This is a genomic window from Pseudomonas sp. LBUM1669, assembly GCF_059695705.1.
Genome location: NZ_CP166784.1, coordinates 1,716,801 through 1,832,143, shown reverse-complemented (window position 1 = coordinate 1,832,143; position 115,343 = coordinate 1,716,801). Strand labels below are relative to the sequence as shown.

The 115,343-nt window shown below is 57.9% G+C and carries 87 protein-coding genes and 9 pseudogenes (2 of these 96 cut by a window edge); 41 read left to right on the top strand and 55 right to left on the bottom strand.

Translation table 11 applies throughout. From position 1 onward, the window contains the following. The 4 genes from lapG to ACA051_RS08445 all read left to right on the top strand — a co-directional run. Window positions 1-39, top strand: the end of a protein-coding gene (lapG, locus tag ACA051_RS08460; protein ID WP_497309103.1) for a cysteine protease LapG. 669 nt of this gene lie to the left of the window's left edge; 39 of the gene's 708 nt are visible here — the last part of the coding sequence; its start codon lies beyond the left edge, outside the window; it ends in the stop codon at window positions 37-39. Window positions 40-61: 22 nt separating this feature from the next. Beyond that, window positions 62-2,002 carry a cyclic di-GMP receptor LapD gene (gene lapD / locus ACA051_RS08455; RefSeq protein ID WP_497374371.1) on the top strand — a complete coding sequence of 647 codons (1,941 nt, stop codon included), beginning with the start codon at window positions 62-64 and terminating at the stop codon, window positions 2,000-2,002. A gap of 137 nt (window positions 2,003-2,139) precedes the next feature. Further along, window positions 2,140-4,908: an immunoglobulin-like domain-containing protein gene (locus ACA051_RS08450; protein ID WP_497374369.1), complete on the top strand. Its 2,769-nt coding sequence runs from the start codon at window positions 2,140-2,142 to the stop codon at window positions 4,906-4,908. Window positions 4,909-5,359: 451 nt separating this feature from the next. Continuing rightward, on the top strand, window positions 5,360-5,719 hold the full coding sequence (locus ACA051_RS08445; protein ID WP_497309095.1) for a DUF6124 family protein: 360 nt from the start codon (window positions 5,360-5,362) through the stop codon (window positions 5,717-5,719). Between the two features lie 192 nt (window positions 5,720-5,911). On the opposite strand, the gene ACA051_RS08440 is transcribed toward ACA051_RS08445, so the two are convergent. Continuing rightward, window positions 5,912-7,243, bottom strand: coding sequence for an IS110 family RNA-guided transposase (locus ACA051_RS08440; RefSeq protein WP_497373144.1), 1,332 nt, complete (start codon window positions 7,241-7,243; stop codon window positions 5,912-5,914). A gap of 934 nt (window positions 7,244-8,177) precedes the next feature. On the opposite strand from ACA051_RS08440, the gene ACA051_RS08435 reads away from it, so the two are divergent. Continuing rightward, window positions 8,178-8,537: a DUF6124 family protein gene (locus tag ACA051_RS08435; RefSeq protein WP_497374367.1), complete on the top strand. Its 360-nt coding sequence runs from the start codon at window positions 8,178-8,180 to the stop codon at window positions 8,535-8,537. Between the two features lie 392 nt (window positions 8,538-8,929). On the opposite strand, the gene ACA051_RS08430 is transcribed toward ACA051_RS08435, so the two are convergent. Next, entirely contained in the window at window positions 8,930-16,126 is a 7,197-nt protein-coding gene (locus ACA051_RS08430; protein WP_497374365.1) for a retention module-containing protein, read from the bottom strand. Window positions 16,127-16,716: 590 nt separating this feature from the next. On the opposite strand from ACA051_RS08430, the gene ACA051_RS08425 reads away from it, so the two are divergent. From ACA051_RS08425 to ACA051_RS08415, 3 genes are read left to right on the top strand one after another with little or no spacing between them, the layout of a single operon-like run. Next, window positions 16,717-18,075, top strand: coding sequence for a TolC family outer membrane protein (locus ACA051_RS08425; RefSeq protein WP_497309091.1), 1,359 nt, complete (start codon window positions 16,717-16,719; stop codon window positions 18,073-18,075). A 19-nt stretch (window positions 18,076-18,094) separates the two neighbouring features. Beyond that, a complete protein-coding gene (locus ACA051_RS08420; RefSeq protein WP_497309089.1) occupies window positions 18,095-20,254 on the top strand; it encodes a type I secretion system permease/ATPase in 2,160 nt (719 codons plus the stop codon). 9 nt (window positions 20,255-20,263) lie between these two features. After that, on the top strand, window positions 20,264-21,631 hold the full coding sequence (locus ACA051_RS08415; protein WP_094468566.1) for an HlyD family type I secretion periplasmic adaptor subunit: 1,368 nt from the start codon (window positions 20,264-20,266) through the stop codon (window positions 21,629-21,631). Window positions 21,632-21,776: 145 nt separating this feature from the next. Here ACA051_RS08415 and ACA051_RS08410 read toward each other — a convergent pair whose 3' ends face one another. Then, window positions 21,777-22,373: a tRNA-uridine aminocarboxypropyltransferase gene (locus tag ACA051_RS08410; protein ID WP_497374363.1), complete on the bottom strand. Its 597-nt coding sequence runs from the start codon at window positions 22,371-22,373 to the stop codon at window positions 21,777-21,779. Between the two features lie 4 nt (window positions 22,374-22,377). Beyond that, window positions 22,378-23,271, bottom strand: coding sequence for a LysR family transcriptional regulator (locus ACA051_RS08405; RefSeq protein WP_007945995.1), 894 nt, complete (start codon window positions 23,269-23,271; stop codon window positions 22,378-22,380). Window positions 23,272-23,660: 389 nt separating this feature from the next. Here ACA051_RS08405 and speB point away from each other — a divergent pair, with 389 nt between their 5' ends. The 6 genes from speB (at window position 23,661) to ACA051_RS08375 (ending at window position 29,324) form a co-directional block, all read left to right on the top strand. Then, entirely contained in the window at window positions 23,661-24,611 is a 951-nt protein-coding gene (speB, locus tag ACA051_RS08400) for an agmatinase (protein WP_010462004.1), read from the top strand. A gap of 9 nt (window positions 24,612-24,620) precedes the next feature. After that, window positions 24,621-25,028 carry a YybH family protein gene (locus tag ACA051_RS08395; RefSeq protein ID WP_497309085.1) on the top strand — a complete coding sequence of 136 codons (408 nt, stop codon included), beginning with the start codon at window positions 24,621-24,623 and terminating at the stop codon, window positions 25,026-25,028. A 54-nt stretch (window positions 25,029-25,082) separates the two neighbouring features. Beyond that, complete coding sequence (locus ACA051_RS08390; protein ID WP_497309083.1) at window positions 25,083-26,594, top strand: purine-cytosine permease family protein; 1,512 nt, start codon at window positions 25,083-25,085, stop codon at window positions 26,592-26,594. 232 nt (window positions 26,595-26,826) lie between these two features. Next, window positions 26,827-28,206, top strand: coding sequence for a sodium:solute symporter family protein (locus ACA051_RS08385; RefSeq protein ID WP_497309082.1), 1,380 nt, complete (start codon window positions 26,827-26,829; stop codon window positions 28,204-28,206). 85 nt (window positions 28,207-28,291) lie between these two features. Beyond that, on the top strand, window positions 28,292-29,017 hold the full coding sequence (locus ACA051_RS08380) for an MBL fold metallo-hydrolase (protein ID WP_497309081.1): 726 nt from the start codon (window positions 28,292-28,294) through the stop codon (window positions 29,015-29,017). A gap of 55 nt (window positions 29,018-29,072) precedes the next feature. Then, window positions 29,073-29,324 (top strand): acyl carrier protein, encoded by a 252-nt coding sequence (locus ACA051_RS08375; protein ID WP_497309080.1) that lies wholly within the window; start codon window positions 29,073-29,075, stop codon window positions 29,322-29,324. 226 nt (window positions 29,325-29,550) lie between these two features. Here the strand turns inward: ACA051_RS08375 and ACA051_RS08370 are convergent, their stop codons facing one another. From ACA051_RS08370 to ACA051_RS08350, 5 genes and pseudogenes are all read right to left on the bottom strand, one after another. Next, window positions 29,551-29,679: a PA1414 family protein gene (locus ACA051_RS08370; RefSeq protein ID WP_007914492.1), complete on the bottom strand. Its 129-nt coding sequence runs from the start codon at window positions 29,677-29,679 to the stop codon at window positions 29,551-29,553. Window positions 29,680-29,818: 139 nt separating this feature from the next. Next, a pseudogene (locus ACA051_RS08365) lies at window positions 29,819-30,091 on the bottom strand (LysR substrate-binding domain-containing protein); the annotation flags it as partial. A gap of 29 nt (window positions 30,092-30,120) precedes the next feature. Next, the gene (locus tag ACA051_RS08360; RefSeq protein WP_497374361.1) at window positions 30,121-31,053 is read right to left on the bottom strand and encodes a DMT family transporter; all 933 of its coding nucleotides are present in this window, start codon (window positions 31,051-31,053) and stop codon (window positions 30,121-30,123) included. Between the two features lie 221 nt (window positions 31,054-31,274). Further along, window positions 31,275-31,667: a DUF2177 family protein gene (locus ACA051_RS08355; protein ID WP_497309078.1), complete on the bottom strand. Its 393-nt coding sequence runs from the start codon at window positions 31,665-31,667 to the stop codon at window positions 31,275-31,277. A gap of 43 nt (window positions 31,668-31,710) precedes the next feature. Continuing rightward, window positions 31,711-32,547, bottom strand: coding sequence for a CvfB family protein (locus ACA051_RS08350; RefSeq protein ID WP_497309076.1), 837 nt, complete (start codon window positions 32,545-32,547; stop codon window positions 31,711-31,713). 352 nt (window positions 32,548-32,899) lie between these two features. Between ACA051_RS08350 and ACA051_RS08345 the strand changes: the two genes are divergently transcribed. The 3 genes from ACA051_RS08345 to ACA051_RS08335 all read left to right on the top strand — a co-directional run bounded on the left by ACA051_RS08345 (window position 32,900) and on the right by ACA051_RS08335 (window position 34,972). Beyond that, entirely contained in the window at window positions 32,900-33,088 is a 189-nt protein-coding gene (locus tag ACA051_RS08345; protein WP_017337097.1) for a PFL_1563 family small protein, read from the top strand. A 220-nt stretch (window positions 33,089-33,308) separates the two neighbouring features. Beyond that, a complete protein-coding gene (locus tag ACA051_RS08340) occupies window positions 33,309-34,025 on the top strand; it encodes a TorF family putative porin (RefSeq protein ID WP_497309075.1) in 717 nt (238 codons plus the stop codon). A gap of 77 nt (window positions 34,026-34,102) precedes the next feature. After that, complete coding sequence (locus tag ACA051_RS08335; protein ID WP_497309074.1) at window positions 34,103-34,972, top strand: DUF6279 family lipoprotein; 870 nt, start codon at window positions 34,103-34,105, stop codon at window positions 34,970-34,972. Between the two features lie 63 nt (window positions 34,973-35,035). Here the strand turns inward: ACA051_RS08335 and ACA051_RS08330 are convergent, their stop codons facing one another. After that, window positions 35,036-35,425 carry a transcriptional regulator gene (locus ACA051_RS08330; protein ID WP_497309072.1) on the bottom strand — a complete coding sequence of 130 codons (390 nt, stop codon included), beginning with the start codon at window positions 35,423-35,425 and terminating at the stop codon, window positions 35,036-35,038. 177 nt (window positions 35,426-35,602) lie between these two features. Between ACA051_RS08330 and ACA051_RS08325 the strand changes: the two genes are divergently transcribed. Then, a complete protein-coding gene (locus ACA051_RS08325) occupies window positions 35,603-36,337 on the top strand; it encodes a DUF899 domain-containing protein (RefSeq protein ID WP_497309070.1) in 735 nt (244 codons plus the stop codon). 4 nt (window positions 36,338-36,341) lie between these two features. Here the strand turns inward: ACA051_RS08325 and ACA051_RS08320 are convergent, their stop codons facing one another. The 4 genes from ACA051_RS08320 to ACA051_RS08305 all read right to left on the bottom strand — a co-directional run bounded on the left by ACA051_RS08320 (window position 36,342) and on the right by ACA051_RS08305 (window position 38,038). Then, the gene (locus ACA051_RS08320; protein WP_497309068.1) at window positions 36,342-36,521 is read right to left on the bottom strand and encodes a hypothetical protein; all 180 of its coding nucleotides are present in this window, start codon (window positions 36,519-36,521) and stop codon (window positions 36,342-36,344) included. A 360-nt stretch (window positions 36,522-36,881) separates the two neighbouring features. Then, entirely contained in the window at window positions 36,882-37,292 is a 411-nt protein-coding gene (locus ACA051_RS08315; protein WP_497309066.1) for a hypothetical protein, read from the bottom strand. Window positions 37,293-37,306: 14 nt separating this feature from the next. Next, on the bottom strand, window positions 37,307-37,630 hold the full coding sequence (locus ACA051_RS08310) for an EndoU domain-containing protein (RefSeq protein ID WP_497309064.1): 324 nt from the start codon (window positions 37,628-37,630) through the stop codon (window positions 37,307-37,309). Between the two features lie 12 nt (window positions 37,631-37,642). Next, the gene (locus tag ACA051_RS08305) at window positions 37,643-38,038 is read right to left on the bottom strand and encodes a hypothetical protein (protein WP_497309062.1); all 396 of its coding nucleotides are present in this window, start codon (window positions 38,036-38,038) and stop codon (window positions 37,643-37,645) included. A gap of 216 nt (window positions 38,039-38,254) precedes the next feature. On the opposite strand from ACA051_RS08305, the pseudogene ACA051_RS08300 reads away from it, so the two are divergent. Then, a pseudogene (locus tag ACA051_RS08300) lies at window positions 38,255-39,637 on the top strand (IS4 family transposase). A 517-nt stretch (window positions 39,638-40,154) separates the two neighbouring features. On the opposite strand, the gene ACA051_RS08295 reads toward ACA051_RS08300, so the two are convergent. Together ACA051_RS08295 and ACA051_RS08290 are read right to left on the bottom strand one after the other, a co-directional pair. Further along, window positions 40,155-40,424, bottom strand: a complete 270-nt coding sequence (locus tag ACA051_RS08295; RefSeq protein ID WP_054916221.1) for a hypothetical protein — start codon at window positions 40,422-40,424, stop codon at window positions 40,155-40,157. Between the two features lie 12 nt (window positions 40,425-40,436). Further along, window positions 40,437-43,592 (bottom strand): DUF637 domain-containing protein, encoded by a 3,156-nt coding sequence (locus ACA051_RS08290; RefSeq protein ID WP_497375525.1) that lies wholly within the window; start codon window positions 43,590-43,592, stop codon window positions 40,437-40,439. A gap of 796 nt (window positions 43,593-44,388) precedes the next feature. Between ACA051_RS08290 and tnpB the strand changes: the two genes are divergently transcribed. Next, complete coding sequence (tnpB, locus tag ACA051_RS08285; protein ID WP_024647222.1) at window positions 44,389-44,748, top strand: IS66 family insertion sequence element accessory protein TnpB; 360 nt, start codon at window positions 44,389-44,391, stop codon at window positions 44,746-44,748. An 18-nt stretch (window positions 44,749-44,766) separates the two neighbouring features. Next, the gene (gene tnpC / locus ACA051_RS08280; protein ID WP_497370753.1) at window positions 44,767-46,299 is read left to right on the top strand and encodes an IS66 family transposase; all 1,533 of its coding nucleotides are present in this window, start codon (window positions 44,767-44,769) and stop codon (window positions 46,297-46,299) included. A 19-nt stretch (window positions 46,300-46,318) separates the two neighbouring features. Here the strand turns inward: tnpC and ACA051_RS08275 are convergent, their stop codons facing one another. After that, on the bottom strand, window positions 46,319-46,744 hold the full coding sequence (locus tag ACA051_RS08275; protein WP_497374359.1) for a hypothetical protein: 426 nt from the start codon (window positions 46,742-46,744) through the stop codon (window positions 46,319-46,321). A gap of 520 nt (window positions 46,745-47,264) precedes the next feature. Next, window positions 47,265-47,747: a hypothetical protein gene (locus ACA051_RS08270; protein WP_497374357.1), complete on the bottom strand. Its 483-nt coding sequence runs from the start codon at window positions 47,745-47,747 to the stop codon at window positions 47,265-47,267. A 289-nt stretch (window positions 47,748-48,036) separates the two neighbouring features. Between ACA051_RS08270 and ACA051_RS08265 the strand changes: the two are divergent. Then, window positions 48,037-48,579, top strand: a pseudogene (locus ACA051_RS08265) (transposase); the annotation flags it as partial. 109 nt (window positions 48,580-48,688) lie between these two features. On the opposite strand, the gene ACA051_RS08260 reads toward ACA051_RS08265, so the two are convergent. The 4 genes and pseudogenes from ACA051_RS08260 to ACA051_RS08245 all read right to left on the bottom strand — a co-directional run bounded on the left by ACA051_RS08260 (window position 48,689) and on the right by ACA051_RS08245 (window position 62,536). Next, complete coding sequence (locus ACA051_RS08260) at window positions 48,689-49,051, bottom strand: immunity 8 family protein (RefSeq protein ID WP_497374355.1); 363 nt, start codon at window positions 49,049-49,051, stop codon at window positions 48,689-48,691. A 2,013-nt stretch (window positions 49,052-51,064) separates the two neighbouring features. Further along, window positions 51,065-59,695 (bottom strand): annotated as a pseudogene (locus tag ACA051_RS08255) (beta strand repeat-containing protein); the annotation flags it as partial. Window positions 59,696-59,893: 198 nt separating this feature from the next. After that, window positions 59,894-60,676 (bottom strand): annotated as a pseudogene (locus ACA051_RS08250) (filamentous hemagglutinin N-terminal domain-containing protein); the annotation flags it as partial. 153 nt (window positions 60,677-60,829) lie between these two features. Continuing rightward, a complete protein-coding gene (locus ACA051_RS08245) occupies window positions 60,830-62,536 on the bottom strand; it encodes a ShlB/FhaC/HecB family hemolysin secretion/activation protein (protein WP_497374353.1) in 1,707 nt (568 codons plus the stop codon). 201 nt (window positions 62,537-62,737) lie between these two features. On the opposite strand from ACA051_RS08245, the gene ACA051_RS08240 reads away from it, so the two are divergent. The 3 genes from ACA051_RS08240 to ACA051_RS08230 all read left to right on the top strand — a co-directional run bounded on the left by ACA051_RS08240 (window position 62,738) and on the right by ACA051_RS08230 (window position 64,469). Beyond that, window positions 62,738-63,013 (top strand): hypothetical protein, encoded by a 276-nt coding sequence (locus tag ACA051_RS08240; RefSeq protein WP_497374351.1) that lies wholly within the window; start codon window positions 62,738-62,740, stop codon window positions 63,011-63,013. Between the two features lie 259 nt (window positions 63,014-63,272). After that, complete coding sequence (locus ACA051_RS08235; protein ID WP_497374349.1) at window positions 63,273-63,857, top strand: papain-like cysteine protease family protein; 585 nt, start codon at window positions 63,273-63,275, stop codon at window positions 63,855-63,857. A gap of 12 nt (window positions 63,858-63,869) precedes the next feature. Further along, complete coding sequence (locus ACA051_RS08230) at window positions 63,870-64,469, top strand: hypothetical protein (RefSeq protein WP_497374347.1); 600 nt, start codon at window positions 63,870-63,872, stop codon at window positions 64,467-64,469. A gap of 231 nt (window positions 64,470-64,700) precedes the next feature. On the opposite strand, the gene ACA051_RS08225 is transcribed toward ACA051_RS08230, so the two are convergent. Beyond that, on the bottom strand, window positions 64,701-66,047 hold the full coding sequence (locus tag ACA051_RS08225; protein ID WP_008153197.1) for a DEAD/DEAH box helicase: 1,347 nt from the start codon (window positions 66,045-66,047) through the stop codon (window positions 64,701-64,703). A gap of 193 nt (window positions 66,048-66,240) precedes the next feature. Here ACA051_RS08225 and ACA051_RS08220 point away from each other — a divergent pair, with 193 nt between their 5' ends. Then, on the top strand, window positions 66,241-67,539 hold the full coding sequence (locus ACA051_RS08220) for a mechanosensitive ion channel family protein (RefSeq protein WP_497309051.1): 1,299 nt from the start codon (window positions 66,241-66,243) through the stop codon (window positions 67,537-67,539). Between the two features lie 109 nt (window positions 67,540-67,648). On the opposite strand, the gene ACA051_RS08215 is transcribed toward ACA051_RS08220, so the two are convergent. The 3 genes from ACA051_RS08215 to ACA051_RS08205 form a co-directional block, all read right to left on the bottom strand. After that, window positions 67,649-68,515: a carboxylate/amino acid/amine transporter gene (locus tag ACA051_RS08215; protein WP_497374345.1), complete on the bottom strand. Its 867-nt coding sequence runs from the start codon at window positions 68,513-68,515 to the stop codon at window positions 67,649-67,651. Window positions 68,516-68,861: 346 nt separating this feature from the next. Beyond that, window positions 68,862-69,461 (bottom strand): FMN-dependent NADH-azoreductase, encoded by a 600-nt coding sequence (locus ACA051_RS08210; RefSeq protein WP_497309048.1) that lies wholly within the window; start codon window positions 69,459-69,461, stop codon window positions 68,862-68,864. A gap of 235 nt (window positions 69,462-69,696) precedes the next feature. Continuing rightward, on the bottom strand, window positions 69,697-70,011 hold the full coding sequence (locus tag ACA051_RS08205) for a 3-phosphoglycerate kinase (protein WP_497309046.1): 315 nt from the start codon (window positions 70,009-70,011) through the stop codon (window positions 69,697-69,699). A 49-nt stretch (window positions 70,012-70,060) separates the two neighbouring features. On the opposite strand from ACA051_RS08205, the gene ACA051_RS08200 reads away from it, so the two are divergent. The 5 genes and pseudogenes from ACA051_RS08200 to aqpZ all read left to right on the top strand — a co-directional run bounded on the left by ACA051_RS08200 (window position 70,061) and on the right by aqpZ (window position 75,279). Further along, window positions 70,061-70,984 (top strand): PA3225 family LysR-type transcriptional regulator, encoded by a 924-nt coding sequence (locus ACA051_RS08200; protein WP_497309045.1) that lies wholly within the window; start codon window positions 70,061-70,063, stop codon window positions 70,982-70,984. Between the two features lie 14 nt (window positions 70,985-70,998). Then, window positions 70,999-71,804: pseudogene (locus ACA051_RS08195) on the top strand (alpha/beta fold hydrolase). A 3-nt stretch (window positions 71,805-71,807) separates the two neighbouring features. Next, the gene (locus tag ACA051_RS08190; RefSeq protein WP_497309044.1) at window positions 71,808-72,368 is read left to right on the top strand and encodes a peptidylprolyl isomerase; all 561 of its coding nucleotides are present in this window, start codon (window positions 71,808-71,810) and stop codon (window positions 72,366-72,368) included. 85 nt (window positions 72,369-72,453) lie between these two features. After that, window positions 72,454-74,286: an ABC transporter ATP-binding protein gene (locus ACA051_RS08185; protein WP_497374343.1), complete on the top strand. Its 1,833-nt coding sequence runs from the start codon at window positions 72,454-72,456 to the stop codon at window positions 74,284-74,286. A 297-nt stretch (window positions 74,287-74,583) separates the two neighbouring features. Further along, window positions 74,584-75,279, top strand: coding sequence for an aquaporin Z (gene aqpZ, locus ACA051_RS08180; RefSeq protein WP_497309040.1), 696 nt, complete (start codon window positions 74,584-74,586; stop codon window positions 75,277-75,279). Between the two features lie 15 nt (window positions 75,280-75,294). Here the strand turns inward: aqpZ and ACA051_RS08175 are convergent, their stop codons facing one another. Further along, window positions 75,295-76,419 carry a GNAT family N-acetyltransferase gene (locus ACA051_RS08175; RefSeq protein ID WP_497374341.1) on the bottom strand — a complete coding sequence of 375 codons (1,125 nt, stop codon included), beginning with the start codon at window positions 76,417-76,419 and terminating at the stop codon, window positions 75,295-75,297. A 283-nt stretch (window positions 76,420-76,702) separates the two neighbouring features. Here ACA051_RS08175 and ACA051_RS08170 point away from each other — a divergent pair, with 283 nt between their 5' ends. Next, window positions 76,703-77,995 carry a putative porin gene (locus tag ACA051_RS08170; protein ID WP_497309036.1) on the top strand — a complete coding sequence of 431 codons (1,293 nt, stop codon included), beginning with the start codon at window positions 76,703-76,705 and terminating at the stop codon, window positions 77,993-77,995. A 134-nt stretch (window positions 77,996-78,129) separates the two neighbouring features. Here ACA051_RS08170 and ACA051_RS08165 read toward each other — a convergent pair whose 3' ends face one another. From ACA051_RS08165 to aceK, 5 genes are all read right to left on the bottom strand, one after another. Further along, a complete protein-coding gene (locus tag ACA051_RS08165) occupies window positions 78,130-78,366 on the bottom strand; it encodes an anti-sigma factor family protein (protein ID WP_497309034.1) in 237 nt (78 codons plus the stop codon). Then, on the bottom strand, window positions 78,360-78,971 hold the full coding sequence (locus ACA051_RS08160) for an RNA polymerase sigma factor (protein WP_497374340.1): 612 nt from the start codon (window positions 78,969-78,971) through the stop codon (window positions 78,360-78,362). The genes ACA051_RS08165 and ACA051_RS08160 overlap by 7 nt, the downstream gene beginning before the upstream one ends. 153 nt (window positions 78,972-79,124) lie before the next feature. Beyond that, complete coding sequence (locus ACA051_RS08155) at window positions 79,125-80,246, bottom strand: beta-ketoacyl-ACP synthase III (protein WP_497374339.1); 1,122 nt, start codon at window positions 80,244-80,246, stop codon at window positions 79,125-79,127. 315 nt (window positions 80,247-80,561) lie between these two features. After that, window positions 80,562-84,473, bottom strand: coding sequence for an ATP-dependent RNA helicase HrpA (gene hrpA / locus ACA051_RS08150; RefSeq protein WP_497374337.1), 3,912 nt, complete (start codon window positions 84,471-84,473; stop codon window positions 80,562-80,564). 233 nt (window positions 84,474-84,706) lie between these two features. Continuing rightward, window positions 84,707-86,425 (bottom strand): bifunctional isocitrate dehydrogenase kinase/phosphatase, encoded by a 1,719-nt coding sequence (gene aceK, locus ACA051_RS08145; RefSeq protein ID WP_497374335.1) that lies wholly within the window; start codon window positions 86,423-86,425, stop codon window positions 84,707-84,709. A 180-nt stretch (window positions 86,426-86,605) separates the two neighbouring features. On the opposite strand from aceK, the pseudogene ACA051_RS08140 reads away from it, so the two are divergent. The 3 genes and pseudogenes from ACA051_RS08140 to ACA051_RS08130 all read left to right on the top strand — a co-directional run. Continuing rightward, window positions 86,606-86,932 (top strand): annotated as a pseudogene (locus tag ACA051_RS08140) (EamA family transporter); the annotation flags it as partial. Window positions 86,933-87,028: 96 nt separating this feature from the next. After that, window positions 87,029-88,147, top strand: a complete 1,119-nt coding sequence (locus ACA051_RS08135; protein ID WP_497374333.1) for a polymorphic toxin type 44 domain-containing protein — start codon at window positions 87,029-87,031, stop codon at window positions 88,145-88,147. Next, window positions 88,134-88,544, top strand: coding sequence for a hypothetical protein (locus ACA051_RS08130; RefSeq protein ID WP_497374331.1), 411 nt, complete (start codon window positions 88,134-88,136; stop codon window positions 88,542-88,544). Before ACA051_RS08135 ends, ACA051_RS08130 begins: the two co-directional genes overlap by 14 nt. Window positions 88,545-89,000: 456 nt before the next feature. Here the strand turns inward: ACA051_RS08130 and ACA051_RS08125 are convergent, their stop codons facing one another. The 11 genes from ACA051_RS08125 to ACA051_RS08075 form a co-directional block, all read right to left on the bottom strand. Beyond that, a complete protein-coding gene (locus tag ACA051_RS08125) occupies window positions 89,001-89,615 on the bottom strand; it encodes a recombinase family protein (RefSeq protein ID WP_497374329.1) in 615 nt (204 codons plus the stop codon). 154 nt (window positions 89,616-89,769) lie between these two features. Beyond that, window positions 89,770-90,012: a hypothetical protein gene (locus ACA051_RS08120; protein ID WP_497374327.1), complete on the bottom strand. Its 243-nt coding sequence runs from the start codon at window positions 90,010-90,012 to the stop codon at window positions 89,770-89,772. Between the two features lie 287 nt (window positions 90,013-90,299). Beyond that, window positions 90,300-90,665, bottom strand: coding sequence for a hypothetical protein (locus ACA051_RS08115; protein WP_497374325.1), 366 nt, complete (start codon window positions 90,663-90,665; stop codon window positions 90,300-90,302). A gap of 765 nt (window positions 90,666-91,430) precedes the next feature. Continuing rightward, the gene (locus tag ACA051_RS08110; RefSeq protein ID WP_497374323.1) at window positions 91,431-92,096 is read right to left on the bottom strand and encodes a hypothetical protein; all 666 of its coding nucleotides are present in this window, start codon (window positions 92,094-92,096) and stop codon (window positions 91,431-91,433) included. A gap of 387 nt (window positions 92,097-92,483) precedes the next feature. Beyond that, window positions 92,484-92,723, bottom strand: a complete 240-nt coding sequence (locus ACA051_RS08105; RefSeq protein WP_497374321.1) for a hypothetical protein — start codon at window positions 92,721-92,723, stop codon at window positions 92,484-92,486. Beyond that, the gene (locus ACA051_RS08100; protein WP_497374319.1) at window positions 92,723-94,960 is read right to left on the bottom strand and encodes a tape measure protein; all 2,238 of its coding nucleotides are present in this window, start codon (window positions 94,958-94,960) and stop codon (window positions 92,723-92,725) included. Before ACA051_RS08100 ends, ACA051_RS08105 begins: the two co-directional genes overlap by 1 nt. Continuing rightward, on the bottom strand, window positions 94,957-95,328 hold the full coding sequence (locus ACA051_RS08095; protein ID WP_497374317.1) for a hypothetical protein: 372 nt from the start codon (window positions 95,326-95,328) through the stop codon (window positions 94,957-94,959). The genes ACA051_RS08100 and ACA051_RS08095 overlap by 4 nt, the downstream gene beginning before the upstream one ends. Then, the gene (locus ACA051_RS08090) at window positions 95,325-95,588 is read right to left on the bottom strand and encodes a hypothetical protein (protein WP_497374315.1); all 264 of its coding nucleotides are present in this window, start codon (window positions 95,586-95,588) and stop codon (window positions 95,325-95,327) included. The genes ACA051_RS08095 and ACA051_RS08090 overlap by 4 nt, the downstream gene beginning before the upstream one ends. Continuing rightward, window positions 95,585-95,752: a hypothetical protein gene (locus ACA051_RS08085; RefSeq protein WP_497374313.1), complete on the bottom strand. Its 168-nt coding sequence runs from the start codon at window positions 95,750-95,752 to the stop codon at window positions 95,585-95,587. The genes ACA051_RS08090 and ACA051_RS08085 overlap by 4 nt, the downstream gene beginning before the upstream one ends. Further along, on the bottom strand, window positions 95,749-96,309 hold the full coding sequence (locus tag ACA051_RS08080) for a hypothetical protein (protein WP_497374311.1): 561 nt from the start codon (window positions 96,307-96,309) through the stop codon (window positions 95,749-95,751). Before ACA051_RS08080 ends, ACA051_RS08085 begins: the two co-directional genes overlap by 4 nt. A 762-nt stretch (window positions 96,310-97,071) precedes the next feature. Continuing rightward, window positions 97,072-98,613: a recombinase family protein gene (locus ACA051_RS08075; protein WP_497374309.1), complete on the bottom strand. Its 1,542-nt coding sequence runs from the start codon at window positions 98,611-98,613 to the stop codon at window positions 97,072-97,074. A 54-nt stretch (window positions 98,614-98,667) separates the two neighbouring features. Here ACA051_RS08075 and ACA051_RS08070 point away from each other — a divergent pair. Beyond that, window positions 98,668-99,273 (top strand): annotated as a pseudogene (locus ACA051_RS08070) (DMT family transporter); the annotation flags it as partial. Between the two features lie 299 nt (window positions 99,274-99,572). Here the strand turns inward: ACA051_RS08070 and ACA051_RS08065 are convergent. The 3 genes from ACA051_RS08065 to cysK all read right to left on the bottom strand — a co-directional run bounded on the left by ACA051_RS08065 (window position 99,573) and on the right by cysK (window position 103,183). Beyond that, a complete protein-coding gene (locus tag ACA051_RS08065) occupies window positions 99,573-100,436 on the bottom strand; it encodes a DMT family transporter (RefSeq protein WP_497374307.1) in 864 nt (287 codons plus the stop codon). Between the two features lie 612 nt (window positions 100,437-101,048). After that, a complete protein-coding gene (locus ACA051_RS08060; protein ID WP_497374305.1) occupies window positions 101,049-101,987 on the bottom strand; it encodes an aspartyl/asparaginyl beta-hydroxylase domain-containing protein in 939 nt (312 codons plus the stop codon). 221 nt (window positions 101,988-102,208) lie between these two features. Continuing rightward, window positions 102,209-103,183, bottom strand: coding sequence for a cysteine synthase A (cysK, locus tag ACA051_RS08055; protein WP_497309018.1), 975 nt, complete (start codon window positions 103,181-103,183; stop codon window positions 102,209-102,211). A gap of 127 nt (window positions 103,184-103,310) precedes the next feature. Between cysK and ACA051_RS08050 the strand changes: the two genes are divergently transcribed. After that, on the top strand, window positions 103,311-104,387 hold the full coding sequence (locus tag ACA051_RS08050; protein WP_497309016.1) for a DUF748 domain-containing protein: 1,077 nt from the start codon (window positions 103,311-103,313) through the stop codon (window positions 104,385-104,387). Here the strand turns inward: ACA051_RS08050 and ACA051_RS08045 are convergent. Both ACA051_RS08045 and ACA051_RS08040 read right to left on the bottom strand, forming a co-directional pair. Beyond that, on the bottom strand, window positions 104,384-104,887 hold the full coding sequence (locus tag ACA051_RS08045) for a DUF2442 domain-containing protein (RefSeq protein WP_497374303.1): 504 nt from the start codon (window positions 104,885-104,887) through the stop codon (window positions 104,384-104,386). The genes ACA051_RS08050 and ACA051_RS08045 overlap by 4 nt on opposite strands. Further along, a pseudogene (locus ACA051_RS08040) lies at window positions 104,875-105,104 on the bottom strand (DUF4160 domain-containing protein). The gene ACA051_RS08045 and the pseudogene ACA051_RS08040 overlap by 13 nt, the downstream one beginning before the upstream one ends. Window positions 105,105-105,306: 202 nt before the next feature. Between ACA051_RS08040 and ACA051_RS08035 the strand changes: the two are divergent. Further along, window positions 105,307-106,152 carry an AAA family ATPase gene (locus tag ACA051_RS08035; protein WP_010462104.1) on the top strand — a complete coding sequence of 282 codons (846 nt, stop codon included), beginning with the start codon at window positions 105,307-105,309 and terminating at the stop codon, window positions 106,150-106,152. Window positions 106,153-106,165: 13 nt separating this feature from the next. Next, on the top strand, window positions 106,166-107,344 hold the full coding sequence (locus tag ACA051_RS08030) for a vWA domain-containing protein (RefSeq protein ID WP_077749161.1): 1,179 nt from the start codon (window positions 106,166-106,168) through the stop codon (window positions 107,342-107,344). Window positions 107,345-107,456: 112 nt separating this feature from the next. Here ACA051_RS08030 and ACA051_RS08025 read toward each other — a convergent pair whose 3' ends face one another. The 4 genes from ACA051_RS08025 to ACA051_RS08010 all read right to left on the bottom strand — a co-directional run bounded on the left by ACA051_RS08025 (window position 107,457) and on the right by ACA051_RS08010 (window position 111,195). Then, window positions 107,457-108,383 (bottom strand): 5-oxoprolinase subunit C family protein, encoded by a 927-nt coding sequence (locus ACA051_RS08025; RefSeq protein ID WP_497309012.1) that lies wholly within the window; start codon window positions 108,381-108,383, stop codon window positions 107,457-107,459. Further along, window positions 108,380-109,084 (bottom strand): 5-oxoprolinase subunit PxpB, encoded by a 705-nt coding sequence (pxpB, locus tag ACA051_RS08020; RefSeq protein WP_497309011.1) that lies wholly within the window; start codon window positions 109,082-109,084, stop codon window positions 108,380-108,382. Before pxpB ends, ACA051_RS08025 begins: the two co-directional genes overlap by 4 nt. Continuing rightward, complete coding sequence (locus ACA051_RS08015) at window positions 109,081-109,833, bottom strand: 5-oxoprolinase subunit PxpA (protein ID WP_497309009.1); 753 nt, start codon at window positions 109,831-109,833, stop codon at window positions 109,081-109,083. Before ACA051_RS08015 ends, pxpB begins: the two co-directional genes overlap by 4 nt. A gap of 75 nt (window positions 109,834-109,908) precedes the next feature. Then, complete coding sequence (locus tag ACA051_RS08010; RefSeq protein ID WP_497374301.1) at window positions 109,909-111,195, bottom strand: MFS transporter; 1,287 nt, start codon at window positions 111,193-111,195, stop codon at window positions 109,909-109,911. Window positions 111,196-111,356: 161 nt separating this feature from the next. Between ACA051_RS08010 and ACA051_RS08005 the strand changes: the two genes are divergently transcribed. Continuing rightward, window positions 111,357-112,271 carry a LysR family transcriptional regulator gene (locus tag ACA051_RS08005; RefSeq protein ID WP_497309006.1) on the top strand — a complete coding sequence of 305 codons (915 nt, stop codon included), beginning with the start codon at window positions 111,357-111,359 and terminating at the stop codon, window positions 112,269-112,271. Window positions 112,272-112,422: 151 nt separating this feature from the next. Here ACA051_RS08005 and ACA051_RS08000 read toward each other — a convergent pair whose 3' ends face one another. The 3 genes from ACA051_RS08000 to ACA051_RS07990 are packed head-to-tail and all read right to left on the bottom strand — an operon-like array spanning window position 112,423 to window position 114,284. Then, a complete protein-coding gene (locus tag ACA051_RS08000; protein ID WP_219095179.1) occupies window positions 112,423-112,965 on the bottom strand; it encodes a DUF2937 family protein in 543 nt (180 codons plus the stop codon). A 12-nt stretch (window positions 112,966-112,977) separates the two neighbouring features. Then, window positions 112,978-113,754 carry a class II glutamine amidotransferase gene (locus ACA051_RS07995; RefSeq protein WP_497309005.1) on the bottom strand — a complete coding sequence of 259 codons (777 nt, stop codon included), beginning with the start codon at window positions 113,752-113,754 and terminating at the stop codon, window positions 112,978-112,980. Between the two features lie 32 nt (window positions 113,755-113,786). Then, a complete protein-coding gene (locus tag ACA051_RS07990; RefSeq protein ID WP_497309003.1) occupies window positions 113,787-114,284 on the bottom strand; it encodes an MFS transporter in 498 nt (165 codons plus the stop codon). Window positions 114,285-114,521: 237 nt separating this feature from the next. Here ACA051_RS07990 and ACA051_RS07985 point away from each other — a divergent pair, with 237 nt between their 5' ends. Next, window positions 114,522-115,343: the start of a S9 family peptidase gene (locus ACA051_RS07985; protein ID WP_497309001.1), read on the top strand. Its footprint extends 1,233 nt past the window's final position; only the first 822 of its 2,055 coding nucleotides appear in the window; it begins with the start codon at window positions 114,522-114,524; its stop codon lies off the right edge, out of view.

Sequence of the window (115,343 nt, the reverse complement as noted above, 5' to 3'; positions counted from 1 at the left end):
AAAATGCAAGCCGAAGGGTTCGCCGTGGGCGAAGGTTAGCCGCCGTCGCAAGGAGCGTTTTATGTCGCTGCGCAAACAGTTGTTTCTCGCCATTTGCCTGTTCTTGCTGGTGGCTTTCAGTGGCAGTTTTTTTGTCAGCCTGGAAAGCTCCCGTGGACAGATGCTCGGCCAGTTGCGTTCCCACGCCCAGGACGCCGCCACCGCCTTGGGTTTGTCGTTGACCGCGCAGATCGACGACCCGGCGATGACCGAATTGATGGTCAGCTCGATTTTCGACAGCGGCTATTTCCGCAGCATCCGCGTCATCAATATCGTTGATGGACAAGTGCTGGTGGAGCGCAGCGCACCGGCACAGATCGAAGGCGTGCCCGGCTGGTTTGTGAGTCTGGTCAACCTGCGCCCGGAAGGTGGCGATGCGCTGATCATGCGCGGTTGGGAACAGGTGGCGCGGGTCGAAGTGTTGAGCAATCCGCAGTTCGCCCTGGCCAAACTCTGGGACAGCACACTTGGCAGCCTTATCTGGCTGTTGATCTGCGGGCTGCTCAGCGCCGTATTCGGTGGATGGTTGTTACGCCGGCAATTGCGCCCGCTCGACAAAATGGTCAGGCAAGCCGAAGCCATCAGCAAACGCGAGTTCCTCAGCCTGCCAAAACTGCCACGCACCCCTGAACTGCGGCGCGTGGTGCTGGCGATGAATCAGATGGTCGAAAAGCTCAAAGCGCTGTTCTCCGAAGAGGCCACGCGCAGCGAAAAACTGCGGGCCGAATCCTATCAGGACAGCCTCACGGGCCTGGCCAATCGACGCTTGCTGGACGAACAACTGGCCGACCATTTGTTGGTCTCCGAGCAAAGCAGCGACGGCCATTTGCTGATGCTGCGAATCAACGACCTGATCGGCCTCAACCAACGCCTGGGCGGCCAGCGCACCGATGGGCTGATCAGCGCCGTCGGCGAATTGCTCAAACGACTCACGCAACTGCCGGAACGGCGTACCTGGCTGGCGGCGCGCAATCGTGGTGGTGAATTCAGCCTGCTGACACCGGGCCTGGACAGCACCGAAGCGGCCCGCCTCGCTTCGGAAATCAGCGCCACCCTGGAAAATCTGCGCCTGACCGGCGCCAGCGATTGCATGCCCGTGGCGCACTTGGGCGTGGTCGCCTATCAGCCCGGCGAACCGGCCGGCGACGTCCTGCTGCGCCTCGATCAAGCGCTGGCCCAGGCCCAGCAACATCCTGAGCGACCGTGGGTGCATCTGGCCCGTTCCGATACCGCGACGAACCACTCGCAACACGACTGGCGCACCTGGATCGACGACGCGCTGACTGAGGGCAAAATGCAGCTGTATTTCCAACCCGTCGTGCAATGCGCCGACACCAGCCAGGTGCTGCACCACAAAGTCCTCGCGCGCCTGCTCGACCCACAAGGCGAGGCCATCGCCGCCGGGCATTTCCTGCCGTGGATCGAGCGTCTCGGCTGGTCGGCACGGTTCGACCTGGCGATGCTCGAAGCCACCCTCGACTACCTCATCGTCAACCGCTGGCCCCTGGCGTTGAGCCTGTCCGGCAGCACCTTGCGCGACCCGGTACAACTGCGACAAATAATCGACATGCTCGAATCGCTGCCTGATCTGGCACCCCTGCTGACACTGGAAATCGACGAACGCCAACTGCCGCCCCCCGATGAATTACAACGCCTGAGCCATAGCCTGCTCGACACCGGATACCGCATCGGTTTACAGCACTTCGGCGGCAGCTTCAGCCAGATCGGCAACCTGACGCAGTTGGGATTGGCATATCTGAAAATCGATGGGGCGTACATCCGGCACATTGATGAGCAGAGTGACAAGCGGCTGTTTATTGATGCGATTTACCGGGCAACCAACAGTATTGATTTGCCGTTGATTGCGGAGATGGTCGAGACGAAAGGCGAGCTGGAGGTGATTCGGGAGTTGGGGTTATTTGGGGTGATGGGGCGGTTGATCGGGCCGCCGGAGCCAATGTGAGGGATTGACCGTTCGTCTTAAAATCATCGCTACCTGTCAGATCTGACAGTAGGCAAACTACCACGCCAACTATCTAATCCATCCATATCGGTGCCGCACATTCGGGAAGCCGGCGCCTCTACGGAAGGTACGCATTCATGAATACCCCAGTGACAAACTCTGCCCCCGCACATAATGGACAGATCGTGGTATTTCCACCCGATCGCGGGCTCGGCGTACTGGCTGTCGTCCCGCCCTACCCTGTTGGTTTCAAACCGCAGAGCGATGGAGCTTTGGGGATCAATATCAACATGGTGCATGGCGACCGCGACGGCTTGCTGGTTTACATCCTCGCCTATCTGAACATGGCCATTGGCGACAACATCAGGGTTTACATCGAAACAAAAAACGCTCCCGTCGCTGAATTTTCGGTCACCGAAGCGCATTTCGATGCTCAAGGGAAAGCGAAAGACATTCCGTTCTATATTTCGGCCCAAAAGATGGAAGCCAGGTTTCTGCCGCTGAAACCAGAGAACAAAGACTTCTGGCTCGAGGTTGAGCGCGTGAGCGGCAACGGCACTGAACAAGCGCCGCCCGTTCCGCTGTTTTACAAATACCCGGCACCGGGCGAAGCGGACACCGACGGCGGCAAGCCATTTAACCAGGGCCTCAAATTGCCTGTCGCCTCGGAAAGCGTCGTCGATCAGACAGTGATCGATGACGGCATGTTCGTGACCGTGCTGGAATATTTCAATCAGTCCATCGGCGACGTGGTGGTGCTTGCCTTCGGGTCTTTGCTTCTGGAGAGCACTGTCACCGCATTGGGGGATGTAGTCTTTGAACTGACCCCGGAAATGCTCGCCACCCTGGCGCCCACCAACAGCCTGGTGGTGCGCTGGGAAGCGTTCGACGTGGTGGAGAACGCCAGCGGCTGGTCAGATGCGCTCATCCTCACGTTCAAACCCGGCATGGTGTTACTGGCCGCACCGATTTTTGAGAAGGCTGATCCCGACAATGTGGTGAATCACAATGGGCTCGCAGGCGCAGCCATGGTGATCCTGGTCACCGGTGTCTTTGCGATCAACGATCTGATCAAGCTGACCCTGGACGGGCTCACCAAAGGGGGCGACCCGGTCACCCACACTTTCAGCGTGACGCTGACCGCTGCGAGCAGATCCCTGGACTTTCCGGTGTTAAACGAGTGGGTACGCAACCTGATTGGCGGTTCGGCGCGGGCCACCTATACATTGACCAAGGCAGGCAAGACCCAGCGTTCGAAACCCGCCGATGCCACGTTCACTGGCACGTCCCAGCCATTGGGGCTACCGACTGTTGCACCTCTGGTAGACAACAAGCTGCCGGTCGACACCGCCACGGCCACGGTGCAGGTCGCCGAATACTGGCCTTTGAAAAAAGGCGCGATCGTCAAACTTTACTGGCAAACCACCGATCAGGACGGGATTACGGCGCTGTTCATTTTCCAACTGATCGTCACCGACCCGGCACAGCCGGTCATCTTCCAGGTGCCTGCCAAATACATCGCCCCCTACGCCAGCACTCCTTTGACGGTGCAATGCACGGTGACCAACCCGGGTGAGGTCGAGGTGTTTTCGCAGTTGCTGCAGTTGATGTTTGGCGATGCGGCGAAAATTGTACTGGAGCCACCGGTTCTGCTACCGCCGGCCACTAACCCCCTCGACCTGCTGAATCACGCCCAGGGCGTAAACGTTCGCGTCGCATTCACGGGGGCGTTATCCGGAGATCAGGCGCAACTGAAACTGCTCAATCGCTTGCCAGATTCACCGGCGTTTGCGGTTCAACCGCTCGATCAGAACCGTCAGACCGTCTTTTCCCTCAATGCGGTGTTTCTCGGCGCATGGCTCGGTAAAGTACCGCAATTGTCGTGGGTGCTGATTCGGGGAGGGCGAGAGATTGCCGAGTCGGACGCGCTGATGTTGAGGGTGAATCCGATAGTAGATGGGGATCCGCGGCTTCCAATGCCGGTCATCGCGAATCGCACAGGACTGGATCTGGATGTTACAAAACTGGTGGCTGGCGATACATCAAGTATTGCGCAATGGTTGCTTCAATTGGCGGGACAATTTGTGTGGCTACGGTATGAAGGGTTTGATAGCAACGGTACGCCAGTTTTTTACGATGACCTCAATGGCGTGCCGCATTACGAAACGCATGGCCTGACCCGACCGATCCCATTGAAGTGGTTGCAGACTCTCCGGAACGGAAGTGCTCTGACGATTACGTTCAAGGTTAATTTTGGCAAAGTGGCTGACCTGAACAGGGTGAGTTTTCCAATACGGCGCTATACGGTCAAAGTGGCGCCAGCTCTTCCGGAGCTTATTGTGGATACCTCGCGTTTGCTCTTGCTAGGGGAGAATTTCTCTTTTAAACATACTTTTGCCACTGAAGGTTATTATTCGGGTGTCGATGCCCTCGGCACGGCTGCAAACCGGGCAGCATCGGGGGGCGTTCCTCCCTATACCTATGAGTCAGAAAACGAAAAGATAGCGACAATAGATCGTCACGGAGTGGTTCGTAGCGAAAGCAATGGCACCACTAGAATCTGGGTGCGCGATGCTGCTCGTCAGCAAAAATCTTTTGAGGTTCAAACGGCTAACGTCATCCATGTCGAATACACGCCAAGATCAACTTTAGCGAATGGAAAAGCGCACGTTCGTAGCGTTGGCGGCACGATGATTGCCAATAGCTTGACAGATCGCCGAGTACAAATCGCGTCTAGACGGTCAAGTAGATTCGCTGTGAATCTCGGCATCATCGCTCCAGAAAACTCCAAAACTCAAATTTCAATTGTTCGAAATACGGGTGGACCCGTTCAGTTCAGTCGATCATCGCTCTATGCGGACGGTACGTTGCTGTTTGGGTACTGGACTGAATCTACAGGTCTCTAGTTTTAGCGAGTCAGATGAGCCGTTCGAACCAAAAATAGACGAGGAGTAGGTCCGGTTAGTTATCTGTCTCTATCTCGAACGTTAGCGAGCATTAAACGGCGATGTTTAAAAGACATCTCCAGACACTGACCAAAGCTACACAACCTTGCGCCGTTACCTACGACTGCGCCAGAATCCGCCGGCTTGTGCGCCTTGTGCCGGGGCTCTATCGTTTCCCGGTCGCTGACAAATCAGCGATCGGGTTTAGCGACCCGAACCTATGTAGGCGCAACAGCGCTCCAAACTCTCTTGCAGACTGTTCATGTCTGCGGTTGATGTCATGGCGGCTGTGCGCGGGAGACTTTCGAGTCTGCCGGGCGCCTACACCCGGTTCGCTAACCTGCGTGCAGCCGCCACCCTTACTTGTTTAGCGACAGGTCTTGGTGGCTCCATTTCTTGTAGGAGTTTCACCATGTTCAAAATCACACCCAACCCGCCCGAAACCGACGATGTTTCCCCCTACGAATCCATCGATTCGAAAAAGCTCAACAACGCCGCCGACCGCGCCCTCGATTACTACCTCAAACCGGTCGTTCCCAAAGACATCCCGCGCAAACCGAGCACTATCTATTCCATCGACCCCGACACCAACGACGAGACCCTGCTGGTCAACGCCTGCGAAACCCTGGCGTCGGCGAGTGTAATGCTGAGTAATTTCGCGGGGTTGATGGAGGGTTCACATCGCAACACGGTGCTGGGGATTCAGCAGGTGGTGATGCTGGGGGAGTTGGCGGTGAACCGGATGCTGGATAATTTCGTGCCGCAGGGTTAGCGAAGAACCTGCGGCAAACGCATTCCTGTGGCGAGGGAGCTTGCTCCCGCTCGGCGGCGAAGCCGTCGTCATTCAGGCGCATGCGGTTTAATTGCAGAAATCGCGGTGAATGGTTTGGGGGCTGCTTCGCAACCCAGCGGGAGCAAGCTCTTATCAAACAAAAAATAACCCATTGTTTTTGCTCTTGAAAAATCATGCTGCTTTGACCAGTTGCATGCCTAGCTTGCGTGCTTTTCGCTCCAGAGCGCGCAGCTGTCGGCTGCGGCTTTTTTCTTCAAACTCTTCAATTCCCTTCTCAACATAGGGCTGCCCCTTCGTCAGCATGGCGTAGATCAGCCGCGCCAATTGGTGTGCGGTGGCTTTGATCGCGCAACTGGTGTCCATCCGCGTCAGGCGGGCGCGGTGGCTGGCGCCGATGAAACTTTTGTCCTGTCGCCCATTGGAAGCCGCTTGCTTAAGCGCTTGAGCTGCTCGATTAATGATTTTCGGTGCTTTCCCTGGAAGCGGTTTACCTCCTGATATCCGCGTAGGCGGTGCCACGCCCAGCCAGGAGCAAAAGTGCTGAGAGGTGGGAAAACGTGACAAATCCGGCCCCAATTCACTGGCTAATACCAGCGCCGTATCAATCCCGATGGTGGGGATAGCCGTCAGGTCCACACCCATTACCTTGTTCAATGCCCGGTGCAACGCTTGCTGTTGGTCGGTCGAGCGGTGCGGGCTGCGCAGCGGCTTGCCGGGTGCCACTGGTTCATGCTCAAGAACCGGTAGTCGCTCAAGTGCCTGGGCGATGGCCCGGTCACACTCGGCGATCTGGGTTTCCAGAAAGTCATGGCAGGCCAATTCCTGACTCAGAGCATGCAAGTGCTCGGCTCGCCAGTTGCCATGCAAACTGCGGGCAATGGTCGCCTGATCTGCCTTGATGCGCCCGTCTTTCATCGTTGCGAGTTGTTCAGGGTTACGCTCGCCGCCGACAATAGCCCGCAAAATCTTCAGGCCCGTCACCCCGGTGATATCGCTGATGACTTGGGCCAGCTGGATGTTCATCTGGCTCAAGGCTTTTTGCATGCGATTGATGGACTTGGCTTGATCGCAGACTTTATTGGCTCGCTGACGGACCAGAGAGCGCATTGAGCAGATTTCATCCGAAGGGCGAAACGCACCGCTGAGCAGGCCATGGGTCATGAGCTGCCAAATCCACTGGCAGTCGAGCACATCGGACTTGCGACCTGAGGTCTGCCGGGTGGCGCGCGAGTTGACGAGGTAAACCTCGAATCCGCGTGCATCCAGCACTTCGAAAAGGGGGATCCAGTAGACCCCCGTCGCCTCCATGGCCACCACGTTGATGTTCAGTGACTGGAGCCAGTCGGCCAAAGCAATCAAGTCGTCGGTGAAGGTGGAGAATTGACGAACAGGCGGATCACATCGCCCTGAATCCACGGCGACCCAGTGTTCGCGAAGGCCGACATCAATGCCGGCACAGTGATGATGGATAATCTCAAAACGCTTCTGGTTCTTGCGCGCCATGACAATTCCTCGCAGGATTGAACGACGCGCGCGGGGTACACGGTGGCGAACGGATTCACTCTCTTATACGAGGTCATGGCTTACGCCATGCCGTCAGCGACTCCACGCCGATACCGTGCAGGCCACTCTCCCTCTCGGGTGCTGTCACACCAGTGCTGGTTACGGCCTTTGCCCCGCGCGCGTTCTTCAAACTTTACGATGAACCTGTTTGCTGCGCGACAGCGCGGCGTCGAAGACGGCGCGGGGCCTCCCTCGCCACAACAGCGTGTCAGGCTGTGAGTTTTGTGGTGGTCTTTTGGGCCTCTTCGCGGGCAAGCCCGCTCCCACAGTGATCTGGGTTGTTCGCCTGTTTTGTGTTCACTGAAGATCAAATGTGGGAGCGAGCCGGCTCCGGGCGGCGATCCGACGAAGGCGATCTCACAGACAACAAAAAACCCGCCATTCCTTACCCAGGAATGGCGGGTTTTGTCGTTTCAGCCTTCAGGTCACACGGCGTCAAGGCAAAAGGCAAGGCAAAAGGGGACGGATCTATTTATCCATTCGGTGTATGGATCACCGGACCTTGAGTGTGTATTAAACGGCGATGTTTAAAAGACATCTCCTGACACTGACCAAGGCTACACATCCTTGCGCCGTTGCCTACGACTGCGCCAGAATCCGCCGGCTTGTGCGCCTTGAGCCGGGCCTCTATCGTTTCCCGGTCGCTGACAAATCAGCGATCGGGTTTAGCAGCTCGGAGAATATCAAGGCACGTCAGTGTCGCCTCTGATCAACCGACACAGTTTTCGTCAGTTGCTCTACGTTATGGCGGCTTTGCGTGGGGCACTTCGGTGCGCCGGGTTCCTTGATGCCTGGTCTGCTAACCCGCGTACAGCCGCCACCCTTTTCGTTTAGCAGCGATGGGTGACGACTCCAATCATCAAGGAGTTTCACCATGTTCAAGATCACACCCAACCCACCCGAAACCGACGACGTGTCCCCCTACGAAACCCCCGATTCCAAAAAACTCAACGAGGCCGCCGACCGCGCCCTCGATTACTACCTCAAACCGGTCGTTCCCAAAGACATCCCGCGCAAACCGAGCACTATCTATTCCATCGACCCCGACACCAACGACGAGACCCTGCTGGTCAACGCCTGTGAAACCCTGGCGTCGGCGAGTGTGATGCTGAGTAATTTTGCGGGGTTGATGGAGGGCTCACATCGCAACACGGTGCTGGGGATTCAGCAGGTGGTGATGCTGGGGGAGTTGGCGGTGAACCGGATGCTGGATAATTTCGTGCCGCAGGGTTAGCGAAGAGTCTGCGGCGAACACGTTACTGTGGCGAGGGAGCTTGCTCCCGCTCGGCGGCGAAGCCGTCGTCATTCAGGCGCATGCGGTTTAATTGCAGAAATCACGGTGAATGGTTTGGGGCCGCTTCGCAGCCCTGCGGGAGCAAGCTCCCTCGCCACAACAGCTCTTCAGGCTGTGAGTTTTGTGGTGGTCTTTCGGGCCTCATCGCGAGCAGGCTCGCTCCTACAGTTGATCTGGGTTGTTCGCCTGCTTTGTGTTCACTGAAGACCGAATGTGGGAGCGGGCTTGCTCCCGGCGGCGATCCGACGAAGGCGATTTCACAGACAACAAAAAACCCGCCATTCCTTTATCGGGAATGGCGGGTTTTGTCGTTTCGGATGTCAGCCTTCAGATCACACGGTATCCACCTTCAACGAATGGTCATTCAACATGCCATTGATGATGGTCGCGGTATCATGCCCGCCCGCGACCAGCCCGCCCGCTCCCGGTGTGACGCCGTAATGGCTCGCCAGGTTGACACCCGCCAGGTCGATGGTCTGGTTCGGTGCCGCACCGGCCATGGCGCTGACGTCGATGCTGGTCAGTACCGAGGCGCCGCTGCCGATGACTTTGAAGTGCAGGTAGTCATCCAGCGATGCCGCCGTGCCGTTTTCGCCTTGCAGCAGTTGCGACAAATCGAGTTTGTCGGTGCCTGGGGTGAAGTCGGTAACGACGTCGTGGCCGCTGTTGCCTTTGAGCCACTGGAAGGTGTCGGCCCCTGCCCCGCCGGTGAGGGTGTTGTTGCCCAGGCCGCCGATCAGGAAGTCGTCACCGCCGCCACCCTTGAGGATGTCGTCGCCCAAACCGCCGGTTATGACGTTGCTGAAGTTATCGCCCGTGAGCGAGTCGTTGAAGTTGGAGCCGGTGAGATTTTCGATGGCGGTCAGGGTGTCGGTGCCAGCGCCGCCGGTGTTTTGCGCGGTGGCCAGGCTCAGGTCGACCGTGACCCCAGCGGTGGCGTGGGCATAGCTCACGGTGTCGGTGCCGGTGCCGCCGTCGAGCAAGTCGTTGCCGGTGCCGCTGAACAGCAAGTCATTGCCGGCGCCGCCGTGCAGCTCGTTGTTGCCAGAACCGGCAGTGAGCACGTCGTTGCCGTCGCCGGCATTGAGGACGTTGTTACCGGTGCCCGCCACCAACACATCGTCGCCTGCGGTGCCGGTGAGGGTGTGGCCGTCCTGATAGCTGATGGTCACGCCCGCGCTGTCGCTGCCACCGTGGTTGTCGTTGGCGGTGTAGGTGCCGTGGGCATCGGGGGCGATGTCATGGCCCCCGGCGTAGTTGAGGGTCATGGTCAGCTGGTAGTTTTCCGCCCCCTTCCCGCTGTTGCCCGGACCACCGTCGTCGATGTTGGTGATGTGAATCTGATACGTCCCGTCCGCCGCCGCAGTAAGGGTTTGCCCGTCCGCGAGGGCGATCCACGCGCCGCCGTTGAGCGAATACTTCATGACGATATGACCGCCCGCCAGGTTGTGGTCCAGGTTGAGGGTTTCGCCCTGTTTGAGGTTGACGGTGATCCGGTCCTCATCGTTGGCATTGGCGTTGGTCACCCCGCCCAGATAACCACTGACCACCAGAACCGCCGTCATGGTCGCCGCGTTTGCCGCAAAGGCGTTGCGCACATTCGCCAGGACCTGGTTGGCGGTGTTGTTGCCGGTCGAGGAGAAGCTGATCGCGCCAGTGCCGGTGAAGTCGGCGCTTTTTGAAATCCAGCCGGTGTTGAAGTTGGTGGGTGAAGCCGTCAGCGGATCGCCATCGGCATCGGTGTCGTTGGCCAGCAGCAATTCACCCGGCACCACGATGTTGCCCGAGAGCACGTTGGTGATGATGTGGTCATCGGCCGCCACCGGCGCCGCGTTCGGAATGACTTTGACCGTGAGCGTGGAGCTGGCCAGGTCGCCGTCGTTGTCGCTGGCGGTGAAGCCGATGTTTTCGGTGATCACCACTGCCGTGGTTTTTTGCGAGGTGTAGGTGTACTCGCCGGTGTCGAGGTTGACCACCAGGGTGCCGCCATTGTTGGTGGCGATGCTGATGCTGTTGTTCACCGTGTTGAACGTGCCGTGGTTGGCGCCGCCACTGAAGTTCAACGAACCCTGATTGCTGTTGCCTTTAGGGTCGTAGGTGTACGTCGTGCCGTCGACCACGAGGGTTTTGATGAAGCCGCCATCGGCGCCGAACGTGCCGCCTTCGAGCAAGGTGCCGGTGACTGGCGCACCGACTACCGTGCCCGACAGCACCGAGTTGAGTTGGTTGAGATCGGTCACCACCACCGCGTTGGTGTTGGTATGCGTACTGCCGTCATAGGCCAGCGGATCGAGATTGGCGTTGCTCACGCCGCTGCCCAGGCCGATCGCGTAGTTTTTGATGCTGTTGGCGTCGAGGAAGGCTTTGAGCGCGGTTTCGTCTGCGGTGCCAATGTCGCCTTCGTTGGGTTTGCCGTCGGAGAAGAAGTAGCCGACGTTCTGCGCCCCGGTCAGTTTGCCCGAGGTGTTGAACGCGGTTTGCATCGTCGCGACAGCCGCGTCGTAGTTGGTGCCACCGCCGGCAGTCAGGCCGGAGATGATCGACTTGGCGGTCGCTACATCCACCCAGATCGATGTCTTGTCGGTGGCGTTGCTGCTGAAGGTGACGATCTGCACTTTCACATCGCCCAGGTCATCGTATTTGTCGAGCAAGGCACTGATCGCCTGCTTGGCCAGCGCCAACCGCGACAACCCGGGAACGCCGGACGCGTCGGCCATACTGCCGGAGACGTCGATCACCAACAGCAGGTTGGAATCGATCTCGACCGCGGCGACCGAACGATCGGAAGCGACCGCCTTGGGTACGTCGTCGACGATGCTCACTACGATGGTGCTGGTGGAGCTGTTGCCCAGTGCATCCGTGGCTTTGTAGGTGAAGCTTTCGCTCAGGGTGTTGGGCCCGTCGTTGGCATTCGGCGAGGTTTTCGGTGCCGAGGTCAGGGTGTAGGTGTAGGTGCCGTTGGGGTTGAGCAGCATTTGTCCGTAGGTCCCGGTGGCACTGCCGACCAGGGTGTACGTGACCGCGCCACTCGCGCCGGTGACGGAGCCGACTAGGGTGCCAGTGGCCGTTTCGCCGGTGTTGCCGGGCTCGCTGCCCGTGACAGTACCGGCCGCCAGGTCTTGCCCGTCCTTGGTCAGGTCCAGCGCTTTCTCGTAGACGGTGACATCGGTGTCGGTGACCGCTTTGATGCAGTTGTTCGACACATCGATGGTGATGGTGGTGGTGCTTTCATCGCCGTCGGCATCGCGCACGGTGTAGGTGAACGTGTCGGTGGCGCCCGCACCGCTCACCGCGTTGGGATTGCTGTGATAGGTCGCGTTGCCGTTGGCATCCAGCGTCAGGTAACCGTAGGTGCCGTTGATGTTCGTGCCCAGGCCGCCAATGGCCGAGGACGACGTGTCCGAGCCTGCCCGCACACCAACCACCGCACCACCGGCTGCCGCGCCGTCGGCGCCCTTGATGTCGTTGCCCAGCACGTTGCCGCTGACGGTGCCGCCTTCGACCACGCTCGCCGTGTCCGCTTTGGCCGTCGGCAAATCATCGACGATGTTGACGTTGATCTGACCCGTCGCGGTGCTGCCGTCGGTGTCCGTCGCCACCACGTTGAAGTTCTCAGTGAGGCTGTTGGCACCGTTGGCGTTCGGATGGGTTTCGTTGTCCGCCAGGGTGTAGCTGTAACTGACCACGCCAGTGGCCGGGTTGTAACCGGTGATGGTCAGCGTGCTGCCGAGCGGGGTGACCACCGATTGCGGGAAGCCTGCCGCCACGCCACCAGTGACCAGCGCAATGCCGCCCACGGTGAGGGTTTGCAGACCGTCCAGTGCGGTCACGGTGAAGGTGCCGTTCTGGGTCAGTGCGGGCGCGTTCGGGCTGGTGCCGTCGCTGAGGTTTTTCTCGTAGACGGTCAGTTCGCCGCCGTACACATCGAGGCCGTTGAGCGTGACCGGGTCGTTGTTGTTCTGGATGTTCAGCACCAGGTTGGCGGTGCTGGTATCGCCGTCGGCATCCGTAAGGGTGTAGGCGAAGGTTTCAGTGCCCGTGCCGCCGCCGTGCAGGTTTTTGAAATCGGCATCGTTGGTGTTCAGCGTGTAGGTGTACGTGCCGTTGGCGTTGAGCACCAGGGTGCCGTAAGTACCGGTGAAAGTGCCCGGGGTGACAGGCCCGGCGTTCGGGCCGGTGGCGACGCGGTCCGCGCCCTGGACGTCGTTGGTCAGAACATTGCCATTGAGCGTCAGCGCGGCCTCCGACGCTGTGCCGGTGTTGCTGTCGTTGAAGGCTTTTGGCACGTCATCGACGATTTTCACCACGATGGTGCTGGTGGTGCTGTTACCCAGCGAATCGGTGGCCTGGTAGGTGAAGCTTTCAGTCAGCGAATTCGCGCCGTCGTTGGCAGGCGGCGTGGTGGTCGCAGGCGATGTCAGGGTGTAGGTGTACGTGCCGTTGGGGTTGAGCTGGATCTGCCCATAGTTGCCCGTGGCGCTTCCCACCAGCGTGTAAGTGATTGCGCCGGTCGCGCCGGTGACCGAGCCGACCAGCGTGCCCTTGGCGGTTTCGCCGGTGCTGGTTGGATCGCTGCCGATGACCGTGCCGGCCGCCAGGTCTTGTCCGTCCTTGGTCAGGTCCAGGGCTTTTTCGTAGACGGTCACGTCGGTATCGCTGACCGCTTTGATGCCGCTGTTGTACACATCGATGGTGATCGTGGTGGTGCTTTCATCACCATCGGCATCGCGCACGGTATAGGTGAACACGTCAGTCGCGCCAGGGCCGTTCACCGCGTTGGGATTGCTGTGGTAGGTCGCGTTGCCGTTGGCGTCCAGGGTCAGGTAACCGTAGGTGCCGTTGATGTTCGTGCCCAGGCCACCAATGGCCGAGGTCGAGGTGTCCGAACCTGCGCGCACGCCAATCACCGCGCCGCTGAGCGCCGGGCCGTCGGCACCGCCGATGTCGTTATCCAGCACGTTGCCCGAGACGGTCGCGCCCTCGCCCACCGAGGCGTGATCAGGGTTGGCGGTGGGCAGGTCATCGACGATGTTGACATTGATCTGGCCCGACGCGGTGCTGCCGTCGGTGTCCGTCGCCACCACGTTGAAGTTCTCGGTGAGGCTGTTGGTGCCATTGGCGTTCGGGTGGGTTTCGTTGTCCACCAGGGTGTAGCTGTAGCTGATCACGCCGGTGGCCGGGTTGTAGCCGGTGATGGTCAGCGTGCTGCCCAACGGGGTGACGATCGATTGCGGGAAGCCTGCGGCCACGCCCCCGCTGACCACCGAGATGCCGCCGACGGTCAGGGTTTGCAGGCCATCGAGGGCGGTCACGGTGAAGGTGCCGCTCTGGGTCAGGGCGGGCGCGTTCGGGCTGGTGCCGTCGCTGAGGTTTTTCTCGTAGACGGTGATTTCGCCGCCATTGACGTTGAGGCCATCGATGGTCACCGGATCATCGTTGTTGTGGATTTGCAGCACCAGGTTGGCGGTGCTGGTGTCGCCGTCGGCATCGGTCAGTGTGTAGGTGAAGGTTTCCGTACCGTTGCCATTGCCGTGCAACGCTTTGAAGTCAGCGTCGCTGGTGTTCAGAGTGTAGGTGTATGTGCCGTTAGCGTTCAGCACCAGGGTGCCGTAAGTCCCGGTGAAGGTGCCGGGAGTGATCGGGCCGGCATTCTCACCGACGGTCACGCGGTCAGCGCCTTGCACGTCGTTGGTCAGCACGTTGCCGTTGAGGGTCAGCAGGGTTTCCGAAGCAGTGCCGGTGTTGCTGTCATCCACGGCCTGAGGCAGGTCGTCGACGATGTTGACGTCTAGATTGCCGTTGGCGGTGGTGCCGTTGTCATCGACCACGGTGACGGCGAACTGCTCGGAGATACCGTTGGCGCCGTTGGCGGTCGGATGCGCTTCGTTATCGGCCAGGGTGTAGCTGTAACTGACCACGCCGGTGGCGCTGTCGAACCCGGTGATGGTCAGCGTGCTGCCGAGCGGCGTGACGATCGATTGCGGAAAGCCGGCGGACACGCCGCCAACCACCACGTTGATGCCGCCGACGCTGAGGGTTTGCACGCCGTCGAGGGCAGTGATGGTGAAGGTGCCGCTCTGGGTCAGTGCCGGTGCATCGGGGCTGCTGCCGTCGCTGAGGTTTTTCTCGTAGACAACGAGTTCGCCGCCCTCGACGTTGAGACCGTCGATCGTGACCGGGTCGTCGTTGTTTTGAATTTGCAGCACCAGGTTGGCGGTGCTGGTGTCGCCATCGGCATCGGTCAGGGTGTAGGTGAAAGTTTCGGTGCCGCTGCCGCCGCCGTGCAGCGCCTTGAAATCGGCATCGCTGGTGTTCAGCGTGTAGGTGTAACTGCCGTTGGGATTGAGCACCAGCGTGCCGTAAGTCCCGGTGAAGGTGCCACCGATGATCGGCCCGCTGTTGGGCCCGGTGGGAATGCGGTCAGCCCCCTGCGAGTCATTGGGCAGCACATTGCCGGTCAGGGTCAGCAGGGTTTCCGAGGCAGTATTTGCGTTGCTGTCATCGACCGCTTTGGGCACGTCGTCGGTGATGTTGACGTCCAGCGTGCCGGTGGCGGTATCGCCATTGGAATCATTAGCGACGACGGTGAACTGTTCGCTGAGGTTGTTGGCCCCCTCGCTGGCCGAATGGGTATCGTTGCCGACCAAGGTGTAGCTGTAACTCACAACGCCGGTGGCCGGGTTGTAACCGGTGATCGTCAGGGTGTTGCCCAACTGGGTGGTGATCGACTGCGGGAAGCCGGCAGCCACCCCGCCGGTGATCACGTTGATCCCGCCTATGCTCAGGCTGGTCAGCCCGTCAGGCGCGGACACGGTGAAGGTACCGTTCTGGATCAACGCGCCCGGATTGCTGGCAGAACCGTCCGCGAGGTTGGCTTCGTTGAGGGTCAGTTCGCCGCCCGCCACCGACAGGCCCGCGAGGGTGACCGGGTTGTTCGGCGCGTCAGGAACGGGAATGACACCCGTGCCCCCTGAACCGGCACCGTTGTCGCCGTTGTCGCCGTTGTCGCCGTTGTCCGGGTCACCGGCCAGACGTTCCAGCGGAAATTCGGGAATGCCGTTGAAGCCCGCGGTAGGGAAGCCAATGATGGGATCGACCCGCCCGCCCACTTCTTCAAGCATGACAAAACTGTGGCCACCGCCTGCCGCCCCACCAGGTGCGCCAGTCGAAGCAGGTCCGGCCGCCGTGGCTTCAGCGGTTTGAGTCGGGTCATCGCCGGCCGCGATGGCTTTTTGCAGTTGCTCGACATCGGTCAGTTGCGCCTGGGTCGGCGTCACCGCTTCAGCGGTATCCACATGGGACGCCTGATTCGCCAGTAGCTGGGAGGTCATTTGCAGGCTGCTGCCACGCCCGAGGGTCAGTTCCCGGCCGTTTTGCAAATGCACGGCCACCGCGCCTTCGGCCCCGGTGATCAATTGGTCGCCGGCGAACAATCGATCGCCCTCGACCAGCGCACGTCGTGTGCCGCCGCTCGTTTCCGCGAACACCTGACCAATGACTTTACTGACGATACCGATGAGCGTTGCCATGTGCATTTCCTCCGCTGCCAACCGCTGTCGGCACCCTGTTTGTGCGAAGAACGTGCTCATGGTTGAAGCAGGTTGCCTGGCGGATCGCCTGCGGGGCGCGTTTACCCGAGTAAGCCGCTGCCCCGGCGAAATTCTCGCCAAGCGTGTCGCTCGTGGGCAATGTGTCCGTTTTTGGCAAAACCCCAATGTAATCAACAACCTTGGGGCTCCAATCGCAGCCATATTGCCTTTTGTGCGATGCGTAACGATTTTGAACCTGTAGAGCGACAAAAAACTGTCGCCTCAAAACCGTTTCGCTTCCCTCCCCTCCAGCACTTCTCCGCCCTATGTCGATAAGTGGATGGAACTTTCCTCAACCCCTCGAATGCTCCCTAGAGTTCCTAAATCAAGGGCTTTCAGAGTGAACAATGTGCTGGATTTTGCAGAGCGCATAAGTTTTTTTTGGAATAAACCCTATGAAAAAAATTTCTTAGCTACGCTCTAGAATGTTCTTAGCTACGTTGTTACAAGCATGAAACGGTTTTGCTTATAAATGCCGTCAAATAATTGGCGACTGATAAAGAACCATCAGGAATCAGGGAGATGTACTCATGCGCGTTTTAACCCCCCTATGCAGCGCAGTTCTGCTGGCCATGGCCTGCACATCCCAGGCCCAAGCCATGTCGGTGACCGAGGCGATCCAGAGCACCATTGCAACCCACCCGGAACTGGCGTCGCGCGTAGACTCGCGCCTGTCCGCGGATGAGCAAGTCAAAGTCGCCAAGGGGGGCTTTTATCCATCAGTTGATCTGAACGCCGCCTACGGGCGCGGGTACAGCGATAACACCAACACCCGGGCGTTCGGCAATCACAACACCAGAATCCTCACCTACACCCAATCGGAGCTGCGTTTGCGGCAAATGCTCTTCGACGGGTTCAACACCGCCAACGAAGTCGAACGCACCAAAGGCGTGGTCAACTCCCGGGCCTATTACGCGCAAGGCACCGCTCAGGATTTGGCATTGCGCACCATCGAGGTCTACCTCGAAGTGCTCAAGCGCCGCGAACTGGTGACCCTGGCCACGAACAACCTGCAGGCTCACTTGCGGGTCAACGACCAGATCGGCCTGCGCACCCAGCGTGGCGTCGGCAGCAACGCCGACTCCGATCAGTCCAGTGCTCGCCGGGCATTGGCGCAAAACAACCTCGACACCGCCGAAGTCGATCTGGCGGATGCCGAATCGAATTTCTACGCCGTCGTCGGGCGCGTGCCCGATGAACTCGAAGCGCCGCCGTCGATCCGCGGCGAACTGCCCGGCACCCTGCCGGAAGCCCAGCAGAGCATGGTGGAAAACAACCCGTACCTGAAATCCGCCCAGGCTGACGTGCAATCGGCCGAGAGCCAATACGAAGTCGCCAAGTCGCCGTTCTACCCACGTTTCGACGCTGAAGCAGCGGTGGGCGCAAACAACAACATTCAGGGCGATGAAGGCCACGACAACGAATGGCGCGTGGGCGTGGTGATGAACTACAACCTGTTCCGCGGTGGCAGCGACAAGGCTCGCCTGGCTTCCGATGCGCATCAGATCAACCAGGCAATGGACATCCGCAACAACGCCCTGCGCCAACTCAACGAGAACATCCACCTGGCCTGGAACGCCATGGTCAATGCCAAGAAACAAACCCCGACTGCGCGCGAATACGCGGATACCAGCCGGCGCGTGCGCCTGGCGTATCAGGACCAGTTCGGCCTCGGCCAACGCACCCTGCTCGACTTGCTCGACAGTGAAAACGAGCTCTACAACGCCAATCGCCGCTACACCGAAGTGCGCTACACCGAGGAATACTCGATGTACCGCGTGCTGGCGAACATGGGCGAGTTGCTGAGCAAGCAACGGGTGGTGCTGCCCGCCGATGCGATCGCCCAGACAGAAGTGAAAAACGAAGCGCGTTTGCCTGAACTGAAATAGCTCACTGGGGGCGATCAATGTGACCAGCATGGAACCCGGCAACACCGGTGTCGATCCGCGCCTGAGCTTCGATGACCCGCTTCTGGACGGTCTGTTGATCCTCTGTAAACTCCACGGCGCGACGGTCAGTCGCGCCAGCCTGAGTGCCGGGCTGCCCCTCAACAAACAACGCCTGAGCCTGGACCTGCTGCCCCGCGCAGCAGCCCGGGCCAGCTTGCAGGCGCGGGTGCTGCGCCGCGAACTGGCGGACATTTCCGCGCTCAACCTGCCTGTGATGCTGATCCTCAACAACGGCCGCACCGCCATCCTGCGACGCTTCGGCGATGACGGCCGGTTGCTGATCCTGCCCAGCGAAGCGGACGGTGGAGAACAATGGGTCAGCCGTGAAGAATTGGCCGAAAACTACAGTGGCCAGGCCTTGTTCGCCCGGCCACGCCATGAACTCGAAGACTTGCGCTCACCCCTGGTGCCGCGTGTGGAAGCGTGGTTTCGCGACACCTTGAAGCTGTCGAAATGGCTGTACAGCGATGCGATTCTGGCGAGTTTTCTGATCAACCTTTTGGGGTTGATGGTGCCGCTGTTCGTCATGCAAACCTACGACCGCGTGGTGCCAAACCAGGCCACGTCGACCTTGTGGGTGCTGTCGATCGGCTTGCTGATCGGCACCGGTTTCGAACTGGTGCTGCGGGTGGTGCGCGCGCACTTGCTGGACACCGCCGGGAAGAAGACCGATGTGATTCTTTCCGCGACCTTGTTCGAACGCATCACCGGCATGGCCATGAAAGCGCGGCCGGCGACCATTGGCGGCTTCGCCCAGAGCATCCACGACTTCCAGGGCCTGCGCGAATTCCTCACCGCCGTCACGCTGACCAGCCTGATCGACCTACCCTTTGCTGTGCTGATGCTGGTGGTGATCGGCCTGCTCGGCGGCTGGCTGGTGGTGATTCCATTGTTGGCGTTTCCGATCACGATCATTTTCGCCATGATCATTCAGGTCCGCCTGCGCGACACCGTGCAGAAAAGCCTGAGCCTCGGCGCCGAACGCCAGGCCTTGCTGATCGAAACCCTCGGCGGCCTGGAAACCCTGAAAGCGTGCAGCGCCGAAAGCGAACGCCAGCACAAATGGGAAAGCACCCACGGCGCCCTCACCCGCCTCGACAGCCATGCGCGCAACCTCTCGGCGCTGGCCACCAACGGCACGCTGTTCATCCAGCAATTCTCCGGCATGGCGACCATCGTCGCCGGGGTCTACAGCATCATCGCCGGCAACCTCAGCGTCGGTGCGCTGGTGGCGACCTACATGCTCGGCAGCCGCGTGCTTGCACCCTTGGGACAGATCGCCGGTTTGATCACCCGCTACCAGCAAGCGCAACTGACCATGAAAAGCACCGATGCGCTGATGTCCCTGCCGCAAGAGCGCGACGCCAACCAGCGGCCGCTGGAGCGCACGCAACTGCAAGGCGCGATGGATGTCAGCGGTGTGACCTTCCACTACAACGGGCAGAACGCCCCGGCCCTGGCCAACGTCAGCTTCAGCGTCAAACCCGGCGAACGGATCGGCATCATCGGTCGCAGCGGCTCGGGCAAAAGCACCCTGGCGCGCTTGGTGATGGGGTTCTATGCGCCGGAAGAAGGCCAGTTGCTGCTCGATGGCCTGGACCTGCGGCAACTCGATGTCGCCGACCTGCGCCAGCAAATCGGTTATGTCGCCCATGACCTGCCGCTGCTGGCCGGCAGCCTGCGCGACAACCTGACGCTGGGCGCGCGTTACATCAGCGATTCACGAATGCTCGAAGTCGCCGAACTGACCGGCGTCACCGAGCTGGCGCGTCAACATCCGCAAGGTTTTGACCGGCCCGTGGGCGAACGCGGGCAGTTGCTGTCCGGCGGTCAACGCCAGGCAGTGCTGCTGGCCCGGGCCTTGTTGCTGGATCCGCCGATCATGTTGCTCGACGAACCCACCAGCGCCATGGACAACAGCAGCGAAGACGTCTTGCGGCAGAAACTCCACGGCTGGGTGCAGGGCAAGACTTTGCTGCTGGTGACTCACCGCACCTCGATGCTCAGCCTGGTGGATCGGCTGTTGGTGCTGGATAACGGGCGGATCGTGGCCGACGGTCCGAAAGAAGCGGTCATCGATGCACTGCGCAAGGGCCGTGTCGGCTCTGCGGCTGTCTAGGAGCTACCCATGGCCCGTTCATCATCCGACACGCCACAAGACCGGGGCTACTTCGGCAGCTTCGGCAAAACCGCCGAGAGCGAATTCATGCCGGAAACCGCCGGCGCCTCGCTGCAGGATTCTCCGCGCTGGTCGCGAATCACCGTGTGGCTGGCCGCAGCCTTGCTGATTACGGCACTGGTCTGGGCCAAGTTTGCGGTGCTGCAAGAAGTCACCATGGGCGAAGGCAAGGCGATCCCGTCGAGCAAGGTCCAGGTGATCCAGAACCTTGAGGGCGGCATCGTCACCGAGATCTTTGTGCGCGAAGGGCAAATGGTGAACAAGGGCGACACCTTGCTGCGCCTGGATGACACGCGCTTTCTGTCGAACAAGGGCGAGAGCGAAGCGGATCGTTATGCCTTGACCGCGCAGGTCGAACGTCTGTCGGCTGAAGCGGAAGGCCGGCCATTCAAGCTGTCGCCGGAGGTCATCGCCAAGGCACCGCAAGTGGCCGAGGATGAGCGCTCGCTGTATGAACAACGCCAGCGCCGATTGGCCAGTGAGCAACGGACGCTGAGTGAACAACTTCGGCAGAAAACCCAGGAACTGGCGGAATTCCGCTCCAAGCAGGGGCAGTTCAGTTCGAGCCTGGCCTTGTTGCAACAAGAGATGAACATGTCCGCACCGCTGGTGGGCACCGGGGCGGTTTCACCGGTGGAAATCCTGCGGCTCAAACGCAGCGCCGTGGAGATTCGCGGCTCGCTGAACGCCACGACACTGGCAATTCCTCGGGCGGAATCGGCGATCAACGAGATCAAAAGCAAGATTGATGAATCGGAACAATCCTTCCGCTCGGACGCGGCGAAAGAGCTGAATGAGAAACGCACCGACCTGTCGAAAATCACAGCCTCGAGCATTGCCATCGATGACCGTGTGACCCGCACCACCGTGGTGTCGCCGGTGCACGGGATTATCAAAGTGCTGAAGGTCAATACCATCGGCGGCGTGGTCCAGCCCGGCAGCGACATGGTGGAGATCGTCCCCATTGAAGACAACTTGCTGATCGAAGCCAAGGTGCGGCCGCAGGACGTGGCGTTTCTGCATCCGGGGCAGAAAGCGATGGTCAAGTTCAGTGCGTACGACTACACGATTTATGGCGGGCTGACTGCCAAGCTGGAGTTGATTGGTGCGGACACGATTACCGATGACAAGGGCAACAGCTTTTATCTGATTCAGGTGAGGACCGACAAGAATCACTTGGGCGGGGATGTGAAACCGTTGCTGATTATTCCGGGGATGGTGGCGACGGTGGACATCATCACGGGCGAGAAAAGCGTGTTGGATTACCTGTTGAAACCGGTGTTGAAAGCCAGGACCGAGGCGATGCGGGAACGGTAGTTTCTTGCCGGGTTAGTTGGTGATTGTGCTGCCGTCTTCGCGGGCAAGCCTCGCTCCTACGGGGTTGATGTCGTTCACAAAACATCGGCACACCTCACTCCTGTAGGAGCGAGGCTTGCCCGCGAAGAGCCCCCTCTGTCACCCACTATTTTGGCCCATGGTTACGCAAAAAGGTCTCTTCTCCCATCGCCGCAATCTGCCCCTCGATCAACGCCTCGAACGGTTTCAACAAAGGTTCAAAAGAGCTCGGCGCTTCCAGCGTCTGCAACGCCTGAACAATCGCTTCCACCGTCGACAACGCTCCCGGCCCGGGGGCTTTGCGCAGTCGATAGCGAGACACGCCGCCATCCACCAACGTCACCCTCGGCAACGCCGCCAGCAATGGATTGAGGTGCAACATCTTGCGCGCCTTGCGCCAGGTACCGTCCGGGACGACCAGCAACAGTGGCTCGTCATTCGAGGTGTACGCCTGCAACGGCTGCGCATCGTCGGCCGGAAACAACAACCGCGCTTGATACCCCGGAGGATTCAGCAGCACCGGCAAATCCTCGAACACCTCGCCGACAATCAACTCGGCATTCTTCAAGCCCAACGCGGCCAGTCGCGCCGTGTTCAGCGCATGGTTCACTTCGCTCGGATGCTGCAATAGCAACACCCGGGTGCGGCTGTCGAGGCTCGGGATCAACGGGCACAGGCAATGGGTTTGTGGGCGCAGGCAACGTGGACACTGGATTCTGGACATGTTCTCAGGCCTGGTTCAGTTGTGCTTTGAGCAGATCGCGGAAAGTCTGGATCAGCGGCTCACGACTGCGGCCACGGCGCACGATCATCGAGAACGGTGCCTGATAGCCGAAGGTGGCGGGCAGCAGGACGCGCAAATCGCCCTTGTCCGCCCAAGCCTGGGCGTAGTGCTCCGGCAGGTAGCCGATGTAGGCGCCGGAAAGCACCAGAATCAGCTGCGCCTCCATACTTTCCACCGTGGCGGCGCTGTGTTTGAACCCGTGACGCGCTAGCTCGGCCTGGCTCCAGTAACCACGGCCCACCATGCGCTGCTGGGTGATGACTTGCTCGGGGATGCGCCGTTCGGTGAACAGCGGATGACGACTGCTGCAATACAGCCAGTGTTGTTCGCGGTACAGCGGCATGTAGACCAGACCGCTCATGCGCGTGGAGAACGCGCCGATGGCCAGGTCGAGACGGTTGTCCTGCACGCCGAGCTGCAGTTCGTAGGGGCTCATGACCGACAGGTGCAAATGCACGGCCGGGTGTTCCTGGCTGTAGGCGCCGATGGCTTCGGCGAAGGGCAAGGCCTTATCGCTGACGGTGGAGTCGATCACCCCAAGGTTGAGGGTGCCGCGCAGCTCGCCCTTCAACGCCGCTGCATATTGTTCGAAGCCTTCAAGCTCGCCCAACAGACGCAGGGTTTCCTGATGGAACAGCTCGCCCTTGCTCGTCAGGCTGAAACCACCGCGACCGCGATGGCAGAGCACCAGGCCGAGGGCGGCTTCGAGCTGGCTCATGTAAGTGCTGATCGCCGAGGTCGAGAGGTTGAGCTCTTGCTGGGCATTGGCGAACCCCTGATGACGCACCACGCTGACGAAGATGCGTAACAGTTTCAGGTCGGGTAAAGCGTTGGCCATGGGGGGCTCCAGCAAAAGCACATGTAGACGATGAGGCCTGTAGCAGCTGCCGAGCCCGCGAGGCTGCGTTCGGCTGCGCAGCAGTCGTAAAACCTGAGCGCGAGGTTTTTTCTGAAGCACCGCGTTGCCTGATTTGACGACTGCTGCGCAGCCGAACGCTGCCTCGCGGTGCTCGACAGCTGCTACAAGGCCAAGTGTCAGTTGCGAAATAAAGCAGCGCCAGTCTATCGGCACGTCAGCCATTAGTTTAGAAAAATCTGAACTAAGTATTTGCCCGTAGCGATTCTTCCCGTGCACTACATTTCGCAGAATCGGCCCCCAACGGTGCCCGTACCTCCCCGGAGCGGCGCAACCGACATAAATAAAACAACGACGATGAGGCCTTACCCGTGGACAAGATTCTTCACCAACCACTGGGCGGCAATGAAATGCCGCGCTTCGGCGGCATCGCCACCATGATGCGACTCCCCCATTTGCCTACCGCTGCCGGTCTGGATGCTGCCTTCGTCGGCGTCCCGCTGGACATCGGCACCTCGCTGCGCCCCGGCACCCGTTTCGGACCTCGCGAAATCCGCGCTGAATCGGTGATGATCCGCCCGTACAACATGGCGACCGGCGCTGCGCCGTTTGACTCGCTGTCGGTGGCCGACATCGGCGACGTGGCGATCAACACCTTTAACCTGCTGGACGCCGTGCGGATCATCGAAGAATCCTACGACGCCATCCTCGAACACAACGTGATCCCCCTGACCCTGGGCGGCGACCACACCATCACCCTGCCGATCCTGCGTGCCATTCACAAGAAGCACGGCAAGGTCGGCCTGGTGCACATCGACGCTCACGCCGATGTGAACGATCACATGTTTGGCGAGAAAGTCGCCCACGGCACCACCTTCCGTCGCGCGGCCGAAGAAGGCCTGATCGACTGCGATCGCGTGGTGCAAATCGGCTTGCGCGCTCAGGGTTACACCTCCGAAGACTTCAACTGGAGCCGTAAGCAAGGCTTCCGTGTGGTTCAGGCCGAAGAGTGCTGGCACAAATCCCTGGCACCGCTGATGGCTGAAGTCCGCGAGAAAGTCGGCGGCGGTCCGGTGTACCTGACGTTTGACATCGACGGCATCGACCCTGCGTGGGCGCCAGGTACCGGCACCCCGGAAATCGGTGGTCTGACGACCATTCAGGCGATTGAGATCATTCGCGGCTGCCAAGGCCTCGACCTGATCGGCTGCGATCTGGTAGAAGTCTCGCCCGCTTACGACACCACCGGCAACACCTCGCTGCTGGCCGCCAACTTGCTGTACGAAATGCTCTGCGTACTGCCTGGCGTGGCCCACCGCTGAGGATCGGTCATGAACGAACGTGATCAGGTGTTGAAAGCCGCCGCCGATCTGGTGACGGCCTTTGCCCGTAACGATCGCGAAGCCTACTTCGGCGCGTTCAGCGCCGACGCCAGCTTCGTGTTCTACACCCTCGAGCAGCCCCTGCTGTCGCGCGACGCCTATCAGGCGTTGTGGGACACCTGGCGCGCCGAGGATGGCTTCGAGGTGCTTGCGTGCACCTCGAGCAACGCCTTCGTCAGCCTGCAGGGTGACATGGCGATTTTCATCCATGACGTGGCCACCGAGCTGCGCATGCAAGGGGAGCAACACTTCAGCCAGGAGCGCGAGACGATTGTGTTTCGCCGACAACAACAAGGCCTATGGCTGGCCTGCCACGAACATTTGTCCGCAATGCCGGAAGGGCTGCCACCCCCTTAGCCAAACAGGTGACGCTCACACACGATGAGCGCGCCTTTATGATCGGAGCTGATCATGAATAACAACAACAAAGACCAAAGCCTTACGCACATCGAAACCTACGGGGTCGAACAGATCCCGGACAACGAACGCACTGCAGGCCCGACGGACTTGTTCCGGATGATCTTCGGCGGTTCCAACACTTTTGCCACCGCCGTGCTCGGCAGTTTCCCGGTGCTGTTCGGCCTGTCTTTTCAGGCGGGCGTCTGGGCGATTGTGCTGGGCGTGCTGCTGGGCTCGCTGATCCTCGCACCCATGGGCCTGTTCGGCCCGATCAATGGCACCAACAACGCCGTGTCTTCCGGTGCGCACTTCGGCGTGCACGGGCGGATCGTCGGTTCGTTCCTGTCACTGCTGACCGCCATCGCCTTCTTCTCGCTCTCGGTATGGAGTTCGGGTGATGCGCTGATTGGTGGTGCGAAACGCCTGATTGGTCTGCCGGAAACCGACCTGACCCTGGGCCTGGCCTACGGTCTGTTCGCGATTCTGGTGCTGACGGTTTGCATCTATGGCTTCCGCTTCCTGCTGTGGGTCAACAAGATCGCCGTGTGGAGCGCCAGCCTGCTGTTCCTGCTGGGCATCTTCGCCTTTGCCGGGCCTTTTGATGTGAACTACGCCGGCACCGTCAGCATGGGGCAACCGGGTTTCTGGGCAGCGTTCATCGGTGCTGCACTGGTGGCCATGAGCAACCCGATTTCCTTCGGTGCGTTCCTCGGTGACTGGTCGCGCTACATCCCGCGGGACACTTCCAAGCGCCGGATCATGGCCGCCGTGGTGATCTCGCAGATCGCGACTTTCATTCCGTTCCTGTTCGGTCTCGCCACCGCCACCATCGTTGCGATCAAGGCACCGGACTACATCGCGGCCAACAACTACGTCGGCGGTCTGCTCGCGGTTTCGCCGAGCTGGTTCTTCCTGCCGGTGTGCCTGATCGCAGTGATCGGCGGCATGTCCACCGGCACTACTTCGCTGTATGGCACCGGGCTGGACATGTCCAGCGTGTTCCCACGGGTGCTGTCGCGGGTCAAGGCGACGTTGCTGATCGGTGTGATGTCGATTGCCTTCATCTTCATCGGGCGCTTTGCGGCGAACCTGGTGCAGAGCGTGTCGACCTTCGCCGTGCTGATCATCACCTGCACCACCCCGTGGATGGTGATCATGATCATCGGTCTGCTGGTGCGCCGCGGCTTCTACTGCCCGGATGACCTGCAAGTGTTCACCCGCGGCGAGAAAGGCGGCCGCTACTGGTTCACCCATGGCTGGAACTGGCGTGGCCTGGGTGCCTGGATCCCGAGTGCACTGGTGGGTCTGTGCTTCGTGAACCTGCCGGGGCAGTTTGTGGGTGTGCTGGGTGATCTGGCCGGCGGCATCGACATCAGCCTGCCGGTCACCCTCGGCCTGGCCTCGCTGGTGTACCTCACGCTGCTCAGCCTGTTCCCGGAACCGGCCGCGGTGTTCGGGCCGAATGATGCACGCAGCAAAGGCACGGATTCGCTCGGAAAACCGGCGATGCGACAAGCCGCCTGATTCGACACAAACGGTGGTCAACGGAACCTCTGTGGCGAGGGAGCTTGCTCCCGCTCGACTGCGCAGCAGTCGCAAAACAGGCTAATGGTGTTTCTCCTGAAGAAACGCGGTTACCGGATTTGGGGCTGCTTCGCAGCCCAGCGGGAGCAAGCTCCCTCGCCACAAAAAGCGGACTGATTGCCACATTGCTTTTCAGCCTCACCATAAAAAAGACAATCGGAGACACGCCATCATGGCTTTGGATTTATTCGTCGTACTCATCTACGCCGCCGCGATGCTGATACTCGGCTACTACGGCATGCGCAAGGCCAAGACCAACGAAGACTTTTTGGTCGCCGGTCGTAACCTCGGCCCGAGCCTGTACATGGGCACCATGGCCGCTACCGTTCTGGGCGGCGCGTCCACTGTGGGCACCGTGCGCCTGGGCTACGTCCATGGCATCTCCGGTTTCTGGCTCTGCGCCGCACTGGGGTGCGGGATCGTGGCGTTGAACCTGTTTCTCGCCAAACCGCTGCTGAAACTGAAAATCTACACCGTTACCCAGGTGCTGGAAAAACGCTACAACCCGATGGCCCGCACCGCGAGCGCGGTGATCATGCTGGCGTATGCGCTGATGATCGGCGTGGTCTCGATCCTGGCCATTGGCACCGTGTTGCAAGTGCTGTTCGACCTGCCGTTCTGGCTGTCGGTATTGGTCGGCGGTGGCGTGGTGGTGATTTACTCGGCGATCGGCGGCATGTGGTCCCTGACTCTGACCGACATCGTCCAGTTCGTGATCAAGACCGTGGGCCTGATGTTCATCCTGTTGCCAATCTGCCTGTACCGCGTCGGTGGTTGGGATGAGTTGGTGTTGAAACTGCCGGCATCTGCCTTCAGCTTCACCACGATTGGCTGGGACACCATCATCACCTACTTCATGATCTACTTCTTCGGGATCCTGATCGGCCAGGACATCTGGCAACGTGTATTCACCGTCAAGAGCGCCAAAGTGGCTCAGGTCGCCGGTACATTCGCAGGCCTCTACTGCATCCTTTATGGACTGGCTTGCGCCCTGATCGGCATGGCCGCTCATGTGCTGATCCCGGACCTGGACAACGTCAACAACGCCTTCGCCGCCATCGTCAAACTGTCTCTGCCGGACGGCATCCGTGGCCTGGTGATTGCGGCTGCCCTGGCGGCCATGATGTCCACCGCCAGCGCCGGCCTGCTCGCCGCCGCCACCACCCTGACCGAAGACCTGCTGCCGAAACTGCGCGGCGGAAAACAGTCAAGCCTGGGTATCAACCGCCTGTTCACCCTGCTGACCGGCATCGTGGTGCTGGGTATCGCGCTGGTGGTAAACGATGTGATCAGTGCCTTGACCCTGGCCTACAACCTGTTGGTGGGCGGCATGCTGATCCCGCTGATCGGTGCAATCTTCTGGAAACGCGCAACCACCGCCGGCGCTATCGCCAGCATGGGCCTGGGTTTTGCCACTGCGCTGCTGTTCATGATCAAGGACGGTATGGACGCCAACACTCCGATCTACTACAGCCTCGCCGTAGGCCTGGTGAGCTTCGTTGTGGTCAGCTTGCTGTCCCCTCGTCCGGCAGCGGTGGCCAGCGCCGCCTAAGCTGAACCTAACGACTTGATGCTTTCTTCGACGGGTGTGGCGTCGGTTGCCACATCCGTTTTTTTTCGTGTGGAGAAAACTGTTGATGAAGATTGTTTCTCGCGATCAGTGGTTCGAAGTCAAACAGCTCAGTGACGGCATTCGGTTGATTCACGAGCCTTACATCCGGCCGTTCTATCGCTGCAACCTCTGGCACATTCAGGGCCGCGACAAGGACTTGCTGCTGGACAGCGGTTCCGGGCTGGTGAGCCTGCGCGAACAGCTGCCATGGATCACTGAGCGGCCGTTGGTCGCCGTGGCCAGTCATTGCCATTTCGACCACATTGCCGGGCATCACGAGTTTCCGGAGCGGCTGGTGCATCCGGCCGAAGCGCAGATCCTGGCCGCGCCGGACGGCGAAAACGATTTGAGCCGGGCGTTCGTCGGCGACGACATGTTCGAGGCGCACCCGGACTGCCCGTTGTGCTACGCCGAGTATCGAGTCAAAGCCGCCCCGGCCACAGGGATGATTGAAGAAGGCGACGTGCTGGATCTGGGCAATCGCGTGCTGCAAGTGCTGCACACGCCGGGGCATTCACCGGGCGGCATCAGCCTGTACGAAGCCGCGACCGAGACGCTGTTCAGCGGCGACATCATCTACGACGGCCCGCTGATCGAAGACGCCTACCATTCCAATCTCGACGACTACGCTCGCAGCCTGCAACGCTTGCACGCGTTGCCGATCCGAACGGTGCACGGCGGGCATTTCGGCAGTTTTTCCGGGGAGCATTTGCGCACGATGATTGACGAGTGGCAGCGCTCACACGCCTGAAGCCTGCTGTACTCAAGCCCAGGGACAACAACAATAACGCCCTCGAAGAACCACCATGAAAAGAGCTGCCGTTCGTGCCGCCGTGCATCGCTTCATCAGCCGCCTGCTGGAGGGTCAGGATGACTTCGACGATAACGCCAGCCTGGCGCAGTTGGGATTGGATAAACAGGAGATCGAAGAGCTGATCTTCCATCTGGAGGATGAGCTGGGGTTGACGGCGTTTACGGCGGAAGAAGACAGGATGCTCAAGGACGCCAGGACGGCGAATGATTTGAGTCGGTTTTTGATGGAGATCGGGCGGCATTGATACGGGCTGCCAACTACGGACTATTTGGCATCCGAAAACCTGTGGCGAGGGGATTTATCCACGTCCGGCTGCGAAGCAGTCGCAAATCGCCTAGCGCGGTCAACCAGATACAACTCCGGTTGAATGGTCTTGGGGCTGCTTCGCAGCCCAACGGGGATAAATCCCCTCGCCACAACAGCCCGCTCACCACAATAAGCCCGCTCGTCACGGGCCCTGTGTCGGCAGTTTACCGACGGCGCTGCTGGCGTCGACGCTGTTCGTCGTCAGTGCGAATTGGCACAGGTTGCAGAGGCGGTTCGATCAGACCGAGTGCAACACCCAGATCGTGCAGCCAGTTTTGGATTTTCTCTTTCATGGTGCCCCCTTCAGGGTAGTGCCGAGCGGCTGAAATTCTGTAGCCCCTTCGCACTGATAATAGTCCGAAGTCCTACGCAATGCTCGGCCAAATCCGCAATGATCTGTTACTGAATTGATCAGAATACCTGACCGATAGTTCAAGCAATCGCCGAAGCCTGCACTGGCGCCGATGGATAGACCGCTTGTTGCTGCTCAATCCACGCGTTCAGGTTGGCCCCGACCATGCCTTTGCGCCACATCAGCCACGTCGTCGCGTGGGCAAACGGCTCCGCCAACGGGTGCACCGCCACGCTTTCGCGGCCCGGCAGGCTGGCCAACATCGACTCCGACATCAGCGCCACGCCCGAGCCGGCAATCACACACGCCAGCATGCCAGGGTAGGACTCGATCTCCATCGCCCGCCCCATGGCCGCGTGGTCATGGGCGATTGTGCGTCCGGTCACTGCTGCCCAAGGGCTTTGCGCAAACGACGGCGCACCCACTGCTCAGCGCTGACAAACGTGATGCCCAGCAGCACCAGCACCGCGCCGATGACGAAGTTCAGGCTCAGCGCTTCACCCAGCAACACCACGCCGAACGTGACACCGAACAGCGGCGTCATGAACGAAAACACGGCCAGGTTCGCCGCCAGATAACGGCGCAACAACCAGAACCACGTCAGGTAGCTGAAGAACGACACCACCAATCCCTGGAACAGCACGCTCGCCACCGCCACGGCAGTCAGGCTGACATGGGTCACCTGACCGCTGAGGATCGCAATCAGCAACAGCCCGACGAACCCGACGATCAGCTGATAGAACAGGGTCAGCGTAACCGGGGCTTCCGACAGTCTCGAGGCGCGCACCACCACCGTGGTTGCGCCCCAGGATGCACCGGCCAGCACGCCCAACGCGTCGCCCATCAACATGCGATGATCGAGGTTGTCCCAGGACACGCCGCCAGCAAACGCGATGGCGATCCCGACGAACGCGAGGAAAATCCCCAGCCATTGCACGGGCCTCAGACGTTCGCTCGGCAGCAGCCAGTGCACGCCCAACGCGGTGAAAATCGGCGCGGTGTAAAGGAACACCGACATGTGCGCGGCCGTGGTCAGTTGCAAACCTTCGGAAATGAAAAAGAACTCCAGGCCAAACAGCGCACCCGCCAGCAAGCCTCCGCGCCAGGTGCTGCTGACTTGGTCCCAACCGCCCTTCCAGCAGATCAACAATCCTACAAGCAAGGCGGAAATGCCCGACCGCCCTGCCGCTTGCATGACCGGCGCAATGTCTGGCGCCGCCCACTTGATCATGACCTGCTGAATACCCCAGATCAGGCACAACCCGATCATCACTTGCAGGGCAAACCCATCGGCGCTACGCCGGGTGGCGCTCACCGGAACACCTCGACAACACACAACATGGCAGTGGCTCGACAGTAAAAAACAAAGCCCCGGCCTGCTTGCTGAACAAACGGCGCCGGGGCGAAAAATGAGGCTGTCGATTATTAACCAAGTGGCCAGAAAATGCCGCTTCGGGGCGACCTTTAAATACGTACGACAACAATCAACTGTAGGAGCGAGCCTGCTCGCGATGACGTCATCTCAAACCACGGAGATCATCGCACTTTGCGCGCAGCCCAATACCCAACGCTACATGCAACACACGTGGCAAAAGCACCCCACGCCATATCCATCAACGCCAACTGAACCGACCACCCCTTTAACGTCGCCCAGTTGCTCAGGTCATACGTGCCGTAAGCCACCAACCCCAACAACGCGCCCAGCGCCGAAGCGCGTCGCCAAGTCTTCGCCGGCAACACCACGAACACCACACAACCCAATACATAGAGCAGATAGAACACCGCTGCTGGGGCCAGCAGCGGTTGGTCGAGCATCAGCGGACCGAGCAGCGCCCGATAAGTCGGCGCCATCAGTACGCCCAGCCAAAGGCCGTCGAGCACGAGAAACGCGAGCAAGGAGCCCGCGTAGGCAAACAGCCCTTTTTTCATAACCTACCCCCATGTAATCGTTCTAGATGGGGCCGGAGCGAGGTCAGCTTAGTTCAATGCGATCCGCATGAATGACGATCTGGCCGTTCTTGTACAGCGCACCGATGGCCTTCTTGAAGTTGCCTTTGCTGACACCAAACAGGCTGGTGATCACTGTCGGGTCGCTCTTGTCGCTGACCGGCAGGGTGCCGTTGTTTTCGCGCAACTTGGCGAGGATCTTCGAGTTGAGGCTGGTGGCGGCTTCTTCGCCTACCGGTTGCAGGCTCAGGCTGATCTTGCCGTCGGCACGGACTTCCTTGATAAAGCCCTTCTCTTCCTTGCCGGCGCGCATGAACTTGAAGATTTCGTTCTTGTGGATCAGGCCCCAATGCTTGTTGTTGATGATCGCCTTGAAGCCCATGTCGGTCGCTTCAGCCACCAGAAGGTCAACTTCCTGGCCTGGGGTGTAGTTGCCCGGGGTCTTGTCGAGGTAGCGGTCCAGGCGTGCCGTCGCGGTGATGCGGCGGGTGTGTTTGTCGAGGTAGACGTGCACCACGACATACTCGCCTGCCGTCATCTGGCGCTTTTCTTCGGAGTACGGCAGCAGCAGATCCTTCGGCAGACCCCAATCCAGGAAGACACCGATGCTGTTGACTTCAACGACTTTCAAACTGGCGAATTCACCGACCTGAACTTTCGGCGTTTCGGTAGTTGCGATGAGTTTGTCATCGCTGTCCAGATAAACAAAAACGTTGAGCCAATCTTCATCTTCGCTGGGAATATCTTTGGGAATATAACGATTAGGCAGGAGGATTTCGCCGTCCGCGCCACCGTCAAGATATAAACCGAAGTTAGTGTGTTTAACCACTTGCAAACTGTTGTAGCGCCCGACTAAAGCCATTTCCAATACCCTCATTGCGTGGGCGGCATTCTACCCGTTTTTGCGGGCAACGTTTCTGTGGCCAGCCCGGTGACACCAGAAATTCTTCTGAAGGCCTTAATTTTCCTAGGCCCTGCCTCAGGCTTTTGGCCGCTCGTCAGGCCGAACGGGTGATTTTTACCCCTGCCAGACCATCAGAAGCCCTGACGTTTCTACCGTCGTTCTTAGTTAAAACAGCAGCTTAGGGGCGTATTTCTAATATTAACTTGTGAGTAATTGTGCCCCTACGATGTGTATTTTGAGGGGATATTTGCCAAGCAATTGTCAAGTATTTCCTGTACGATGCCTGGCCAAGTTAATTTTCTACAGGTTAATGGCCGCCATGCGTGTAAAAGCATCCAACAGCAAAGCAAAGCCAGCTCCAGCCGTTGAAACCAGCGAATCGATCAACAACCAGATTGCTGCGTTCCTCAAGTCCGGCGGCGAGATCCAGCAAATTGCCAAAGGCGTCAGCGGCCAGACGTTCGGCCCGTCCAAGCAGATCACTTTGGGCAAGAAGTAACACTCCCCCAAAGATCCGCCGCGTCACCTGGTCCGTAAGCGCTTTGAGCTTCGAAGCGCTTGGACTGGAACCTCCCCGCAACACCCCGCCAAACACACCCATATTTCAAAAATCGACGAACGGCCTTCAATGCCGAGCATTCGCCGGTATGCTTGCACACGTCTAGATCAAGCGTTTCAGTAGGTTTTCGTTCCTGCTCCTCGCGGTCATGGAGTGACGCATGCTCAAACCCTCCTATTTATTGCTCGGCAGCCTGCTGTCGTGTTCATTCGCCAATGCGCAAATCTTTCAGCGTGAACTGGGCGACTTCGACCTCAAACTCGGCACCACCCCCAGCCGCAGCATGGCCCAAGGGCTGGTCAAACCTTCCAGCACCGGTTCGTTTCACGGTGGTCTCGACCTGAGTCATGACAGCGGCTTTTATGTGGGCCAATGGGCACCAAGCATGGGTCTGTCGCCCGGCGCCAACCTGGAAGTCGACTCCTACATGGGCTTTAAACAGCCTTTCGATAATACCCTCGGCTACGAAGTCGGCATGATCCGCTACAGCTATCCGAAAGTAGACACCCTCGACAGCCAGGAGCTGTTCGGTGGCCTGACCTTTCTCGGCAGCCGTTTCGGCGCAGCGTTCAGCAACGACCCGGACAAACAGAACAGCACCGTCTTCGCCGACCTGGGCGGCAATCAGCCGTTCGGCATCGGAGTCAGCATGAAATACACCACCCACCAGCTCAACACGCCGGCGTCCGTCGACGGTGGCTATATCGGCAGTTTCACCGATTGGTCGGTGCAACTTTCGCGGCCGGTCATGGGCGTCGACCTGAACCTGATCTACAGCGATTCAAGCCTCAGCGGCAGCGACTGTTCCGCCTATTCCGGGCACAACAGCCAATGCGACGGGTTGGTCACCCTCAAGGCCGAGCGCGCCTTCTATTGATCGGCTGAACTGCCGGGCCCATTCTGCGTTCACATAAGAATCCCCTCAAGAAGCCAGGCCTTCGCAAGGACTTGCCCATGTCGCGCTGGTTGAAGTATCTCGCCGTCATCATCACCCTCAGCCTCGCCCTTGGCGCGTGCAGCCGCGTGGGCCTGGCCTACCGCAATCTCGACGTGATCATTCCGTGGACGCTCAGCGACTACCTGGACATGAACGGCGAACAAAAAGGCTGGTTCAACGAGCGCCTCAAGGAACACTTGAGTTGGCACTGCACTACGCAATTGCCGGGCTATCTCGACTGGCTGGACCGCTTGCAGACCATGGTCGAGACCAATCAGGTCACCGAAGCCGCGCTGCAAACCCGTACTCAGGAAGCCAAAGCCGCCATCGCCCAGACCGCCCGGGAAATCACGCCCTCGGCCATCGAGTTGTTACAGGGGCTGGATGACAAGCAAGTCGCGGAAATGAACGACGCCTTCGCCAAGGATCAGCGAAAACGCCAGGAGGATTACGTTAAACCGTCTCTCGATCAGCAGATCAAGCAGCGCGCCGAGCGCATGGAAAAGCGCCTGAATGACTGGCTGGGTCCGCTCAGCCCGACTCAGCGACAACGGGTGGTCACTTGGTCGAACGCCTTGGGTGACCAGAACACGCAATGGATCGCCAACCGCGTCCATTGGCAGAAGCAGTTCAGCGCGGCGGTTGCGCAGCGCCAGAGTCCGGAATTCCCACAGCGTATCGAGACACTTCTGGTGAATCGCGAGAGTTTGTGGACGACGGCGTACCGTCAGGCCTACGCCAATACCGAAGCGCAGGCGCGAAGCTTGTTTGTGGATTTGATGGCTGAGAGTACACCGGCTCAGCGCCAGCGGCTGCTGAAAAAGATTGAAGGGGTGCGCAAGGACTTCAACGATTTGAAATGCCTCAAAGCCGCTCAGAAAGGTTAGGCCCAACACAAATCAAAATGTGGGAGTGAGCCTGCTCACTCCCACATTAGTTATCGGTGGTGTTCAGGCAATCTGCGCCTTCGACGCCACCTCATCAAACGTCACCTCATCCAGCGCATCTTCCTGCTCGTCCAATACCTGCCGCGGATGGTCATTACCCGGAATGCTGCTGTCGATCAGGCTCAACAAACTCGAGCCCCGAGCCGTCAAAATGTAATTGGAGCCGGTGCCACCCTGTTCCACGGGCCGAGGCTCGATATAACCGCGCGCCAGCAGTAATTTTTCGTACTCGCCGGCCACAGCCTTGAGGTGATCGAGGTTTTCAGTCTGCTCGCCTTCCGCCGCTTTCTCCGCAGCGTACTGCTCGGCATACGGGCGCGGCGTGAAACTGGACTCACCGTGTTGCACTTCGTGCAGCAAGCGTTCAATCAAATCCCAGTTGTAAGTTGTCATCCTGATTCAACCTCCAAAGCCTGTGAGTGAGATGGCCTTCTTAAGTTGTGACCGACACCGCACGCAGCCGTTCAGCCGAGTTTTTTGCGGCTAACGACCGACGGCATGTCGATTTGGACGCAGGTCAAACGACTAGGCTCTGTAAGACACCTCCCAGCATTGCGAAGGAGAAACCTGATGAACGTTCAGAATCATCCCGTCGTGTCCCGCGAAGAATGGCTCGCCGCCCGCAAACAACACCTGGCCCACGAAAAAGCCTTCACCAAAGAACGAGACAAACTCAGCGCCGAACGCCGCGCCCTGCCTTGGGTGAAAATCGACAAGGACTACCACTTCCAAGGCCCCAACGGCGAACTGAAACTCGCCGACCTGTTCGGCGGCCGCAGCCAATTGGTCATCTACCACTTCATGTTCGCCGCCGGATGGGACGAAGGCTGCCCCGGCTGCTCGTTCCTGTCCGACCACATCGACGGCGCCAACCAGCATCTGGCCCACCATGACGTCGCCGTGGTGGCGGTTTCTCACGCACCGTTTGCCGAATTCCAGGCCTTCAAACGGCGCATGGGCTGGAAATTCGACTGGGTGTCGTCAGAAGGTTGCGATTTCAACTACGACTTCGGCGTCACCGCCCGAGCCGAAGACGTCGCTGCCGGTAAAGCTACCTACAACTACGAAAAATCCGACGGCGCCGAAGAAGAACTCCCCGGCCTCAGCGTGTTTTATCGCAATGAAGCGGGAGAAATCTTCCACACCTATTCCACTTATGCTCGTGGCCTAGACATGTTGGTAGGGGCCTATAACTACCTCGACCTCATGCCCAAGGGCCGTAACGAAGAGGAAATCATGGAATGGGTGCAGCACCACGACAAATACGACGACAAGACGTCATCCAGCTGCTGCCATGGGGGATAGTGAGCTAGAACACATAACAACTTTCAGGCCGCAGAGTCTCGAAACGCCACGACCGGATCACTCCATCGGCCGTGGTGTACACCGAGTAGCTGCAATCGAATAGCCAGTTGAAGTAGTAACGATTGCCGTCACCCTCGACCACTCGCTGGTAGCGGCGTTCGTGATTGTTCGGGGACCACAACATGAGTCGACAGCGAACATCGCAAGGGCTGTTTTCGAGGTCGGGTATTGGTTGCCCTACCAGGTTGTTGGCGCTATCGATCCATACTGAACGAGAAGGTCCGCAGGCAGAAAGTGACAGGGCTAAAAACATCAACGCTAATTTGGAAAACATGTCCGATCCTTGGGCATAAAGAGGGGGATATCAATTCAAGAAGTCGTTGTGCCAATCACGATCCGGGGCAAAAAGGCTTTGAATCCTGCTCCCTCTGTCCCGTTCTGAATAAGATTTACGCCTTCTGATCCATTTTCAGGATGGAACAGTGAAGAAAACGGACGACCTTAGGGTTGCCCGTTTTCCTGATAGGCACAAGATCTGAGGGGCTTACGGTAATTTGAACATAACTACCGTTTCTGCCGATTCTGGCAGCCCCAAGAAAAGCTTCCACTGCTCCAGAACCTGACGCCACTCTTGCAGGGTAAATTTACCTTCGGGCTGTCCAACCCAGTCGTCGTTGATCAGGATGTCGACCTGGACACCTGTAGCGTCCATGGTCAGCTCAACATCATTGCCCCCCCCGACCTCTGATGATTCGGAACCATCTTCGATCGAAGTTATGCAATCTAGTAGTCGATCACAATCCCCTTGTGTCTGAGCAATCGCGTTAAGAACAGTGCAAATATAGAGCTCATACCGCTCAGCATTCTCTCCAGAAGAAACCAACGCGGCCCTGTAAAGCACTGTCCCAGCAATAGGGTGAATTCCTCCGGGAATATAGTAATACTTCAGTTCCATGTGCCTGCCTCTCGTCAAGGTCTATAAATTGGATAGATAGTTGTCCTTGGAGAAACATATCCCTCGACCTCAACCCCAGATGGGGTTGTCGACCGCCATATGGTTCCTGTTACAACCTTATCAGGACTATTCCATGCGCCATCAATTTCATTTATCAATCGTGCCTTATCCCAAGTGGAAGGGAACATCGAATTCTTCAATTTATTAGATGTTTTGGTCAACCATTGGCCAGGATTCTTCGGATCCCAATAAAAGGGGACAGATTTATTTTCCGGGCACACAGCAAAATAAATAAATCTGTCCCCTTTTCTCCAGCCAAACAAGTAAGTCCGCACCATGGCTCCCGAAGGTTAACGTAATATATCTCCATACTTATCCCAAACCAAACCACAGGACAAAATTGAGTCGTCGACATCGTGCAAGATACAATTCCAACGCTTACCAAAATTCAAGAAAACGTTCAGATACATTAATCTAGACCTCCGAGTATGGTCCAATCTCATTTCAATGAGTGTCTGTGGAGTTGCACCTAGAACACCCTCCCACTCAAGAATATCCTCCGCATCATAAAAACCCTCACAAACATCTTTTGGCAACATTGCCAACCATATATCTGACTCGCCTTCACTTATCGCTCCTCGAGGGAATTCGCCAAATTTAACAGACCCTCCGTTGCTATATATAAACACCTGAAACTCTTCTACCGTCAATAGCGCTGAAGAAATAATCATTGCAGAATCCGCCATAACTACAAACCTCCTTTGCTTGCGCCGTAAGAAAAAAAGCTGCTCAATACTACTCACAACCTTAACACCTATTTTTTTAACAAAAAGGGGACAGACTTGAATGGCACTTACTTAGCAGCTAACCAGTTGAGCTAAAAGCAAAAAATGAAGAAGGGCTGGTCTTGGTCTACGGTGATAGTTGCGAACACACACCGACGAACCAAGGACACAGCCCCAATGAATCGTAGACGTCAAATTCTCCAGCATCAACAGCAACGTTTCCATCGACACGCTTCGAACTGTGATGCCTATGCGTTTTTTAATCTTCTCACCGCTCCCGAACTGTTACAGCGCGTCGAGTCTGCACTGCCAGAATATCGGGAGCGTCTGTTTCCGCCGACTGAAACGCTGTCTATGTTCCTGGCTCAAGCGATGAGTGCCGACCGTTCCTGCCAGAACGCCGTCAACGACTTGTCCATCAAACGGTCTTGTGGCGGCATGAAGCCCAATAGCACTCGCACGGGCGCCTACTGTAAAGCCAGAGAGCGGCTGCCTGTTGAGATGGTTTCCACGCTGGTCAGGCACACCGGTGCTTCGATAAGTGAAAAAGCACCCTCGTCGTGGCGCTGGATGGGACGGCCTGTACGCCTTGTGGACGGTACGACGGTCAGCATGCCCGACACCGCAGCCAATCAGGGTGCCTATCCGCAGTCTCGCGGTCAGAAAGTCGGTCTTGGTTTTCCGCTGTGTCGAGTGGTTGGCATCGTTTGCCTCTCCAGCGGCGCCGTTTTAGATGCTGCCCTTGGGCGTTTCCGAGGCAAGGGCGGCGATGAACAGACGCTGCTCAGATCAATGCTCGACACGTTGAAAACAGGTGACATTTTGTTAGGCGACGCTTACTACGCTACCTATTTCTTGCTGTGCGAGTTGCAACGAAGAGGTATCGATGGCGTGTTCGAACAATACGGTGCTCGACGGCGCAGCACGGACTTTCGCTTGGGGCAAAGTCTCGGTTCGGAAGATCATCTGATCGAGTTGAAAAAGCCCGAAAGAAGGCCGCCTTGGATGAGTCAGTCGCATTACGAACAGGCGCCTGAAGGCTGACAGTGCGAGAGCTGAAGGCTGGCGGAAAGACGTTGGTGACCACGTTGCATTGCCCGAAGCAGACACCCAAAACAGCCCTCAAATCGCTGTACAAGGGGCGATGGCATGTCGAGTTAGATTTACGCAATCTCAAAGCTACGCTGGGACTTGGAAAGTTAAGCTGCAAAACCCCAGGCATGGCAGTCAAGGAGTTATGGGTCTATCTGTTGGCACACAATCTGATCCGAATGCTCATGGCGCAATCGGCTTTATTAGCTGACTGCTTACCTCGCGAACTGAGTTTCAAACACAGCCTTCAGTTATGGCTGGCCATGCGACAATACGGCCGCCTTGAAGAAGAGGATGACCTGTAATTTATTGACGCTGATCGCTCAAAGGCGCGTTGGAAACCGACCTGGTCGTATCGAGCCGCGAGCCATAAAACGAAGACCTCAAGCCTACCCCTTGCTGACCAAACCGCGTCGGTCAGCAAGGGCAGATGTCAGGAAAAATGGGCACGCAAAACATGTTAAGTAAGTGCCATTCGGGACAGATTTATTTTCCGGTCATTTCACCGATGCCAAACAAATAAATCCGTTCACTTTGCGTTCAATACGACCGAGCCAATGCTGCTAGCGGTAGCCCCTGAACCTATGCGAAACACATCTCCTATTCACAATTTATTAGAACACATGTATTGCCAAATTTTACAACCAAGCTAATCGGTTTTTGGGTCGCACCATCGTCCGTTGATATCTCAACTTGCAGTTCTTGATTTTCGAACGACTGCAGTTCCTTCACGAGTTGCTTAATTGTTTTCCCTCGACTGACCCAATCAGATTTCTTTTCATCAGCCATATTAATCACCGATACGATTCAAGTTAAAATCGAAAGTCGCAGATCGCGCTTCTTTACTCCGAAAACAAATAAATCCGCCCCCTTACCCTAACCACTCGCTCATACCGGTGTTCGTGATTGTCGCGGACCACAACATGTGCCGGCGGCGAGCGTCGCACGGGCTGCTTTCGACTCCAATTTTATGTATGTTTCAGAATTAACAAGAGACATTCAAACCGCAAGCAGAGATAAAATCACGTATCGGTATATCAAGAAAGCTACTCTCTCCAGCGGAAAGAACATCTTGCAATGTGACGATGCCTTTTTCAAAGTCCAAAGAAACGTCAAAGCAATTAAACTCGAACTCCCTGAGCAGAACGCTCTTTGAGCACATCCGCTCATCAAAGGCATCTTTCAAAATAGAGCGAACGCTGTCGTCCAACTCTTGGGCGACAAATCGTTCTATTAGTGTGCCGCCACTGCTCATAACCATTCCTAACTAGTACGGGAATGCAGTCTGAATCACACCATCCCGAACATTTATTTTGATTGTCGATGTTGGAGCGCCTGAGACGTTTGTTCCAATCACCTTACCTGCGTTGTACTCAATAACGTGCCCACCTGGGCCATTAGGAGTTACCTTCCCATATCTCAGTGCGTTATCAACATAACTAGAGACATCTTTAACAGATGTTCCCTGCGAGAACTTACTAACATTCCCAAATCCTGAGTCAGGCCCATGGCGATAGAATACATGCTCAATTCCTGTCATCAAACCGCCTTTGTTATAAGTGCTCGCGCTCCACGATGCATCTATTTGTCTTGGGGCTGGTAATGCCTTGATCGTGTCATCTACAACAGCCCCAGTTCCTTTTGCCCCAACTATAACTGACTCTTTTGCAAACCACGACCCCGCCTTCCCTAGTAACGCAGCCAACCCTAATCCGGAAAGCTCTCCCGCAGTGAAGGCGCCCCACGCCTTGACGAACTCATTTGCAGGCAGGACGCCATCAAAACCTTGCCCTTGAGCCAGTGCCAATTGCGTTTGGGCAATTTCTTCTGCTGAGGCTTTATTTTGCCGCATGAATTCCGTGAGGGACGTTGCTGCTTGTCCATACTCCGTCAAACCTGGCGGCATGTGAATTTCAAAATTGTACTGCGTAGCATTGTTGGCAACCCATGCCCCACTTTGCAGCGTTTCTGCATCCCCCTCTTGCGTCGACGCCGCCAGTACCCCGACGATCTGAGATGCCATGGAACGCAAATCAGGGTCGCCAGCAACCAATTTATTCAGGTCTACGATGAGGGCTTCATTCGCACCTGCTGCCAAGGCGCCCGTTGCAAAATCACCACCCGATATTTCTGAAAGCAACCCACCGACCATCGCGTGTATCGCGATTTTCTGAACAGATCCGTCGGCATAGGCTTTCGTATAGTCACCGACCGCGTTGAAACTGGCTGCCGCCAATGTATTGAACAGAGCTGTTTTCAATACATCACTGACACTGACGTCCTGCCCCAACGCCTTGCCCAGCAGTGCTGACGTCCCACCTTGCAGCACTTGGCTTGAAGCAAACTGACCGACGCCCGTCCAGGTGTTCAGTGGGGGGCCAGTGACTTTGCCAGTGAAGGAGTTTGTAGTCGTCCCAGTCAAATCATTGATGTAAGCGGCCGTGAAACCCGCCGTCACCCCTGAAATCACGTAGCCCTTGAGCGCATCCGAAGACGTCACATCCTTGAACACCGCCCCAAGATTCCCACCGTTATTGATAAAACTAGTGGTCGCGTTTGTTGCAGCACCTGTAGCCACTGCTGCAAGACCTGCAGCCCCTATGGTCCCCGCACCGGCGAACGCCGTCAGCGCAGCTGGGCCGACAATGGCCGCCATGATGATTGCGATGATGATTTGAGAAGCAGGCCCAAGCCCCGAGGTTTCATACTTGAACGACTCATGGATTTCCTTGACCAACTGCCAATCGACATCACCCCGAGCTTCGGCTTGCTTCAGCCAGGCCAGTTGCGGATCGGCCTGGACCATCGCATCAATGGTCTGACTGACGCTTTGCTGATCGACCTGTTTGATGTCGATTTTCAGGCCATCCACAGCCTTGATCACGATGTTGCCTTTGGCAATCATCTGGGTCTGGCGCAGTGTCTCGTCGGTATTGCCCTTGCCTTTCGATGAGGTCCAGAAGGCGTCGCCATCACTCTTGGTATGGCTCTCGTCATGCAGGTCCTTGACTGCTTCAAACGTGATGGAACCACCGCTGTCGAGAACGATGTTATTGCCGCTGTCGAGCTTCGCCACCTGATACCGCTGATCCCCCCCACTGGACAACGTCAGGTCACCACCGGATTTGATCTGCGTACCGATGTGGGTGATCTGCGTCACCTCATCGCGCTGGGTTTTCTCGGCGCCAAAGCCGCCCTTTTTCTTCATGTCATACAGCGAGTAATCACTGTCTTGCGCGGCCAGCAGTTGCAGGTCGCCGTCGGCGTGCAGGTAGGCTTCTTTGCCGGCGCTGATGTCGCTGGCGACCAGGGTCATGTCCTTGCCGGATTTGAGCGTGAGTTTGCCTCCCGCCTCCAGTGAGGTGCCGATCTGACTGATGTGGTCTTCCTGACGGGTTTCCTTTTTGTCCTTGAAATAGGAATGCTCTTCGTCGGCAGCGGCACCGAAGAACACATCGCGCTTAGCCTCGATGGTCACGTCGCCCTTGGCGTCGATCTTGCTGGCGACCGCCGCCATATCGCGGCCGGCATCGATTGTCAGGCCGGCACCGGAACTGACCTCTGCGCCGTGCTGGGTGAGGGTTGAGTCGAGGAAGTTGGTACGGCTTTCGGAGTGGCGCTCCTCCACGGAGGTGATGGTGACGTCGCGCTTGGCATCGATGTCCATGTCGCCACCGCTTTTCAACACACCACCGGTGTTGATCACATCGCGCCCGGCGTTGATCACCAAGTTGTTGGCGGCTTCGATGCGGGCGGCGTTGTCCACGAAGTCTCGTGCGTGACTGTAGTCGCCGACGCTGCTGTCGTGGGAGGTCACCGTGCGTTCATTGATCACGTCGCCTTTCGTGGTCGCGAGCGTCACGTCCCGCCCGGCAATAATGCCCCCCGCCTTGTTGGTCAAATTATTGGTGGCGAGCACCTTCAACCGGTCCCCCGCCTCCAGCAACCCGCTGCTCACCAGATCATTCTTGGCCGTCGCATCAAGGTTCTGGCTGGCGCGCAGGGTGCCGGCGTTGTTCAGGTCTTTGCCGGCGATCAGGGTTACGTCGCTGCCCTGGATCAGCGCGCCGTTGGCCGCCAAGCGATGGTTGGCGTTGGCCAGGTACAGCACTGGCACCAGGACTTTTTCGCCGTTCACTTCGTGCTCTTCGAGCCAGACGATGTCGTGGGTCAGGGCCGCGACTTGTTGTGAAGTGAGGGTCACGCCGAGGCTCAGGTTGAGCTGCTCCTTGCTGGCGATGGCGTTGTTCATCAGGTACTTGTAGAGCGCTTCGTCGGAGGTCTGGCCGTCGATGAAGCGTTGGCCGGTGCGGGCGACCACGGCTTGCTGGACCAGTTTCTGCTCGTAGAGACCGTCGCCCAGGCGCTTGGCGCTCTGGTCGGGGTCGTAGCCGAGGCCGGACAGCAGGTAGTCCGAGCTCATGAATTGCTTGAGGTCGGTGAGTGCCGGGTTGGTTTCGATCAGGTATTTGTGCGGGTGGGATTTGCCGGCGTTGCTCGGCAGGCCTTGCACGCGGTTGATAGTGACCGGCGTACTGGTAGACGAGGTGACGGTGGCGCCGGTGAGGGTCCAGCTTTGTGGGCCGGTGCCGGTCGGGTTGGTACTGCCTTCCTGACTCAGACGGAACAGGCCGTTCTGGCTGGTGGGCAGGCTGAAGCCGGGGAGCGCCAGCGGGTTGACTTGTTGCTGGGCCAGATCGGGGGCGAGTTGCTGGTTGATCTGGATCCGCGTCGAGTAGCCACTGCCTCAACGGCAAATATCTGGATTGCTCATGTCCTCTTCGACCGAGACCGAAGGTGTCGGGTTGTTTCGTTCGGTGAAGATATCGACCTTACAAACTCCCAACATGACCATCTAATTTCTTAACCTGACAATCTGGGTCAGTGCCGGCCACAGTTAGAATCAGCGGGAGGCTCAAAATTGAGTACGTTTGGCAATGGACGACTAAATTTCCCGGACGGGACCACCTCATACACACTGAACGCACATATTGCCTGTCCGTTACCTTCAGCGGTGGGCCTATAAACAAGACCGACATAGGCTTCATAGCTCTTGTTCTCTTCAAAGACAAAGAGCCGCGTAGCTTCGGGGCAGGTCTGGTACGTACTACCGTAACTGCCAGCGAAAAGTTTTGTAACCGCTCCATGAACCCCACATTCAAAGCCGCCAATTGATCCCGGATGCTGTGCTCCCGATTCCTTTCTGGAGCCCATCCGCCATGATGCGACCCGACGCAAAAGTCGAAAAAGTGTATCTGTACCCCAAGCCCGTCGACTTCCGAAAATCAATTGATGGCCTGGCTGCGCTGGTCGAGCTGGACATCAAGGTCGCCGTGTTTGACCCGGTGCTCTTCGTCTTCCTCAACAAACCGCGCAACCGCGTGAAGATTTTGTACTGGGAGCGCAACGGCTTCTGCCTTTGGCTCAAGCGCCTTGAATCTGAGCGATTCAAAACATCGCCCGATGCCACCGACGAGGCGATTGTCCTAACTGTTCAGGAACTCAACTGGATGCTCGACGGTTTCGACCTCTGGCGTAACCGTCCTCATCAGGTTTTGACGCCGCGATTCGTGGCCTGATTCGTTATAATCCAGGGCATGATTTCAATGCCCAAAGATCTTCCTGACGATCCTGCGCTGCTCAAGCAATTGCTAGAGCAAATGCTGCTTGAGCGCGAGTCTAACAAGGGCCGTATTGTTCATCTTGAAGAAGAAAACGCGCTGCTGCGTCAGCGCCTGTTCGGACGCAAGTCCGAACAAACAGCCGATCCGGCCACGCCGCAGTTAGCTCTTTTCAACGAAACTGAAAGCATCGCCGAACCCGTCGGCGAAGACGCTGAAGAAGAGGTCGTCGGTCCAGCCAGGCGTCGCGGTAAACGAAAGCCGCTGCCCGCCGACCTGCCACGTATCGAAGTCATCCACGAACTTCCCGAGGATGAACTGACTTGCGTTTGCGGCTGCCGCAAACACGCCATTGGCGAAGAAGTCAGCGAGCAGCTTGAAATCGTGCCGATGCAGATTCGCGTTATCAAACATGTGCGCAAAGTTTATGGCTGCCGCGATTGTGAGACCGCACCGGTCACTGCGGATAAGCCGGCTCAACTGATTGAAAAAAGCATGGCCAGCCCAAGTGTTCTGGCGATGCTGCTGACCACCAAGTACGTGGACGGTCTGCCGCTTCACCGTTTTGAAAAAGTACTAGGCCGCCACGGCATCGATATTCCGCGCCAGACCCTGGCTCGCTGGGTTATCCAGTGCGGCGAGCACTTCCAGCCGCTGCTGAATTTAATGCGCGATAGCCTGTTGGCCAGCCGTGTCATCCACTGCGATGAAACACGCGTACAGGTGTTGAAAGAGCCTGACCGAGAGCCGAGCAGTCAGTCCTGGATGTGGGTGCAAACCGGCGGCCCGCCAGACAAACCGGTGATCCTTTTCGACTACTCCACCAGCCGAGCGCAGGAGGTACCGTCGCGCCTGCTCGAAGGTTATCGCGGCTACGTCATGACTGACGATTACGCGGGTTACAACGCGCTGGGAGCACAGGCCGGAGTTGAACGTTTAGGGTGTTGGGCTCACGCACGGCGTAAATTTGTCGAAGCGCAAAAAGTACAGCCCAAGGGCAAGACAGGACGGGCCGACATCGCATTGAAGTTGATCAGTAAACTATATGGCATCGAGATCGCCTACAAACGGAGTGGTGATGAGGCGCGGAAAAGAGGCCGCCAGGAGTTGAGCGCCAGCGTGCTGAGTCAACTGAAAGACTGGATGCTAAAGACGCTGCCGTACGTGACTACACAGAACGCATTGGGCAAAGCCGTCAGCTACTTGGCAAACAACTGGAACAAACTCGAGCGGTACGTCGAGGAAGGTTACTTGCCCATCGACAACAACGCCGCAGAACGTGCAATACGGCCGTTCGTTATCGGAAGAAAAAACTGGTTGTTTAGCGACACGCCAAAAGGGGCGACGGCTAGCGCTCAACTTTACAGCTTGGTCGAGACTGCTAAAGCCAACGGCCAAGAGCCCTATGCGTGGCTGCGCCACGCACTTGAGCGCCTGCCAATGGCGGCTTCGGTGGAAGATTACGAAGCCCTGCTACCTTGGAAATGCGCACCCCAATCTCATAGCTAACCGCACCGCCCACCTTTGACTAGGTGGGTTTTATGGAGCGCTTACAAAGTTTCAAACGCTCCAACAAAAAAGGTTTACCCGCCGGGACGAGGTATTCAGCGGCCATCTCGGTGTAGGCGCCCTCTGCCATTCTCGTCACACCCAGATACTCCGGCATTTTTGGTGCGAATCGCGCAACCATATTCAGTTGTTGTGGCACGAGAGGCATCTGTGGGTAGTTTACGCTAGGCTGATGCTCACCGAAAAAACGACCCGCCTTCGCCAATACCTTGGTATCTGCGCTACACCCCATGTATGTATTGCCACGCACATAACCATTGGTAATCACACGAAGCTTCGCCGTCGGAACATCTGATGCGGGTTCAACGTAGGGTTCCAGTGGTTTGATGCTGCAGGCGGTGAGTAGAGAGAAGGCGATGATGAGCGTTTTTTTCTTGAGGTCCATGTTCCGACTCTTGTACGACGTTGATAAATGACAAAGTGCCCCGTTTACAACTCCAATTTTAAACTCTCCGAATCATTCCTGTCTCTGGTTCTAACTGGGAAAATATCACGCTCTCCAACAACTCTATCCATACCCGGAAGACTCAAAATCTTACAACTCGCCTCTGCGCCGAAGAGCTCATACTTACTTCCCTCAAAAAACTGGACAGATTTATTTTTTGGCCAACGCACAAAACCAAACAAATAAATCCGCCCCGCCCCTTTATGCCCTAACAAATAAGTCCGCCACATCTATTCTAAAAATCAACCTAGCTGGGGAAATTCGTCCCCCTTAATCTCGTCAACACATTTAAAAATCTGGAATACGCCAAAAATGGCACGTGCAACGTTATTACACACCTCTGACTAAAAATCTCTAGAGGAACAAAAAACTTTACACTTCGCTTATTAGACGCGTCAGAGCAGCAAAAAAAGGACAGATTCATTTAGACACCAAACGAAAAATCCCCCCCATTTAATTTTCATATCACACATAAAGCAGTAATAATTTGATCGGGATGATCTTCCAGAGAAACTCCCCAGCCGGTAACTTCAAGCCCTCCATAGTCCTCATCGGTATAAAACCATTCTTCAGCCTCGTCAAACTCCAAAGTTGCAAATGGTAATAGATCCGAAACCCTCCCCCCAAAACCAATACCTTCCGGCAAAGCACCCTTATAAATCAAATTTTGAGCCTGCTCACCAGGAAAGCTAAAATCATAAACCTTAACAGCACACACCTTACTACTTTTAATCATAACTGATAAAGCAGGGGTAAACTTATTCAAATCATTAATAACACTTGCATCCGACAAAACAAAAGAATAACCACCATCCCCGTTCTCATTCAAATTATAAAGCTTTAAACGAAGCACTGGAGAGTCAGCGAATTGGTATAGAGAGCTACTTCCATCAACCAAATACCCTAACAATACGCACTTCAACACATCCGCATCGACATGCAATGGTATTCCTGCAAGTGACACAGATGGCACAATTGGCGCCACCCATGATATTGAAAACCCTTTAGATTAGGTCATTTTGGCACCCACGTATTATTAGCAGGGTTAAATATCACTTTTTGACCCTGCGGATTTAAGTAAACTGTATCTGCGTCATAAATAGGGTTACCCCCATTAAATTTCGGCCTATACGTCAAAGGATCAACAACTTTAATCTTACTCCCATCTCCATAAGTGATTTTGTAGTACTCACCAATATGAAACTAATAAATCCGCCCCCTTTTCCCTACATTACGAACAGGCGCCTCAAAGGTTGACAGTGCGAGAGCTGAAGGCTGGCGGAAAGACTTTGGTGACCACGTTGCATTGCCCGAAGCAGACACCAAAAACAGCCCTCAAATCGCTGTACAAAGGGCGATGGCATGTCGAGTTAGATTTGCGAAATCTCAAAGCTACGCTGGGACTTGGAAAGTTAAGCTGCAAAACCCCTGGCATGGCAGTCAAGGAGTTATGGGTCTATCTGTTGGCACACAATCTGATCCGAATGCTCATGGCACAATCGGCTTTATTAGCTGACTGCTTACCTCGCGAACTGAGCTTCAAACACAGCCTTCAGCTATGGCTGGCGCTGCGACAATATGGCAGCCCTGAAGAAGAGGATGGCCTGTCAAATTTATTGACGCTGATCGCTCAAAGGCGCGTTGGAAACCGACCTGGTCGTATCGAGCCGCGAGCCATAAAACGAAGACCTCAAGCCTACCCCTTGCTGACCAAACCGCGTCGGTCAGCAAGGGCAGATGTCAGGAAAAATGGGCACGCTAAACATGTTAAGTAAGTGCCATTCAAATCCGCCCCCTTTTCTGTAGGAGCACTGGGCCCCGCCCCAAAGAAAAACTTGGTCTGCCCCCGTTTATCCGTTTTAGTTTGTGCTCTCCCCACCCATTTCATTCTCCCTCTTCGTACCCCTCGAACTCCCACAAACCTAATCTCGACACCTTATTTGAAACGTCACTCCAATCTTTACCCGAACAACCCTGCAAAAACTTTTCAATAGCTTTAACAATTCTCTGGTAATTGTATTCACGAACAATGAGGTAATGCAGCCCAACAACAACCTCATCTACCCTATGTCTTTTTTCGATCCACTTCGGAGTACAAACCTCTATATCAAATGACTCTTCACCCTCCTCCCCTGCGGGCCCAATCATGGCTTGAAGGAGAAAGCCAAAATCATCCTGAGCATCTGGCTGAAAATCTTCCAAATTATAAATATCAGGGCTATGCAGCCGTTTTAACTTTGCTTCCATAGTTTAATCCGTAATATCCAGATGACCATTTGACTGCCATTTTTTTGTCTCTTGCCCAGGATACCTTTGCTCAAAGTTGGCCTGGGTCCCCTGTTGATTTGGCTTATAGGTTGGTGGCCTATACTGCCTTAAGCCATCCTGACTAACTAGAGTTTTCCCGTCACTAGCAATTTTATATCCAGCACCGACCCAAGCTTTTCCCATCACATCAGCTTGCTCTCTCGTACCTGAGCCGATACCGAAGTTACCTTTACCTTTTGCCGCCTCACGGAGCTGTCCGCTTAGTTTAGCCCAGTCACTACCAGTGCTTGTACCTACGGGACTTTTACCCAAAAGCATCATACCCGCTGTCATCTGAAGCTCAGTCAACAACGTTGCCCGCTCCTTCAGGGATAATGGCCGTCCGGCCTGCTGATCAAGCCAACTGGTCTCTTTGACCCATTGATCAGCACCCGCCAACTCGCTTGGCGTCAACCAGCCTTCGGAGAGGTTCTTCGCATAGGCCATTTGCTTATCTGAGGTGAACAGCGCTCCCCAACCATCGACGCCTTGTGAGGGAACAGCAATGGACCCTGGATTCCCGGTGAGCAACCCCGGCATATCATAGGAAATACTGTGCCGCAGGAAATTGATCAGATCCTTGGCAACCGGTGAATCCAGCGACACTGCGCTGCGCTGAATATCATCGACACAGGCTCTGTTCTGGCAGGCATTCATGGCCATCGAACGCTTGGTGGACAAATCTTCGTATTGCGCAACAATCTCGCGAATGTTCTGTGCACTGCAGCCCTCAGTGGCCCGACAACCCTGAAGCTCTTTGAGTAGCCGTTCAGCCGAAGGGTGGTCGAGGTTGTTGTATTGCGTTGCGTTTGCCGTCACTGCAGCGGCGGCTGACGCATCGCCCCCCGTAACGGCCGCAGTCAACACGCCGACCAGTTGAGACGCCGCCAGCAGCTTATTGATTCCTTGTAGGTACTCAAGGCTGTTTCTGTCGACTCCGACCGGCAACAACTTGTCAGCCAGGAAATCAACCAGTGCTTCATTTGCTCCCGCAGCCAGAGCACCTGTACGGAAGTCGCCCCCCATGGCCTCAGCCATCAGACCGCCGAGAGCAGCATGCATTGCGACTTTCGTCAACTTGCCGTTTTCAAACAGGGTTACATCGCCAATTTTGTTGGCCCCGATTGCTCCGGCAATACTGATGCCTGTCCCCAACGCGGATTCAACCAGATTGTCCTTGAGGCTGCCGCCCATGATGGCAGTTTTTGCCAACGTATCGGCCGCAGTCTTGATCGCAACGGTTTGAGCGCTGGCCAAGTCGAACTTCAGGTCCGTAGGTGTGAACCCGAACTTTGATGCAATACCTGCCGTAATCCCAGCGAGTACATAGCCTTTCAGGCTTTCCGATGAAAAAGCATCCTTGAAGGTGCCACCCAAATCGCCTTTGTTGTTTATCGCGCTGACAGCAGTTTGCGCAACCGCCGCCGAAAAGCTTGCCGTTGCGGCAGCCGATGCAGCGGCGCCTATAGACGCTGCAGTGGCCGCTGACGCACCTGCTGCTGCTGCCGCCCCAGAAGCCGCTGTGCCTGCAGTTGCACCAACAGTTGCTGCTGTTCCGGTGCCAGCCGTCAGCACGGTGACAATGATAATGATCGCCAACATCGCGCCCTGACCGAGGCTCGAACTGCTGTATTTGAACGACTCGTGGGTTTCCTTGATCAGACGCCAGTCCACATCACCGCGCTTCTCAGCGTCTTTGAGCCACGCAAGTTGTGGATCCGCCTTCACCATTACATCAATGGTCTGGCTAACCGATTTCTGGTTAATCTGTTTGATATCGATGTTCAGGCCATCAACCGCCTTGATCACCAATTGCCCCTGAGCCACCAATTGACTTTGCCGCAGGGTCTCGTCGGTATTGCCTTTGCCCGACATTGAGTTCCAGGACAGGCTGGTATCACTTTTCTCGTGGCTCTCCTGATGCAGGTCCTTCACGCCCTCAAACGTGATGGCACCTCCACTGCTAATGGTCAGGTCATTGCCGCTATCGAGTTTGGCAACCTGGTAATGTTGATCGCCGCCACTGGCGAGCACCATGTTGCCGCCGGAGGTGATTTCACTGCCGATGTTTTTCACATCGGTGACTTCATCGCGCTTGGTTTTCTTCGAGCCGAAGGAGCCTTTTTTCTTTTTGTCGTATAGCGAGTAGTCGCTGTCTTGCGCTGCGAGAATGTCGAGGTTGTCACCCGCTACCAGATACGCCTCGTCGCCCGCGGTAATGCGGCTGGAGACCACGGCGAGATTATCACCGGCACTCAATGCCACATCGCCACCGGCCGTGATACCCGACATGACCTGGCTGACGTGATCTTCCTGCCTTGTGAGCTTTTTGCTCTTGGACAGGGAGTGCTCCTCATCCGCGGCAGAGCTGATGATCATGTTCTCGATCGCAGCCATCGCGATGTCGCGCTTGGCGTCGATCTGGCTGGCGATCACGCTGATATCACGCCCTGCCTGGGCCGACAAGTCACGACCGGCGCTGACGCTCGCACCCAACTGAGTGATGTCGCTGCTGTTGTGTTTGCTGTCCTTGAACACACTATTGGTGACCTGCGCCGAGGAAACGTTAAGGTCTCGTCCGGCATTCAGGTCCATGTCACGACCGCTTTGCAGCACCCCACCAATATTGTTGATGTCCCGCCCCGCCGAGATATTGAGGTCATTGGCGGCTTCGATGCGCGCGGCGCTGTCAGCGAAATCGTGATGTTGCGTACTAAAGCGGGTGTTGTTGTCTTGTGAAGTAATGGTGCGCTCGTTGAGTACGTCCCCCATGATCGCGTTCACGCTCACGTCACGACCGGCAAGAATGCCACCCGACTTGTTGATGACGTCATTACCCGCCAGCACATCCAGTCGATTACCGGCCTGAATCAGACCGCTGTTGACCAGGTCCTTGCCCGCCGTCGCCGACAGGTTATTGGTGGCGCGCAACGTACCGACGTTATCGAGGTTCTGACCGGCAATCAGCGTCACGTCCTTACCTGCAATCAGCGCACCGGTAGGACCGAGGCGGCCTTCGGCCTGTGCCAGATACAGCACCGGCACCAGCACTTTTTCGCCGTTCACTTCATGCTCTTCGAGCCAGACAATGTCGTGAGTCAGTGCTGCGACTTGTTGCGAGGTCAGGCTGACGCCCATCGACAGATTGAGGGTGTCCTTGCTGGCGATGGCGTTGTTCATCAGGTACTTGAACAGGCCTTCGTCGGTTGTCTGGCCGTCGATGTAGCGCTGGCCGGTGCGGGCGACGACCGCTTGCTGGATCAGGCGCTGTTCGTAGAGGCCATCACCGAGGCGTTTGGCGCTGTTGTCCGGGTCGTAGCCGAGGTTGGCCAGCAGATAATCCGAACTCATGAACTGCTTGAGGTTGGTGAGTACCGGGTTGGTTTCGATCAGGTATTTGTGGCCGTTGGCCGGCGCTTTCACGTCCGGCAGGCCGGTGACGCGCGTCAGGGGACGAATGCCGATCGCGGACTGGATGGCTTTCGTATGCGCGTCGGCATTAGAGCCATCGAGTTTGACGGTCACGTCGAGTGTGCTGGCGACGTCCGTTGCCACGGTCGGTGTGCGCCTGGCAGGGAGTACGGCGCGGTCACTGCTGGAGACGGCCGTCGGGGTGTTGACCTGCAAGTTGCGCGGACCACCGCTGTTAGCGGCGACCACGTGTCCCAGGGTGCTGACGTTTTCACCGCCCACCGTCCAACCCGGCGGATGCAGTGTGCCTGCAACCGGCGCCTGATCACTCGTGTCCTGAGTACTCAGACGAAACAGGCCGTTCTGCCCGGTGGGAAGACTAAAGCCCGGCAATGTCAGCGGGTTGACTTGCTGTTGGGCAAGATCGGGCGGTAGTTGACTATTGAGCCTTATGACAGTGGTGCCAGTACCGCTTGCCTTGGTATCGGCGACTTTATTGGTGCCGCCGGTGGAACCGTAGTCCTGGTGGATAACACTGTTCTGCAGATCCTGGGTGGCAGTGATCGAGACGTTCCCGCCTGCCTGGATGACGGCATTGCGCCCGGCGGTGACGCTTCCACCATCACGTGCCGTTTCAATGTCACTGACCAGGGTATAGTTCTGCAGGCCGGTCGGCAGTTCCACCAGGTTGTTGCGGTCGTATTGGGATTGCGGGCTGATAGAACCGACGGAATAACCCGAGAGAGTGTTGGTCACCACCTTATTCGTCACGGTGTCCTTGACCACGACTATATCGATCGTGCCGCCCTCCCGGCCACCCTCCCGGCGGGTGCCATACGCAGCGGTACCTAAACTAAAACCTCCAGAACCGTCGATGTAGTAGAGGTTCGGGAAATCCGGGTTGTTACGCTGGTTGTATGCCACCACCTGCGGCATGAAGCGAGTGACCGTTCCGTCGGTGACCCGGCCGGTCCGATAGATGCGCGTGCGCTCGATACTGCCGCTGACCGTACCAATGTTCTTCAGGTTGTTGGCATTGATGGTGATGTTGCCGGTCGCACTGACGGTGCTTTTGCTATTGAGGAAGTCGCCACCGTTAAAGACAAAGTCACCGCCGGCGGTCAACAAGGAGGATGCCGTGGTGTCGCTGTCCTGCCCACCTTCGAAGACTTCCCGGGCAATGTAATTGACGTCGTAGTGGTCGCCGCTGCAATCGCCGCACTGAACGGCCAGGAAACCGGAAACCAGAGTACGAGTCAGGGCAAAGTTCTGCGTACCGTCGTCGCCCGAGGTACGGTTGGTGAAGGCCCCGGCGTTGAGTGTGAACTTGCCACCGCTCTCCATAGAGCCGGAGATGTTCGACACTTGGTTGGCCTGGGCCGCGCCGCCATATCCTTTGACGACGACATCGCGCAAACCGTACAGATCGCCGTTCTGGTTGGTGAAGTTGCCGACGCTCAGCGTCATGTCGGCGCCGCTGAAAATCAGCCCGCGATCATTGAGCAGCGACGGAGTTTTGAGGTCGAGGTTTTGAGCGGAACCCAGCGTTCCGTAGTTGGCAAGACTGCCGGCTTCGACGGTCAGGTCGGCGTTGGAAGTCAGCCGCCCGGCGTTGGTCAGCTGTCCGCCGATTTTGATCGTGGAGTCGCCACCACCGGCAATGCTCGAGGCCGCGTTCAGGTTCAGTTGTGCCGCAGTTAGGGAAAGACCGCCAACGCTCGACATCCGCCCGTTGCCGCCGTAACTGCCGCCCAACTGCATATCCAACACGCCATCGCTGGCGATCAGGCCATCATTCGTCCAGTTACCACCACGAGCTTGCAAGTAGTCAGAGGCCAGCAACTTGCCGCTGGCGGTCTGACTGAAATTACCGACGTTGACGTTCAAACGACCGGCCTGGATGACGCTGGAGTTGGTCCAGGTATCGGCATTCAGATCCAGGGTGCCGGCGGTGGTAATGCCGCCTCCGGCACCAATGACGTTGGCGGTGGAGATATCAAACCGGCCAAGACCGACGTGATTGAGTTGGCCGCCGGCATTCAGAAAGCTGCCAACGGCCAAGGTCAGGTCGGTGTTGGCGGTCTCGAGCACGCCATTACGGTTATCCAGCAGGCCGCCAATCTGGAAGCTGGTCTTGCCGGTATTGCCCAGAGAGCGAAGCCGGCCCGTCTGGTTATCGACGCTAGCCGCTTTGACGGTCAGCGTGGTGTCGCTTTCAACGATACCGGCATGGTTGCTCAGGGTGCCGCTGAGGCTGAGGTCGATGCGGTTGCCGGCAATCTGCCCGTTACCGTTGTCCAGACTGGTGCCAGTCACGCCGGCCTGGCCCTTGGCATAGAGCACGCCATTACGGTTGTCGAACGCGGCGGTGGTGATGCTCGCGTCAGCGGCTTGCGCTGAGATCCGTCCACCGTTGTTGTCCAGGCCGGCCAGTGCCGACAGCGTCAGGCCCTGGGCTTGAATGATTCCGCCCTGGCGGTTGTTGTTGAGGTCGTAGCCGTTGCGCAACACGCCGACGGTTCGCGCTTCAAGGGCGCCTTTGATACTCGACAGCACACCGCCGCGGTTGTCGATGTTGACGGCTTTGACCATCACCAAGCCGTTCTCGGCAATGACTTTGCCGCTCTGGTTATCGAGGTCGCCGCTGACGTCGAGGGTCAGGCCGTTCTGGCTCTGGATCGCGCCTTTGCCGTTGGCCAGGCTGGCTGCTTTTAAGTTCAGGCCGGCGTTCTGGCTGTAGATCAAACCATTGGTGTTGTTGTGTACCGCGCCGCTGGCGGTGATCTGCAAGGCGTCCTTGGCGGCGAGGGTGCCGTTGTTGCTGTTGTCCAGCGAACCGGTCAGAAGGGTCAGCGTGCTTTGGCTGGCGAGTTGGCCGTTCTGGTTAGCGAGGTCGGTAACGCCCTTGATCAGCACCGGGCCGACACCGACCAGTTTGCCGCTGGTATTGGTCAATGCACCGAGCAAGTCCAGCGTCACGGCGCCATTGCCGGCGATGCTCCCGGCCGTGTTGTCCAGGCCGGTGGCCGTGGCATTGATCGCCTCTTGCGCGTTGATCGTACCGCCCGCGTTGGTCAATGCGCCGGCGGTGATGTCCAGTGCGGCGCCGCTGTCGATCAAGCCGCCCTGGTTGTTGTTGAGGGACTCGCCCAAGGTGAGGGTCTGCCCTGCCGCGCTGCTGAGGATGCCTTTGTTACTGTTATCCAGACGCTTTGATTTGACGCTCAGGCTGCCCTGGCTGACCAATGCCCCGGCATTGCTATTGAGCAAGGCGCCTTTGAGGTCAACGGCAACATCACCGTTGCGACTCGAGAGTGTGCCGCTGTCGCGGTTATCAAGGCTGTCGCCGTTGACGGTCAGACCCTGCCAACCGGAGATCAGCCCCTTCTGGTTGACCAGGCCGGTGCCGTTGACTGTCAGTAGCTGGTTGCTGATCAGCTTGCCGGCGCTGTTATCCACGGCGCGGGCAATCACATCGAAACCGAGGTTGCTGGAGATTTCGCCGTTCTGGTTGTTGAGATCGCGCAGGCGCTTAAGGGTCAGTGGCCCTTTGGCTGTGAGCAAGCCGTTGCGATTGTCGAAGTCGCCGTTGGCCAGCTCCACAGTGACGGCTTTTTCGCCGAGCAGGCGGCCACCGTTCTGGGTCAGGGACGTCAGGGTCAGGTCGATATCGCCCTTGGCCGAGACTTCGCCATCGTTGCTGGAGTCCAGGTTAGTGGCGGTCAGGGTCAGGTTGCCCTGGCTGTTGATCAACCCGCTATCGCGGTTGTTCAGCGCCATGGCGTTGAGGATGACGGCGCTGGCGCCAAGCACCGTGCCGCTCTGGTTATTGAATTCGGCGCTACCGATTTTGAGTCTTTGTGCCGCGCTAATCAGACCCTTGGCATCGTTGCGCAACACACCGTCGACGGTCAGGTCGAGGTCGCCTCGGCTGGTCAGGCTGCCGCCGCTGTTGTTCAGGCTGGCGGCGCGCACGTCGAGGGACGCAGCGCCGATCAGGCCTTTGACGTTGTCCAGCGCGTTGGCGATGCGCAGGGTCAGGCCCTGATTGCTCAGCAATTTGCCGTTGCTGTTGTCCAGGCTTTGCGCGGTCAGCGTGAAGGCTTCGGCGCTGGAGATTTCACCGTCCTGGTTGTTGACGCCCTTGAGTTGTTTGAGCAGCAAGGCACCGGGGGCATTGATCAGGCCGTTCTGGTTATTCAACTGGCCGTTGTTCAGGTCCAGGCTGAGGCTGGTGTTGCTGAACAGTTTGCCGTCCTGCTGATCCAGCCCGGTGACCGAAGCGGTCAAGGCGCCTTGGCTGCCGATGCGGCCGTCGTCCTGATTGGTGACCTGGCCCGCGACGAGGTTCAGGGTACTGGCGCTGTTGAGGCGGCCGCCCTGGCTGTTATCGAATGCGCCGGTGGTGACCGTCACCGCGCCTTTGCCGCTGATGCTGCCCTGCTGGCGGTTGTCGAGGCTGGCACTGGTGAGGGTGAGCGCGCCATCGGTGACCACTGCACCGCCCTGGTTGCTGACGCTGCCGTCGCTGGTGAGCATCAGACCGGCGGCGCTGGAAAGACTGCCCTGGGTGTTGGTCAGTTGAGTGGTTTTGACGGTCAACGCACCTTCGCTGCTGACCTGGCCCAGGCTGTTGTCGAACGCGCCGGTCAGGTTCAAGTGCATGTTTTGCACGCTGAGCAAATTGCCGCCGCTGTTATCCAGCAAACGTCCTTGCAGGTTCAGCGCGGTAGTGGCGCTGAGCAGGCCTTTGTTGCGGTTGAGCAACTGGTCCACGGTGAGGGTCAGCGCCTGACCGGTGAAAACCTGGCCGCCATCGCTGTTGTCGAGTTTTTTTCCGGTGATCGACAAGTCGGCGTTGGTGCTGACCTCACCGCCGCGGTTATCGAGGCCATCGACTGTCAGGGTCATGGCTTTGGTGGAACCGAGCAGACCTTTTTGGCGGTTGTCGAGGGTGTCGGCGGTCAGCTTGAGCACACCGGTGGTGATCAATTTACCTTTCTGGTTATCGAGGGTTTTGACCTTAACGGTGGCGTCGGCCTTGCCGGCAATATCGCCGCCACGGTTGTCCAGGGTGTCGGCGGTGAGCAGCAGTTCACCGTCAGCGATGACCGCACCTTGCTGGTTATCCAGTGTGTTGTCGGTGGTGAGCTCCAGCCGGTCGTGGCTGCTGATCAAGCCTTCGCTGTTGTTGAGGCTGTCGCTGTGGCTATCAAGGGAGGCGGCGGAAATCACGCCTTTGAGGTTGTTCAGGGCTTGTGCGATGCGCAGGGTCAGCCCCTGATTGCTCAGCAATTTGCCATTGCTGTTGTCCAGATTCTGAGCGGCCAGTGCGAAGGCCTGAGCGCTTGAGATTTCACCGTGCTGGTTGTTGACGCCTTTAAGGTTTTTCAACACAAGCAACGGCGCGTTGATCAGACCGCTCTGGTTGTTCAGTTGACCGTTGTTCAGGTCCAGGCTCAGGCTGGTTTGGCTGAACAGTTCACCGCCCTGTTGATCGAGCCCGGTGACCGAGGCGGTCAATGCTTGCTGGCTGGCAATTCGCCCGGCGGCGTTGTTGACCTGCTTGGCGGTGAGTTCCAGGGTGCTGCCGCTGATGAGTCGACCACCCAGGCTGTTATCAACGTTGCCGGTGACGACGCGGGTGGCCTCTTTACCGGATATCAGGCCTTTCTGGCTGTTATCCAGGCTGGCACTGTCAAGAAACAAGGTGTTATCGGTGCTGATCGAGCCGCCCAGATTGAGCAAGCCGCCACGACTGGTCACGGACAACGCACCGGCACTGCTCAGGCTGCCGGCGCTGTTATCGAGGCTGGCCGCGTTGACGGTCAATGTTCCTTCGCTGCTGATCAGCCCTTGGCCATTGAGCAAGGCATCGTCAAGGGTGATCACCAAACCATTGAGGCTGTCGAAGGTGCCGCCGGTATTGTCCAGCGTGGTGCCGGTCAACGTCGTTGCGCCCTTGGCGACGATCAGACCTTTGTTCTTGTTGATCAGTTTGGCAACGATCATTTCCAGATCGGTAGCGGCCAGTATTTTCCCGCCGTCGCCGTTGTCCAGACGCTGACCTTTGATGTTCAGCAACAGGCTGCTGGAGAGCTCGCCTGCACGGTTGTCGATGTCGTCGACTTTAAGCGTAAGCGCTTTAGTGGTGCCGACCAGGCCGCCATTGCGGTTATCGAGGGTCGTGCCGGCCAGGCTCAGATTGCCTTGGGCAACCAATGCCCCGCCTTGTTGTTGCAGCAGGCCAATGGTGGCGGTGAGGTCACTTTGGCTGGAGAGGCGCCCCGCCGCGTTTTGCACTTCATCGGCGTTGAGAGTGACCGGGCCTACGGCACTGAGCAAACCTCCACTGTTGTCCAGGCGAGTACCGCCATAGGCGATATCGGCCTTGCCGCTGATCAAGCCTTTGTCGCGGTTATCCAGTTGGCCAATCTGCAATTTCAGCTGTTTGTCGGCCTGGATCACCCCGCCGCGATTGTCGGCAGAATTGCCGCTTATGGTGAGTGTGTCTTTACCACTGACTTTGCCGCCGCGATTGTCGAGGCTGCCACTGCGTACGTCGATGGCGCCCTTGGCGCTGATTTCACCCGCGTTCTGGTTATCCAGCATACCGCTGATGCGCGCAGTAAGGCTGCCGTCGCTGACCACCACACCGGCGTCGCGGTTGTCGAGGCTGGCGGCTTTGAGATCCACGCTCTTGCCCGATCCCAATACACCGTCGCGGTTATCCAAGGCGCCGCTGAGGTCGATACTCAAACCCAGGTCGCCCAGGACCTGACCACTACGGTTGTTCAGTGTGGTTGCGTTAAGCCGAGCGATGCTGGAACTGGAAATCTCACCGGTGCTGTTGTTCAACTGACCGATCGTGCCCGCCAAATTACCCGTGCTGTTGATCACCCCGTTGGTGTTGAGAACCTGATTGGCAGTCACGTTCAGCGCACCGCTGCTCAGCACCCGGCCATTGTTCTGGTTGTCCAGGGTCCCGGCGCTGATGTTCGCGGTTTGTGCGGCGCTCAGCGTTCCGCCCTGGTTGCTCAAGGTCTGTGCGGTGTTGATGGTGAGGTTACGGCTGGCAACCAAGCTTTTGCCGGTGTTGTTGAGGTTCTGCGCTGTCAGGCTCACATCACCCGTGGAGTTGCGGCTGTTATCGGCGTTGACCCCGGCCTCGATGACGCCGCTGTTGGTCAACTGACCGCCAGCGCTCAGCGCGATGCTGTCGCGGGCGGCGAGGGTTTGCTGGTTGGTGAGGTTGCCTTGGGTTTGCACGTTGACGGTGCCGGCGTAGACCGGGCCGCGAGCGTCGAGGCTGGCAGCCTTGACGTTCACCGCGCCGTTCGTGGCCGAGGTGTCGACCAGACTCAGGTGGCCGCTGGCATCGAGCTGAATGTCGCCACCGCTGGCGATCAGTTTGCCGTCGAGTTTCACCCCGACGCCCGACTCTGTGCCGACCAGTTTGATCGCCCCGGCATACATCCCGCCCAGCGCCGACGAGTCAATGGCCAGTTGCGGTTTCGCGCTGCCGTCATCGGCGCGCGCGGTGGCGTTGAGCGTCTGCGCGTTGACGTCGTTGCGACCGGCCACAATCGTCAGGTTTTTCGCCTGGATTTCGGCGTTGATCTTCGCGCTGCGGGTGATGATTTCGAAGCTGTCGACGTTGTTGGCATTCAGCCCGGCGCCGTCGATGGAGACGCTGCCCTGATCGACCTGGAAGCGATCCAGACGACCGTTGTCGAGCACCGGTTTGCCGGTGGTCAGCGTCACACGCGGCGTGTTGATAAACCCGCACCCGTTGCAGCTGATGCCATACGGGTTGGCGACAATCACCCGCGCCGACTGCCCCGCCACTTCCGTATAACCGCGCAGCTGGCTCGGACTGCCGCCGACCACTTCGTTGAGGATGGTTTGCGCCGCGACCCGGTTGGTGAGGTTGGGGTTGCCGACGATGATGCCGCCCAGTTGCGTCGCACCGGTCTGGTTGGCGACGTTGTTGAGGATGACGCCCTGGGTGCCGACGTTGTAATCGTGAAACTGGTTATGCGACAGCCCGGTGCCATTGGGCGTGGCGATATTGACGATCGGCACGCCATTGCCCGCCTGGCCGAGACTGGTGCCCGGCGAGGCCACGACGATCCCTTCCGCCTGCGCCCACATCGGTTGCCAGAACATCACGTTGGCCAACAGGAACGCCAGTCCGCGCTTGGGCATGCCCCAAAAGTGTTCGCGGGTTTTCACGGCGGCAGAAGGTTGGCGGCTCAGGAAGGCGAATTGACGGGCGTCCATGTCGAAGGTCTCGAGGCAGCGAAATTAGAGAAAGAAATCCATGCGGAAATAGATCGGCGCTTCGCGCTCGGTCAGGGTGTCCGGACGTTCGAGGGAGTGAGCAAAGGTCACGCTGGCGGCCAGGTGCTGACCGCGGGCAAACACCTCCACCGAGTTGCTGGACATACGGCCGTGCTGGTCGCCGTTGTAGCGATCGCCACGAATCACGCCCTGGTCGTAACCGAGGCTGGTGCCGTATTCGGCGAACGCCGGGCGTAGCCATTCCAAAGTCACCGGACGGCTCCAGCGCAGGTCGTTGCGCCAGTAACCGCCGCTGTCGCCGGACAAGGATTGATCCTTGTAACCGCGAATCGACGACTGCCCGCCGAGGCTGGTGCGCTGCGGGCTGAACAGCACGTCTTCACTGCGCTGGCCGGTCATCAGGCTGCTGAAACTGAACGACTCGCCCCACAGCTTGAACGGCTGTAAATAACTCGCGGTGGCGGTGTATTTGCGGTAGCGCGCATCCGGTTCGCCGGGGTCCGGGTGACCGTTGCCCTGGGCATCGAACGCGCCGATGCCTTGCTGCATGCCGAGGTCAAGGTTGACGAACGCACTGCCGACCCGCCGACCGTGGTTGATGCCGAACTGCGCTTCGCTGATGCGGTTGCTGCTCAGTTTGAGTTTGCTGTCTTCGATGAAGTTGTTGGTGCGCAGGTACGACAGGCCGGTGCTGAGGGAGGTCTTGCTCACGGCATCGCGATGGATCACCCGCTCGGCGCGCAGTTGATGGTTCTCGCTGTCGCCGGTCTGCTTGAAGTTGAAACCGTTGGCTTGCGCCTGCGAGCGGTATTCACTCTGGCTGTAGGTGTAATTGAAGTTCCACCAGCCCCACGGCAGGTTGTAATTGAGCAGCGCGTTGTTGGAGGTGTGCTGGTGATCGGTCATCGCATCGTGACCGCCGCGTAGATTCAACTGATCCGCCAGGCCCAACGGACTGTCCCAATCAAACGTGGTGCCCCACTGCTGCTCGCCCGTACTGCGCTGGCCGTCGTTGCTGCGGGACAACCCGGCACGCCAGGGCTTTTGCGGCGTGTTCTTGACCAACACTTCGCTGCCGCCGACATTCTTGCCCGGTGCCAATTCCATCTGTGCCTGATTCGATGGCAAACGGTTGAGCTGATCGACCAGTTGCTCGATTTCCCGCAGGTTGACCAACTCGCCAGTCTTGCCGGGAAAAGCCATGCCCAACTCGCGGTCCGACAGCTTGCTGCCCTCCGCGCCCTTCAACCCTTCGAGCTTGCCTTCGACCACCAGCACCTTTAGATGCCCGCCGGATAAATCCTGCTGCGGCAAGTAGGCACGACTGGTGACCAGGCCTTTTTCGATGTAGTGGTCGGTGATGACTTTCAGCAGCTCGTTGAGCTGAGTGACGCCCAGGCACTGGCCGATGTAAGGCTTGAGCAGACGGTTTTTCTCGCGCTCGGAGAGGCTGTCGGCGCCTTTGAGTTCGATGTCTTTGATCGGGAAACAACGGGTGTCAGCGGGTGCCGTCGGTGCGGCGGGCTTGGCTTCCTTGCCGGGTAATTCCTTGAGCTCTTCGAGACGCCGACGCTGCTCTTCGAGCAAACGATCCTGACGTTCGCGGATGAGGTCGGTTTCACCGGGGGTGGGGGCGGCGTGAGCAAGATTCAGCGGAGAAAGGCACAGCAAAGCCAGGCACAACCTCGCCACAAGGGCGGGTGGGTACATGTTCGATCCCTCGAACTGGAGACTAATGGCACAATAGTGGCGCGATATTAGAGAGCCATCATTCTGACGTCAATTCCTGGATCCAAGGGAGATGAAAAGGCGACGAACGGTAATGTCTACCCTACTAAAGGATGATGAGTGAACTTTCATAATCCTGCGGCCTCAACCGATTAACCGCCCGAAACGGAACCGAGGCTCACTATGAAAACCCTGTTGAAACTCACCCTCGCCACCACCCTCGCCTGTGCCCTCCCCGCCTGGGCCTGCACCCCCGAAGAAGCCACCGCCAAGCGCGAACAACTGGCCAAGGAAGTGACCAGGCTCACGGAACAGAATCCGGCCAAGGCCAAAGAGATCAATGCCGAGTTGCAGAAGATGGATCTGGGCACCGCCAGCGCGGATTTGCCCGACAAATGCCAGTTGATTGATCAGCGGTTGAAAGAGCTGAAGACGGCGGATAAAAAGGCCGAGAGCTGAACCAGAGATTGCAGCCTCCGGTCATTGCTAACCAAGAATGACGGTTCCTCCGGCGCTGCCAAAAGCGCCGATCTTTCGTTCTGGAATTTGCACTAGCGCATTTAATTATTTGCACAAACGCATATCCATGCCTAAGGTTACCTCGAGCCCGGATCGGAGCCGGCCATCCAACATGGCAAACCGCACACGCCGATCGCTCAGTCACACCGCTACAGACCCACTAGCTGGACGCTAGTTTTCACTCATGGAGGATTGAAAAATGTTAACCACTGAAGCAACGTCATTCACCGGCGAAACCCTGCCAAGGTGCCTGACCGGTCATCTGCTGAACCCGCAACTGTCCGATGTCGAATCGGCTGCCCCCCTCAACGCACTGGCCGCTGCCAGCCTCAACTTCACGATGCAGCCACAAACCCAGACCAACTGGTGCTGGGCAGCGGTTTCCGCTTCGGTCGGCAACTATTACGGTACCGGGTCCTGGACTCAATGCGGTGTTGCCACCACTGCGCTGGACCGCAACTGCTGTAATCAACCGGGGCCATGCAACGTGTACGGTTATCTGGATACAGCCCTGAGGATTACCCGCAGTTTCAACGGCATGAACCAGGGCTCGCTGCAGATGTCGGCCATCCAGAACCAGATCAACATGGGCCGACCGATCGGTTTGCGCTGTGCCTGGTACGGTGGCGGTGCGCACTTCCTGACGATCTATGGCACCAACGGCAACTACGTGCTGGTCGCAGATTCGATCTACGGCTACTCGACCCGAGCGTTGAACTCGTTCCCCAGCTCTTACAACGGCGGCGGCAACTGGACCAACACTTACTTCACCGTAAAAAACTAGGAGGGCGACATCATGCAACTGACTTATCCAAAGGCGCCTTCCAACGGCGTGCAGACCTTGCGTCCGGCGCTGCAAGCCGCCCTGCAAACCCAAGGCTTCGGCATCAATCGCCAGTTTGCCAACGCCACGCCCGGCAAGATCAGCCTCAGCGAGGCCTACCGTGGTTACTCGCTCAGCCTGGAGGACGTGAGCCAGGGCAAAGGCCTGAAAGACGCCAAGGTCGGCGATTGGCATTACCTGGTGTTTTCCGATGGCGTGACGATTGCCGATGCGCAATTGGCCGATGTTCGGGGTCATGTCGAGTTTTCCTCGCTGAACCACGGGGCCATGGCCGCCGCGACGGTCGGTGCGTTGAAACTGGCGGAACAGTCGCCGCAACTGCAGGGTAAAACCGTTGAGCTGCGGCTGCTGTTTGTTTCGGCGCTGCACTTGGTGGCGATCTGGCTGCATGCAGACACTGAAGACGTGCTGATCCCGATTGAGCCGACGCCAAAGGAACTGGCGGTCACTCGGCTGTACAGCGAGGCTGCCTTGCTCGCCTTGCTCAAACCGAAGGCTGATCAAGCCAAGCAACGCTTTGATGCGGACACCAGTGGGCTGTTGGGGAGCTGACAAACGCTGGACGTAAAAAAACCCGGACACTGTCCGGGTTTTTTATTGGATCGCTACGGCTAATACCAGTCAGTGAGGAGCAACACGGATCCTGTGGCGAGGGAGCTTGCTCCCGCTGGACGGCGCAGCAGTCCCTTCTTTTCAGGGCCGCTTCGCGTCCCAGCGGGAGCAAGCTCCCTCGCCACAAGGTGTTGTGTTCGCCGTACCTACCCTAACTGACCTGACAACGCTTTATTCAGCAGCCGGCGCTTCCGGCTTGCGGCGCTTGAGCGGCGCCATGCCGTCCTTGCTGACCAGCGACAGGGCGTCGGTCTTCGGGCGGTTGGCGATCTTGCGTTTGGTCGGGGCCTTGGCGCCGGTTTTCTTCTTGTCGCCTTTGGCGTCGACTTTTTTCTTCTTCACGCCAACGGCTTTGCCCGAGGCCTTGACCTTTTTCGGTCCGCCGTAGGTGCCTTTGACTTCCTTGATGGTGCGGCGCTCGAAGCTCTGCTTGAGGTAGCGCTCGACGCTCGACATCAGGTTCCAGTCGCCGTGGCAGATCAGCGAGATGGCCAGGCCATCGTTGCCGGCACGGCCGGTACGACCGATGCGGTGAACGTATTCGTCGCCGCTGCGCGGCATGTCGAAGTTGATCACCAAGTCCAGGCCTTCCACGTCGAGGCCGCGAGCGGCGACGTCGGTGGCTACCAGGATCTTAACGCCGCCCTGCTTCAGGCGGTCGATGGCCAGCTTGCGGTCTTTCTGGTCTTTGTCACCGTGCAGGACGAACGCTTTATATTCCTGCGCCACCAGACGGCCGTAGATACGGTCAGCCATGGCCCGGGTGTTGGTGAACACGATGGCCTTCTGGTAGGTCTCGTTGGCCAGCAGCCAGTTCACGATCTGTTCTTTGTGCTGGTTATGGTCAGCGGTGATGATCTGCTGACGGGTGGTCGCGTTCAGATCGCTGACGTTGTTCAGCTGCAAGTGTTCTGGATTGTTCAGGACCTTGGCGACCATCTCGCGCAAGCCCGACCCACCGGTGGTGGCCGAGAACAGCATGGTCTGCTGACGGTTGGTGCATTCTTCCACCAGACGCTGGACGTCTTCGGCAAAGCCCATGTCGAGCATGCGGTCGGCTTCGTCGAGGACCAGCACTTCAACTTCTTTCAGGTCGAGGTTGCCGGCGTTCAGCTGCTCGATCATCCGGCCCGGCGTACCGATCAGGATGTCTGGCACCTTGCGCAGCATGGCAGCCTGGACCTTGAAGTCTTCACCGCCGGTGATCAAACCGGACTTGATGAAAGTGAACTGAGCGAAGCGCTCGACTTCCTTGATGGTCTGCTGGGCCAGCTCGCGGGTTGGCAACAGGATCAGGGTCTTGATGCTGACGCGGACTTTCGCCGGGCCGATCAGACGGTTGAGGATCGGCAAAACGAATGCAGCGGTCTTGCCGCTACCGGTTTGCGCTGTCACCCGCAGGTCACGCCCTTGGAGCGCCAGCGGAATAGCCGCTGCTTGCACAGGCGTTGGCTCGACAAATTTAAGCTCGGCCACGGCTTTGAGCAGGCGTTCGTGCAGGGCGAATTGGGAAAACACGGGTGCTACCTCGAAGAAATACAAAAAAACAGCTGCATAGGGTAACGGTTTCGAGCGCCGAGGCCGAGTTTCTTTATGCAAACGGCGGTAAACAGTGGCTTTTTTGTTGCCTGATTTGTCTCAAAACGTCATGCAAAGCGTCTTAGATGCTCTAATCGCCCCGTCGCGTCCTACAGAAGAACCGTTTTTACCCATGGATATCAAACAGCTCTGGCTCAACGTCCAAGACCTCTGGGGTGCCCTTGATCAGCATCCGCTCCTGCATTCCAGCCTGGCGCTGATCCTGTTGCTGGTGGTGGCGCTGGTCCTCGGACGAGTGGCGCGCTACCTCATTATTCACGCGACCAAAATACTCGGCCGGCAACCGGCCTTGCACTGGATCAACGACTTTCGGCATAACAAGGTTTTCCACCGCCTGGCGCAAATGACGCCGTCACTGGTGATCCAGTTCGGCCTGCATCTAGTGCCGGAACTGAGCAAGACCAGCCTGATTTTCCTCGGCAACGTCGCGCTGGCGTTTACCATCCTATTCCTGATGCTGGCTGTCAGCGCCCTGCTCAGCGCCTTGCTGGACATCTACGCGCGCACCGAACATGCCCGCACCCGCTCGATCAAAGGCTACGTGCAACTGACGAAAATGGTCCTGTACGTGTTTGGCGCGATCATCATCGTCGCCACGCTGATCGACCGTTCGCCCCTGTTGCTGCTGTCGGGCTTGGGCGCCATGTCGGCGGTGATTCTGTTGGTCTACAAGGACACGCTGCTGTCGTTCGTCGCCAGCGTGCAGCTGACCAGCAACGACATGCTGCGGGTCGGCGACTGGATCGAGATGCCGCAAGTCGGTGCCGACGGTGACGTGGTCGACATCACCCTGCACACGGTGAAAGTGCAGAATTTCGACAAGACCATCGTCTCGATACCGACCTGGCGCCTGATGTCCGAATCGTTCAAGAACTGGCGCGGCATGCAGCAGTCCGGCGGACGACGGATCAAGCGCAGCCTGTTCATCGATGCCAGTGGCGTGCGATTCATCCGTGATGACGAAGAGCAGAAGTTGTCGCAGGTGCATCTGCTGACCGATTACATCAGCCGCAAACAGGCAGAACTCAAGGCCTGGAATGAGGCTCAGGGCAACGTCGCGGCGATGTCGGCCAACCGGCGACGGATGACCAACATCGGGACGTTCCGGGCCTATGCGTTGGCGTATCTGAAAAGTCACCCGGAGGTCCAGCCGAACATGACCTGCATGGTCCGTCAGATGCAAACCACCGCACAGGGTATTCCGCTGGAAATCTACTGCTTCACCCGCACCACGGCGTGGGCGGATTACGAGCGGATTCAGGGGGATATTTTTGATTACCTGCTGGCGGTGCTGCCGGAGTTTGGGCTGAGTCTTTATCAGCAGCCGAGTGGCGGGGATTTGCGGACCGGGTTGCTTCCGGCAGTGTTGGGCGCAAGCCATATCCCCGAGCCCGAGAAACACATCATGTAGCCCCTCATCTCCCCCTGTGGGAGCGGGCTTGCTCGCGAAGAGGGAGTGTCAGTCGAGATTAATGTTGAATGACACACCGCATTCGCGAGCAAGCCCGCTCCCACAAGGTTTAGTGGACGGCCAGAGGTTTTCGTATACCCAACCGACTGACCCACACCGCCATCAAAATCACCGATCCGCCCAAGAACAACCGCCCCAGCTCTTCATGCTGATTCCAGATCAGCAGATTGATCAGCAACCCCACCGGTACATGCAGGTTGTTCATCACCGCCAGCGTCCCGCCATTCACCAGGCAGGCGCCCTTGTTCCACCAATACAAACCCAACGCGGTCGAGACCAGGCCGAGGAACACCAGCACGCCCCATTGCAGCGGCGCCTCGGGCAGGAAATTCTGTTTGCCGAACATCAGGAATGCCGGTAACGCCACCGCCAGCGCGCCCAGGTAGAAGTAGCCAAAGCGCCGGTAATGCGGCAAATCGCTCGGATGACGCGCCACCAGGTGCTTATAAAGGACTTGTCCGGCGGCGTAGGTGAAGTTGGCCAGTTGCAACAGCAAGAAGCCCATGAAGAAATCCGGGTTGATCCGGTCGTAACGAATCACCGCCGCACCGAGCACCGCCACCAGTGCCGCCACCAGCGCCCACGGATTGAAACGCCGGTTCAGGGCATCTTCGATCAGGGTCACGTGCAGCGGCGTGAGGATGGTAAACAGCAACACTTCCGGGACCGTCAGCACCCGGAAGCTCAGGTACAGGCAGACATAGGTCACGCCGAACTGCAGCGCACCGATCAACAGCATGCCGCGCATGAACGCCGGCTCGACCGAACGCCAGCGCGTCAGCGGAATAAACACCAGCCCCGCCAACAACACCCGCACCAGCACCGCGAAGTAACTGTCGACATGTCCGGCCAGGTATTCGCCGATCAGACTGAAGGAAAACGCCTGGATCAGCGTGACAAAAAGTAGATAGCCCATGCTCGCCTCGATTCGAATGGCGGCGACGATAGCGGGTTTGGCCCTTCACCGCGAATCGTCAGGCAATGCAAAACCTGTGGGAGCGGGCTTGCTCGCGAAGAGGCCGTGTCAGTCGACATCTCTTTTGGATAACACACCGCTTTCGCGAGCAAGCCCGCTCCCACAGTGGATTTGTGTGTATACCCACAAAATCGCAGGCAAAAAAAAGCCCGATCTCGCTAAAGCGTTCAATCGGGCAACAGCACTCAGGAGCAACAAGTGCAAAGGGAGGTTCGATGCGCGTAAAGCCTTGAAGGGGTTGCGCCAGGCCACTTGAACATCAAGGGATTATCTGACGATTAAAGCCTCAAGCCACTTGGGAAAGCTTGGCGTTGGCCTGGTTCAGGCCTTTCTCCTGGAAGTCACCGCCCAGGTTCATGCCTTCGGCGTGAATGAAGGTCACGTCGTGAATCCCGATGAAAGCCATCACCTGGCGCAGGTACGGTTCCTGGTGATCAGCGGTGCTGCCGGCGTAGATCCCGCCACGAGCGGTCAGCACATAGGCGCGCTTGCCGCTGAGCAAACCTTGCGGGCCGGTCTCGGTGTACTTGAAGGTCACACCGGCACGCAGCACATGGTCGAGCCAGGCTTTGAGCGTGCTGGGAATGGCGAAGTTGTACATCGGCGCGGCCATGACCAGCACATCGGCAGCCAGCAGTTCGTCAGTCAATTGGTTGGAGCGTTCCAGGGAGACCTGTTCGATGTCGCTGCGCTGTTCGGCGGGTTTCATCCAGCCGCCCAGCAAATTGATGTCCAGGTGCGGCACCGTGTTGACAGCGAGGTCACGCACGGTGATCTGGTCGTTCGGGTGAGCGGCTTTCCACTGGCTGATGAACGTCTGGGTCAACTGTCGGGAAACCGAGTCTTGCTGACGGGCGCTGCTTTCGATGATCAGAACGCGTGACATGGGATGTAGGCTCCATCTGAGAATGCTGTAAGGCGATGGAGTGAAGGTTAAACAGAGTTATATCGATGAAAAAGCGCAAATAACTGCTATAACCCATCAACAAATTCGTTTATAAGCTGAGCATGCCCTGCACCTGTAGGAGCGAGGCTTGCCCGCGAAGGGGCCGTGTCATTCAGCATCTATGTCGACTGCACACCGCCTTCGCGGGCAAGCCTCGCTCATACAGGGTTTTATGTCATTTGGGGGTGCAGGTCAGGTTGATTCGCATCTTGATAATGGTGCGGGTGAACTTGGCGGTCGCATTTTTGTGTTTGCCGGCGGCCACTTCGATAGAGCGGGTGCGCGGCGCTTCCGGACCATTGTTGAAAACCACCTTACAGATCGCATCGGTGGTGCCGTAGTTATTGACCTGAATGGAGGCTATGTCGTTATCCGTGTCGTAGGCGTTGTAGTCGATCTTCATGCCATTGAGCTGCTTTGTTACATCGATCGGATAAGCAAACGCCGTCAGCGGCAGCATCGCCAACAACACACAACAGAATTTTTTCATTCAGCAGTCTCCAATAAGGACTGCCAGCTTAGGACAAGAGGAGCTATTCATGAAAGCGCCCCGCGTGACCCTTGATCAATGGCGAACCTTGCAAGCCGTGGTCGACCACGGTGGTTTCGCCCAGGCCGCCGAAGCGCTGCACCGCTCGCAATCGTCGGTGAGCTACACCGTGGCGCGTATGCAGGACCAGCTCGGCGTGCCGCTGTTGCGCATCGACGGCCGCAAAGCGGTGCTGACCGAAGCCGGTGGCGTGTTGTTGCGTCGCTCGCGGCAACTGGTGAAACAGGCCAGCCAGCTCGAAGACCTGGCCCACCACATGGAACAAGGCTGGGAAGCGGAAGTGCGGCTGGTGGTCGATGCGGCCTACCCGAGCGCCCGCCTCGTCCGCGCGTTGACCGCGTTCATGCCGCAGAGCCGTGGTTGCCGGGTGCGTCTTCGTGAAGAAGTGTTGTCGGGCGTCGAGGAGGTGTTACTCGAAGGCGTGGCCGACCTGGCCATCAGTGGTTTCAGCATTCCGGGCTACCTGGGTGCGGAATTGAGCGACGTCGAGTTTGTTGCGGTCGCCCACCCCGAACATGCCTTGCATCGCCTCAACCGCGAACTGAATTTCCAGGACCTTGAAAGCCAGCTGCAAGTGGTCATCCGTGACTCCGGTCGCCAGCAACCACGAGACGTCGGCTGGCTCGGCGCCGAACAGCGCTGGACCGTCGGCAGCCTGGCCACCGCGGCGACTTTTGTCAGCAGTGGCCTGGGGTTCGCCTGGTTGCCCCGGCACATGATCGAACGCGAGTTCAAGGAAGGCACGCTCAAGCTGCTACCGTTGGATCAGGGCGGCAGCCGCAACCCGAGTTTTTATCTGTATTCGAACAAGGACAAACCCCTGGGCCCGGCGACGCAAATTCTGATCGAACTGCTGCGCACCTTCGACACCGCGCCGCTGGATGCGCCGTTCGCCGCCCCTGAACAAGCCTGACACGGAGTATCCGCATGGCCTATTTCGAACATGAAGGTTGCAACCTGCACTATGAGGAATACGGCCACGGCACGCCGTTGCTGCTGGTGCACGGGCTGGGCTCCAGCACCCTGGACTGGGAAAAGCAGATCCCGGTGTTATCCGCCCGTTACCGGGTGATCGTTCCGGACGTGCGCGGTCACGGTCGCTCCGACAAACCCCGGGAGCGTTACAGCATTGCCGGGTTCAGCGCCGACCTGGTCGCCCTGATGGAACACCTGAACCTCGGCCCCACCCATTACGTGGGCTTGTCCATGGGCGGCATGATCGGTTTTCAACTGGCCGTGGATCAGCCGCACATGCTCAAAAGCCTGTGCATCGTCAACAGCGCGCCGGAAGTCAAACTGCGCAGCCGCGACGATTACTGGCAGTGGTTCAAGCGCTGGAGCCTGATGCGTGTCCTAAGTCTGGGCGCCATCGGCAAGGCCTTGGGTGCCAAGCTGTTCCCCAAACCCGAACAAGCTGATTTGCGCCAGAAAATGGCCGAACGCTGGGCAAAAAACGACAAACATGCTTATCTCGCCAGCTTCGATGCCATCGTTGGCTGGGGTGTTCAGGAACGACTTTCCAAAGTCGCCTGTCCAACCCTGATCGTCAGCGCCGACCGCGATTACACGCCCGTCTCGCTGAAGGAAACCTATGTAAAACTGCTGCCCGATGCGCGGCTGGTGGTGATCGCCGATTCGCGCCACGCCACCCCGCTGGATCAACCCGAACGCTTCAACCAAACCCTGCTCGAGTTTCTCACCGCAGTCGACACCACCTCACTCAGGATCACTGACCCATGCTGAAAAAAATCGCCCTCGTCGCCGGCTCCGTTCTGTTTGCCGCCAACCTGATGGCTGCAACGCCCGCCGCCAAGGCGCCGCACGTATTGCTGGAAACCACCAACGGCCAGATCGAAATCGAACTGGACCCGGTCAAGGCACCGATCAGTACCAAGAACTTCCTTGAGTACGTCAACAGCGGCTTTTACAACAACACGATTTTTCACCGTGTGATTCCTGGCTTCATGGTCCAGGGCGGTGGTTTCACCAAAGAGATGACGCAAAAAGACACCAAGGCATCGATCAAGAACGAGTCCAAGAACGGCTTGCATAACGTGCGTGGCACGCTGTCCATGGCCCGCACCTCGAACCCGGATTCGGCCACCAGCCAGTTCTTCATCAACGTCAAGGACAACGATTTCCTCGACAGCGGTGATGGTTATGCCGTGTTCGGTAAAGTCGTCAAAGGTATGGATGTGGTCGATGTCATCGTCAACTCCCAGACCACCACCAAAAGCGGCATGAAAGACGTGCCGGCCGACCCTGTGTTCATCAAGTCAGCCAAAGTCATCGACTAATCTGCACAGGAGTGCTTGAGCGGCTGCCGGTATCCGGTGCCGCTCATATCGTTTAAAGGAGAGCCCGTGCGCGGGCGGAGAACTGATGCTTTATCGCCGTTTCGAGAAACTGATCGACATATTCCGCGACGCTCCGACGGCGGCTCCGCCAGATCGGGTTCTCCCCTTCTATACCTATTATTTGAAGCAGGTCTGGCCGAGTTTCGCCGCCCTGCTGATTGTCGGTCTGTTCGCCTCCTTGATCGAAGTCGCGCTGTTCAACTACCTGAGCCGCATCATCGACCTGGCCCAAGGCACCCCGAACCCGGATTTCTTCCAGGACCACGCACTTGAGCTGACCTGGATGGTGGTGGTGACCCTGGTTCTGCGACCGATTTTCTTCGGCCTGCACGACCTGCTGGTGCACCAGACGCTGAACCCCGGCATGACCAGCCTGATTCTCTGGCAGAACCACCGCTACGTGCTCAAACAGAGCCTGAACTTCTTCCAGAACGACTTCGCCGGGCGCATCGCCCAGCGCATCATGCAGACCGGCAACGCCCTGCGCGATTCCGCCGTGCAAGCGGTGGATGCCCTGTGGCATGTGCTGATCTACGCCATCAGCGCGCTGGTGCTGTTTGCCGAAGCCGACTGGCGCCTGATGATCCCGCTGACGACCTGGATCGCTGGATTCATCGGCGCGCTTTATTACTTCGTGCCTCGGGTCAAGGACCGCTCGGTGCAATCCTCCGATGCGCGTTCCAAACTCATGGGACGGATCGTCGACGGCTATACCAACATCACCACCTTGAAGTTGTTCGCCCATACCAACCATGAACAGCAATACGCCAAGGAAGCCATCAAGGAGCAGACCGAAAAAGCCCAACTGGCCGGGCGCGTGGTCACCAGCATGGACGTGGCCATCACCAGCATGAACGGCCTGCTGATCGTCACCACCACCGGCCTGGCCCTGTGGCTGTGGACGCAGTCGCTGATCTCGGTGGGCGCGATTGCCCTGGCGACAGGCTTGGTGATTCGTATCGTCAACATGTCCGGCTGGATCATGTGGGTGGTCACCGGCATCTTCGAAAACATCGGCATGGTCCAGGACGGTTTACGGACCATCGCCCAACCGGTCAGCATCACCGACCGTGATCAAGCCAAACCGCTGGCCGTGCCCCAAGGCGAAGTGCGCTTCGAGCACGTGGATTTTCACTACGGCAAGAAGAGCGGGATCATTGGCGATCTCAACCTGACGATCAAGCCCGGTGAGAAAATCGGCTTGATCGGACCGTCCGGCGCCGGCAAATCGACCCTGGTCAACCTGCTGCTGCGCCTCTATGACGTGCAGGGCGGGCGAATCCTCATCGATGGGCAGAACATCGCCGAAGTCGGTCAGGAAAGCCTGCGCGAGCGCATCGGCATGATCACCCAGGACACCTCGTTGCTGCACCGTTCGATCCGCGACAACCTGCTTTACGGCAGGCCCGACGCCACCGACGCCGAGCTGTGGGAAGCCGTGCACAAGGCCCGCGCCGATGAGTTCATTCCGTTGTTGACGGACGCCGAAGGCCGTACCGGTTTCGATGCGCATGTGGGTGAACGCGGGGTGAAACTTTCCGGCGGCCAGCGTCAGCGGATTGCGATTGCTCGCGTGCTGCTCAAGGACGCACCGATCCTGATCATGGACGAGGCGACCTCGGCGCTGGATTCGGAAGTCGAAGCGGCGATCCAGGAAAGTCTGGAAACCCTGATGCAGGGCAAAACCGTGATCGCCATCGCCCACCGGCTCTCGACCATCGCCCGGATGGACCGGCTGGTGGTGCTGGAAAAAGGCAAGATCGCCGAAACCGGCACCCACGCCGAACTGCTGGCGCATGGCGGATTGTATGCGCGGCTGTGGCAGCACCAGACGGGTGGGTTTGTCGGTATCGATTGAATTGAATTCACCCCGCCCCTGTGGGAGGGAGCCTGCTCGCGATAGCGGTGTAACAGTCAACATTTTTTTCGACTGAAACTCCGCAATCGCGAGCAGGCTCGCTCCCACATTAATCGGCGACAGCCTGAAAAACCGTCAGAGCCCTCCAACCACAGGCCCTGGCGATTTTTCATGGCCGCTGGATATCCGCAAAAACCCTGCTGTACTCAGCCTAGGCTCTAGAGATGAGCCTGTCGTAAACCTGCAGGATGCATCACGCGATACAGTCTCGATAGCTTGCCTATCAAGGACGCTCTCATGTCTCTGTTCAAACGTTCAGTCACTGAGTTGTTAGGTACGTTCTGGCTGGTATTGGGCGGTTGCGGCAGTGCGGTACTCGCCGCGTCTTCGCCTTTGGGAATCGGGGTGCTGGGTGTGGCCATCGCGTTTGGTCTCACCGTGTTGACCATGGCGTTCGCCATTGGCCATATCTCCGGTTGTCACCTCAACCCTGCCGTCTCCGTTGGCCTGTGCGTTGGCGGTCGGTTTCCGGCGCGGGAGTTGCCCGCTTACATCATCGCCCAGGTGATTGGCGCCATTATCGCCGCCGCGCTGATCTACTACATCGCCAGCGGCAAGGAAGGCTTCGATCTCTCGGCCGGCCTGGCTTCCAACGGCTACGGCGAACACTCCCCAGGCAAGTACTCAATGGCCGCAGGCTTTGTCTGTGAAATGGTGATGACCGCGATGTTCGTGCTGATCATCCTCGGCGCCACCGACAAACGCGCGCCCGCCGGGCTTGCACCGATTGCCATCGGCCTGGCCTTGACACTGATTCACTTGATCTCGATTCCCGTCACCAACACCTCGGTCAACCCGGCCCGCAGCACCGGTCCGGCGTTGATGGTCGGCGGCTGGGCCATCGCGCAATTGTGGATGTTCTGGGTGGCACCGCTGCTGGGTGCGGTGATCGGTGGCGTGACCTATCGCTGGCTCGGCAAGGAAGGCACTTGAGGCCACGGGCGAGGATCATGCTTGCCGATAAGGCAACGCGGTCCTCGCTTCCTCGGCATACGCCAACACCCCAAGACGCTCCTTCTGCAGGAAGTCTTTGACGGCGGCCTTCAGGCCAGGGTGACGCAGGTAGTGCCAGGAATGGGTGATGACCGGTTCAAACCCGCGAATCAACTTGTGTTCACCTTGGGCGCCGGCATCAAAACGCTGGAAGCCATGGGCAATCGCGTAGTCCATGCCCTGGTAGAAACAGGTCTCGAAATGCAGGCGGTCGAACTCCGCCAGGCAGCCCCAGTAGCGGCCGTAAAAACTATTGCCGCCCACCAGACTGAAGGCCATGGCCACGGGTCGTGAACCCTGTTTGGCCAGCACCACACGAATGGATTCGGGCATGCGCTCCGCCAGCAGGCTGAAAAATTCCCGCGTCAGGTACGGCGCTTGCCGGCGCACTGCGTAGGTGTTGGCGTAGCACGCATAGACAAAATCCCACTGAGCCTGATCCAGCTGGCTGCCTTCAAGCCATTCAAACTCAATACCCTGCCCCGCCACTTGCTCGCGCTCTTTGCGCATCTGTTTGCGTTTGCGCGAACTGAGGACGTCGAGGAAGTCCTGAAAATCCCGATAACCGCGGTTCTGCCAGTGGTACTGACAGCCGATCCGCTGCAACCAGCCGGGTTGTTCGGCCAATGCGGCGTCGGTGAAAGGGTCCGTGAAGTTGATGTGAGCGCTGGAGAGTTCTTCGATCTCAAGATAGCCCGGCAGGCTCTTCAGTAATTCAAAGCCATCCTCGACCGTGGCCGCCAGCAATCGCGGCCCGCTGACCGGGCTGAATGGCACGGCGGTCAACAGCTTTGGGTAATAGTCGATGCCGGCACGCTCGCAGGCCTCGGCCCAGGCGTGGTCGAACACGTACTCACCGTAGGAATGCCACTTGCGGTAGCTGGGCAACGCGGCAATCAGCCGCCCTCCTTCGATGTGCAACAAGTGCTCGGGCTGCCAGCCGGAATGGGGCCCCAGGCTGCCGCTGTCTTCCAGCGCGCTGAGAAAGGCATGGCGCAGAAACGGCTGATTATCCGGCACCAGGGCATCCCACGTGTGCGGACCAATATCGGACAGGCTTTCCAGACGTTGCAGCGGCATCGACACCCTCTCTACTTCTTCGCGTAACAGCCCGGCGAGTATCGCTTATCGCCCGCCATTACACATCCGCCAAAACCGCCGACAGAGCTCTGGATCAAAAGTTCAGACAGTCTTTGTATCGTCATCGACACGCCATCACTTTGCCACTGTTCTGTAATAAACCATCGCGATACTGACGCCAGTTTTTAGAGCGTCGGGTTCTACCCGGCCACTGTTTCCGCCCATCAACGGTCGGTTGTGTCCCGGATGGCTCTGTCATCCCCTTACATCTTCGGAGATTGATATGCGTCTTGCTTCCACGAAAACTGCGGCGGCCCTGTGTGGCGGTCTGCTGCTGGCCATGAGTGTTCCGGCCAGTGCCGCAGTCGACGCCAAACTGCTCGACATGCTTAAGGCAAACGGCTCGATTACCAACGCGCAATACAGCGAACTGCAAGCCGAGCTGGCCAGGGATCAGAAAGACCAGCAAATCGCGCGTCAGGCTCAGCAAGAGACCAACGAGCAGATCGCGGCCACCGCGAAGAAAACCAATGAACTGAGCACGTTCGACCAGAAACTGGCCTGGGCTGCCAAGACCCAGTTCAAGGGCGACGTGCGTTTCCGTCAGGAAACGGTCAAGAACGATGGCGTGTCGAACACCGGCGACCAGGATCGTCAACGTATTCGTGTACGCCTGGGTGCCTACACCGAAATCAATCCGCAAGTGGACACCGGCATTCGTATCGCCACGGGCAACAACAACGATGCTCGCTCCACCAACCAGAGTCTGGAAGGCAACTTCTCCAAGAAAGATATCTGGCTGGACCAGGGCTACGTCGACTACCACCCGAATGCCATCAAGAACCTGCACTTGATCGGCGGCAAGATGGCACAACCATGGGTGAGCATGGGCGACATCATCTGGGATAACGACATCAACCCGGAAGGTCTGGCCCTGACTTACAAATACCCGCTAGGCAGCACGGCCGAGCTGTTCGGTAGCGCCGGCCACTACACCCTCCAGGACAACGTCGACGGCGAAGGCAAGCAGTTCCGTCATGACCTGCGTCTGTACGCTGGCCAGTTGGGGGCGCGCTTCGCGATCACTGACAACCTGAAAATGACGCTGGGTGGCAGTGTCTACGCTTACGACAACGACGAGGACACCGCCACACTGGCCATCAACGGCAACAGCGCGGGCGAAGAGTTCAAAGTGTACGAAGGCTTTGGTCAGATCGACATCGGCGGCCTGCCAATGCCGCTATCGTTGTACGGTCAAGTTGCCAACAACGACAGTGCGAGCAACGATCAGGACATGGCCTGGCTGGCCGGTGTCAAGACCAAAGTCTTCGGCTTCGGCGTGGACTACAACTATCGCGACGTACAGCGTAACGCGGTGGTCGGCGCCTTCACCGACTCCGACTTCGCCAACGGCTTCACCGGTGCGCGCGGCAGCAAGTTGAAAGTGAGCTACGAGCTGGACAAGAACTTCGCCCTCGGCGCGACGTACTTCATGGCTGACTCCGACTACACCAACGCCACCCTGCGGGATTCGAAGATCAACACCCTGCAACTGGACGCCGAAGCCAAGTTCTAAGCAAAGCCGTTCCACGCCTCAGGTCATGGATGCTTGAGGCGTTTTTACAGTCTGGCGTGGATGGATCGATCCCCATCATCCGTTCGATGCCTCCACGCCGGACTGCTTCTCTTCCCTGCGATCACGCCACGACTCTACGGAATGTCCTTGCGACGCTCCGCAGCAAGACGTTCGGCGAGTGCATCGACCTCCTGCACCGCTTCCTCCGGCAAGACCCGCAGCGTCGCCTGCATCAGACGCATCTGACGAATGAACCGCCGGCAATTGGGGCAGAACATTAAATGATGCCGCACCAGCAACTTCTCCCGAAAGCTCAACTGGCCATCGAGATAGTCACTGGAACGTGCCACTTGCTCCTTACAGGTCAACATTCACCGGTTTCCTCAAAATGCTCCACGGTCGCAAAGACCTTCAACCGTGCCCGATGCAGCAGCACGCGGACATTGGAGAGCGAGATGTCCAGAAGATTACAGATAACTTCCAGCTCCAGGCCCTGACGCTCCCGCAGGAGCAACACACTACGCTGCAGTTCCGGCAGGCTGAGCAACGTATGTTCGAGGCATTCGCGCAGCTCGCTTTCGGTGAGCAACGCCTCTGGGGTGTCCTGATGCCAGGCGAACGGCGCCACCAGCCAATGGCCATCGCCGGATGAAAAACGATCGTCATCGATCGTCCCATGGGGCGATGGAATGTCGTCGAGCAGCACTTCGCGACGGTTCTGCTTGTATCGCCCTTTTGCCGCATTGGCGGTGATGGTCAGCAACCAGGTCTTGAGGCTCGAACGCCCCTCGAACTTGCTCAGATTGCGCACGACCGACAACCACGCATCCTGCACCACTTCGTCAGCATGCCGGCTGCCGACGATCGCATATGCCACCGCTCGCATAGCGCTCTGGTAAGTGCTGACCAACTCTTTGAAAGCTTGTTGTTCACCTGCCAGCAATCGTTGCAGCAGTTGTGCGTCGTCAGCCGCCATTCACAAACCCCTTGTCCTGACCTCGAAAATGACTCAGCAGGGCGTCGCCGTCGGCAACGTCCTGCTGTCATTTCCGAAAATTACAGCGTCCCGACTGTTTCGGCTGTAGGAAAAGCCGTCGCGAATCAGAGGAAAGAACGACAGCCGTCCCCATCAACGCTTGCGCAAAATCACGCTGCCAATCGAGTAACCCGCGCCGAACGAACTGAGCACGGCCAGGGAACCGGCGGCCAGATCGTCCTGATGTTTGTGAAACGAAATCACCGACCCGGCGGAGCTGGTATTGGCGTAGGTGTCGAGAATCACCGGGGCTTCTTCTTCGGTGGCTTCGCGGCCCAGCAGTTTCTTGACGATCAGGTGGTTCATGCTGAGGTTGGCCTGGTGCAACCAGAAGCGCTTCACGTCACCGACGTTGAGCTTGTTCTCTTCCAGGTGCTTAGCGATCAGCTCGGCGACCATCGGGCAGACGTCGCGGAACACCTTGCGGCCTTCCTGTACGAACAGTTTGTCCTTGGCACCGATGCCCTCTTCCGCCGCGCGGTTGAGGAAGCCGAAGTTGTTGCGGATGTTGTTGGAGAACTTGGTCAGCAGTTTGGTGCTGACCACGTCGAACTGATGCTTGGACGTCGCCAGGTCTGCACGTTCGATGATCACCGCCGTCGCCGCGTCGCCAAAGATGAAGTGGCTGTCACGGTCGCGGAAGTTCAGGTGACCGGTGCAGACTTCCGGGTTGACCATCAGGATCGCCCGGGCCTGGCCCAGTTGCACGCTGTTGGTGGCGGCCTGGATGCCGAAGGTCGCCGAGGAGCAGGCCACGTTCATGTCGAAACCGAAGCCCTGGATGCCCAGCGCTTCCTGGACTTCGATGGCGATGGCCGGGTAGGCGCGTTGCAGGTTGGAGCACGCCACAATGACGCCGTCGATGTCGGCAGCGGTCTTGCCGGCACGCTGCAAGGCCTGTTCGGCCGCGCCGATGGCCATCTGGCAAAGCACCGACCATTCGTCGTTGGAACGCTCAGGCAGACGCGGTGCCATGCGTTGCGGGTCGAGGATGCCGTCCTTGTCCATGACAAAGCGGCTTTTGATGCCGGAGGCTTTTTCGATAAACGCAGCGCTGGATTCGGTCAACGCTTCGACTTCATCACGGGCGATGGCGTCAGCGTTGTCGGCGTTGAATTGCGCGACGTAAGCGTTGAAAGACTGCACCAGCTCTTCATTGGAGATGCTGTTGGCCGGGGTGTACAGGCCGGTGCCGCTGATGACGACGTTATGCATGGTCGTTTCTCTAATCTGTTCAGGCAGAAAGCGTTGGCACCGACGTACCAACACACAAAGGGTCTGTTCCCGTCACGGGGAGCACACCTGGCATCGCTTTATTCCGATCCGCCCGAACCTTGAAGAGGCTCAAAACCGCGGGGCCGGCGTTTATAGGCGCGAAGTTTGCCATAAACGCTGGGATTTGGCCCTATTTGCAAGAGCAAACGCCCGCCGAAGGAACGACACAATACCTGTAGGAGCCAGGCTTGCCGGCGAAGGCGCCCTCAAGAACGCCTTCGCCGGCAAGCCTGGCTCCTACAAAAGCAGTCCCCGCTAGGGTTCAACCTGGGTCCATTGCTTGTTCAGGCGCTTGTCGGAGATCGGCACTTTGGTCCCCAACTGCTGGGCGAACAGCGAAACCCGGTATTCCTCCAGCCACCAGCGATAGAGCTCCAACTGCGGATCACGCTTGCCTTCCTGGGCGTGCTTGTTGGCGCGGGTCTGGTATTGGGTCCAGAGACCGGACAGTTCGCCACTCCAGACCCGATCCCTCTGCACCTGAGCGCCGATCTTCTCGAAGCGCTGTTCGACGGCCTTCAGGTAACGCGGCAATTCCTTGAGCCATGCCATCGGCGTTTCCCGGACAAACCCCGGATACACCAGATGACTCAGCTGCTGCTTGATGTCGTTCAGGGCCACGGCTTGCGCCAGATCAATCTTGCCCTTGAAGCGTTTTTGCAGGCTGTGCCAGAGCTTGAGGATCTCCAGCGTCAATCTGGCCAGGCGCTCGGCGTGCTCGGTCCAGCCACCGCGCTTGCGCTCGGCCAACGAGGCCAACCCGGCGCCATCCCGTGGCAACGGGTCTTCACCCTCGAGAATGCAGCTGTCGAGGCTGGCCAGCAGAATGTCTTCCACCAGCGCATCAATGCGCCCCAGCTCACGGTACATCAGCCCCAACTCGGTCAACCCTGGCAGCTTGCCCCGCAGGAACTTCGCCGGCTCGGCCAATTGCTGCATCAGCAATCGTTGCAAGGCGCGGCGATGCTGGAACTCGGCTTCGGCCGGGGTCGAAAAACGCCCCTCCTTGACTGTGCCGCCCTCTTCCACCAGCGCCGGATACACCGTCATCGACAACCCGGCGATCTTCTGCTGGGTTTTCTCGGCGACGGCGGCAAACACTTTCGGCTCCACCGGCTGCTGGTTTTTCGCGGTTTGCGGCACGGCCAGCGCGGCTTGGCTGGCTTCGGCAAAACGTGCGGTCAACTCCGCCAGATCACGCCCTTCACCCAGGAACTTGCCCTGGCCGTCGACGATTTCCAGGTTCATCCGCAAATGACTGTCGACTTGCTGCGAAGCTTCCGCCCACGCCTCATCGCTGACCCGCGCGCCCGTCATGCGCAGCAGCTCGCGGCCCAACGCCTGCGGCAACGAGCCCTCGGCGAAGGTCATGCGCTGCAACGCGGCTTTGACGAAGTCCGGCACCGGCACGAAGTTCTTGCGCAGGGCCTTGGGCAGGTTGCGCACCAGCGCGATGCACTTGGCCTCGATCACCCCCGGCACCAGCCATTCCAGGCGTTCCGGCGGCAGCATCGGCAACAACGGCGCCGGCACGCGCAGGGTCACGCCGTCACGCGGGTGGTTCGGTTCGAAGTGGTAACTCAGGGCCAGTTCCAGATCGCCGATGTGCAAGGTGTCCGGGTAATGCAGTGCGGTGACTTCGCTGGCCTCACGGGCCAGCACGTCTTCTTCGCGCATGATCAGCAGTTGTGGGTCTTTCTGGCTGTTGATCCGGTACCAGCTGTCGAAGGTTGCGGTCTGGTGGATCTCCGCCGGCAATCGCGCATCGTAGAAGGCGAACAGGGTCTCCTCGTCAGCGAGAATGTCGCGACGCCGGGCCTTGGCTTCCAGTTCGTCGAGTTGTTCCAGGAGTTGCGCATTGGCCGTCAGGCACTTGGCTTTGGATTGAATCTCGCCGCGCACCAAGCCTTCGCGAATAAAGAACTCACGAGAAACGACGGGATCGATCGGCCCGTAATGCACCGGCCGGCGACCGACCACGATCAGCCCGAACAGCGTGATCTGCTCGAAGGCCACGACCTGGCCGCGCTTCTTCTCCCAGTGCGGTTCGAAGTGGTTTTTCTTGATCAGGTGACCGGCCAGCGGCTCGATCCAGTCCGAGTCGATCTTGGCGACCATGCGCGCATAGAGCTTGGTGGTTTCCACCAGTTCGGCGGTCATCAGCCATTGCGGGCGCTTCTTGCCCAACCCGGAGGACGGGTGAATCCAAAAACGCCGCTGACGGGCGCCAAGGTAATCGCCTTCATCGGCTTTCTGGCCGATCTGGCTGAGCAGTCCGGAGAGCACGGCTTTGTGCAGCTTCGGGTAATCCGCCGGCTCTTTGTTCAGGCTCAACTGCATGTCGCGGCAGATCAGGCTCAACTGACGGTGCGAGTCGCGCCATTCGCGCAGACGCAGGTAATTCAGGAAATTCTTGCGACACCAATTGCGCAGCGGGCTCGCCGTCAGCGCCTGGCGCTGCTCTTCGAAACCGCGCCACAGATTGACCAACCCGGCAAAGTCCGAGTCCACGTCTTTCCACTGCGCGTGGGCCTGATCCGCCGCTTGCTGCCGTTCCGGCGGACGCTCGCGCGGGTCTTGAATCGACATGGCACTGGCGACGATCAGCACTTCCTGCAAACTGCCGAGTTTCGCCGCTTCCAGCAGCATGCGGCCCATGCGCGGGTCCACCGGCAGGCGCGCCAACTGGCGACCGAGCGGGGTCAACTGGCTGTTGCGGTCCACTGCCGAGAGTTCTTGCAGCAGGTTGAATCCGTCGCTGATGGCCTTGCCATCCGGCGGCTCGATAAACGGGAAGTCGGTGATTTCGCCGAGACGCAGGTGCAGCATCTGCAAAATCACCGCCGCGAGGTTGGTGCGCAGAATTTCCGGGTCGGTAAATTCAGGGCGACCGATGAAGTCGTCTTCGCCATAGAGGCGAATGCAAATACCCGGCTCGACCCGACCGCATCGACCTTTACGCTGGTTGGCGCTGGCCTGGGAAATGGCTTCGATGGGCAGGCGCTGGACCTTGGCGCGGTAGCTGTAACGGCTGATGCGCGCGGTGCCGCTGTCGATCACGTAACGAATGCCCGGCACGGTCAGCGAGGTTTCCGCGACGTTGGTCGCCAACACCACGCGACGGCCAGGGTGCGACTGGAAAATCCGCTGCTGTTCGGCCGGCGACAACCGCGCGTACAGCGGCAGAATCTCGGTGTGCTTGAGCTGGGCCTTGCGCAGCATGTCGGCGGCGTCGCGAATTTCGCGCTCGCCGGGCAGGAACACCAGCACATCGCCGGGGCTCTTGCGTTCGCTGCGTTCGAACGCGGCAATTTCGTCGAGGGTGGCGAGGATCGCCTGATCCACGGTCAAGTCGTCCTCGACGCGGTTGCCCTCTTCGTCCTGCTCCAGGGTCAGCGGGCGATACCAGGTTTCCACCGGGAAGGTGCGGCCGGAGACTTCGACAATCGGCGCGTCGTCGAAATGCTTGGAGAAGCGCTCCAGGTCGATGGTCGCCGAGGTGATGATGACTTTCAGGTCCGGACGACGGGGCAGCAGGGTTTTCAGGTAACCGAGCAGGAAGTCGATGTTGAGGCTGCGTTCGTGGGCTTCGTCGACGATGATCGTGTCGTAGCGTTCGAGGTAGCGGTCGTTCTGGGTTTCCGCCAGCAGGATGCCGTCGGTCATCAGCTTGATCAGGGTGTTGGAATCGCTCTGATCCTCGAACCGCACCTGATAGCCGACCAGCGCGCCCAACGGCGTCGCCAGTTCTTCGGCAACTCGGCTGGCCACGCTGCGCGCAGCGATTCGACGCGGCTGAGTATGGCCGATCAAGCCATGCTGGCCACGGCCGATTTCCAGGCAGATCTTCGGCAACTGGGTGGTTTTACCCGAGCCGGTCTCGCCGGCGATGATCAGCACCTGATGCTTGAGCAGCGCTTCCTTGATTTCGTCGCGCTTGGCGGCGATCGGCAAACTGTCGTCGTAACGAATCACCGGCAGGCTGGCCCGCCGTGCCAGTACCTGGTCACAAGACGCCTGCAGGCGCGTCGCCCACTGGGCCAGCTTGGCCTCGTCAGGTTTCTTGCGCAGCTCAAGCAACTGCCGCCGCAGCCGGTGGCGGTCGGCGAGCATGGCGTGATCGAGGTTTTTCAGCAGTTTGTCGATGGAAGGCGATTCGTCAGTCATCAGGTACGCAATAAGTCGTCAAGTGGCGCAGGGGGGCGATTGTCGCAGATTTGCGTGCACGGCGACGAATGCAACCTGCTTTTGTGGCGAGGGAGCTTGCTCCCGCTCGGCTGCGTAGCAGTCGTAATCCGGTCATCGCGGTGTATCTGAAACACGACGGTGGATGGTTTTGGGGCCGCTTCGCGACCCAGCGGGAGCAAGCTCCCTCGCCACAGGGGGTTCACTCAGGGGAGTTATTCGTTATCGAGGCCCTTGCGCCGATACGGGAACACGTCGATGACCTTGCCGGCGCGGATGGCTTCCTGCAGGCTTTTCCAGTAATCGGCGTTGTATAGCTCGCCATGCAACTGATCGAACAACTTGCGCTGCCCGGAATCGGCAAACAAAAACGGCGGAAACTCCTCGGGAAATACATCCAGCGGCCCGATCGAATACCACGGTTCGGACGCCATCTCGTCTTCCGGTGTACGCGGTTGCGGGATGTGGCGGAAGTTGGCTTCGGTCAGAAAGCAGATCTCGTCGTAGTCATAAAACACCACGCGACCGTGCCGGGTGACGCCGAAGTTCTTCAACAGCATGTCGCCGGGAAAGATGTTCGCCGCCGCCAGTTGCTTGATCGCCAGCCCATAATCCTCCAGCGCCTCATGGACCTGCGCCTCGTTGGCGTTTTCCAGGTACAGGTTCAGCGGCGTCATCCGCCGCTCGGTCCAACAGTGGCGGATCAGCACGGTGTCGTCTTCCACCGACACTGTGGACGCGGCCACCTCCAGCAGCTCTTCCAGGCACGCAGGGTCGAACTTGCTCAACGGGAAGCGAAAATCGGCGAACTCCTGGGTATCGGCCATGCGCCCGACGCGGTCGACGCTTTTTACCAAACGGTATTTTTCGATCACCGTGGCACGGTCGACGTTTTTCGACGGCGAGAAACGGTCCTTGATGATTTTGAACACGGTGTTGAAACCCGGCAGGGTAAACACACTCATCACCATACCGCGCACGCCGGGGGCCATGATGAATTGGTCGTCGGTGTTGGCCAGGTGATTGATCAGCGCCCGATAGAACTCGGACTTGCCGTGCTTGTAGAAGCCGATCGAGGTGTACAACTCGGCGATGTGCTTGCCCGGCAGGATGCGCTTGAGGAAACCGATGAACTCCGCCGGCACCGGCACATCCACCATGAAATATGAGCGGGTGAACGAGAAGATGATCGACACGTCCGCTTCGTCGGTAATCAACGCATCGATCTGGATCCCGCGACCTTCACGGTGCAGCAGCGGAATCACCAGCGGCCATTGTTCGTCCCGGGTGTAGATGCGCCCCACCAGGTACGCGCCCTTGTTGCGGTAGAGCACCGAGGAAAACAACTCGACGCTCAGTTCCGGGTCCTTGCACACCCAATCCGGCAGGTTCTCGCGCAGTTGGGCTTCGAGGCGACGCAGGTCGCCGGCCAGGTCGGCGTAATCCTCGCTGAAGCTGTAATCGGCAAAAATGCTCGTGAGCATGCCGGACAACTGCCCCTGGGGCTTATAGGTTCGGGTTTGCGCGGCGCGGGCCCGGCGTAGGCTGGGCCGGGTGGTGTGGATGAACATGCAGCCATCGCTGATCAGGTCATGGCTGAACAGCCCGCAGAAAATCGAGTTGTACCAGGTCTCGGACAGCTCATCGTCGAAACGCAGGTCGATCAGGGTGATGTAAGCGCTTTTGACCAGCGGCCAGCAGCTGACGTCCAGCGTGTCGCTGTCAAACGCGTTGCGCAGCCGTTCTACCGTTTCGCTGACTTTTTCTTCGTACAGATTGATCCGCGCAGCCGAGGCGACCTGCGCCTCCTGCCACTTGGCCTGCTCGAAGCGGGCCCGGGCGCCGTCGGTGATCTGGCGGAAATGCTCGCGGTAATCGTCAAAGCCATCGAGGATCATTCGGGCGATGTCGGCGGCTGGCCATTGCTGCGGCATGGTGAGACCTCTGCGGGAATTCGTGAGCCCTGAGCTTAGCCAGTGAATAGGGTGCAGGAGAAGCGTAATTTTTTCCGCCGCCTCGCCACCGGGGTCTTCCAGAATTAAATGCTCGTTTTTCGGTTGCCTTGGATAAGGCGCTCGGCAACACTCTCGTCCCCATCAAGGAAGGAGTGCCCCGTGAGCCCTGTCGATATTTTTCGTTTACTGTCGCTGGCAGCGATCTGGGGCGCGAGCTTTCTGTTCATGCGCATCATCGCCCCCGTGATTGGCACAATCCCCACGGCCTTTTTCCGCGTGTCGATTGCCGCCGTCGGCTTGCTGGTGATCCTCGGCCTGATGCGCATCAGCTGGGACTTCAAAGGCAAGCTCAAGACGGTGATGCTGCTCGGGGTGATCAACTCCGGGATTCCGGCGACCCTCTATTCCGTGGCGGCCCAGGTGCTGCCGGCCGGTTACTCGGCGATTTTCAACGCCACCACGCCGTCAAGAGCGGCAATGTGGGGATAGTGCTCTAGCCTTCTGCCACTATTCAACACCTCGCCCCAACCCGCTATCCTGCGCCCTCTTCTGGAACTCCCCACAGCGATTCAAGGACGATGAATGATTTCTTCTGCACGACTGGGTGACAAACATGTCTGCCCGTTGCCGGGTCATGGCACAACCCCTATTGCCTCTGCTAGCGCTGACGTAAATATCAACTTCATGGGCGCTGCTCGTGTTGGCGATACATGCGGCTGTGGTGCGGTTATCACCACCGGTTTTCCTTCTATACAAGTGAATGGGCGCCCCATGGCTCACTTGGGCAGTCCCACAAGCCACGGCGGAACAATCATCACCGGGTCAAGTGATGTCGGCGGTGGGTTTGTTATGGGAATTACTCCCGGCTCTACGATCATCAACTTTGCTGCTCTGGGGGCGATCCGTCCTGATGGCACCTTTGATGATGAACGCATGGCAACCCTGCTGGCTGATCCGAATCTGACGGAGAAAGCTACAGCGGCGAATGCCTTGGTAGATCCGAACGCACCGAAAGCCGAGAAGACAGAACCCGCTGTTTGCAATGACCCTGACCAGATGGAAGGACTGGCCAGCTACATCGCTGACGAGATGAATCGCAACATCCAAGATCCGGCAGTGTTGGAGATGAAAAAGCTCATTGACTACGATCCCGCCGTGGCGGCGAAACAGTTCGCAGAACTACCGCTGCTCGCACGTATGGGAGGGGCACCGAATTTCAACAATATTGCTCTGGCAAAGAAAGCAGCAGCCTTTGCGATATGGACGGGGAAAGTTGGGCAGGGCATGGACTGGGATCACAAGAAAAAGATTCCCAAGATTATTGGTGGTGTTTGGCACAAACAGGGAGACTACGATTACTTCTATGACATCTGGTCGAACATCCACTACGGGTATGTAGGTGTAGCAGGCGGGCTTACCGATACGGTGTTGTTGGATGGGGCCGGTGTTGAGCAAATTGGCTCAGACTTATATCGACAAGCGCAAGACTCTGACAGATTCAAAGGACCGCGTAGAACGGAAGGTGTTGAAGGAATGCGAGCTTGGGACGATGTGCCTGATAGGGTATCTATCATCATAGGGATGGACCTCTACAGGGAGTATCCCAATGGTGGCATTACCGCGAAAATCATCATGAATAAGGTGCTGGCAGTGCCTATAGCGGATTGGGCGAAGGGAGTTCGAGAGCATGTCTGCCAATGAGAAAAGGCCGCTGCACATCGGACGCTGGATTGCACTGCTGTTATTGGCAGCGGTTGCAATTTGGTATTACGCACCGCCAAAGGTCTATATCTTCTATTCGAAAGACGGAGCCAAGAGAATAAGTTACGTCCTGAATACGCAGCATACAATCGTCCGGGGTGACTTAAATCCGGGTGGGACAACTGGCGATGTTGGGCACATATTCCCAGATGACGAGTTCTTTATGGAGTTTTATTGGTGGAGAAACAATGAGCGTAGACATTGCGTCAGTATCACACCCAAGTGGCTAACAACTGAAATTCATCTCGACCGTAACGGCGACATTGATACCAGTGAAAGCGGCGGCACGGACACTGATCGTTTGAAACAGTGCACCATGGACACGGCGAAACCATAGGGCGATATTTTCCAGAAACTGGCCCCGATTTTTCAGGAGTTGCACGGGGTGGGGTCAGTCTGTGTTCTGGTCTGGAAAAATAATGTGGGGCTCACTCGCACCGGGGGACTGTCTCCCTGCATAAACGCGATGGTGTGAGTGAGCAGGCGGCGAGTATATCAGTAGCAAAATTTTGTGAGGGATTACCGCGCTGTTTAACGCTCGCCTCTAGGGGCTTATCTATTCGCTAGAAAATTAGAAATAAGAACCGCTCTCATTTGATGCGATCACTCCTGAAAGCCTCTACACGCCTCTATGAGAGCTTACAGCTACCTATGTAGCACTTTGTAGGATGGAACGCCTGTAGCGGCCTCTCAGGAGGCTACAGAAGGCATTACACATATCATCTGACGCTGGTTATGTCAATTGGCAATAAAAAGCCCGCTCAAGGCGGGCATTGGGTGCAGTCATTGAGGCTCAGTCCTTTGAAGCGACTCGTTGCACTGTAGACAAGGCACAACCCACAGTCGTTGCAGTCTTGCGAAGGCTCATGCCAGCAGCGAGACATTCCTTGATTCGAGCGTGTAGTTTCTCGTCAACTGGACGGCCTGTGTAGACCCCGGCAAGCTTCCCCTTAGCAATCCCTTCATCAGCACGGCGGCGCCTATCGTCGTAGTCCTTCCTTGCAACAGCCGCCAGCATGTCCATCAGCATCGAGTTGATCGCAGCCAACATGCGGCCTGTGAAGTCGTCACCGTTGCGAGGTGGATGCATGGCGGCATGAGAGGTGGGCAAGTCCAGCGCCACTACCAGCACACCCTTGGTGTCGAGGATCGCACGGAGCTTCTTCCAATCAGCGTCATTCAACCGGGACAACCGGTCTACCTGTTCAATCAACAGGATGTCGCCAGCCTCACAATCATCCAGCAGACGGAACAACTCAGGACGTTGCAGGGTAGAGCCTGATTCATTCTCGATATACCAGCTTGCGACACGCTGCCCACTAGCAGCAGCGAATTCCTTCAACTGGTCTTTTGCACGTGTAGCGTCCTGTGAATCTGTCGATGCTCTCAGGTAGGCACGTATGAACATTTGAAACCCCTCCTATACCGTTTTGGATGTACCGATTATAGGTGTACTCGTTAGGGTTTCGAAAGGGATATTTTCGGTACAGGCAAACAGGCCGATTAACGGTACTGCCTGAGCTATACCCGAATCGGTACATCGAAGAGGCTTTGATAGTCGCTCACCACAGTGGCGCACTTTTGAATGCAGTGAGAGCCATATGCCCCTTCGGAGTCAGAGCCATGTCTACAAGGACAAACCTGTTGAGAGTGCTCACCTGAGTTCCGTCGATGTATCCGGCATTGTGAAGGGTGCGGAACATTCCACAGTCGGTTTCTCGGTATGGCTCCATGCACTCTGTAACGGCGCCGCTGGCGATTGCTGCAAGAGTTTCTTGGTATTCCTGCTGGGTGAAGTCGGTCATTGCGTTCTCCCCTTGGGGTGAATCCCCAAACGCACACTTACACACAAATTCTGCCAAAGCAACGATAAATTGCTTGACGCAAGGCTTTGCAAGTGATAGCAAGCGATTACTTGTAGTAAATTGGCGTTTCCGTGCTCAATTGGCGTTTTTTGAACAATATCTCTAATTTGAGCAGTCCCACGAGCGCCAGCTTGATACCACTTACCCTACAGCCCCCGGAAACACTGGCGTGTAGCTGACTGCACACCATCAATAGAATCTATCAAAGACGCTGACACGATAGGTTTTCATAGGCTTTCACCCCGGTTGTTTTGAGATATGGCCGAGGTTTCCAATGCAAGCTTGAGGCGCTCATCTAGCGACAAGTTGAGCTTAGGGTGAAGAAACGTTTTGCTAACCGGCTCTAAGTTTCCGCACTGGATGACAAAGGAAGTTTCCTTAATATTGGCGCGGAGTGCAGCTTGGTAAACTTCCATTATCGCGGTAACCTTGCTCTCTTCTACATCCCCACCCTTAAAAGCCTTGGTCTTGGTGCTGCTTACCTCGGGGCAGTCCTCCCAGCCGCAAGCCTCCAAACATTCATCGAAGAAGTCTCGATGCCCTGTAGTAGTGTTCTGTTTCAGGTCGAACGAAAGCAGCACGTGAGTAGGCATATCAATTATCTCTTGGTTGATGCGGGGAGGCTTGAAGCAAACGCTATACCTACTTTCAACTCTCTGCAAATTTATTTTAGAAACCGATCTTGTTGTAGATCGTTATTAACGGACTGCAATCGTTAGTTATGATCTAGTTGTGACATAGTTGTGTCTGACATAGTTATCGCTGACGCGACGGATAATGATTATTTCAGCGGTGAGATAAACCGATACGCCGGGTTAGGCGCTGGCTTCGCCGGGAAGATCAGGAGCGTTTCTTCTGCGTGTGTGTATTTGGTTAGCCTTGGCGTGGGCAGCTCGTTGGCTTCGCCACAAGGTGGTCGCACCGAAAGCGTTTAGCTTTCATCTTGACTCAGCTATGGCGTGACCGCCGACTATCCTTCGGGTGTACCTCGACACAAATACAAATAAACAAAAATCCAGCTCTTGCTTTTGATCTTGCCTTTTGCTTCGGTGCATAAATGAATGCGGATGCATTCAGTAGTAACCCCGTCAGCGGTCGCTGACAGCTATTGCACGTCACCTTCGGTGTAGCAGATCAAAAGCGAAGAGCTTTGATGTGTGTCGATATTATTGTAATTGACGGTGGGCTGATCCTGAATCGGGACGATGCGGCTATTGTCCATCAACGTGTTTAAACTGTAGTGCTCCGCACTGACGTTCGCTTCTCTCTCTTATCCGCGTGTAATTAAATTCAACTGCGTAACCACTTAGACCTTCGGTCTCGGATCGTTCGTTACACTCTCTATATCCGCGTGTATTTCACGCGGTCAAATCCCCCACCAGTGTAGCCCTGTACGAAGCGATGAAATCAACTTCATACCGTAGGATTTCCATCACCTCGGGTTTGCGTGAGAGGTAAAGATCAATTCCGCCAATGGCAAACTTGGCCGCATTGGCTAGGCGTCGTGCCTGGCTCTCGGAGACTGGCTCAAAGCTTCGGTTGCGAATTACAGACCTAACGGTCTCCGTGCTGATCATAGGCAACATACACACCCTCAGAACATCAGTAGGCGATACGTTGAGCGTTCCGTTACTCACCCCACCGGACGTGTAGCAGGCACCGTAAACAAAGTCATCTACCCACCCCATACCCTCGGCATGGGCCACCTGAATAAAAGGTGCGAGTGTATTAACGAAGACTTTCGGCTTTGGCCCGCGCTTGGCCCTCACGGCATCCAAGTCAATAACGCCGACAGGAATTACGCTCGGTTCGAAGTCACCGACGACCACATGAGAATCTGGATCAATCAGGTATCGTTCCTGTATGCCATCGATAGCGGGTTGAGGTGGCTCGCAAGCTTCTTGTGTAGGTGTGTACTGGGTGGTGATGTACTCACCGTAGATTTCTCCGGTCTCCTGATCGACTCGGAAACCATCAATGTTGCTAGTGCGAAACTTTTGCGAAAGCGGTAATTTTTTACTCAATTTTATATCTCCTCTATATAGTTCGTTACATAGGCAAACGCCTCATTCTTGGTTGGGCAGGGTCAAATTCCAGACGGCACAAACCGACGCCTAACGATACACTGGGTATGTCGAGAACGTTCGGTGCGAATTGCTGGAAAGAGTCGCCTTTATACGCCTGTTGACCCTGTTTTGTCAAGGGGTATTATATTCGGGTAGTTACACTTAGCCAAACTACCGCTACAGCGCTCTACAGTGCGTTGTGGGAGGTGATATCTAAAGAGACAACCCAGAGTGGCGCTCCATACTTGCCAACAGCCATATAGCGCGTTACAGGGCGTCGTAGAAGATGGGAGAAGTAGTGAGCGGCTTTCGCCGCCCCCATTGCACTTGTATAGATTTGCATCATTACTTGGTTCCTCTTGATTGGTTGATACGTAGAGCAACAATCTTCTCCACGTATTCTTTCATTGAACTGCGCTCATCGCTGAACTGAACTTGCATCTGGTTGTATTGCAGTCGTAATGCATTGTCGGTGTATTGCTCTGATACAGCGCTGGCATGATCTAGCATGAAGGTCGTAAAGACCCCTCCTGCTATAATCTGCAAGGCACAAGCCAACATAATGGCGCGGATGATACCGTTCATTACTCGACTTCCTTTTGACTGGCAAGAGTCGAGCGAAACTCTTCTTTCATTGCTTCCCGTGCGGCCTCGGCTGAGAACTTCTGCGCCTCTTCCTGTGACATGCCGCGAGCGTCTACATTTACAGAAACGTTAATTTCCGTATGCGACTGATCAATGTTGCTCTCAGCAGGTGGGGCAATAACTTGCCCGTTGAGGTCGCCGGGACCAAGCCATGATGGCTGGACAGGTTGTTTATCGCGCTGACGTTTTGCTGCCTCATACATAATGTCTTCGGTTGTAAATTCACGCGGCATACGGAACTGTTTCACCTGTCCGGTTTCATCTGGTGGCTCAGCACCAAACTTAGACAAATCCAGCTTGTTAAACATTCCCCCAGCATCAACTTTCACTTTGCCCCATCGGGCTCTGTTCTCATCTGCTACTGTTTTATCGTCTGCAAGAGAACCACCACTCAGGAGACGGCGAAAACTGTTCCACATACCCGGCTTAGCACGATCATCCAAACTCGCTTGTTCATCTGGCGCGGCTGGTTTCATTCTTGGGCCAAGTGCTGCACCAACTGAGCCGGGTGCTGGATTAGTATCTTTTTGCATGGCGTTTGTAGTGACATTACCGTCTGAGTCGCGACCGATCATCCAGCGAGTCATGGTTGTAGTTACACGCATCAACCCTGCTTCAAACTCCATTAACGACTGTTTGACTGGGGTGAGCGCGTCAACAAGTTCACGCTCGGCGGCGATGCGGTCGGCGATGGATTTGACCAGTTCGGGCGAGGCGTTGATTTCCTGTTGCTGCAAATACTTGGCATTGTCGAGGCGGGTTTGTTGAGCATCGATGCTCACCATCTGACGGGCCAACGTGTCCTGCTGCTGAGATACGAATCGAGCAAAACCCGCTTCGAAGTCAGCAGGGAGAACGCCACCCTTCGGAATCGACTTCATGAACGCACCGTCTAGGTTGTCTCCCTTGTATTTAGTGCGCTGACCCCAAGCCTCTACGATTGCCTGCTTAATCAAAGGTGCTGCCTCGGAGAAGGTCCGAACGTCCTCTGTGTCCGCCTTGCCGACACTTCGCACCTGCTGGAGCTGAATTACGGCCCGGTCCTGCTGGGTCTTGGTCATCCCAGCCGCCCGGAACGCTGCAAGTTGCGTTTCATACGTGGCCAATGACTTAGACATTGCGATGCCTTTGGCTTGCTGGCTCAGCATGAATACACGGAAGTCGGCGGCTGTTTCGGCTGTGTTGGTCATCCCGTACTTTTCAGTCATTTCAGCGAAAGCCTTCTCAGCGCGTTCTGCATTAGCTGGGTTCTTACCGCCAACCTGAGCAAAGATATTGCGATAGGTTTGGCTCTCGCTGGCGTCGGCTTGACGCTTATCAAGACGATCAGAAATAGCGTTCAGCGCAGCCACTACAGCGGCAACGCCGCCTGCAACACCACCAAGGGCAAAGGAACCTGCACCTAGCCCCATGAAGCCCGTTGAAGGCGCTGGAGCTGCCTGCTTCGCGGCCCAAGCAGCCTGTCGAGTTTTCGCCCATTCGAAGCGCTCGGCCCTCTGGGCATGGCTCACATCTAGACGCTGGGAGCGGATCTTTGCGGCCTGCTGTGACGCGGTGAATTTCTCCGCTGCTCGTTGTCCTCTCACTCGGGCTTGCTGTAGCGCAAACTCGGCTCTCTGGGTGGCTGTCATTGCCTGATATTGCTTTTGTTGCAGGATGGCGGTCTTCTGCTGTTGCTGGGTGAGCAAGGCTTCCCAACGAGCTTGGCGAGCCTTGTGTTGCTCAATGGATTGAGCCTGTTTCACAGCTACACCTTGCACCTTCAAGCGCTCGGCTTCGGCCTTGGATGCTTTAGCATCAAGAACAGCCGCACTGATCTTGTCGCGCAGTGCCTGGGACTGGATTGCTGCACCTTCTTTCCGGCGAAGGTTGACCAGCTTTTGACCTGCAAGCTCAGCGGTGAAAGTGGCACGGCGTGTACGCTGCACCGCGTTCTCAAGTTTCAACTCACGATCAAGGTTTGCACGGACTGTCTTGGCTAGTTTCTCTTGTCCGGCGCTATCAACCTTGATGCCCATCTTGGTGCCGAGTTTCTTGCCGAGGGCATCAGCTTCGCGACTGAGGGCGAGCATCTTTTGGTGCGCCTGAGCTAACCCGCGTTCGAATTTCAGGAGACCTGAAAGGTCAACTTTGTATTCAAGGAGCCCTACCAGCTTTGCAATGACTTCTGAGTTCATACTCTTTCACCATAAGCGCCGCGACCGTGTTTCAACTCCAGCAGTTTGTCGAATGCACGGTTGAATTCCGCTGCATTGCGTCCGTATTGGGCAACGGTGGCACTGGCGTAATAATCGCCTTGGTTATTATCCAAGTAATCTGCGAAGACCGTTTGCACACTGCGAGAACCTGACAGGGCGAAGTAGATAGACCCATTCTGAGTCTTAACCCAACGGTAAGAGTAATCGACATCGTAGCCGTGGCACTTTCGAAGCCATTGCCCCATTGCACATGTGAACATGCGAATCTTTGGGTGGTCGGTCATTTTTGTAATCGAGTGGTGTTGCGGAGATTTTTTCAACTCCTTCGGTGTAGCGCTCTCTGTCATTGTTTTCCTTTAGTCAATTTTGCTTGTTTCGCAAGTTCAATAATCTTGTTGGCTCGCTCTCTTGCAGCAAGTAGTTCCAGAGCCGCCTTAAACGCTGCTACAGCCTCGGAAGAGGCTTCTTTATCTGTTGGTAGCGCTTGTTTAGTTACGGCCTCTATAGCGGCCTCTGGAGAGCCTACAGCGATAGTGTCTTGAGCATACTTCTGGCGTAGTAGCAACTCCGTACCTGACAGAGTGCTTGGATCGATTTTATCGGTCATTCTGCACTTCCATTGTCAGCAAGGTATTCATCAACCATCTCACCAATGAGCTTGGCGTAGGTTTCTTTATCGTCGTCTTGTAACGCCTGTTGAATCTGGCGCTGACGTGTCAATTCCGCATATAGCGAATCTCGCACGGATTTCTCAACCTCTTGTCTGGTCATTGTGCGTTTCCTTCGGCAGTCAATCTGCCAGATTTAATTAGTTCATCACGAAGCTTGGCACGACTTGCGGCGAGTTCATCCCGCACTTCTTGCTCACGGCTCAATCGTTGTTGTTGTTCGGCCTGTAGGCGGTCACGTTCATCTTTAGCCAACGACAATGCCACTTGGCGGTCAATCTCAGCCTCAAGAGCCGCTGCAAGCTCCGCTTCATATCGAACCTTGGTTTCCCGACGAATCTTCGCACAATCACTTTCCTGCTGAGCGTCAGGCTTCATCAGGTAGATAGTGACAAATGAACCGAGCAAACTATCAAATAGTGTTGCAGTCGGTAGAGCTGACATTTCCTCAAGTGGCGTGTAACCATCAGTAAGCATTTGATGGTAGTAAGCGAGAGACTGTTGCAGCGTTAGGTTGCTCGGTGAAGACTCGACGATAGCGCCGACGACACCCTGAAAGGGCTTCTCGATGCGAGATTTGTAGAAAGCGATTTCATTTTCACAGCGAGCTTCATATTCAGACTGGCTGAAAGCAAACTGCATTGGTGTTTGTTTACTCATGGTGTTGTTTCCTTCTGTTTTTATGGTTGGTTGTGTTGCTGTGGGTGTTGCACTTTGTTGCTTGGCTGCTCTACATGCTCGTTGACGGCATGCACTTGAACAGGTCTTGCTACGTACTGTCCGACTGGCGTAGCGAATACCGCAAGTCTCACAATATTGGAAAACTAGGGCCATAAGGGGCCACCTCCTGAATTGAAGTTGTCACAGATGTTTGGTTGTTGATTTCATGTCACAGATAGAACTCTGGCCAAAATTTGGCCGGAACAATGTCCGGCCAATTGAATGCACGAGTCATCCGAAGTTACATGAGTTGTATCAAGAATTTGGTTCGAGGGCGCGGAGGAATCAACTACACGCCCTCTCAGCTTTGGCCCACTTGCTGTGGAGTGGAATGAACTGCCTTGTAAACAGTACGGCCAGTTGACAAAGGTTCGATCATCGCCCTGTCAGCGACTCGGAGGCCTCCCAGCCTGATCTACAAGTAGTTGGCCACCAGACTTGTGACTGGAGTCAGAAGGCATTCTGAAAACCTTCGGCCACACAAAAACCAACCTCAGCGGACTGGGTCGGTCTTAATGTTTGAATTTGGTTTGTTGCTGGTGTTGCGGAGGGTGCAGCGAAATCGCCGCACGAAAAGCTATACCCGTTAAGCTTAGTATGAGGCATAAACCTTCATTTGTCAAATACAACATTTTCTATAAGTCAAGTGAAACCGTGTTTTTGGCTTATTCATCGTAACACTTGGCACAATAGCCTTATACCCTACCCCTCTTCCTGCGCCACAAAAGCATCGTAGGCGGCGACACGTGCAGCAATTTGCCGGGGTGTATCCATTTCAATCGTGTCGCTGTACATGCCGTTAGTCTCGACCCTGTACGTCTCTGTGGCGCGATCTGCACCCTTGTACTCGAACACCTGACGCTCACCCCCAACCAAAATCGAAGGCTCTTCTACGAACATCGTAGTGCCCTCACACACGATGGCATAGCCAGCAGCTTGAAGCATTGCGTTGAACCGTTGCGGGTCTTCGTGCAGCAAATCGTTCTCAAGGTCTATCACTTCATCAAGTGGCACCTCAGATGGCGCAGCTTTCAGCAATGCTTGTTCTGATTCCAGCGCTTCGACACTGGCAGACAACCGCGCAAGCTTGGCCGATATACCCGGCATGGTTTTGCCATGTTCTGCCAGTAGCTCAATCACGTTCTCCGACTGGCGATGCAAATCTGATAGCTGACCTTCGATCTCAATCAAACGCTTCTCCCCTGCTGTCAGCGCTTGACCAGAGGCGGCACGCTGTAGAGCTGACTGTGATGTTTGAGAACAGACGAACATCAGCACCCGGTAAGGGATTGAGCGGCTGTTACTACACCCAGCAGCACCAAGCCTATGACGACCCATGCACAACATCACAGGCGGGCTACGTTTGGTGCTCACCACACCGAAGTTCTTACCGCACCGACCACAACGAACCAGACCAGAAAGCAGATAGACCGAGGATGCAGACTTGATCTTCTTGCCGTCCTTCAAACGCTTCTGCACCCGGAACCACAGCTCCTTACTCACGGCGGCGGGATACACATCTTCAAGGTCATTCCAGCGCCCAACGGCGGTTGGGTTACGGAGCCATTTCTTGATCGTTGTAGGGTTCAAGTCCTCCAGTAGAGGATGTTGCCCACGTACCCGTGCAAGGATTCGCCGCTCACCAATACCAGCGGCGTAGTCTTCGAATATCGATGCAATGACGGGGGCCAAGTCTTCAATCAACTTGCCGTCGTTATCCAGCCACAACGGTGTACGGCGTGTGACCCCTCCCCCGGCTGCTGCCTTGTCACGTTTGCGGGTGTAGGCGTCTTTGACACGACGACTCAACGTGTCCGAATACTGGTAAGCCTGCTGCACCTTTGCCACCAACAGGAACAAGTGATTCGAGTTCACAGACGCCTTGTCGTATTTGATTCCATCGTCCAGCGTGAAGATGTCGATCCCGGCGTTTACGATCTGACTCAACAGCGGGAGCATCGCCATTGGCTCAAGGCGTCCGGCACGGTCAATCGCTTCGATTAGGATGCAATCGCCACTCTTGATTACACCAGACTCCACAGCGGCCAACAGGCGACCGAAGGCATTATCAAGGTGTTTGCCCTTGAAGCCTGAGATACCCAAGTCGGCGAAACGGTCTGTGGATCGTGTGTAGTCTGGGTGTTGCAGCAGCCACCGGCTCACCATGCCCTCCTGACGCTCAAGGCTGGCACCGTGTTGTTGCTGGGCGGAGCTGAACCGGACGTAGCTGAACGCGGTGGGCATGATGGGTGGTCTCCCTCACTGGAAAGACTCCATCATAACACCGCCGATCTCTTCCCGCTGATGGGGGTGTTGATCGGCGGCCTGTTTTTCCATGAAAAACTCACCGCCGCCAAGCTTGGCGGGGTGTTCCTCGGGCTGTTTGGCGTGGGCGTCCTGACCCGTGCCGGTCCGGTGGCGTTCGACATGGAGTTGCTGATGGGCGCCGCCGCCTGCCTGCTCGCCACCACCTGTTATGGCTTTGCCGGGTTCCTGGCCCGCCGCTGGCTTGACCACGCGGGCGGTCTCGACAGTCGTCTTTCGGCGCTGGGCAGCATGCTCGGGGCGACGCTGTTCCTGTTGCCGTTGTTCGGCTACAGCGTGATCAGCCAGCCGCCGGCAAGCTGGGGCGGCTGGAATGTCTGGTTGTCGTTGCTTGGATTGGGGCTGATGTGTACCGCGCTGGCGTACATTATTTACTTCCGCTTGCTCAGCTCGATCGGGCCAGTGAGGTCGATGACCACGACCTTCCTGATCCCGCCGTTCGGGGTGTTGTGGGGAGCGCTGTTACTGGATGAGCCGTTGTCGATGGCGCATATCTACGGCGGGGTGTTGATTGCGGCGGCGTTGTGGTTGGTGTTGAAGTCGGCTGTAGTGAAGGCTGTTGGGGTGGCTGCCAAGTAGATTTGTGGTGTGGCTTGCCCGCGATGGCGTCAGCTCAGACGACTACAAAGCTAGACTACTGATTTCCCCATCCACCAACCGCCGAATCCCCAGCGGATTGGCGTTCTGCAATGCCTCGGGCAGCAATGCATCCGGATGATTCTGGAAGCAAGAGTGAACTCGAAGGCGTGATCGCCCCGAAAACCGCTGACCACGCAGCCAGTACCAGTGCCCTGCTACCGATGTGAATTCGGTGCAGGCCGAGCATGCGCTGGCCAATAAACAAGGCCCGGAACTCATGCCCCGGGCCTTGTTTTGTTTCAAGCGTTTTTACGGAACACAAATACCAATCCGACAATAATCAGCACCATCCCAAGCATGCTCAATGCCGCCAGCCGATTACCAAAAATCAGGTAGTCCATCACCGCCGTTACCGCCGGCACCAGGTAAAACAGACTGGTGACATTCACCAGGTTGCCCCGGGCGATCAAGCGATACAGCAGCAACGTCGCCAGCACCGACACCACTAACCCCATCCACAACACCGGCACGATGAAACCGCTGCTGTGTTCGAAATGAAACGGCTGGAACGGCACGAAGATCCCGCAGAGCAGCAATCCCGCGAGGTACTGCACCGGCAGCGTGCCGAGGGGATTGTCGGTGATGCGCTTCTGCATGATCGAACCGAAGGTCATGCTCGCCAACGCCAGCAAACCGAAGAGCATCCCGGCCAATGACATGCCGGCCAGACCGATGCCCTGATAAACCACCATGATCAATCCGGCGAGGCCCAGTGCCAGACCAAACATGCGGCTGGCAGAGCGCTGCCGCTCCATGATCACCACCGTGAGAATCGGCTGCACCCCCATGATCGTGGCCATCACCCCTGGGGTGACTTTCAGGTCCAGGGCCAGCAGATAAAAAATCTGATAAGCCCCCAGCAGCACCACACCCGTGGCCATCGCATACAGCATCGGCTTGCCGCCCTTGGGCAATTTCAGCTTGAGCAACGGCACCAGCAGCATCAATCCGCACAAGGCAATGGCAAAGCGAATCAGCAAAAAGGCAAAGGGCGAAGCGTGGGCCAGGCCCCATTTGGAGAAGATCGCACCGCTGCTCCACAGCAGAACGAACAGGCTCGTGGACGCCGCCGCGAGCGCGGTTTTTTTCGAAAGGACAAACATGAATACCACCTGTCATCAGGCAAAAAGCCAACTCAGCCGAAGCTGAAGTTCAGTAGTTTTTTCAGACAGGCAAAGGGGGAGCAGCAGGGACAGCTGATCAGCCCGAAATGCCAACGCCTGGCGGTGATACGACGGCGCACACCGGCGAGCTACTGACAGGTGGGGGGTAATGACTGATCTGCGCAGGCTGCTGATCCCCGCACGGCACGACGCCAGCGTTGACCGCTGAATCGACTACCGCATTGATGAGGGAAGCTGGCATGGGCTGATCTTTTTTGATGGCCGTGCTCGGGAAAGCAGGCGAGCGCCGACTATAACCAGCGCGCGGCATAGATTGCAATGACTTGAACAAAGGGCCAGTAACGACAGCGTGATCGCTCGATCTGCCTTGAAGGGAATACAGACAATAGCGGGGACATGGAATGCAAGCGATCACAGGCCAAGGGGACGGACTCAACTTCGGCATCAGCTATACAGGTCGAAAGCTCGAAAGCAGGTCGCTGTAGGCAAATCCTGTAGCTGAAGAGCCTGACGGTGTTCTCGCGGGCGCGTCGTTTGAATTCCCTCATAAAAAAACCGCTCACAAGGAGCGGTTTTTTTCCATGACTGGAATCACCCAAACAACCAATACCCCAACAACGTCAACACCAGCACCGCCAACACCGGCCGCAGTACACGGTATGCCTTGGGATTACGACGCTTCCAGCGTTTGACCACGCCGCTGACCTTGTCACTGAAATTCTTGCTCCAGGCATACGCCTGGTTTATTCCACCGACGCGTTCATCATCAAGGTTCTGAGGTGCGGTGGCGCGACCGAGCAAGCCGCTGATCCAGCGATTGATGCGGGTCATGATGCGGTTACTTAGCGGTCGTTCGATGTCGCAGAACAGAATGACGCGGGTTTTCTCGGTTTCGTTCTTGACCCAATGCACGTAAGTCTCATCGAACATCACGTCCTCGCCATCGCGCCAGGCGTAGACCTGACCGTCGACGAAAATGCGGCAATCATCGGAGTTCGGTGTCGACAACCCCAAGTGATAACGCAGGGAACCGCCGAACGGATCCCGGTGCGGGTTGAGGTGGCTGCCACCCGGCAGCAACGCAAACATCGCGCCCTTTACGCTGGGAATAATGCTCAACAGCGCCACAGTTTTCGGGCACAAGGTTTCAGCGGATGGCAAGGGTTTGTCGTACCACTTGAGGTAGAAACGTTTCCAGCCTTTCTTGAAGAACGAACCGAATCCGGCATCGTTGTTCTTTTCGGCGGCGCAGATGTAACCCTCGTCAAACAGGTGCATGGCTTCGTCGCGGATGACTTCCCAGTTGTCCTTCAGCAAATCCAGTTCAGGAAACTTGCAGCGGTCAAGAAAGGGTTTGGACGGCACGCCGGAGAATAGGTACATCAAGGCGTTGTAAGGCGCAAACAAGGCCGAGTGATTGACGAATTGACGCAGAACCGGCAATCGCGCCTTGCCGCGCAAATGCACATAGAGGGTGCTGCCCAGGAATAGCAGCAACACTGACGCTTTCGCGGCAAAGGAAAAGGTCATCTACGGCTCCTTGAGATTAGACTCTTCGCACCACGCCATTTACCCGACGTGGCAGCCGGCCATGATAAACATTCCCGGCCACGGGAAGAACCCGCAAAACTAGACATTCAGTATTAAGGTTTGTGCAACAAAGCACTTATTAACATAAGGTTCCTGAACGGGGGCTGACGTGAATCAGCCCTCTTACCAGAAGATCAACAGATCAACAGATCAAGCAACGCCTACTGCTGATTCTCCTGATCCGTAAACAGATCACTGAACAGCATGCTCGACAGGTAGCGCTCGCCGGAATCCGGCAGGATCACCACGATGGTCTTGCCCTGCATTTCCGGTGTTTCGGCCAGACGCACCGCCACCGCCATCGCGGCGCCGCAGGAAATACCGCACAAAATCCCTTCTTCTTGCATCAGGCGCAGCGCCATGGCCTTGGACTCGTCATCGGTGACCAACTCAACCCGATCGACCATCGACAAGTCCAGATTCTTCGGGACAAAACCGGCACCGATCCCTTGGATTTTGTGCGGGCTTGGCTTGATCTCTTCACCGGCCATCGCCTGGGTAATCACCGGCGACACCACCGGCTCCACGGCTACCGAGATAATCGGTTTGCTCTGGGTATTCTTGATATACCGCGAAATGCCGGTAATGGTTCCGCCGGTTCCGACACCCGCAACCAGCACATCGACCGCGCCGTCAGTATCGTTCCAGATTTCCGGGCCGGTGGTTTTCTCATGAATGGCCGGGTTGGCGGGGTTGTCGAACTGCGCTGGCATGAAGTATTTGGCCGTATCGCTGGCCAGGATCTCGGCAGCCTTCTCGATGGCGCCCTTCATGCCTTTGGCCGGTTCGGTCAGCACCAGCTCGGCGCCCAGCGCTTTGAGCACCTTGCGTCGCTCGATACTCATCGACGCCGGCATGGTCAGCATCAACTTGTAGCCACGGGCAGCCGCGACAAAGGCCAGGCCAATACCGGTGTTGCCCGACGTCGGTTCGATAATGGTCATGCCAGGCTTGAGTTTGCCGGAGCTTTCGGCGTCCCAGATCATGCTCGCGCCGATCCGGCACTTGACCGAATAACCCGGATTGCGCCCTTCGATCTTGGCCAGGATGGTCACACCGCGCGGGGCAATGCGGTTGATCTGCACCAGCGGCGTATTGCCGATGGAATGGGCGTTGTCAGCGTAAATACGGCTCATGGCTGGGTCCTTGTACAGCGTTGAATAAGCTCCCAAAGGTATGCCTGTTGCCGGTGGTCGTCCAGTCAGGTCGAACGTCCGGTCATCACCGCAGTCAATCGCTTTACACCGCCAGAGATTTGCCGTCATGAAACGTCGATACAGTTGGCCCCTGTGGACCCTCGCCGGCCTCGTTGTGCTGCTGATTGCCCTGCATATCGCCCTGCCCTACCTGGTGCGCGACTACCTGAACGACAAGCTCGCGGACATGGGCGATTACCGAGGCCAGGTGACCGACGTGGACCTGGCCCTGTGGCGCGGCGCTTATAAAATCAATGGACTGAAAATCGTCAAGATCGACGGCAAGGTCCCGGTGCCTTTCGTCAATGCGCCGCTGATCGACCTTTCTGTCAGTTGGCACTCACTTTGGTCCGACCGCGCTGTGGTGGCCGAAGTGCAGTTCTTCAACCCAGAGGTGAACTTCGTCGACGGCGGCGCCAACAAACAAAACTCCCAGACCGGTCAAGGCACCGACTGGCGCGCACAGTTGAGCAAACTGGCGCCGTTCACCTTTAACGAAATACGCATTTACGACGGCAAGATCAGCTTTCGAAACTTCAATTCCAAGCCCCCCGTCAACATGAACGCCACCCAGGTCAACGCCAGCATTTACAACCTGACCAACGTGGTCGATACCGAAGGCAAACGCGACGCCCGTTTTGAAGGCAAGGCGCTGTTGCTGGGGCACGCACCACTGGAAACCACGGCCACCTTCGACCCTTTAAGCAACTTTGAAGACTTCGAGTTCCGCCTGCGGGCCAGGGACATTGAACTCAAACGCCTGAACGACTTTGCCTCGGCCTATGGCAAATTCGACTTCAACGCCGGTCACGGCGACGTGGTGATCGAAGCGCAGGCCAAGAAGGCCAAACTGACGGGCTACATCAAACCGCTGCTCAAAGACGTCGACGTGTTCAACTGGCAGCAAGACGTGGAAAACAAGGACAAAGGGATTTTCCGCTCCATCTGGGAAGCCATCGTCGGCGGTTCCGAAACCGTGTTGAAAAACCAGGGCAAGAACCAGTTTGCGACTCGCGTTGAACTGAGCGGCAATGTGCATCGACAAGATATAAGCGCGTTCCAGGCGTTTTTGCAGATTTTACGTAATGGTTTTGTCCAAGCGTTTAATGCGCGGTATGAGCGGCCGAAACCGGAGGCCGGCTAAGGTTTGCGCGTAACGGTGTAGCGACCGGTTTCTTCCGCCGCCCGTGCCGAATTCGATTGCTGTTGCAGGAAATCCCAGCCCAGACAGGCCAGTGCCAATGATCGAGGCACGGCTTCACGGCCACTGCTGTATCGGGTGATGCTGCGGGCGCTGACGCCCAGCGCCTCGGCCGCCTGATTGAGCGGCAACCCGGTACGGGCGCGCCAATCGATAAAGATCCGGGTGTTTTCGTCCGACGCATTTTGCGCGAGCGCATCCAGATACAGGGTGTCGGCGCCGATCTGGATATCCTGCTCGGGCCACTCGACGCTCCAGCCATCATCACCCGACATTGCACGTTCGAACGCGCCAGCCTCCAGCAACAGCTGCAAGCCTGGATAGGTGTGCAGATCGCGACTCAAATCGAGGGTCAGTTGCTGGCCGTCGATAAAGGTCAGTGCCAGGCGGTAGTCCGGCAATGCCTGCACAGCCGCCAGCCGTGGTCGTTTCATGGGTAACATCGTTTCCAGTCCTCCAGCAATTGCATCTGATGGGCCCTGACCCACTCCAGTGCTTCCTTGATAATCAGCGGCGGCGCCTTGCCCACCCTCACTTCGACGGTTTCCAGGCTGAGCATCACATCGAGCCCGCCACCGGTCAGGTGGACATGGGCGGCGGATGATCTTTCTCGCGCAACTGAATGCGGTACGTATCGCGAAATCGGTATTTAGTAGACATGCCGGGCAAGCTATCGCCAAAATGGCGATAGCTCAATACTGGCCAGCCGCCGAGACTGAGTCAAGATGTGACGCCCCATTCAGGGACTGAATAAGCCGTCTGCGTTCACAGTCGACCGGCCTGCGCGTTATAGTCGAGGACTACAATTATTGCGCTCCGCCCTGCCTCTTTCAGGTCGGCGTTACCGTTCGAGGATTAGCAGATGAAGTTCGAAGGCACCCAGGCCTACGTCGCCACCGATGACCTGAAGCTGGCGGTCAACGCCGCCATTACCCTGGAGCGTCCACTGCTGGTCAAGGGCGAGCCGGGCACCGGCAAAACCATGCTCGCCGAGCAATTGGCCGAGTCCTTTGGCGCCAAATTGATTACCTGGCACATCAAGTCCACCACCAAGGCGCATCAGGGCCTGTACGAGTACGACGCGGTCAGCCGCCTGCGTGACTCGCAACTGGGCACGGAAAAAGTCCATGACGTTCGCAACTACCTGAAAAAGGGCAAGCTCTGGGAAGCGTTCGAGTCCGAAGAGCGAGTGATTCTGCTGATCGACGAAATCGACAAGGCCGACATCGAGTTCCCCAACGACCTGCTGCAAGAACTCGACAAGATGGAGTTCTACGTTTACGAGATCGACGAAACCATCAAGGCCAAGAAACGCCCGATCATCATCATTACCTCCAACAACGAGAAAGAGCTGCCGGACGCCTTCCTGCGCCGTTGCTTCTTCCACTACATCGCGTTCCCGGATCGCGTGACGCTGCAGAAAATCGTCGACGTACACTACCCGAACATCAAGAAAGACCTGGTCAGCGAAGCGCTGGACGTGTTCTTCGACGTGCGCAAGGTCCCGGGCCTGAAGAAGAAGCCATCGACCTCGGAACTGGTGGATTGGCTGAAACTGCTGATGGCCGACAACATCGGCGAAGCGGTATTACGCGAACGCGATCCGACCAAAGCGATTCCGCCGCTGGCAGGCGCCCTGGTGAAGAACGAGCAGGATGTTCAATTGCTTGAGCGCCTGGCGTTCATGAGCCGTCGCGGCACCCGCTAAGAGGCTGATCGCCATGCTGCTCAACCTGTTCAATGAAATGCGCGCAGCCAAGGTGCCGGTCTCGGTGCGTGAGCTGCTGGACCTGATCAATGCGCTGAAGCAGCGCGTGACCTTCGCCGACATGGACGAGTTCTATTACCTGTCCCGGGCGATTCTGGTGAAGGACGAACGGCATTTCGACAAGTTCGACCGGGCGTTCGGTGCCTATTTCAACGGTCTGGAAAAACTCGACGATCACCTTCAGGCCTTGATTCCTGAAGATTGGCTGCGCAAGGAATTCGAGCGCTCCCTGACCGAAGAAGAACGGGCCGCGATCCAGTCCCTCGGCGGCCTGGACAAGTTGATCGAGGAGTTCAAGAAACGCCTCGAAGAACAGAAAGAACGCCACGCCGGCGGCAACAAGTGGATCGGCACCGGCGGCACCAGCCCGTTTGGCTCCGGCGGCTTCAACCCGGAAGGCATCCGCGTCGGCGATGCCGGCAAGCGCCAGGGCAAAGCGGTCAAGGTGTGGGATCAGCGCGAGTACAAGAACCTCGACGATTCGGTGGAACTGGGGACGCGCAACATCAAGGTCGCCCTGCGCCGCTTGCGCAAATTCGCCCGTCAGGGTGCGGCGGAAGAACTGGACATCGACGGCACCATCGACCACACCGCACGCGATGCCGGCCTGCTGAATATCCAGATGCGGCCGGAGCGGCGCAACACCGTCAAGCTGTTGCTGCTATTCGACATCGGCGGCTCGATGGACGCGCATGTGAAGATTTGCGAGGAGTTGTTCTCGGCCTGCAAGACCGAGTTCAAGCACCTGGAGTATTTCTACTTCCACAACTTCATTTATGAATCGGTGTGGAAGAACAACATGCGCCGCACTTCCGAGCGCACTTCAACCCAGGACTTGCTGCACAAGTACGGCGCCGACTACAAAGTGATCTTCATTGGCGATGCTGCGATGGCGCCTTACGAAATCACCCAGGCCGGAGGCAGTGTCGAGCACTGGAACGAAGAAGCCGGTTATGTGTGGATGCAGCGGTTCATGGAAAAGTACAAGAAGGTCATCTGGATCAACCCGTATCCGAAAGATACGTGGGGCTATACGTCGTCGACCAATATCGTGCGGGACTTGATTGATGACCAGATGTACCCGTTGACGTTACGGGGGTTGGAGGAAGGGATGCGGTTTCTTTCCAAATAGAGATTTTTGTTGTCCGTGAGAACGTCTTCGCGGGCAAGCCTCGCTCCTACAGGTTTCGGTGTTCGTGCGTCGTGCACCAACCCTGTAGGAGCGAGGCTTGCCCGCGAAGCTTTTAGCGGTCTGAAAATCGCCGCAAATACTCGATCTGCTCCCTATGAGCCACCTCCTGCACCACCGGCCGCAACCGCACTTTCGCCCCCGGTAGGCACTGCGCCAGTCGCGCCAGTGCCAGCGGCGTCAACGCCCCCAATCGCGGATAACCGCCGATGGTCTGCCGATCATTGAGCAACACAATGGGCTGCCCGTCCGGCGGCACCTGGACCGCGCCTAGCGGGATGCCCTCGGAAATCATCGGTTTGCCCTGGTACTGCAACGCCGTTCCCAGCAAGCGAATGCCCATGCGATCAGCACGGCTGTCGAGGGTCCAGACGCTATTGAAGGCGTCGAACAGACTTTGCCCGCTGAACTCACCAATCTGCGCGCCGAGGACCACATCCAGTGGCGAATCGACTTTGAAGTCCGGCCGGTGTTCTGCCGGTAACTCCCGCAGCAATATCAACGCGCTCCCGCGATAGCTTAACGAAGCGTCTTTTGCCAACGGCCGGCCCATGCCATCCAGGCCGCCGAGTTCTTCACGGACCACCGTCGCGCTGCTGCCCAGCACCTTTGGCGCGTCGAACCCGCCGGGCGCCGCCAGATAAGCCCGAGCGCCGAGCAGCGGTTGAGTGAACTGTAATCGCTGGCCTTTGTTCAGCCGGAAACTGCGCCAAGGTGCCAGCGCTTCACCTTCCACTTGCGCGCCCAGATCCGCCCCGGCCAGCGCCAACACGCAATCGTCCTCGGCCACCACGCTGAATCCGCCGAGGGTGATTTCAATCACCGGCGCATCCACTCCATTGCCCAGCAGCCAGTTGGCCCACGACATCGAGCGCCAATCCAGCCCGCCGCCCTGAGTCACGCCCAGATGCCGCACGCCGAAACGACCCGCGTCCTGCAACAGGCACAGCGGCGTACTCGCCTCAATCAATAGACGGCTCATGCCTGGGCCTCCAATGGCGTGTCGTCACCACCCAGGTTGATGAACTGCGCATGGCTGACCGCTTCAAAGCGCACGGTGTCACCCGGTTGCATCAGGCTGTAGCCGTCGCGCTCGCGGTCGAACAATTTGGCCGGCGTGCGGCCGATCAGGTTCCAGCCGCCGGGGGACACCACCGGGTAGGCGGCGGTTTGCCGCTCGGCGATGCCGACACTGCCGGCAGCGACCTTTTTGCGCGGCGTATTCAGGCGCGGCGCGGCGAGCACTTCCTCCACCAGCCCCATGAAGGCAAACCCCGGCGCGAAACCCAGGGCGAACACCTGATACTCGCGCTCGCTGTGGCGGCGGATCACCTCGTCCACCGACAACCCGCTGCGCTGAGACAACACGCTCAACTCTGGACCGACGCTCAAGTCATACCAGACTGGCAGCACATGGCATTTGCCGCCGGTGCTCGCGTTGGGCGACAGGTCGATCAGCGCTTCGGCGATCAATTCCCGGGCCTGAGCCGGACTCAACGCGGTCAGGTCGTAATGGACCATCAACGTCGTGTAAGACGGCACCAGATCGATCAGATGCCCGGCGAACGCAACGCGCAGGTTTTCGCTGGCCGCCAGCATCCACGGCATGTTGGCTTCGGCAATCTCATCGAACAGACGCACCATCAGGCAATCCAGCGCCACCACCTCAACCCGCGGTTTCATGGTGCGCTCTGCTGATCAAGGGCTTCGCGAATCCGGCGCACGGCCGCCACCGAACTGGCGTTGTCACCGTGGACGCACAGGGTATTGGCCCGCAAGTGCAAGGCGCTGCCGTCGCTGGCGGTGAGGTTGTCGCCACGGGCGATGGTCAGCGCTTGCTCGATAATGCTCTCGGGATCGTGGTGCACGGCCCCAGGCAGTTGCCGCGAAACCAACATGCCGGCGCTGTCGTAAGCGCGGTCGGCGAAGGCTTCGAACCACAGGGTCACTCCGTATTCATCGCCCAATTGCTGGGCGGCGCTGTTGTCGCGCGTGGCCATCAGCATCAACGGCAAGGTCCGGTCATACGCCGCCACAGCCTGAAGCACCGCGCGCAATTGCGCCGGGTTGGCCATCATGTCGTTGTACATCGCGCCGTGGGGTTTGACGTAACTGACGCGCCCACCCTGGGCCCGGCAGATGCCGTCTAGGGCACCGATCTGGTAATGCAAAATGTCCTGAAGTTCCTGGGCGGCGTAGGCCATGGAACGGCGGCCGAAACCCACCAGATCCTGATAGGCCGGATGGGCACCGATCTGCACGCCGTTGCTCAGGGCCAGGCTGACGGTCTTGCGCATGATGCTCGGGTCGCCGGCATGGAAGCCGCAGGCGATGTTGGCGCAATCGATGAAGGGCATGACCTCGGCGTCCAGACCCATGGTCCAGTTGCCGAAACTCTCGCCGATGTCGCAGTTCAATAGCAGGCGGCTCACGGTGAACACTCCTGTAGGCAATTTCTTTTTTTCTGCGGGGCAGTTGCCCACAGATTATCAGTTGCTGTCGTTTTGTTATTGGGCTTCAAGTTGCTTGCCACGGGTTTCCGGCAGGCTCAACGCCGCAAGGATCACCACACCGTAGGACACCGCCGCAAACGCCCCGATGCCGACGCTTAATGGCACCTTCTGGCTCATCAAACCGATCAGCAACGGAAACAACGCCGCCAACGCCCGGCCGATGTTGTAGCAAAAGCCCTGCCCCGAACCGCGAATCCGCGTCGGAAACAGCTCGGTCAAAAACGCGCCCATGCCACTGAAAATCCCCGAAGCGAAGAAGCCCAGCGGAAAGCCCAGCCACAGCATCACGCCGTTACTGACTGGCAATTGGGTGTAAAGCAGCACGATGGTGAACGAGCCCACGGCGAACAGGATGAAGTTCTTTTTGCGGCCGAGGATGTCAGTCAGATACGCGCTGATGACGTAGCCGACGTAGGAACCGACGATCACCATCGCCAGATAACCGCCCGTGCCGAGTACGCTCAAACCGCGCTCGTTTTTCAGAAACGTCGGCAGCCAGGACGTGATTGCGTAGTAACCGCCCAGTGCGCCCGTGGTCAGCACCGAAGCGCGAATCGTGGTGAAGAGGATGCCGGGGGCGAAGATCTCGTAGAACTTCGCTGCATTGCCCGGCTCCTGCTTGGCCTTGGCTTCGCGATAGATCTCCGGGTCCTTGACCAGTCGACGGACGAAAATCACGAAAATCGCCGGCACGATGCCGAGGATGAACAGCGCACGCCAGGCATCTTCCGGCGGCAATACCGAGAACAGCAGCGCATAGAGAATCGCTGTCAGCCCCCAACCCAATGCCCAGCCCGATTGCACCATGCCCACCGCCTTGCCGCGGTCCTTGGCGCGAATCACCTCGCCCATCAGCACCGCGCCGGCGGTCCACTCACCGCCAAAACCGAAGCCCATCAAGGTACGGCTGATCAACAGTTGCTCGTAGTTTTGCGCGAAGCCGCAGAGGAAGGTGAAGAAGGCGAACCACAATACCGTCAGTTGCAAGGTGCGCACGCGACCGATGCGGTCCGACAGAATCCCCGCCACCCATCCGCCGATGGCCGACGCAATGAGCGTGCTGGTATGAATCAACCCGGCCTCGCCGGTGGTGATGCCCCACATGGCAATCAGGGTCGGCACCACGAAGCTGAGCATCTGGGTGTCCATGCCGTCCAGGCCATAGCCGATCTTGCAGCTCCAGAACGTGCGGCGTTCCTGTTGATTGATGTTGCGGTACCAATCGAAAGGTCCCGGCCGAGCCGTGGCCTTGGGGATGTCGAGCGTGTCGGGCGCACTCATGGCAAATCTCCGTGCAAATTTTATTGGTATTGTTCTGAGCCCCGACGACGCCTATCGTGGGAACCGGATGGCCTGATTTTTGGGCGCCCGGCCCTGCTGCGTCCAACTAATAAAACCCCGCCCTAGACATAAGAAAACTTTATCCGCCACGAGCCGACCCCATGAACCTGAAGTTTCTCGAGACCTTTGTCTGGGTCGCCCGACTCAAGAGTTTTCGCCTGACGGCAGACAAGCTCTTCACCACCCAGGCGTCGATTTCCAGCCGCATCGCGGTGCTCGAAGGCGAGCTCGGGGTGAAGTTGTTTTTGCGCGACTCGCGGGGCGTGAGCCTGACGCCCGAAGGCCTGAAAGTGCTCGAGTATGCCGAGCAGATGATGGACACCATGCAAGCCCTCAAGCAGTCGATCGAGACGCGCTCAAGCAAAGTCGGGCGCGTGCGGATCGGCGTGATGGACACGGTGATTCACACGTGGCTGAGCCCGCTGGTGGCACAGATGATGGATCACTATCCGCTGGTGGAAATCGAGCTGGTGGCCGATACGGCGCTCAACCTCTGCGATCAGCTGCAAAAAGGCTTTCTCGATCTGATCCTGCAAACCGATCTGGTGCGTCAGGAAAGCGTGCGCAGTCTTGAACTGGCGAGCCATCCGATGGGTTGGATTGTGGCCAGCAATTCGATCTACAACCGCGAGTACACGGGCATTGCCGATCTGGCGCGCGAGCGGATCATTACTTACTCGAAAAACTCACATCCGCATCAGGACATTCTGAGTCTGATGCAGGCGAACGGGGTGATGACGCCGCGGCTGAACTGCGTGAACTCGGTGTCGGCGATTACCCGGTTGCTGCGCGACGGATTCGGCATTGGTGCGTTGCCGCCGGTCCTGGTGGCCGAGGAACTGGCGCGGGGGGAGTTGACCCTGCTGGCCATCGATCAACAGCTGCCTAGTTTGCAGGTCGTGGTGTCGTGGCGGCTGGGTGTGGAGTGGGTCGAGGAGATTGTGGCGTTGTGTCAGCAGGTGCTGGAGGGGTATGCGAAGAAGGTTGGTGAGAACTACATCCTCCTCGCGCGCTAACCTTGTAGCAGCTGGCGAAGCCTGCGTTCGGCTGCGAAGCAGTCGCGAAACCAGGCACCGCGGTGTTTCAGGTAAACCGAGACCGCCGGATTGACGACTGCTTCGCAGCCGAACGCAGGCTTCGCCAGCTGCTACAGGTCGGTGGCGCTCATTAAAGGCCGCGCACATCCCGGTCTTCGATCGGCCGGCTCTGGCGCAGGCGTTTGCCGCCCAGCACCACCCAGTCGATCAAACGGAACAGGCATTCAATGCCGAAGGACAGCAGCAACGCGCCACTCATGCCCCAGATCATCGCTTCCGGCGTCAGCAGGATCTGGTAGCTGTAGCCGTTCCAGGTTTCCTTGCGAATATCCGGATCCGCCGCCAGCGCCACCTGCAGGACGCGGATGTACCACGGGCCTTGCATGGCCTGGAACTGTTTATCGAGCGCCAGCTGACGGGTGAGCAAGGTGCTCAGGCTCTCGGCGTCGCTGCGAAAAATCGGGTCTTCACTGGCGCGGTAATGGGCCACCAGCGCCTGCATATCGCCCTTGAAGAACTGATTGGCGGTGCCCTGGAAACCGCTCAGGCTGGTCTGCGCTTCAATCAGATGCGCTTCGACCCGTTTCGCGTAATCGCTGATGAACCCCGGCACCTGGACACCGATCAACAGGCCCGCCGCAAACAACACCAGCCGTAGATAACTGAGCAACATCGGGTGAGATCCTTATTCGGTCTTGCCCTGGCTGACGCATTCGCCGCGTCGCCAGAGGCTCCATTGGCCCGGTTCGTAGCGGGTCCAGGTTTCGTTTTCGGTCAAAGGTTCAGTGGCGATCACCGTGACCACATCGTTGGGCGTGGTTTCGGCCTGGAAATCGACGATCACATCGACATCCTTCAACCGCGCCGGGCCGAATGGCGCGCGCCGCGTGATCTGGGCCAACTTGGTCGAGCAATAACAGAACAGCCAGTCGCCGTCGCTCAGCAGGCAATTGAACACGCCTTTGCTGCGGTATTCGGCGCAAGCGGCCACCAGTTCCGGCAGCAGTTCTTCGATTTCTACCGGTTCGGGAAAGGCTGCGCGCACACGGTTGAGCAAATCGCAGAATGCCGCTTCGCTGTCGGTGTCACCGACGGGACGGTAAAAGCTTTTGATCGGCTGAAAATCCGCCAACTGGCCGTTGTGGGCGAAACACCAGTTGCGGCCCCACAGTTCACGCACGAAAGGGTGCGTGTTGGACAAGCAGACCTTGCCCACGTTGGCCTGGCGAATGTGCCCGATCACCACTTCGCTTTTGATCGGATAGCGCTGCACCAGGTTCGCCACTTCCGACTCGCTGCTGGCCGCCGGGTCCTGAAACAGCCGCAGGCCGCGCCCCTCGTAGAAGGCAATGCCCCAACCGTCACGGTGCGGCCCGGTGCGGCCGCCGCGCTGCATCAGCCCGGTAAAGCTGAACACGATATCGGTCGGCACATTGGCGCTCATGCCCAATAACTCACACATGCTCGGACTCTCGATGGAAGGCAGGGGCAAGGTTACAAACGCGGTTCGACCCGCAATCGCTGAGGGTTGCTCGGCACTGGCGGACGACCGTAACGATCATCGCCGGCACCGCCGAACGGAAGATCGTCGTCAGGATCGTCGGCCCGGGCCGCGGCCTTGGCGGCGGCGGCCTGTTCCTTGCGAGCGTTGGAAGCCCGTTCAATAGGGAACCGGATCGCCACGAACACCAGGTAAATGCCGAAGGCGATCATGCCGTACATGAACAGGTCGGAAACCGCCCGCCAGGCGTTGTTGCCCACCTTGAACAGCAGATCGAGCGCAGTGATGGCGATGGCCGGGGCCACTTTTTCCTTCACCGGGTCGATGATGGTCGGGCTGAACAGCAGCACCGCAACCAGCAGCCGCAGCGGTTCGCGCAACCAACGCCACATCCAGCGGGTGATGCGCATCCACACCAACAGGCAGCCTAAAGCGGCAAAGGCGTAGAGGCCCCAGGCGATCAGATAGTCGTTCTCGGTCATGGTGTCCATGGCAAGGCAGGCAAAGAGGCGCTTATAGTAACGACTTTTCGCCCGTCAGGCTTGCTCCAATGCCTGGCCGCTACGCCTGACTCCTGTGGGAGCGGGCTTGCTCGTGAATGCGGTGTGTCAGCCAACACAGATGTTGAATGTGCTGGCCTCTTCGCGAGCAAGCCCGCTCCCACAGGGATTTGCAGCGGCATCAAGACACGCGCGCGCCCTATTCCGTACAACGTCCGAGAGCCATTCATGCCCTTATCCGCCAACGTCACCAGCGCCCCGATTGCCCACAAGGCTGAAGGTTCAGACCCGTATGCCTGGCTGCAGGAGCGCGACACCGACGCGGTGCTCGACTACCTCAAGGCTGAAAACAGCTATCAAGAGGCACAAACCGTCGATCAGGCCGCGCTGCGAGAAACCCTGTTCGAAGAGATCAAGGGCCGGATTCTCGAAACCGACCTGTCGCTGCCCTCCCCCTGGGGCCCGTACCTGTATTACACGCGCACCACCGCCGGTGACGAATACGCCCGCCACTATCGCTGCCCGCGTCCGGCGGATGACAGCCTGCAACTCGACGAAAGCCAGGAACAGCTGCTGCTGGACCCAAACGAACTGGCCAACGGCGGCTTCTTTTCCCTGGGTGCATTCAGCATCAGCCCGGACCACCAGCGCCTGGCCTACAGCATCGACTCCACAGGCGATGAGATTTACACGCTGTTCGTGAAGGAATTGTCCAACGGCCGTGTCAGCGAACTGGAATTTCAGGACTGCGACGGCAGCATGACCTGGGCCAATGACAGCCTGACGCTGTTTTTCGGCGAACTGGACGACACCCACCGTCCGCACAAACTGCTGCGCTATCGACTGGACGGCACGGCGGCCGAAGAAGTGTTCAACGAGCCGGACGGCCGATTCTTCCTGCATTGCTATCGCTCCAGCTCCGAGCAGCAATTGCTGCTGTCCCTGGGCAGCAAGACCACCAGCGAAGTCTGGGCCCTCGACGCCTCGCAGCCGCAGCAGGCCTTTACCTGCCTGGCCCCACGGGTTGAAGACCATGAATACGACGTCGAC

Coding starts and splice junctions, on each gene's coding strand:
- ACA051_RS08190 (WP_497309044.1), top strand. CDS start 71,808: ATGCTGAAAAAAATCGCCCTCGTCGCCGGCTCCGTTCTGTTTGCCGCC.
- ACA051_RS08380 (WP_497309081.1), top strand. CDS start 28,292: ATGAAGATTGTTTCTCGCGATCAGTGGTTCGAAGTCAAACAGCTCAGT.
- ACA051_RS08100 (WP_497374319.1), bottom strand. CDS start 94,960: ATGAACTCAGAAGTCATTGCAAAGCTGGTAGGGCTCCTTGAATACAAA.
- ACA051_RS08430 (WP_497374365.1), bottom strand. CDS start 16,126: ATGGCAACGCTCATCGGTATCGTCAGTAAAGTCATTGGTCAGGTGTTC.
- cysK (WP_497309018.1), bottom strand. CDS start 103,183: ATGAGCCGTATTTACGCTGACAACGCCCATTCCATCGGCAATACGCCG.
- ACA051_RS08075 (WP_497374309.1), bottom strand. CDS start 98,613: ATGCCCACCGCGTTCAGCTACGTCCGGTTCAGCTCCGCCCAGCAACAA.
- ACA051_RS08240 (WP_497374351.1), top strand. CDS start 62,738: ATGAAAACCCTGTTGAAACTCACCCTCGCCACCACCCTCGCCTGTGCC.
- ACA051_RS08045 (WP_497374303.1), bottom strand. CDS start 104,887: ATGTTACCCATGAAACGACCACGGCTGGCGGCTGTGCAGGCATTGCCG.
- ACA051_RS08440 (WP_497373144.1), bottom strand. CDS start 7,243: ATGGCGCGCAAGAACCAGAAGCGTTTTGAGATTATCCATCATCACTGT.
- ACA051_RS08395 (WP_497309085.1), top strand. CDS start 24,621: ATGAACGAACGTGATCAGGTGTTGAAAGCCGCCGCCGATCTGGTGACG.
- ACA051_RS08325 (WP_497309070.1), top strand. CDS start 35,603: ATGAACGTTCAGAATCATCCCGTCGTGTCCCGCGAAGAATGGCTCGCC.
- ACA051_RS08095 (WP_497374317.1), bottom strand. CDS start 95,328: ATGACAGAGAGCGCTACACCGAAGGAGTTGAAAAAATCTCCGCAACAC.
- ACA051_RS08035 (WP_010462104.1), top strand. CDS start 105,307: ATGAAGTTCGAAGGCACCCAGGCCTACGTCGCCACCGATGACCTGAAG.
- ACA051_RS08320 (WP_497309068.1), bottom strand. CDS start 36,521: ATGTTGTGGTCCCCGAACAATCACGAACGCCGCTACCAGCGAGTGGTC.
- tnpB (WP_024647222.1), top strand. CDS start 44,389: ATGATGCGACCCGACGCAAAAGTCGAAAAAGTGTATCTGTACCCCAAG.
- ACA051_RS08025 (WP_497309012.1), bottom strand. CDS start 108,383: ATGAGCCGTCTATTGATTGAGGCGAGTACGCCGCTGTGCCTGTTGCAG.
- ACA051_RS08330 (WP_497309072.1), bottom strand. CDS start 35,425: ATGACAACTTACAACTGGGATTTGATTGAACGCTTGCTGCACGAAGTG.
- ACA051_RS08425 (WP_497309091.1), top strand. CDS start 16,717: ATGCGCGTTTTAACCCCCCTATGCAGCGCAGTTCTGCTGGCCATGGCC.
- ACA051_RS08260 (WP_497374355.1), bottom strand. CDS start 49,051: ATGGAAGCAAAGTTAAAACGGCTGCATAGCCCTGATATTTATAATTTG.
- ACA051_RS08405 (WP_007945995.1), bottom strand. CDS start 23,271: ATGGCCAACGCTTTACCCGACCTGAAACTGTTACGCATCTTCGTCAGC.
- ACA051_RS08345 (WP_017337097.1), top strand. CDS start 32,900: ATGGCCGCCATGCGTGTAAAAGCATCCAACAGCAAAGCAAAGCCAGCT.
- ACA051_RS08200 (WP_497309045.1), top strand. CDS start 70,061: ATGAAAGCGCCCCGCGTGACCCTTGATCAATGGCGAACCTTGCAAGCC.
- ACA051_RS08155 (WP_497374339.1), bottom strand. CDS start 80,246: ATGCATAACGTCGTCATCAGCGGCACCGGCCTGTACACCCCGGCCAAC.
- ACA051_RS08295 (WP_054916221.1), bottom strand. CDS start 40,424: ATGAGCAGTGGCGGCACACTAATAGAACGATTTGTCGCCCAAGAGTTG.
- lapD (WP_497374371.1), top strand. CDS start 62: ATGTCGCTGCGCAAACAGTTGTTTCTCGCCATTTGCCTGTTCTTGCTG.
- ACA051_RS08185 (WP_497374343.1), top strand. CDS start 72,454: ATGCTTTATCGCCGTTTCGAGAAACTGATCGACATATTCCGCGACGCT.
- ACA051_RS08220 (WP_497309051.1), top strand. CDS start 66,241: ATGGATATCAAACAGCTCTGGCTCAACGTCCAAGACCTCTGGGGTGCC.
- ACA051_RS08410 (WP_497374363.1), bottom strand. CDS start 22,373: ATGTCCAGAATCCAGTGTCCACGTTGCCTGCGCCCACAAACCCATTGC.
- ACA051_RS08065 (WP_497374307.1), bottom strand. CDS start 100,436: ATGTTTGTCCTTTCGAAAAAAACCGCGCTCGCGGCGGCGTCCACGAGC.
- ACA051_RS08060 (WP_497374305.1), bottom strand. CDS start 101,987: ATGACCTTTTCCTTTGCCGCGAAAGCGTCAGTGTTGCTGCTATTCCTG.
- ACA051_RS08315 (WP_497309066.1), bottom strand. CDS start 37,292: ATGGAACTGAAGTATTACTATATTCCCGGAGGAATTCACCCTATTGCT.
- hrpA (WP_497374337.1), bottom strand. CDS start 84,473: ATGACTGACGAATCGCCTTCCATCGACAAACTGCTGAAAAACCTCGAT.
- ACA051_RS08210 (WP_497309048.1), bottom strand. CDS start 69,461: ATGTCACGCGTTCTGATCATCGAAAGCAGCGCCCGTCAGCAAGACTCG.
- ACA051_RS07990 (WP_497309003.1), bottom strand. CDS start 114,284: ATGGACACCATGACCGAGAACGACTATCTGATCGCCTGGGGCCTCTAC.
- ACA051_RS08435 (WP_497374367.1), top strand. CDS start 8,178: ATGTTCAAGATCACACCCAACCCACCCGAAACCGACGACGTGTCCCCC.
- ACA051_RS07995 (WP_497309005.1), bottom strand. CDS start 113,754: ATGTGTGAGTTATTGGGCATGAGCGCCAATGTGCCGACCGATATCGTG.
- ACA051_RS08235 (WP_497374349.1), top strand. CDS start 63,273: ATGTTAACCACTGAAGCAACGTCATTCACCGGCGAAACCCTGCCAAGG.
- ACA051_RS08350 (WP_497309076.1), bottom strand. CDS start 32,547: ATGGCTTTAGTCGGGCGCTACAACAGTTTGCAAGTGGTTAAACACACT.
- ACA051_RS08310 (WP_497309064.1), bottom strand. CDS start 37,630: ATGGTGCGGACTTACTTGTTTGGCTGGAGAAAAGGGGACAGATTTATT.
- ACA051_RS08010 (WP_497374301.1), bottom strand. CDS start 111,195: ATGAGTGCGCCCGACACGCTCGACATCCCCAAGGCCACGGCTCGGCCG.
- ACA051_RS08105 (WP_497374321.1), bottom strand. CDS start 92,723: ATGAACGGTATCATCCGCGCCATTATGTTGGCTTGTGCCTTGCAGATT.
- ACA051_RS08170 (WP_497309036.1), top strand. CDS start 76,703: ATGCGTCTTGCTTCCACGAAAACTGCGGCGGCCCTGTGTGGCGGTCTG.
- ACA051_RS08115 (WP_497374325.1), bottom strand. CDS start 90,665: ATGCCTACTCACGTGCTGCTTTCGTTCGACCTGAAACAGAACACTACT.
- ACA051_RS08120 (WP_497374327.1), bottom strand. CDS start 90,012: ATGACCGACTTCACCCAGCAGGAATACCAAGAAACTCTTGCAGCAATC.
- ACA051_RS08205 (WP_497309046.1), bottom strand. CDS start 70,011: ATGAAAAAATTCTGTTGTGTGTTGTTGGCGATGCTGCCGCTGACGGCG.
- ACA051_RS08385 (WP_497309082.1), top strand. CDS start 26,827: ATGGCTTTGGATTTATTCGTCGTACTCATCTACGCCGCCGCGATGCTG.
- ACA051_RS08450 (WP_497374369.1), top strand. CDS start 2,140: ATGAATACCCCAGTGACAAACTCTGCCCCCGCACATAATGGACAGATC.
- ACA051_RS08290 (WP_497375525.1), bottom strand. CDS start 43,592: ATGAGCTCGGACTACCTGCTGTCCGGCCTCGGCTACGACCCCGACCAG.
- ACA051_RS08375 (WP_497309080.1), top strand. CDS start 29,073: ATGAAAAGAGCTGCCGTTCGTGCCGCCGTGCATCGCTTCATCAGCCGC.
- ACA051_RS08000 (WP_219095179.1), bottom strand. CDS start 112,965: ATGTTGCTCAGTTATCTACGGCTGGTGTTGTTTGCGGCGGGCCTGTTG.
- ACA051_RS08030 (WP_077749161.1), top strand. CDS start 106,166: ATGCTGCTCAACCTGTTCAATGAAATGCGCGCAGCCAAGGTGCCGGTC.
- ACA051_RS08445 (WP_497309095.1), top strand. CDS start 5,360: ATGTTCAAAATCACACCCAACCCGCCCGAAACCGACGATGTTTCCCCC.
- pxpB (WP_497309011.1), bottom strand. CDS start 109,084: ATGAAACCGCGGGTTGAGGTGGTGGCGCTGGATTGCCTGATGGTGCGT.
- ACA051_RS08135 (WP_497374333.1), top strand. CDS start 87,029: ATGATTTCTTCTGCACGACTGGGTGACAAACATGTCTGCCCGTTGCCG.
- ACA051_RS08215 (WP_497374345.1), bottom strand. CDS start 68,515: ATGGGCTATCTACTTTTTGTCACGCTGATCCAGGCGTTTTCCTTCAGT.
- ACA051_RS08245 (WP_497374353.1), bottom strand. CDS start 62,536: ATGTACCCACCCGCCCTTGTGGCGAGGTTGTGCCTGGCTTTGCTGTGC.
- ACA051_RS08125 (WP_497374329.1), bottom strand. CDS start 89,615: ATGTTCATACGTGCCTACCTGAGAGCATCGACAGATTCACAGGACGCT.
- ACA051_RS08165 (WP_497309034.1), bottom strand. CDS start 78,366: ATGTTGACCTGTAAGGAGCAAGTGGCACGTTCCAGTGACTATCTCGAT.
- ACA051_RS08415 (WP_094468566.1), top strand. CDS start 20,264: ATGGCCCGTTCATCATCCGACACGCCACAAGACCGGGGCTACTTCGGC.
- ACA051_RS08080 (WP_497374311.1), bottom strand. CDS start 96,309: ATGAGTAAACAAACACCAATGCAGTTTGCTTTCAGCCAGTCTGAATAT.
- tnpC (WP_497370753.1), top strand. CDS start 44,767: ATGATTTCAATGCCCAAAGATCTTCCTGACGATCCTGCGCTGCTCAAG.
- ACA051_RS08175 (WP_497374341.1), bottom strand. CDS start 76,419: ATGCCGCTGCAACGTCTGGAAAGCCTGTCCGATATTGGTCCGCACACG.
- ACA051_RS08305 (WP_497309062.1), bottom strand. CDS start 38,038: ATGGCGGATTCTGCAATGATTATTTCTTCAGCGCTATTGACGGTAGAA.
- aceK (WP_497374335.1), bottom strand. CDS start 86,425: ATGCCGCAGCAATGGCCAGCCGCCGACATCGCCCGAATGATCCTCGAT.
- ACA051_RS08370 (WP_007914492.1), bottom strand. CDS start 29,679: ATGAAAGAGAAAATCCAAAACTGGCTGCACGATCTGGGTGTTGCACTC.
- ACA051_RS08390 (WP_497309083.1), top strand. CDS start 25,083: ATGAATAACAACAACAAAGACCAAAGCCTTACGCACATCGAAACCTAC.
- ACA051_RS08275 (WP_497374359.1), bottom strand. CDS start 46,744: ATGGACCTCAAGAAAAAAACGCTCATCATCGCCTTCTCTCTACTCACC.
- ACA051_RS08085 (WP_497374313.1), bottom strand. CDS start 95,752: ATGACCAGACAAGAGGTTGAGAAATCCGTGCGAGATTCGCTATATGCG.
- ACA051_RS08160 (WP_497374340.1), bottom strand. CDS start 78,971: ATGGCGGCTGACGACGCACAACTGCTGCAACGATTGCTGGCAGGTGAA.
- ACA051_RS08130 (WP_497374331.1), top strand. CDS start 88,134: ATGTCTGCCAATGAGAAAAGGCCGCTGCACATCGGACGCTGGATTGCA.
- ACA051_RS08005 (WP_497309006.1), top strand. CDS start 111,357: ATGAACCTGAAGTTTCTCGAGACCTTTGTCTGGGTCGCCCGACTCAAG.
- ACA051_RS08340 (WP_497309075.1), top strand. CDS start 33,309: ATGCTCAAACCCTCCTATTTATTGCTCGGCAGCCTGCTGTCGTGTTCA.
- ACA051_RS08090 (WP_497374315.1), bottom strand. CDS start 95,588: ATGACCGATAAAATCGATCCAAGCACTCTGTCAGGTACGGAGTTGCTA.
- ACA051_RS08050 (WP_497309016.1), top strand. CDS start 103,311: ATGAAACGTCGATACAGTTGGCCCCTGTGGACCCTCGCCGGCCTCGTT.
- ACA051_RS08230 (WP_497374347.1), top strand. CDS start 63,870: ATGCAACTGACTTATCCAAAGGCGCCTTCCAACGGCGTGCAGACCTTG.
- ACA051_RS08335 (WP_497309074.1), top strand. CDS start 34,103: ATGTCGCGCTGGTTGAAGTATCTCGCCGTCATCATCACCCTCAGCCTC.
- aqpZ (WP_497309040.1), top strand. CDS start 74,584: ATGTCTCTGTTCAAACGTTCAGTCACTGAGTTGTTAGGTACGTTCTGG.
- ACA051_RS08355 (WP_497309078.1), bottom strand. CDS start 31,667: ATGAAAAAAGGGCTGTTTGCCTACGCGGGCTCCTTGCTCGCGTTTCTC.